This is a genomic window from Mycolicibacterium moriokaense, from assembly GCF_010726085.1.
In the GTDB taxonomy this organism is placed as follows: Bacteria; Actinomycetota; Actinomycetes; order Mycobacteriales; family Mycobacteriaceae; genus Mycobacterium; species Mycobacterium moriokaense.
This window is the reverse complement of the sequence record NZ_AP022560.1, coordinates 1,874,214-1,988,433: the sequence shown is the minus strand read 5'-3', so window position 1 is coordinate 1,988,433 and position 114,220 is coordinate 1,874,214. Positions and strand designations below refer to the sequence as shown.

Sequence of the window (114,220 nt, the reverse complement as noted above, 5' to 3'; positions counted from 1 at the left end):
CTCGCCGCTGGCGATGCCGGGCAGCCAGCGCTGCTTCTGCTCGTCGTTGCAGAGGTCCTTGAAGTACGGGCCGACGACGTCGTTGTGCAGGCTCAGCGCGGGGCCGTGCACACCTGCTTTGGCGATCTCCTCGTCGATGATCGCGTTGAACCGGAAGTCGTCGGAACCGCCGCCCCCGAACTCCTCGGGCATGTTGAACCCGATGAGCCCGTACTTGCCTGCCGCGACGTAGGCCGACCGATCGACGATGCGCTCGGCCTCCCACTTCTCGTGGTTGGGCACGAGCTCGCGCTCGATGTACTCACGGACGGTGTCGCGGAACGCTTCGTGCTCGGCGTCGTAAATCGTGCGCTTCAAAGTCTTTCCCTTACTTCGCTTACTGTGCTTTCCATACCGGCTGGCGTTTCTGCGCGAAGGCCAGCGGTCCTTCTTTGGCGTCCTCGGAACGAAGCACCGTTCCGATTTCGCGCATGGTCCTGGTCCAGCCGGGCTCGTCGCCGACGATGACACCGTCGTCGACGCCCATCGCGACCCTCTTGCTCGCCCACACCGCAAGCGGCGCATTGCAAGTGATGCGCTCGGCGAGCGCGAGCGCCGCCTCGACCGCGGTGCCGTCGGGCACGACCTGGTTGATCAGGCCCCACTTCAGGGCGTCGGCGGAACTCATCGGTTCGCCGGTGAACAGCAGTTCCATCGCGACCTTGCGGGGCAGATGGTCGACGATGCGGAAGACGCCGCCTGCGGCAGCGATCAGGCCCCGTTTGACTTCGGGCAGCCCGAACTTGGCTCGCTCTTCGGCGACGACGAGATCGCTGGCGAGTGCGAGTTCGGTTCCACCGCCGAGCGCCGTGCCGTTGACCGCGGCGATCGTCGGCTTGTCGATGTAGTGGTGGACGTAACCCGCGAAGCCCCAGTCGGCATGGTCGGGATGAAACAGGTTCTCTCGGCGCGAGATCGCCTTGAGATCGGCGCCGGCACAGAACGATTCGCCTGCACCGGTGATGACGACGGCGCGGACCTCGGGATCGTCCTGCGCGGCCTGCAGGGCGTCTCCCACCGCGGTGCTCACCGCGCTGTTGACGGCGTTGCGTGCCTCGGGGCGGTTCAGCGTGATGATGAGGACGTTGCCCCGCCGCTCGGTGAGAGCGGCGGGGGCCTGAACGTCAGTTGTCACAGCAGCTCGAGGATGGTGGCGTTGGCCTGGCCGCCACCCTCGCACATGGTCTGCAGGCCGTACTGAATGCCCTTGTCCCGCATGTGATACAGCATCGTGGTCATGATGCGGGCGCCCGAACCGCCGAGCGGGTGACCGAGCGCGATCGCACCACCGTTGGGGTTGAGCTTCTTCTCGTCGGCGCCGATGTCCTTCAGCCAGGCCAGCGGCACGGGCGCGAAGGCCTCGTTGACCTCGAACACGCCGATCTCGTCGAGGCTCAGGCCCGACTTCTTCAGCGCCTTCTGGGTGGCGGGGATCGGAGCGGTCAGCATGATGACCGGATCAGCGCCGGCCAGCACGGCGGTGTGCACCTTGGCAATCGGCTTGAGACCCAGCGACTTCGCCTTCTCGGCCGACATGAACAGCAGGGCCGCCGAGCCGTCCGAGATCTGGCTGGAGTTACCGGCGTGGATGACACCGTCTTCCTTGAACGCAGGCTTGAGCTCACCCATCTTCTCGATGGTGGTACCGCGGCGGATGCCCTCGTCCTTCAGCACGGCGTTGCCGTCCTGGTCCTTGATGGCGACGATCTGGTCGTCGAAGGCACCGGAGTCCTGTGCGGCAGCAGCCTTCTCATGCGAACCGAGGGAGAACTGGTCGAGGTCGGTGCGGCTGAAACCCCACTGCTCGGCGATCATCTCGGCGCCGATGCCCTGGTTCGGCGTGCGGTCGTAGCGGGACTTGAAGCCCGGCGAGAACGGGTTGCCACCGTTGGCCAGGGAGGCGCCCATCGGGGTGCGCGACATCGACTCGACACCACCGGCGACCACGACGTCGTAGTGCCCGGCGACGACGCCCGCAGCGGCGAAGTGGACCGACTGCTGGCTCGAGCCGCACTGGCGATCGACCGTCACGCCGGGCACGCTCTCCGGCCAGCCCGCGGCGAGCAGCGCGGTGCGCCCGATGTCCATCGCCTGCTCACCGGCCTGCATGACGCAGCCCCAGATGACGTCCTCGACGATTCCGGGGTCGACGCCTGCGCGCTCCACCAGGCCGTTGAGTACCTGCGCCGACAGGTCCGCGGGATGGACACCCGAGAGACCGCCGTTGCGCTTGCCGACCGGCGACCGTACAGCCTCGACGATGACGGCTTCAGCCATGACCCTTCTCCTTTGAAAGACGTGTTTTCCCGAAGGTAGAGCAACGTAGTTTACTAGGTCAACCTACTGGTTGGTAGGGTGACCCGCCTAACGCTACGCCGGGCCGAACCTCCGACCACCTGCGCGTATGCGCACTGCCCATGAACCTAGCGTCCCACATGGTTTACTGAGTTGCATAGCTGGCTCTGCGCCAGTCACCTTCCCGGGGAGTATGGAGTGGCTCGAAGTACACCACTGGCGCCGATGCTCGGCCCAGACGGCGTGGGCGGCGGCACGGCGGTCCGATCGCCGAAGACCGCCGAGCTCGTCGCCGGGACGTTGCGGCGCATGGTGGTCGACGGCCAGCTCAAGGATGGCGACTTCCTGCCCAACGAGGCGGAGCTGATGGCCCATTTCGGCGTCAGCCGGCCGACGCTGCGTGAAGCCGTGCGAGTCCTGGAATCCGAGCGGCTCGTCGAAGTCCGTCGCGGCTCACGTACCGGCGCCCGCGTGCGAGTGCCCGGCCCCGAGATTGTGGCCCGTCCCGCCGGGTTGCTCCTCGAGCTGTCGGGCGCGACCATCGCCGATCTCATGACGGCTCGGGCCGGCATCGAACCAATGGCCGCACGCCTGCTCGCAGAATCGGGAACCGACGAGGCGTTCGATGAGCTCGATCAGATGCTCGCCGACCACGTTCCCTCGGGGTGGCAGACGGGTCGGCTCGCCGAGACGACAGGCGATTTCCACCAACGGCTCGTCGAGCTGTCGGGTAACGCGACGCTGACGATCATCGCCGGCATGCTGCAGGAGATCACGGTGCGGCACACCGCATTCGCCTTCAAGGAGGGCCGCCCGGTATCCAAGGCGGACTTCGACAAGCTGATGCGGTCTTACCAGCGTCTGATGCAGCTGCTGCGTTCGGGCGACGGCGCGGCTGCCGAAGCCCACTGGCGTACACACCTCGATGTGGCACGCAACCTGATGCTCGAGGGGCTGGAGAACGTCAAAGTCCGCGACGTCATGGGCTAGACGTCAACGCTATCCACGTTCTGCAGACGTCTACTCGAACTCCCGCTGCGCATCGTGGATTTCGATGATTTTGGGGCCCGGTCATCGGCTGGTCGTCGACGCTGACCACGTCACGTGCACGGGAATGTCGTCGCTCCACGGTTGTCCCGTCACCATGTCGGAGACGGTCACGTAGCCACGTTCGAACTCCCCCGTCGCCGCATCGACCAACCGGTACTCCTGCCGCTGCCGGTGGAACGGCTGCGCGTCGAGGAGAATGACGCGCACTTCGCCGGGTTCAAAGTGGCACCGCTTCTGCATCGCGGCGATCAGCTGCTCGTTGTGCATGTGGCCGTCGCCGAAATTCCAGCCGACCGCGGTGCTGCACAGCCGCTCACCTTCGGTGATCACGTAGTCGTCCTCGTTGAGTCCGGCCAGCGCGTTGTGCACCAACGTCAGCAGTGCCTTGCCGTGAGAATTGAAGCCGCGGAACGCATATCCCTTGTACAGGTAGATCATCGCCTGCTCCGGGCTGCCGTAGACCTTCTCGAGCTGGGAGGCGGGCATGCTCGCGATCGCGACCAGTCCGCGCTCGATCTTCTCGTTGCCCGACGGCTTGATGCACCACCACGTGGTGTCCCAGTTGCCCGCGTAGTACCGCATACCCGGCAGGAACGAGATCTTGCGTGGGAACAGGTTGCCGAGCACCACGATGGTGACCAGCACAGCAAGCAGCAGGATGGGCAGCGGCGTGGTCAGATTACCGAGGCCGACCGATGCGTGGCCGACGAAAAGCGTTACCACGCAGAACATCATGAAGACGTTCCACTCGAGCGGCACTCCCATGGGAATAGCCGAGAGGATGCCGAAGTGGAAGCACAGCATGATGAATGCGGCGATGTAGGTGGGCCAGCCGCCGTGTGAGAACAACAGCGCCAACGGGACCAGCATCTCGACGGCGGTGCTGAAATGGGCGATGAATCGCGACAACCGGCCAGGGCGCAGATCGTCGGGGAACTTCTCGAAGAACCGCCGCTTCAGCCACTTGGTGCGGATCAGTGGGTTGTTCGACATCATCGTCGAGATCACGAATGGGAAGTGCTTGTTGAGCTTCGACGTGGCGGCACCTATCCAGATCACCACACACACCAGCTTGGCGGCGATGATCATGTCGACCCCGTACCCCGCGAACAGGAACGCCACCGTGAAGGACCCGTACACCTCGCCGCGGGCGGCCAGGAAGATCACCTTGTCGCGCAGACCAATGACCGCGAGCAAACCGAGGATGGTCCAGATCTGCCACATCGGTAGCACACCGATCGAGGTGCCGAGCGACGGCATCGGTCCGGTGCCGTCGGAGAACAGCGCGACGACCAGCACCACCAGCAGCGCAGCGTAGAGCACAACGTCGACGGGTGTACGCGAGTCACCCTTGGTCAGCGGAATCCGGTCGGGCCACGGCGGCAGCCGAATGGTGTTGGGCCGCAACCAGTACAGGATGGACCCCATGGGCGGGAAGAACCGGTTGTTGAGAGGACCGAACCCGCAGCCGAGGCCGATGACCTCGTACAGCATGGTGTAGAGCACGACCTTCTGGAACACGATCGGCTCGGTCCACCAGGCGGCGACGTTGGTGAATCCGTCCACTCCCGTGGTGGCCAGCGCGAACAGCCAGCCGCCGAGGATGTAGAGCAGGATTTTCACGACATAGAACAGGTGCATCACGACAGGCGTGCCGAAGCCCACCTCGGCCCAGTGCAGGGCCATCGGACGAATCTTCTCGGAGCGCGAACCCTTGCGCCATTCGTCGAAGTCGACGACCGGCATGTCGGGCTTGAGAAATCCCATGGCCGAAAGACTAGAACGTGTTCTAGCTTCGCGGAATCAGTTCGGCGGACTCGCAGGCTACGCGGCGTCGGCCTTGGCGGGCGGCCGATAGAAGATGACCAGTTGGCCGATGCCGCCGGCCAGCCCGAGGCCCAGCGAGATGATCAGACCCCACCAGCCGTGCAGGAAGTCGTACAGCGACGAGGTGCGGAACAACAGGTAGTCGAGGCTCAACTTGCCGGCCCCGATTGTCGCGATCCCGACCGCCGACGCAGCCAGCACCAGGTTGTACTCCCAGCCTTCCTTGACGATGAAGAAGCCGTTGGGCCGGTGCACGGTCCAGGCGGCCACCAGCATCAGCGCGACGAAGCCTGCCGCCGGAATCGGCGTGAGGAGTCCGACGGCGAGACCGATACCCGCCGCCATCTCCGTGGTTGCGGCGACTCTGGCGTGGAATATGCCGGGCTTCATCCCCATGCTGTCGAACCAGCCTGCGGTGCCCGCCAAGCCGCCCTTGCCGAAGAACTTGTTGTAACCGTGCGCGGCCATCGTGAGACCGAGCACGACTCGCAGGATCAGCAGGCCAATGTCAGCAGCGGAACCGTATGCAGTCATGCAACAAAATCTAGGCCATGTGTTAAGCCCCTGCCCAGCCCCCACCCACGCTGAGAATCGTTCACGGCGGCGGCGACCCTTGCCGGACTCAACAGCACGGGTCACCGCCGCCTCGAGCGGGTGGGGCCGCAGTCGACTCCCTTATCGAGACCTGGCTGGCAATCAATGCCAAGCCGGCCGAGTCCCAATGAGGAGGTAGGCCTCAAATACCAATACCGGGAACTCCGGCAATGGACCGTTTAAGTTCTGCGCGTCTTACGGAACGCAGACAACGCCGTCAGGGCAGGTGATCTCGACCGGAATTACGCACCCGGACACCGTACCGACGATTGTGGTGAGCATAAATGCGAGCACCAGCTTGCGCATGAATAGCGGCATTACAGAACCCCCTTCGTCGAAATGACGATCTCCCCTAGACGTATTTACTGTACGACATCAATAGCGCCGCCGCCGTTTGAATTGGCCAATCGAAGCGGTCAGCTTTCTACGTTATTCAAGATCGTGGGCGGGATCCAAGGTCAACCTCCCCGTCTGCGCGGCGCGACGAAATTCGCACAATATAGTGCCTGAATTGCAATTGTTTGCTCTAATTCGCGACAACCTGTGATTTTGTTTGCTGCCAATCCCCCGAGCCGCACAATTCAGCCCTTCAGGCCCCACCGACGCGCCATAAGTCGGTTTACTCCGGCGTCAATAGAGCGTTCGCCACGGGTCGGAAACGGCTCAGCCTCCGAGCGCAGCGTCCAGGCGCTCGACGTAGGCATCGATATCACCGACCGCCGGTTCAGCTGCGTGCACGCTGATCGCGATGGTGTCCCCGATGCCGTGGACGCCGTGCGTGAGGCCCATCATCGGAGACAGACCCGGATAGCCCGCGGTCAGCACGACGGGTGCGTCGCCGAAGTGGAGATCGATCTGACCTCGGTTGACGCTGGAGACGACGGTGTTGCCCGTCACCGTCGGCGAGCGCAGCGATGGGTCGAACCGTGTGACGCCCCAGCGTAGTAGCGGCGCAGGAACAGCCTCGAAGGCGCGAGTCGCCGCACGCATCGCGGGATGGGCAGCGCGACGACGGCGATTCGAGAGATCCTCAGCGATGCGGGTAATCCGCTCGCCTGGCTTCAGGTTCGGATACAAGCCGACGCCCACGTTGCCGAAGTGATTGTGCGCGCGACGCGGGCCCTGTTTCGCCATGGGCACCTCGGCGCCAAGCAACCGCGGATCGTCGCCCAGCTCGTGCAGGTGCGCAGACAACGCCGTGGAAATCGCCGCCAGCACACCGACGGTGACGGTCGGACCCGGTATGTCGGCACGATGTCGCACCACGGTGCGAATACTGATCGAACCCTCGGGTCGCGAATTGGTGATCAGTGCCGGACGCGAATCAGCTTGCGGCGGCACGAGTCCGGCGGCGGTATCGCGCTCCAGTTGACGATGTGCGCGGGCGGCACGGTAGCCGAGCCATGGCAGCGCCAGCGGCTTGGCCGACGATGGCGGCTCCACCGGCGCTACGACACCGGCCCTACCGAACAACAGCGCCGCCAGCGCGGACGAGCGGATCCCGTCGCCGAGTGCGTGGGCCATCTGCACCACCGCCACGGCTCCCCTGCGCGTGCGTGGCATGTCATCGACAGCGCAGAAGACGTGCAGCCGCCACGTCATCGAGCGTGCGTCCAGTTGGTCCGACGCCAGCCCGGCGACGGTGGACAGGCAGTCCGTCCACGATGTCGGCTCGTGCACGACGAACTGGTCCGCGCTGACGTCGCCGGTCACCCATTGCGGGTAGCTCAGCACACTGTCGCGGACCCGTAGCGTCAACTCAGGACAGTCCTGCGCGCGGGTCCGGATCTCCTGCAGGGCCCGGTCGACGTTCGCCGGCACTCCGTTGAAGCCGTAGAGCAGAAACTGATCGTTGGGAATCTTCGCCGACATCCAGTACGTCTGCGCGTCGACAGCAGACAGTCGGCGGACCGTCATGCGTTCAGCCTAGGCGCTTAGATCGGCGATCCCACGAAGTCGGCGATGTGGCGTCCGACGACGTCGGGCTGATCGAGCTGCAGGAAATGCCCGGTATGCGGGACGATCGTGACCTCGCTGCCGTCCGGCAGAATCTTCTCGACCCACTGTGCGTAATCCGCTGTGGCACAACCGTCGTCGCGGCCATGTAGATACAGCGTCGGGATCCGCGGCGCCGCAAGCCAGTGCTCGTGCAGTTCGGCGTACTGCGGCGGTACCTTGGTGTTTCGCACGACCGCGCGGTAGAAACCCAGCGCGGCGCGCCAACGGTCAGGGGCACCGATGGACGCGTGGACGTGACGGACGTCCTCGTCGGCCGCGTATCCGGGCGACCACTTTCGCCACAGTCGCGGGACGATCCATTCGGTGGAACGTTCTGGCAGCCAGGGCAACTGGAAGTAAAGGATGTACCAGCTCCGCCGCAGCTGCGCCGGCAATGTCCTGACGAGGCGGCCGACGTCGGCGACGCGACCCCCTGGCGGACGGAACGACGCACTCGGCGGCACCGACATGATCACCGCCTTCTTGAACGGGCTGTCCGGCATCGCCGCAAGCCCGGTCCCCGCCATGGCGCCCCAGTCGTGACCGATGATCACGTCGCGGCCTGTAGCCCCGACGGCGTCGAGGACCCGCAGCGCGTCATCCATGTACGCGCCGATGTGATAGCTGCCGTCCTTCGGTAGTGATGACGGCGCATAACCCCGCATGAACGGCGCAACCACCCGCCAGCCCGCGTCGACCAGCACCGGTGCCATCTTGCGCCACCCGTAGGCGGTGTCGGGAAAACCGTGCAGGCACAACGCGATCGGCGCATCCTCGCGCCCCCACGTCAACGCACGGAGCCCGACAGCCGGCGTCGCGACGTCGATGGTTTCGGGCTCGAGCATCAGACGGGTTCGAACTCCGAGATCAGCCAGCGGCCGTCGATCTTGTCCAGGGTCACACGGACGCTTGATGCGGTGTCTGAAGGCAGATCCTGCCCGACGACCACGGTTTGGTTGACGAACACCAACACCACGGCGTGCTTAGGATCGGCCGAGACCGATGCCACCGCGGGAACCGATGCGACAGCGGAGATCTGCTTCTGCTGGGCGCCCGGGATCACGACGTCGTTGATCAGCGTTGTGTACGAATCGCGGAAGTCACCGGTCAGCAGATCACGGGCGGCGTTGAGTTGCTCGCCGACGGTATCCGGCTTGTACGACAGCATCTTGATCGTGCTGTCCCTGGCCGCATTCATCGACTCCATTGCCGGAGAAGGGTGCTGTTCCGACGCGGCAGGCGGCAACGCGCTGTAGTTGCTCGAGGTGTACTGCCACCGTGCGTACCCCGCACCCAGTGCGAGCAGCAGCGCGAGTCCCGGCAGTATGCCGTAGGCGACGACGCGTGACCATTGAATCTTGCGCTTGGCCTTCTCCGGCTCGTCGCTGGATTCCGGCCATTCCTCAGCGGTTTCGGCGTCTTCCTTGGCGTCCTCGGTGTCCTTGGTGTCCTTATCCGCCGCGTCTGAAGCCTCCGTCGCATCCGAAGTCTCTTCGGTTGGGGCCTCTTCGGTCGCCTTAGACTCCTCGGTCGTGGCCTCTTCGGTCACCTCAGCGGATTCCTTGTCGCTCTTGGCGCCACCAGCGGGCATCCGGTGTCTCTTGCTCACGGCACGAACTCCACGTTGGACACTTTCGCGTCGTCACCAACCTTCGTCACGGTCAGCCGCATCCGCCAGGCGCGCGGCTCCTGCTGGGGGGCACCGATATTCGAGGTGTTGACGGTCACCGCGACGAGCACTCGGCCCTCATCCTTGGTCGCCGACTCCAACCCCGCCTCGGCGATCGTGCCGACCGATTTCGACTGCGCCTGCTTGACGACCTCGACGAAGGGCGCCGCACGGTTCTGGAAATCGTCGTAGAACGTTCCGGTGGCCGAGTCGAGCACGCGCTGCACATCTGCCTCGGCGTGCTCCCAATCGATCGTCGTCAGATTGAGCGCGCCCTGCCTGCCGACTTGCAGGAACAGTTGTCGCTGCTTCTCGCCCTGGTACGCCGCATAGGCGCGGTATCCCGACCAGCCGGCCAGACCGCCGAGCGCGAGCACCGCCACCAGCCCGGCAATCGTCGCCAGCCGAACGTGCGATATCCGCTTCTTGGCAGGCGCCGACGTCTCCTGGTCGCCGCCCTCGGTGGCCTTCTCATCGGCGTCATCGCTCGCCTCGTCGCCGTCGTCGTCCGCATCAGCGGTCTCTTCGGCGGCTTCGGTGACTTCAGTGCCCTCGGTGCCTTCGCTGTCCGACTCGGTCCCGGCCTCCTCCGCGGCCGATTCGGGCTCGGCGGCGCCGGACTGTTCTTCCTCCGCCGCCGAAGTCTCGGTCAGTTCCCCGTCGGGGGCAGCAGCATCGTCTGCCATGTTTGCTCCTCTGCGGCGCCTCGGGCCAGGTTGGACTGTGTGTACTCGCGTCCGTCCGGCCCAACATACGTGCCAGTCGCAGGATCATATTCGGCGGCCGCTATCGGCGGTGGCGCCGGACCTGGCGGATGAGCTACTTCTGCAGGTGGAGTACCAGGTGGCAGCTGGGGAATCGACTGCCCGGACAGGGTGCCGTTGGGATCGCCCTTCCAGTTGTAGCCGTCGTTGAGCGGCACGTACTGCTCGTCGCTCTCGCACATCTTCACCGTGGGCGCACGTTTGCCCGGCACCGTCACGCACGGAAGGTTGCGGGCACCGCGGACGTTGAACGGGGCGTCCTGCGGGATACGGCAGTACACGTCGCCGGCCGGCCGGTCCGGATAGTCCTGCAGCGCAGGCACCCGCTGCTGCTGTGTCGGAAGGAATCCGGTCGTGCATGGTGGCGGCAGGTTCAGGTTGAGGTTCAGCGTCAGGTAGTCGCCCATGTAGTCCTGTTTGGTGTTCGCCTTGGCCACACCGATCGCCTGGGTCGTCGCGGTGCCCTGCGGCAACAACACCAGCAGCTGCTCGAGGCTGGGCTGGTAGGCGACGGCGACTTCGCCGATGCTCACCAGGTTGGCCAACACGATCGGCAGCGTGGGCTGCAACCGGTCGAACAGTGCCCGCACCTCTTCCGCAGCGCCCGGTCCCTTCTCCAGGATCCCGGCCACTGCGGGGTCCTGGGACTGCAGCTGCTCGGTGATCGACGCGAGGTTGGACGCCCACGCCCGGATCGCGCCGCCGCTGTCGGTCTGGGAATCGAGGATCGGTTTCGACCGATCGATCACGTTCGTCAACGAGTCGAGATTCTTGCGGGCGTCGATGGCCAACGCGGTGCCGCCGTCGACCAACCGGGACAGTTCGGGCCCGAGTCCCCCGAACGCCGTGTACGCCTCGTCCACTGCCGTTTGCAGATTCTCGCGCGGGATCACGGCAAGGCCGCGGTTGGTGGCGTCCAGGACGGTGTTGACGTCGATGGGCACGCGCGCCCGATCCTGCGGGATGACGTCGCCGTTCTTCAGCTTCGGGCCTTCGCCGCTCTGCGGAATCAGCTGCACATACAGCTCACCGACCGCCGACACGCTGTGCACCTCGGCGATGAGATCGGCGGGGATGGGCACATCGGAGTCGAGCGAAAGATCAGCGGCGACACCGTTGTTGGTGAGCTTGACGCTCTTGACGATGCCGACCTGGGTGCCGCGATATGTGACGTTGCCCCGTGGATAGAGCCCACCGGCTTCCGGCAGCTCCAGCGTGACGCGGTACTCGCCGATACCCATGAGTGCGGGCAGGCGCATGTACGAGATGACCATGATCCCAAGCGCCACAACGGCCAGCATGGAGAAGATCAGCAGCTGGATAACGATCTGTCGAGTCATTCGCATGTCACGGCCCCTGATCCCAGCGATAAGCCACGAGCAACGGGTTGCCGCCGGGCGGCGGGACGTTTTGGTTGCACGGGCTTGGCAGCTGGCCGATGGTGCGGCCCCACTGCAGCTCCATCCACGTCAGGTTGCATTCGAACCGCGTCCCGACGAACAAACCCTGGTCGAGGCGGCTCAGCGTCATGTCGACGACCAATGACAAGTTGGCGTAGTCGCCCCGAATCCAGTTGGTCAGCGTCTCTTTCGGGAACGGGAACGTCGGCAGGAAGCTGAGCGCCCTGGTGAGCGCGGGGCCCGCATTGGCCAGCGACTCCAGCACCGGCCCGATGTCTTTGAGCTCCTGGACGAGCGCTTCCTTGGTTTGGTTGACGGAATCGGCGGCCAGCGCGCTGAACCTGCCCAGCTGTACGAGTGCCTCGGCAAGATTGTTCCGCTGATCCTTCAGCACCTCGAGCGCATTGGGAATCGTGCGTAATGCCTTGTCCACCACCGGCTTCTGCTCGGCGAACTGGCCCACGAGGTTGTTCAGACTCTCGTTGGCCTCGATGATGTCGCCTTTTTGGTCGTTCACGTAGCCGATGAACACGTCGAGCTGCTCGATCAGGCTGCGCAGCTCGGCTTCACGCCCGGCCCACGCGGTGCTGAATGCCTCTGTGATTTCGTGGATATGGCCGATCCCACCCCCGTTGAGCAGCAGGGCGACGGCCGCCAGCGTCTGCTCGGTGCTCGGATAGTTACCCGACGACTTCAGCGGGATCAGCGAACCCTCGTGCAGTCTGCCCTGCGGCGCCTCTTCGGTGGGCGGTGCGAGCTCGATGTGCAGGGAACCCAGCAGGCTGGTCTGTCCGAGTTTGGCGGTCGCGTTGGCCGGAAGTTGGACATTCTCATTGAGTTCCATGGTGACCAAGGCGTGCCAGCCCTGCCGCTCGATCTTGGTCACGTTGCCGACGGTGACGTCCGCGACGCGCACCCGGGAGTTCGGCTCGATGTTGTCGACGTCGGGCATCTGCGCCTGGATCGTGAACGAGCCGGGACCGCGGCCCTGAACCCCGGGCAACGGGAGCGAGTTCAGCCCCTGCCAGTCCGCGCATCCGGACACGACGAGGCCGAGGACCAGCAGTCCTACGCTGGCACACAAGCGAATTCGCATCACGGTCCCACCACCCCCGTCGGCATCATCATGCCCTGGAGTCCGTCGGCCGGATTCGTGGCGACGACCGCCTCGGCGGGCAGCGGGGGCCCGGGTGGCGGCGGAGGTGCCGCACCGTCGGGCGCCGGCGGCGGAGGTGCGACAGGCGGTTGCGGCGGAATGTAGTTGGGCCGCATCCACTCCTCGCTGTAGGTGATCTCGTTCGGCCGCGCCTGGGCACCGACGAAGAGGTTCTGGCCGATCGGCGGGAAGTTGTACTGACGGTTCTTGATGATCGGGGCAAGGTATTGCACGCACAGCTTCGCCGACTGCTCCGCGTTGAGTCGCGACGCCGCCTGCACGGCACCGCACAGGAAGCTGATCGGGTTGGCGAAGTTGTTGACCGCCAGGATGGCGCTCGCCCCACCCTGCGCGGGCTGATACACGTTGACGTAGTTCTGGAATGAGTTGGGCGCGACGTGCAGGAATTGCTTCACGTCATCGAGGCTGTCGTGCAGCGCCTGGGTGACGCCCGCCAGCTTGTCCGATGTGGTGCCCAACGATTCGCGATTCTCCGCCACGAACGTCTGCACCTCACCGACGACGGCGTTGAAGTCACGTACCGCGTCGGCCACCTCGTTGGGACTGTCGGCGAGCAGACCGGTCACCGATGCCAGGTTCTGGTTGAGCTGACGCATCAAGGTCGTGCTGTCCTGCAACGCGGAAACGAGGATCGACAGGTTCTTGATGGTCGAGAAAATGTCGGTGCTCTTGTCGCCGAGGGCCGAAAACGCCTGCGACAACTTGATCACCGTGTCGCGGATGTTCACGCCCTGGCCGCGCAGGTTTGCGGCGGTGGTGTTGATGACCGCACCCAGCGGACTCACTCCACCCGGTTCCGTCGGCTGCAGCTCCTTGGCGATCCTTTCGAGTTGCTTCCGCAGCGTGTCCCACTCGACCGGTACGACGGTGCGCTCGCGCGGGATCACCGCGTCGTCGGCCATCGTGGGACCGCCGGTGTAGACCGGGGTCAGCTGGATGGCACGAGAGGTCACCAGGGTCGGCGACAGGATCGCGGCATTGGCGTCGGCGGGCACCTTGTACTTGCTGTCGTACCAGAACGAGATCTTGACCCGATTGGGCTCGGGCTCGATCTTGGTGATGCGCCCGACGTTCACGCCGAGGATCCGGACGTCGTCACCCTCGTAGATGCCGTTGCTGTTCTCGAAGTACGCAACGACGTTGGTGCGGTTGATGGTGTCGCTGGTCCGGAACAGCACGACCACACCGGCGACCAACAGCACGACGAGTGCGGCGGCCAGCCAGCTCTTGCGGACGCGGTTCACTGTCCCGCCTCCCCCGTCAGCGGCGGCGCTTCACCCGGCGCGGGAACCATCACCGGGGTCGGCGTCGGGACCGGAATGGAGCGCTGCCCCGGCGGTGCCTCCGCGGGCGGTCCAGGCGGCGGTCCGCCAGGCGGCGGCGCAGGCAGCGGTTCGCGGTACGGGTAGCAGCCGGTTGGGCCGGGCAGCGGTATGCCGGGGGGACCGCATCCCTGGTCACCGGGATTGCCGGTGATGGCGTCGGGCAGATTCAGATGCGGTTCGCCGCCCTGCCCGGTGCGCGGGTACGGCACCGGCATGGCGGGCAAGCCCGGCTGGCCGACCGGCGCATCGGTGCGCTCGGACGGCAACAGCACATTGGGATCAAGGCCGAGGTCCGAGAACGCCACGTCGATGAACGGCTGCAGGAACTGGCCCGGCAGCAGGTTGGCGATGTAGTTCTTGAAGAACGGTCCGGACGAGACCGCCTCACCCAGCGACATCGCGTAGGAGCTCACCAGTTTCAGCCCCTTCTGCAACCGCTCCTTGCGGTTGTCGAGGACCGTCAGCACGCCGTTGAGCTTGTCGATCGCCGGCTTCATCGTCTCGCGGTTCTCGTCGATGAAACCCTGCAGCTGTTGGCTCAGCGCCGAGACGCTCGCCGAGATCTGATCCACTGCGGCGGCTTGGTTCTGCAGCTCGGCCAGCAGTGCGTTGGTGTCTTTGACCAGCGAGACGATCTGGCCACTGCGCTCGGCCAGTACGGCCGTCGACTTGTTGGCGTTGGTGAGCAGTTCGCGCAATTCCGCGTCGCGTTCGTTCAGCGTCTCCGAGAACCGGGCCACACCTTCGACCGCGACCCGCAGTTCGGGTGGCGTCTCGGAGAACGTATCCGCCACCACGCGAAGCGAATCGGAGAGTTGGGTCGTGTCAAGGCCGCTGATCGTCGTCGCGAGCTCGCCAAGGGCGTCCGGCAGCTGGTACGGCGACGTCGTGCGGTTTTTCGGGATGGTGCCCTCCAGCCGGCCGTCGCCCCTCGATGTGACTTCGAGGATCTTCGTGCCCAGCAGACCCTTGGTCTTGATCGCCGCTTCGGTGCGGTCGCCCAGGGCGATGTCCTTGTCCACCGTGAACTTGATCAAGACCTGCGGCCCGTCCAGTTCGATCGACTGCACCTCACCGACCTGGAATCCCGAAACCTGAACGGCCACACCCGTTGTGAGACCACCGGCTTCGGCGAAGTACGCGGAGTACTCATTGGTCTGGTTGAGGAAGGGGATCTTGTCGTACTGCAGCGAGATCAACACGATCGCCGCGGTCAGTGTGAGCCCGATGGCCCCCATGATGAACGGACTGCGTTCGGAGAACGGCTTCATCGCGGCGCACACCTCCCCGTCGACTGGCCGGCAACCTTTACGTAGACGGGCTGGCCGCCCTTGCCGTTGAGCTTGAGGACGATGTCGCAGAGATAGAACGAGAAGAAGTCGCCGTACAGGCCCTGTCGGCCGAGCGCCTGGTAGGCGTCCGGAAGCGTGTTGAGCAGGTTGTCGAAGTAGTCATGGTCGGCCACCACGATTCCCGCCGACCGGTCCGTCTCGTGGATGGTCTTCGCGAACGGCGGCCTGGCCTCCGACAGCAGATCCGCGACGCTGCCCGCGGCCGCGTTCGTGTACGCGAGTCCATTACTGATCTCGGTTCTGCGTTCCGCCAGACCCTGCACCAGTTCGGACAGCGACTCCACCGCCTTTGAGAACTGGTCACTCTGGCCGCCCAGCGACCCCAGCACGGTGTTCAGATTGACGATGACCTCTCCGATCAACTGATCCCGGTCGGCGAGCGTGTTCGTCAGCGCCGCGGTTTGCGTCAGGAACGATCCGATCGTCGCGCCCTGTCCCTCGAATGCCTGAATCAACTGGCCGGACAACGCATTCACCTGATCGGGATCCAGAGCCGAGAACAACGGCCGGAAGCCGCCGATCAACGCATCGAGATCCAGCGCCGGAGAGGTCCTGGCCAACGGAATCGTGTCCCCCGGCTTGACCTTCGTCGTGCCTCCTGCGCCCTCGACCAACGAGAGGTAGCGACCGCCGATCAGATCGTCGTAACGGATCACCGCCCGGTTGCCGTCGGTGAGCACGACCGAATCGTCGGCGGTGAACTCGACGAGGGCGGTCGTGTCCGGCTGTATCGAGATCTTCTCGACCTTGCCGACCTCCACACCCGCGATGCGGACGAAGTCGCCCTCCTCCAGGCCTGTCACGTTGAGGAACTCGGCCTTGTACGTGTTCGACTTCTCGCCGAAGCGCAACTGCCCGAACACCGCATACAACGCGAAGACACCCAGAAGACACACGGCCAGGAAAACGCCGAGACGAACCAGAGCGCTGCGCCAGCTCCCAGTCATGTCGGCATTCCTTTCTCGGTCGAAGTGTCAGTCAAAGGGGTCAAGGTCCGGGTGCGGCGAAGTGCGGCAACGGAACCGGCGGCAACGGCGTCGGCTGTTGGAAGGCCGGCGCGTGCACCACGAACGGCTCCGAACCCGGCGTCGGCCCCGGATCGCGCGGCGCTCCCGGCGGAGGTGCAGGCGGCAGTCCCGGCCACAACGGCGTGCCGTCCGGGGCGTACAGCGGTGCCCCGTAGGCAGGCGCACCCGGATACGGAATCGGTCCGATCGCAGGCCCGCCGAACAGATTCCGGATGCTGGGCGGTTCGGGCACCGCGCGCGTCGTCGGCAGATAGTTGACGTAGCCGGGGAAGCCGATGCCGGGGTTGGGGCGCCAGTCGATGCCCGTTCCGAAGCCGGTGTTCGTGATGAGTTGGCGGACGGGCCAGTTCTCCTTGACGTTGGGCAACGACCCGCAGCTCGGCTTACCACCGGGGCCACCCTTGGCGCCGATGATGGGCAAATGCCTTGGGTAACTGTAGGGATCGTCGCCGAGCGCGAGGCCGGCATCAAGGACGATCGACCGCCCATTGCCGCCAGGCGCCTCATAGCCGCCGTGGTCGAGCAGGTACTTTGCGCCCACCAACAGGCACGTGTAGGTCGGGTTGTACTTGTACAGCAGCTTGGTCGTCGGCTGCAGCACATTGATGGCCTTGATCAGGTTGGCCTGACTGGGCGCCAGCAGGCTGATGCCGCTGTTGGAAAGCCCGATTGTGCTGAGCAGCAACGCATCCAGCGCGTCCGCATGCTTGGTGATGGTTTCGCTCGTCGTGCTGGCCGCATTCAGCGTCGCGAGAATGCCTTGCGCCGCATCGCTGTACGTATCGCTGAAGTCCCGCAGCGCCTGCCAGTCCTCGCGAACCTTCTCGCTGCGCGGATTCAGCGCGAGCAACACCTCGTTGGCGTCGGTGGTCGCCTGGCCGATCTCCGCGCCCTTACCGCGAACGCCTTCGGCGAGCGCCGACAGCACGCTGTTGAGCTTCGCCGGGTCGATCTTGTCGAGCACGCCGACCACGTTCTCGAACACGGTGTTGACCTCGACGCTGACGTTGCGTGACACCAGGACCTGCCCGGCCCTCAGGCGCTGCGGGCTGGGATCTTTCGGGTACACGAGGTCGACGAACTTGGCGCCGAACACGGTCGTGGCGCGGATCTGCGCCTCGACATTGGCCGGGATGTGCTCGATCTGGTCGGGGTCGATCTCGAGCTGCAGCTTCACCGGCTCGGTGCCGCCTTCGATCGCGGCGACCCGCCCGACCTGAACGCCGCGCAGCTTGACCTTGGCATCGGTCTCCATCACCAGGCCGGACCGCTCAGACGTCAGAGTGACCGGCACGAACTTGCGCAGTGAGCCGGTGAACAACGCCCACGTCAGCCAGACGGAGCCGACCACGATCAGCACCAGGATCAGCGTCCACCAAGCGGGGTGCAGTCCTTCGTCGTCTCTCACGTCAGCCATGGCGTCATCCAGCCAGGTTGAAGTTGCCGGACTGCCCGTACACCGCGAGCGAGATCATCATCACCACGAACGCCGCGACGATCAGAGAGGTCCGCACCGCCCGGCCGACCGCCTCGCCCACGCCCGCGGGTCCGCCGCTTGCCGAGAAGCCGTAATAGGTGTGGATCAACATGATCACGATCGCCATCGCGATGCTCTGCACGAAGGACCAGACCAGGTCGGTGGGGTTCAGGAACGTCCTGAAGTAGTGGTCGTAGACGCCCGTCGACTGGCCGTAGATGACGGTTGTGCCGAACCGGGCGGCCCAGAACGAGGCGAGCACGCCGACGCAGTAGAGCGGGATCACTACGACGAGGCCGGCGATCACCCGGGTGGACGCCAGATAGGCGACGCTGCGGATGCCCATCACCTCGAGCGCGTCGATCTCCTCGTTGATCCGCATGGCGCCGAGTTGCGCCGTGGCGCCGGCGCCGATCGTGGCCGCAAGTGCGATGGCCGTGGTCGCGGGCGCGATGAGGCGGACGTTGAAGAAGGCCGACGCGAAACCGGTCAACGCCTCGACGCCGATTTCGGAGAAGTCGGTGTAGCCCTGGACCGCGACCAGCGCGCCGGTCGTCACGGTCAGGAACCCGACGATCGCGACCGTTCCGCCGATCACCACCAAAGCGCCGGTTCCCAGCCCCATCTGGGCGATGATCCGCAGCAGTTCTATCCGGTAGTGGGTGAACACGTAGCCGACGCTGCGCAGCGTCTTGCCGTAGAACTTCGTCTGCGTGCCGATGTGGTTCCACGCGCCGACCCAGTTGTCGAGTCGCCTCGCCAACCTTGGGAAGCGCCGGTCGATCGGCCGGCGGGTCCGCTCCAACGGTGGACTGCTCACAGCGTCACCCGCACCGCAACCGCCGTCGCGACGACGTTGATCGCGAACAGTGCCATGAACGTGAAGACCACCGTCTCGTTGACCGCGTTGCCGACGCCCGCGGGGCCGCCGCCGACGGAAATACCCTTGTAGCAAGCGATTAGACCCGCGGAAAGCCCGAACAGCGCCGCCTTGATCAAGGCGATGGTGACGTCGAGCGCGCCGATGATCAGGGTCAGGCCTGCCGCGAACGCACCCGGTGACACGTGCTGGATGTAGACGCAGAAGAAATAGGCTCCGGCGAGGCCGACGAGGATCACCGTCGCGGAGAGCGCCAGCGACACCAACGTCGCGGCCAGCACGCGCGGGACCACAAGTGCCTGGATCGGATCGACACCCATCACCCGAAGAGCGTCGAGTTCTTCACGGATGGTGCGGGCGCCGAGGTCGGCGCACATGGCGGTCGCACCTGCACCGGCGACCACGAGCACAGTCACGATCGGCCCGATCTGCCGCACCGTGCCGAGAGCAGCGCCCGTGCCGGAGAAGTCGGCCGCGCCGAACTCCCTGAGCAGAATGTTGAAGGTGAACGTCAACAGCACGGTGTAGGGAATCGTCAGCATCAACGTCGGCACGATCGACACCCGCGCGACGAACCACGCCTGCGTGATGAACTCGCGCCACGCGAACGGTGGCCTGAACATCGCGACGAACGTGTCGAGCGCCATCCCGTAGAAGCCGCCGACTGCGCGAACGGGCTTTCCGATGATGGAGGAAGCGACCACTACCTACTTCCTTCCGACATAACCGATCCCCTGCAATGCGTCGACGCCGTGTTTGAACGCACGGGAGTACGACGCCGGTGACCGTAGCATCACACATTTCGTCGTCGGCAACAGGACCATCGCGGATGTGTCACTCCCCCCGGAAGGCATACAAAAGGCTACTTCCGAGAAGAAATTTAGTAGTCGTAACCGTTAAATAGAGATTTACTTGACGCCGACGGCGTCCTCCAATTCGGCGATGACGAGCTTGCGCATGGTGAGCATCGCCCGGGTCGCCGCGACCTCGGTGGCGGGGTCTTCGAGCAGCTCATAAAGCCGGTCGGGGGTGATCTGCCAGCTCAGACCGAATCGGTCCTTGAGCCAGCCGCACTGCGACTCCTCACCCCCGTCGACCAGCCGCTCCCAGTAGTAATCGACCTCGGCCTGGTCCGTACAGCGGATCTCGAATGACACCGCCTCGGTGAACGGGAAGTCAGGACCGCCGTTGATGCCGAGGAACCGCTGGCCGTCCAGCACGAATGTGCCCCAGGCGACGTCGCCGGGCGTCCCTGGTCCGGCCTCGTTATAGCGGTACAGTCGCTCGATCGCGGAGTTCGGGAAGATCGCCGTGTAGAACGCGGCGGCTTCTTCGAGGTTGTTGTCGAACCACAGGCTGGGCGTTATCGATGGCATGTCAGAACTGACCCCTGTCGGGGAACAAACTCATCGCGGTTTCGCGCCCAGTGCCCTCAACGCGAAGTCCAGGACACGGTCCTGTGCGCGCTGCACCCCTTCCTGGTCTTCGTAGTGCTGACTGACCATCACCCTGCTGATGACCGCGCTGATCGCGACCGCATCCTGTTCGGGATCCGTCAACGGAAACGTGCCGTCGTCGCGGCCGCGCCGCAGAATCTTGACCAGCGACCGTTCGCGGTCGTGATGGGATTGCTCCCGCGCCTCCCGGTAGCCCCTCGCGGCGCGCACTTCGTCGGAATCGATGACAGTGAAATGCATCCGCGTCTGGTCGTCGAAGATGACCACGAACATGCCCGCGATCCAGGCCCTGAGTTGATCGACCGGACCGCCGCCCACGTCGGTGCAGATGCGATCCAGACGTTCGGACAACGCTTCCGTCTCCTCGCGCAACATCGCCAGGAACAGTTCGTCTTTGGACTCGAAATGGCGGTAAAAGGCCCGCGTCGATACCCCGGCGCGCTCCAGGATGGCCGCGACGGGGATGGCACCGCTGTGCGGCTGCGACAGACAGCTGTACGCGGCCTCGATGATGCACTCCCTGTCGTCGGCATCCGAGGCGGTCTCTGGCTGCACGTACCGAAGTGTATGGACGGCGCCCGCCAGCGGGTCCAAGTTGGCCGCAAATTCCTGCTGAGTAACGTGACCGGTCGGGGCCCAGCCGAGAGGACGTCTGTGAGCAGCACAGCCAGCGAACCGCAAACGGTGAAGTACCGAGTGCCCGCCGAGGACACCGAGATCACCCTGGTCGCCGATGAGTGGAACCGCGGGGCGTCCTCGGCCGCGGACCGACCGACGGTGCTCATGCTGCACGGCGGCGGCCAGAACAGGTTCTCGTGGAAGAAAACCGGGCAGATCCTGGCCGATCACGGTCTGCACGTCGTCGCGCTGGACAGCCGCGGACACGGTGACAGCGATCGGGCGCCGAAGGCGAACTACACGGTGGACGCGCTGTGCAGCGACACGCTTGCCGTCATCGACCGGATCGGTCGGCCGGTGATCCTGATCGGCGCGAGCATGGGCGGAATGACGGGGATGCTCGTCGCTGAGGCCGCCGGCCCGGAGAAGGTGACCAAACTCGTGCTCGTGGACGTGGTGCCCCGGTATGAGAAGGACGGAAGCGCCCGCATTCGCGAGTTCATGGCCAGCGGGATGGACGGTTTCGCGTCGCTCGACGAAGCCGCCGACGCGGTTGCCGCGTATCTGCCGTATCGCACCAAGCCCCGCAGTCCAGACGGGTTGAAGAAGAACCTGCGCCTACGCGACGGCCGGTGGTACTGGCATTGGGATCCGGCGTTTCTCACCGCACCGCTCGACGACCCGTTCGTCCGGGTGGAGAAGCTGGAGCGCGCAGTGGTCGATTCGACCATCCCGATCCTGCTGATCCGTGGCAAGCTCTCCGATGTGGTCAGCACTGAAGGTGTCAAGGACTTTCTCGAGAAGGTGCCCCGCGCCGAGTTCGTCGAACTCTCCGAGGCCGGGCACACGGCCGCCGGGGACGACAACGACGCATTCTCCGAAGTCGTGGTGCAGTTCGTCTGCAAGTGAACGTCGGATTCAATTTCCTCGAGGAGCCGGAGCTGCCGGCTCCGCAAGTCAGCGAGGAACAGGCTGAGCAGATTCTGCGCGAGCACTACGGATTGCGTGCCCGCGCCAAATCGCTGGGTAGTCAGCAGGATCGCAACTTCACGGTCGTCGCCGAGGACGGCGCGATCGCCGGGGTGTTGAAGATTGCGAACCCGGCCTTCAACGCAACCGAGCTCGAGGCACAGGACCTTGCGGCGGACCTGATCGCGCGGGCTGAGCCCGAACTGCGGGTCGCTGTGCCGATGCCGAACGTCGCAGGCGAGAAGTGCACGGCGATAACGGGGTTGGTGGACGGCACGGCCTATGTGCGGCTGCTGCGCTACCTGCCTGGCGGAACGCTGCTGGAGGACGGCTACCTGTCGCCCACGGTCGCTGCCGGTCTCGGTGACGTCGCGGGTCGGGTGAGCCGGGCCCTGGCCGGTTTCTTTCATCCCGGACTGGACCGAGTGCTGCAATGGGATCTGCGCTACGGCGCCGACGTTGTCGCCCAACTGCTTTCACACGTTCCCGACGCGGCGCACCGGGCCGCACTGGAGACCGCGGCGCAGCAGGCATGGTCGCGTATCGCACCGCTGGCCGAGGAATTGCCGCGCCAGGCGGTCCATCTGGATCTCACCGATGCGAACGTCGTGGTGTCACGCGATCGGGGCGGAGTCCGCGCGGACGGGGTCATCGACTTCGGCGATCTCACGGACAGCTGGGCGGTGGCCGAGCTGGCGATCACGGCGTCGTGCGTACTCGGGCATGCCGGCAGCGATCCGACCTCGGTGCTGCCGGTGATCCAGGCGTTCAACAGGATTCGGCCGCTGTCGGCGGCCGAGGCCGAAGCACTGTGGCCGCTGTTGGCGTTGCGGACGGCGGTGCTGATCGTCAGCGGCGCGCAGCAGGCTGCGCTGGACCCGGACAACGACTACGTGACCGAGCAGTCCGACGGCGAATGGCGCATGTTCGAACAGGCCACGTCGGTGCCGATGGACGTCATGACCGAGGTCATCAAGGCCGACCTCGGGCTGAGCCGGGCGGCTGCGCCGGTGGAGGTGACGACCCCGCTCGTCGATGCGCCGGTGGTGACGCTGGACCTGACCACGACATCCGATGCCTACGACGACGGCCGGTGGCTATCAACGGATGTCGAGGATCTCCAGGCGCGGGCCGCCGTCGGCGACGGCGCCGAGCTGGTGGTCACCGAATACGGGCAGCCCCGGCTGAACCGGGCACCGAAGCTGAGCCAGGAAAGCCCCGCTGTCGTACCGACCGGCATCAACATGTGGCCGGCGTCGACGATCGACCTGCGTGCCCCGTGGGACGGCGAGGTGGTCAACGCGTCGACCGACGTCGTGACGTTTCGGGGTGACGGTGTCGAGCTGACGCTGGCCGGTGTACAGGCGCCCACGTCGGGCAGCCTGCGCGCCGGTGAGACGCTGGCGCAGGCAGCCGCCGAGCGGTGGGTGCACGTCGGTGTGCAGCCCGTCGGCGCACCGCAGGCACCGTTGTTCACGACTGCGGAGTTGGCACCGGGTTGGCTTGCGCTGACGCGAGATCCGCGCCCGCTGCTCGGATTGGACGCAGCGCAGGCGTCGACGACGACGGATCTGTTGTCACGCCGCAACGCGAGTTTCGCGCAGGTGCAGGAGCACTACTACCGGGAGCCGCCGCAGATCGAGCGCGGATGGCGTCACTACATGCTGTCGACCCGCGGTCGCTCCTATCTCGACATGGTCAACAACGTGACCATGCTTGGCCATGCTCACCCGCGGGTCGCCGACGCCGCGGCCCGTCAGCTGCGCAAGCTCAACACGAATTCGCGGTTCAACTACGAGGCGGTCGTCGAGTTCAGTGAGCGGCTGGCCGCCACCCTGCCCGATTCGCTGGACACGGTGTTCCTGGTGAATTCCGGTTCGGAGGCAAGCGATCTGGCGATCCGGTTGGCGACGGCGGCGACCGGCCGCCGCGACGTCGTCGCGGTCAGGGAGGCCTACCACGGGTGGACGTACGGCACCGACGCGGTGTCGACGTCGATCGCCGACAATCCGAATGCGCTTGCCACCCGGCCCGATTGGGTGCACACGGTCGAGTCGCCCAACAGCTTCCGCGGCAAGTACCGCGGTGCGGAGGCCGTGCTCTATGCGGCCGACGCGGTGCGGCAGATCGAGGAACTGATCGCAAGCGGTCGCGCGCCCGCGGCCTTCATCTGCGAGAGCGTGTACGGCAATGCGGGCGGCATGGCGTTGCCCGACGGCTATCTGCAACAGGTGTATGCCGCGGTGCGTGCCGGCGGTGGCCTCGCCATCTCCGATGAGGTCCAGGTCGGGTATGGCCGTCTCGGCGAATGGTTCTGGGGCTTTCAGCAACAGGATGCGGTGCCCGACATCGTGTCGATCGCGAAGTCGACGGGTAACGGCTATCCGCTGGGTGCGGTGATCACCAGCCGTGAGGTCGCGGACAGATTCTCATCGCAGGGCTACTTCTTCTCGTCGACGGGCGGCAGTCCACTGTCGTGCGCGATCGGCATCACGGTGCTCGACGTGCTGCGCGAGGAAGGACTGCAGGAGAACGCGTCCCGCGTCGGGGGGCATCTCAAGGCGCGCCTGCAGGAGTTGCAGCAGCGGCATCCGATCATCGGCACCGTGCACGGGATCGGGCTGTACCTCGGCGTCGAGATGGTCCGTGACACAGAGACACTTGAGCCCGCGACCGAGGAGACCGCTGCGATCTGCGACCGCATGCTCGGACTCGGCGTGATCATCCAGCCGACCGGCGATCACCAGAACATCCTGAAGACGAAGCCGCCGTTGTGCATTGACGTCGAGGGCGCCGACTTCTACGTCGACGCGCTGGACCGGGTGCTGACCGAAGGCTGGTAACTTTTTTCTCGCGAGCAGTCGCAAACACCCCCGTTTTCACGGCGTGTCGTGGCAGTTTGCGTCTGCTCGCCGGCGTTGTTGGCCGCTCCACACCCAACTCGGACGCGATCGCGGGTTGATTTACGTTGTTTCACTGCGTTTCATCAAGGGATGACATCTACCCCCGACGCCTTGGTCACCGAGTTCTGCCGCAAGTGGTCCTCCCCTGATGCCGCCGAACTGGCCTCGTACTTCACCGAGGACGGCATCTATCACAACGTTCCGATGGATCCGCTGACCGGACCGGAGGCGATCAAGGAGTTCATCGCCGGGTTCACGGCGGCGTTCGAAGGCATCGACTTTCAGGTGCACCGGCAGGTCAGCGACGGCAACATCGTCATGAATGAGCGCACCGACGTCATGCGGCGCAAGGACGGTGGCGAGGTCGCCCTTCCCGTGATGGGCGTGTTCGAGATCGTCGACGGCAAGATCGCCAGGTGGTCGGATTACTTCGACATGGAGATGGTGACCAAGGCGTTCTCCTAGGTCAGCAGCGGCACCGTGCCGTGCCGGGTATCGGTGAGAATCTCGAACATCGCCCGCCGGGACGCGACGAGCTCTTCACGCGTGAACGCCTTGCCCGCCACCTGAATCCGACAGGTGGCGATCGCCGAGTTGTAGCAGTACTTCTGGCCGCCGTCCGTGTCGGTGTACGTGAGCCCGATGACATCGCCGGGATCGGCGGTGATCTCCCCCTCGATCATGTGATTCCCGATCCGCCCGCCGAACGACCACGCGAACGGCTGGTAGCGCGCATGCGTTTGCAGGCTGTGCCGGATCGAGCGAACCGCGAATTCCTCTCCGGCATGCCGGAATACGAACAGCGTCGCCGACGGCGTCAACACCGGGCCGATCGCGGCGCGCGCCGTCACGATCTCCAACGTCGACTCCGGCGCGTTGTCGAACCCACACACCTGGCCGAACGCGTACGCGGGTGTGTGCTTCGTTCCCCAGTTGTGGTTGACGCTGCCGGTCCAGTCATCGACGACGACGCGAACGTCGTCGAGTTCCAGCTGCCCGTTGAATTGCGCCAGCGGATGTCGGACCGTGGTCTTCGCCGTCGGGATACGTGCCTTGTAGGCGCGCTCGGTGAGGAGCTTGACCGGCTCCTCCGAACCGGGCGCGATGCGGAGGTCCCAGCGCGCCGAGCGACTGCCGCCGGTGACGACGCCCCGCGCCGACCGGTCATCGAGGGTGGTGGCCGCGATCCGCGCGGTCCAGTCGTCGTAGTCGTACTCGGCGGCGTCGATCGGGTACGGCTCCTTGAGGGCGAGGTTTCCCACCCCGTCGGGGTCGAACAGCATCACCCAGACGTCCGCGACGGGCTCACCTGCCGTCGGCAACAACAATGTCTCCCGCAACCACAGCGCTTCTGCCCGGTCAGGGTGGTTGGCCCGGATGTAGCGGCTCTCGTAGTACGGAGCCGCAACCGAGGTCTTCGACATCACGGGTTCAGCATCCAATACTTGGGGGGTGATGGGTGCACAGATCGCGGCCTACGTACTGGGTGCGGTCGCCGTGGCTCAGGCCATCGCCCTCATCGTTCTCGTCGTCCAGCGCAGGCGTGACCGCGAGGAACTCGAACAGTTGCGCAGTCGCGTGGACACCAGGAACATGCTGCTCTCCGGTGGCCGCGAAGCCGTCAAGACGGTCTGGCAGACAGCGAACATCCTGCGCAAGGACGGGCTCGGAGCCGCCGTGCGGTCCTCGATCGAAGACCTGGCGGACTGGGCCGAGGTCGAACGACCTGACTTGGCCAAACTGGCGCCGAGCGGACACGTCGCAATCCTGTTCTCCGATATCGAGGAGTCGACGGCCCTGAACGAACGCATCGGGGATCGCGCCTGGGTCCGGCTGATCAGCCGACACGACAAGATGGTGCGCAGGCACGTGGCGAAGTATTCGGGCCACGTGGTGAAGAGCCAGGGTGACGGTTTCATGGTGGCGTTCGCCCAGCCTGACCAGGCGGTGCGGTGCAGCCTCGACATCCAACGCTCACTTCGCCGGGATAGCAACGGCATTCGGGTGCGCATCGGGATCCACATGGGCAAATCGGTGCGGCGCGGCGACGATCTGTTCGGGCGCAACGTCGCGATGGCCGCGCGCGTGGCGAGTGCGGCCGACGGCGGTGAGGTGCTGGTCAGCAAGGTGGTGCGCGATGCGCTTGCCGATGCCGACGCTTTCGAGTTCGACGACGGCCGAGAAGCCGACCTCAAGGGGTTCAGCGGCACTCACCGGCTCTACGCCGTCGCGGCCTAGTTGACATCACACCTAGTCCGTTGTGTGGTCCGTTTTGTTGCCCTCGGCGACGCGCTGGTGCAGCCGTGCGCGGATGTCCTCAGGTGTGTAGGCGTTGCGGCGACGTTGATCGCGGGCGACCAGTGCCCCGCCCGCCACCACGCCGGCGACACCGGCCAGTCCGACCCACTTCCATATGCTGCGCATGCGCTGAGTCTGCCTAAGCTCTGGGGGTGAATCAAAGCACGGTGTCGCTGGAGAAGGCCCTCGACGAGACGCGCACGGGCGATCTCTGGCTGTTCCGGGGCAGGTCGGGGCCCGATCGGGCGATCCAGACGATGAGCAACAGCCCGGTCAACCACGTCGGGATGACCATCGCGATCGAGGATCTGCCGCCGCTGATCTGGCACGCCGAACTGGGCGACAAGCTCACCGATATGTGGACGGGCGGCAACCACCGCGGAGTGCAGTTGAACGACGCGCGCCAGGTCGTCGAGCGATGGGTGCACAACTATCACCAGCGCTGCTGGCTCCGCGAGCTGACGCCGTACGCCACGCGCGAGCAGGAGGATCTTGCCCTCAAAGTGGTGGCGCGCATGGATGGCACTCCGTTTCCCAGCACCGCACGCCTGACGGGTCGGTGGTTTCGCGGCCGTTTGAACGCCGCCGACTTCACGCGGGGACTTCCGTTCGTGCACAGCAAGGTTCGTGAGGCAACGCAGAAGCGGAAGAAGGAGAAGCTTCAGGTGGGCCTCGAGACGGCCTACTGCGCGGAGACCGTCGCCATCACCTATGAGGAGATGGGGTTGCTGTCGACGGAGAAGCACTACAACTGGTTCGACCCCGGCGTGTTCTGGAGCGGCGACGATCTGCCGCTGGCGCCCGGATATCAGCTGGGCACGGAGATCGCCGTCATCGTCGATCCGCCGACCGGTTAGAGCCGCGCGAAGCAGGGGTTGGCGTCCTCGTTGGGGATGGACGCGTTGCGGCTGGAGAACTTCCCGACGACTCCGGTATCGGTGACTTCCACACTGTCAGCGTGGATTCCGAGCGGATAGTTGTCGTTCAGCTTCTTGGTCAGGCCGTTGAGCGCGTCCTGCACCGTCTGTTTTGGCAGCGGGCCGGTGACCTCGAGCACCTCCAGGTTCAGGTCACCGTCGGTGACGACCGGCTTGGCGGTGACGTTGTTGTCGCCGGCGTCCAGAATCACGGTGCCCGCGACGCGGTCGGTGCGCACTCCGGTGATGAGATTGCCTACACCGGGCAGGTTTTCGGCGACGGTGTCCTTGATTCCCTCGGACTTCCAACTGAGCGTCGCGGCGAGCGAACCGATGGTGCCCTTGGAGTCGCGTGAATCATGCAGCCGTACGTCTTCGAGCGTGACCTCGGCCGTCATCCCGTTCGCGCTTTGCACCCGGTTGCCGTCTGTGGTCACCGAGATGTCGGTGTAATCACCGGTGAGGTACTGCCAAAGGAAGGGCGGGTTCACGCCGAACGAGACCGAGGCGCCGTCCTCGACGACACACTCGGCGACCTCCACCAGGATCGTGTCGGCACGGTGTCGGGCGTAGAGCTCGGCGCCGGCCAGCCCGCCGGCCACCAGCGCGACCGCGATCACCGCGATCAGGATGATCGTCTGTCGGTTGCGGCGGCGCCGGGTGGGCGTCGACGGCGGCCCCTGGACCGGCGTGATTCGCTGGGTCGGCCGGGCATCGGCCGGCGACGGCGCCTGCCGGATCCTGCGGGTCGGCCCATCGGGCGAGGATCGGCGCTGCACACGCAGTTGGTCGGTCGGCGCCTCCGGGCGCCCTGCCGACGGCAACTTCTGCGTCGCCGGCTCCGGCGGAGGAGTGGCCCGGGCGCGCCAGCCAGGTGGACCGGGGCGTTGCGGCGGGGTCACGTGCGCGATTGTGCCCTATCCGGTCACGTCGGGACACGGACCCCGTCCGCCGCTTCCGAACTCGCTACGCCTCTCCGAGGGTGACCTCGGCGGTCTGGGCCGCACCGGACTCATCGACGAAGGTGAGGGTGACGGTGTCACCGGGCGCCTTCGAGCGCACCGCTGCGACCAGCGCCTCCGGGCCGTCGATCACGCGGTCGTCGACCTTGGTGACCACCACACCGCTGGGCACGCCCGCCGCTGCGGCGGGGCTGCCGTCGACCACCCGCGCGATCGCCGCGCCCGGGGCGCTGGGGTCCTTGCTGAGCTGCACACCCAGCGAGCCGTGGCTGGCTCTGCCGTTGGCGATCAGCTCCTCGGCGATCCGCTTGGCCTGATCGGACGGGATCGCGAAGCCGAGACCGATCGAGCCGTTCGGCGCGCCGGCACCCTCCTGACCGCCACCGAGCGTCGCGATCGCGGAGTTCACCCCGATCAGTTCACCGTTCATGTTCACCAGCGCGCCGCCGGAGTTGCCCGGGTTGATCGCGGCGTCGGTCTGGATGGCATCGAGCACCGTGACGTCGTCGCCGCCGTCTCCTGCGGAGACCGGACGGTTCAACGCACTGACGATGCCCGTCGTCACGGTTCCCTGAAGACCCAGCGGCGAGCCGATGGCGACGACGTCCTGACCGACCTGCACGTCGGCGGACGACCCGAAGGTGATCGGGGTTAGACCCGAAACGCCCTTGGCGCGAACCACCGCGATATCACCTGCGGGGTCCGTTCCGACCACCTCGAATGGAACGGTCTGGCCGTCGGCGAACGACACGGTGGCGCGAACACCGCGGCCGGTCGAGTAACCCGCGGGCCCGGCCGCGGCGGCGACCACGTGATTGTTGGTCAGGATCAGACCGTCCTCGGAGATCACGATGCCCGAACCCTCGCCACTCTGGCGGCCCGAGTCGATCTGCAGCTTGACCACGCTGGGCATCACCTTGGCGGCAACCTGCTCCACCGTCCCGGCGGGGAGGTTCGCCGCGGGCCTGCTGATCGGCTCATCATCGGCGACCGCAGTGGGCACGGCAGCCGCAGGCTCCGACTGGCTGGCGACGGCCGCACCGATCCCACCGCTGACCACTGCGACGGCGAGGGCGCCGCCGATCATGGTGAGGCGCCGACGCGAACGCTTCGGCTGCGTTTTCAGCGGTGTTTGTGCCGCAGATGGAATGGGTTGATGCGCAGTGTGATACGGGTCATACGGCGGATGGACTACCTGTCCGGGGTGGCGCCAGTCCCACGGTGAGCGATACGATTCGTTTCGAACGTCATTCGGGTGTGCTTGTCCCATACCGGGTTCCGTGTAGCGCGGATAGTGAGATGGTCGTGGGGCATGCGGCGGTGTGTGGGTCATGACGTCTGGTTCGCTCCTGAATTCTCAAATTTCACAGTTGATTAGCCCACCTTGCCTTAGCCATCTGAGAGCGAACTGAGAGATACCTATGGAGAGTCGACGACTTTTCATGCCCCGAGAGGCTTTGCCCGCGGGGCCATCTCCGCGTCCGTTCGTCGCGGATCGGGTGGCGTCGCTCACCGGTCTACGCGCAGTCGCGGCGCTGCTCATCGTGGGGACGCACGCCGCGTACGGAACCGGGCAGCTGGCGAACGGCTACCTCGGGGCGCTCTATGCGCGAATGGAGATCGGCGTCCCGATCTTCTTCGCGCTGTCGGGCTTTCTGCTGTTCCGGCCGTGGGTGCGGGCGGTCGCTCGGGGCGCTCCGGCACCGTCGGTGCGCCGCTACGCTTTTCGCCGCACCCAACGGATCGCGCCTGCTTATCTCGCCGTGGTTCTCATCGCGTATGCGCTGTATCAGTTCCGTGACGCCGGGCCCAATCCCGGGCACACCTGGATGGGTCTGCTGCGCCACCTGACCTTGACCCAGATCTACGAACCGGTCTACTTCTTCGTCATGCACCAGGGCCTGACCCAGACCTGGAGTCTGGCAGTCGAATTCGCCTTCTACGCGGCGCTTCCTCTGCTGGCTGCGCTCCTGCTGACGGCGCTCTGCAAGGGGGCGTGGCGACCGGGACTGCTGCTCGTGGGCCTGGGCTCGCTGGCCGCGATCACTCCGCTGTGGCTGTGGGTGCAGCAGGCCACCGACTGGTTGCCCAGCTCTGCGGGAATGTGGCTGCCGGCGCACCTCGTCTACTTCGTCGGCGGAATGGCGCTGGCGGTGCTGCAGGTCATCGGTGTGCACGTGAGGCTGCTCGTCGTGGGCCCACTCGCGGTCCTGAGCTATCTGGTCGTGTCCACGTCGGTCGCCGGGGACATCAACTTCGGTCAGGTGACTCTGGGTCAGAGCCTCATCAAGGTCGCGCTGTACGCCGTCATCGCGTGGTCCGCCATCGCCGCGTTGGTGCTGAGCAGCGGCAACGGCCTCCAGCGGCTGCTGAGCGCGGCTCCGGTTGTCTGGCTTGGCGAGATCTCCTACGAGATCTTCCTGCTGCACGTGATCACGATGGAGATCGTGATGGCGTCGGTGTTGCACTGGCCGGCCTTCACCGGTTCGTGGTCGATCGTATTCGCGGTCACCCTGGCGTTGACGGTCCCGCAGGCTTGGCTCCTGCGCCGGTGGACTGCTTTCGGCTCTCCAACAGGTTGGCGAACACACCGCCGCCGTTCGCTAGGTGAAGTTGTCGTCGCTTGATAGCGTCCGATGCGATGGGCGGAGCAAACTCGTGACGATCGTGGTGATGGACGGGCCGACAGCTTCGGCCCTCTCGCAGGTTCTACCGGTGCTGCTGCTGACGCTGATCATCGAACTGCGCCGGACCGCGTTGCATCGCAAGGTTTCCCGCACCCTGTTCGGCGCGTTCTTTCTGTTGTTCGCCGTGATCGAAACGGTGCTGGTATTGTCGATCGATGGTGAGCTCTACCCGTTCCAATGGGGCGATCTGCTGTCCGCCATCGTCATCTTCGGATTACTCACGCTGATCTGCGCCATCTCCTTCGTGGACCCGACCGACACCTGAGCCGGCGGTTAGCCCCGAGACAACTGCTCGCGAACCGCTTGTGTGTCGATCAGCGACCAGACTTCGGCGATCCGCCGGTTGTCGAACCGGTAGAGGACGTGCTCAGATCGGGGTCACTCATCGCACGATCTTTACATCGTCGGCATCTAGATGTTCTCGGTCATGACGTTGGTAGCAGGCGTGTTGGCTTGATGTGAGGAGAACCTCCGGGTGAGGTGTGGCTTGTCGAAGGCCCATCACCACCCCGGAGGTTCTCGTGTCCCACCGTAATGCCCGCACCACGCTGCACGGCCGAATGCTGATCGTGCAGCGCCACCAGCAAGGGTGGCCGCAGGCCCATATCGCCGCGGCGATGGGCATCTCCCGCAAATGCGTCCACACCTGGATCAGCCGTTATGCCGCTGAAGGTGAGGCCGGACTGCATGACCGGTCCTCACGACCGCACCACAGCCCTCGCGGACCTCGGCGCGGGTGGAGCGCCAAGTGATCGCCGCGCGGCGCAAACATCGTCGGGGCCAGGACTGGCTGGGTCCTGAACTGGGCATTGCGCCCCGGACCGTGGGACGGATTCTGCGCCGTCGCGCTGTGCCCTACCTGCGTGACTGCGATCCGATGACCGGTGCGGTGATCAAGTCGTCGAAGGCCACGACACGACGCTATGAGCGACAACGGCCTGGCGAGCTGGTGCATGTCGATGTCAAAAAGCTCGGTCGTATCCCCGACGGGGGTGGGTGGCGCGCTCACGGGCGTAGTGAACAGGTCCGCAGGCGCGGTATCGGGTATGACTACGTGCACTCGATGGTCGATGACCACAGCCGGCTGGCGTACTCAGAGATCCATGCCGATGAGAAAGGTCCGACGTGTGCCGGGTTCATTGCTCGGGCGGCGCAATACTTTCAATCGCAGGGCATTTCGCGTATCGAGCGCGTGATCACCGACAACCATCTGAGCTATCGGCGCTCGGCCCACGTCGCTGCCGTCATCGACCAACTGCACGCCAAACACCTGTTCATCAAGCCGCACTGCCCATGGCAGAACGGCAAGGTGGAACGCTATAACCGCACCCTGCAAAGCGAATGGTCCTATCGCCGGGTGTTCGCCTCCAACGCAGACCGCGCCCGAGCACTTGCGCCCTGGGTCGAGTTCTACAACACTCAACGCCGCCACAGCGCACTCGACGGGGTACCACCCATCAGCCGACTGCAACCAACGTCATGACCGAGAACATCTAGAAGCGGAACTTCGACTCTGCGTCCAGGGCGTAAAAGTGCGCGTGGCACCCGCCCTCAGCGCAGAGTCAACACTATCTCGGTAGGCTCGACCTGGCTGAAAACATTTGGGCCAGAACCGCATAGACGTCATCGATATCGAGAGGATCACCATGGCCGCCGTTCCCGAGGGTTACGAATCACTGCTCGAGCGCCCGCTATACGGGCACCTGGCCACCGTCCGGCCCGACGGCACACCTCAGGTCAATGCGATGTGGTTCACCTGGGACGGTGAAAGGTTGCGCTTCACCCACACCACCAAGCGGCAGAAATACCGCAACATCAAGGCGAACCCGGCGGTGGCGATGTCGGTCATCGACCCTGACAACCCGTACCGCTACCTCGAGGTGCGGGGCGTCGTCGAAGAGATCGTGCCCGACCCCGAAGGCAAGTTCTATCTCGAACTCAACGACCGGTATGACGGACCACTGACCAAACCGCCCGCCGACAAAGCCGACCGCGTGATCCTGGTCGTGCGTCCGACCGCGTACAGCAAGCAGTAGACGATCATGCTCGTGGCGTTCAGCGTCAGCCCGACAGCTGGTGATCAGGACGGCAGCGTCGGCGCGGCCGTCGCGGAGGCAGTAAGAGTGGTCCGAGCGTCAGGACTGCCCAACGAGACCAACGCCATGTTCACCAACATCGAAGGTGAATGGGACGAGGTGATGGCGGTCGTCAAACAGTCGGTCGATGCGGTGGCCGCCGTGTCGCCACGGGTCAGCCTGGTACTCAAGGCCGACATCCGACCGGGTCATACCGGCCAGCTGACCGCCAAGGTTCAACGCATCGAGGATGCGCTGCGCGACTGACCTAGAGCGTCAAGCAGCCGCGACGTCTTCTTCGACGGCGGTGATGCAGGACGTGCAGTCCGGGCTGTCGATGTCGAAGCGCCCGCAGGTGGGGCAGATGAACGGGATCATGAGCTTTCCTCCGGCTAGCGATCCGACGCCGACTCATCGCGACGCTGGCGACCTGTTACCCCGTGCCGCCGTGCTCGAAACCTGGTCACGCACGCGGGTGCTGACCGGTTGAACCGCCCGGCCCAAGGGAGAAACTATGGCAAACCGCTGGTCTGGAGTGACCACGCCTCACCTTCCAGCGCGTAACCGAGCCCACAGGCACGAAGGTTCGCATTCACCTCGACGTGGAGGTCGAGGACATCGACAGCGGACGTCGGCAGGTCGAGGATCTCGGTGGCCGATTCTCAGGTGTCCGACATGACTACGACGAAGGCGTCGTGCCGAACATGCTGGATCCCGAGGGTGACGTGGTTCGCTCCACCGGCAAGTATCCAGCGTCCATCTGGTCCGCCAGCCATAGAAAGCCTCGCGCATATCGGGTAGCCGAGCTGAGGCCCGCAGCATTTGCAGATCCCCATCGAAGAATGTCGTCGGGCCAAGGCGGCTCAGTGTGGTCGAAGCCACAGACTGGGCAACAGCGCATCCGAGACCGACTCGCAAGGTCGATTCAGGACTCGCAACTGTACTCACGCGCACACCGGACACAGCGGCAGAACATCAGACGCGGTGAACGCCCAACACGTGCGAGTCATCGATACGAAGAAGCGGCGACTCCATCGTCAGTAAGCAGGTGTCGAGTAACGCGGCGGCTTTGCTCGTCTTCGTCCCCCGTAAGCACAGCGCTGCGGAACCTCTCAGTGATCGCCACGGAGCTCACGGGTATACCGGCGGCTGCCAATGAATGTGCCTTGAACGCCACTGCCGCGGCACTGGGACGATAAGTGACCGGACGCAACCGAGGATCGCTCGGGCACGAAGGCCGCGCCCCGATCAGGCTGACCTCGACGATCTCGTGGTCAAACGCGTCGGTGACGCATCTCTGCAGCTGCGCATCCGTGCTGTAGAGCGCTGAACTGAGGGCGATTCCATAAGGTCGTGGGCGTGCGGAATCGGCCTCCGCGCTACGGAAAGTGACCTCACAGCCGAGTATTCGTCCAGCGCGTTCAGCGTCATCCGCAGCGTCGGTTATCACTGTGACGATCCAACCGGCGAGAACTCGATCCACAATCCAACCACCCGCCCCTGTGACCACCTCTCGCACAGATCGCGCGAAGACGTCGATGCGGTACTGATTCGCAGATCCTGAATCGGCACTGCGATAGAGGCTTTCGTTCTTCGCCGGTTGCACAAGCTTCTCCATCTCTACCGCGTCCGTCGGAGCAACATGGCGGTGGTTCCGCTATTGGCGGCTCCCACTCCGACCGCCGCAAGGGCCGCTCCGTCAACTTGACGCCCGCTTGCCTGTCCTCGGATCTGCAGGCATGCCTCGTGGAGATGACCGAAGCCGTGCAGCCGTCCACCAGACAGTTGGCCGCCCGCGGTGTTAATGGGCAGCTCGCCACCGAGCGAGATGCGCGCCGGGTCGGCGATGAAGTCGCCGGACTCGCCGACCTTGCAGAAGGCGAAGTCCTCCAACCAACACAGCACGAAGACACTGAAGCCGTCGTATAACGACGCGTAGTCGACGTCGGCGACGGTGAAGTCAGTGCGGTCCCATATCGTCGACCACCGCGAGCTGATACGGGTGATGTCCTCGCCACCCTCCCAGGTGTACCGATCGTGGTGGGCGCAGTCGACGGCCTCGACCGTGATGGCTGGATGATTCAGCGCCGCAGCATGTTCCGCTCGCGAGATCACGAACGCCGTCGCGCCGTCGCATGCGATGTCGCAGTCGTACATGCACAGCGGTTCGGACACCATCCGCGCGTCCAGGTAGGTCTCCAGATCCAGCGGATCGGTGTAGATCGCCGACGGGTTCATCGCCGCATTGGTCCGCTGCACGATCGCGATCGACGCCAGCTGTTCGCGCGTCAGCCCGTACCGGATCATCCTGGCGCGGATCTGCATCGCCGCGAGGTTGGCCGCGGTGGCGCCGAAAGGCAGTTGCCACCCCATCATTCCGGTCGGTCGGCCACCGCGCGCTCCGTACCCCTGGCGCCGTCCGGAGCCCTGAGCGGTGCCCTCCCAGATACTGCGCCAGCACAGCACGTGATTCGCCAAACCCGCGGCGACGGCCATCATCGCGTCGACCACCGCGCCCAACTGTCCCGGCGACTCCACTCCCCCGGCGACCCAGTTCGGTTTGATGCCGAGCGCGTCGTGGATGTCGCGCAAGGACGCGCCGGAGAATCCGGGCCCCGCCTGCGACGCGCCCGGGTACGTGGTCAGCCCGTCGATATCGGCGAGGGTCAGACCGGCGTCCTCGACAGCGGCGATACACGCGTCGGCGGTGAGCTGCAACGCATCACGGCCCAGCCGTCTGCCGATATCGGACTGTCCGATACCGCTGATGACGACCCTGTCGGTGAGCGGGGAAGCCATCAGCGATCCGGTTCGAACAGCGGAACGAACACGTCGTCGTCACCGTCGCTGAGCCGTTCGAACGTCACACGCACCGGCATCCCCGCGGTGACATCGCCCGGTTCGACATTGACGAGATTGGTCAGCACCCGCACGCGGTCGTCCTCGACGGGTGTAACGAACGCGATGACATACGGCGGGGTGAAGTTGGGAAAGAAGGGGTGTTCATTGGTGGTCCACGTCTCGACCCGTGCCTTGCCGCTGAGCGCGACGTATTCGGGCACACCGTGATCGTGGGGACACCGCAGTGCCGGTGGGTGAATCAATCGCTCGCAGGTGGTGCATCGCTGCAGCCGCCACCGACCGCCGGCACCCGCAGTCCAGTACGGCCGGTTCACCTCCGTCAGAAGCGGAAGCGGCCGCTCCGTTGCGATTTCGCTCACCGCTGACCGACGCCGAAGATGAACCGGTCAGCGATCGCATGCTCGTTGCGGATCGACATCTCCTGTGCGGTGTTCAACCACAGACCGTCGAAACCCTTCGAATGCATGCCCGCATGGATAGCGCCGATGTTCTTCAGATCCTGCGTCGGCAACTCTCCCCACCCGTCGTGGTCCTGCCACCGCTCGAACTCCTGCCAGCTCGTTTCAGGGACCTCGCCCGGCGCGAAGTGTTCGAGCGAGAACATCTCGAACGTGCAGCGATTGGGATCGTCGGCGTCAGGAAGCATCCGATAACCCAGCAGACAAGACTTTTCCACGAGGATTACCAGCGTCGGGAAGATGTGCCAGTCACCGTTGCCCGCGAAGTACTCCTCCATCGACATCTTCGGAAAGTCGACGCCTTCGGCGAGCGCCAATTCCTCGCACATCTTGTGGTACAGAACAAATGGTGGAATCTCGCTCGGCTCCATCGTCGCCAACTGCTGGGCGGCGCGATAGTCGCGCTCGGTGACCAATGAGCCGACCTCAAGGTAGTTGTATTGCATCGAGTTGGCGAACACCTCCGGGCGCGCGGCCTGGCGCTGGCGGGCGCTGTCGCGGCTGGCCGTCTCGGGACGCTGCGTGTAGATGAATCGCGAGTGGTTCTTGTAGGTGATCGTCGGCGTGTACGGGGCGTAGGTGTATTCCTGCGGCAGTGCCGGTTCCGTGGTCGGTCGGGGGCCCTGGGCGGCTCGCAACGTCTGCGGGTGTGTTCCGGGAGTGTGGTAGCCCTCGATGAACGCATCGATAACGGTCTTGTAGTTCGCGGGCAGGAATGTCCGCTTACGCCACCGATAGCGCATGTCCTGCAGGCGGAACGGCGCCAGCGCGGTCGGCAGCGGGTCAAGCCACTCCAAGAGGTCCGGCGGGTCGTCGGCCATGCTGATGAACACCCAGCCGCCCCACGTACCAACGTGGACCGATTGCAACCCCCACTGTTCCCGCGGCCGAGACGCGAACTCCTCTCGGCACGGAACGAACGATGAACGGCCGTCGAGCGCGTAGCGCCAGCCGTGGAACTCACACCGCAGGTCACCCTCTGAAGCGCAACCGGTACCACGCACTATCTTCATTCCCCGATGCGCGCACGTGTTGTAGAACGCTTTGATGCTGCGGTCCTTCTGGCGCACCACGACGATCGACTGCCTGCCGATGCAGTATTCGTAGTAGCTGCCCGGCTCGGGAACCTCCTCCTCGCGGCATGCGACCTGCCAGACCTGGGTGAACAACCGGTCGAGTTCGAGTTGGAGGAACTCCGGGTCGATGTAGCGGCTCTTGGGGACGAACGTCTCCCCGCAGGCATACTTCTCGGGCACGCGCTGGGTCGCCACATCGGTCATGATCAGCTGGCCGGCGGCTTGTCGAAGATGTTGGGCCACAGGACGGCTTCCTTGAACGACGTCTCGATCTCGGCGAACGCGGTGGGGATGTCCCACGTACCGGACGCAGACACGATCTCGCGCTCGACGACCGGGTTGGACATCAAGCTGATGCGGCCGTTCCCGGCGAAGATGACGCGACGGTTCAGCCAATCCGATTGGACGCTGGCCAGATACGCGACCGGGGGGACGCAGTTCTTCGGCGAGAGGCGCACATTGGAGTCGGAGTAGTCCATGCTGCCGCCGCCCTTGATGCCCTGCGTCATTCGGGTGCCCGCGATCGGCGCGATGGCGTTCGACGTCACCCCGTAGTTCCGCAGTGCGTTGGCGCAGGAGAACGTCAGTCCGACGATGCCCATTTTCGCCGCCGCGTAGTTCGGTTGGCTGGGCGCACCTTGAAGGCCGGACATCGAGGTGAAGTTGATCAGCCGGTACTGTCCGCCGCGGTTCTCCCGCCACCACGCGGCGGCGTGTCGGGTGACGTTGAACGTGCCCTTGAGGTGGACGCTGACAACGGCGTCCCAATCCTGCTCGCTCATCTTGAAGACCATGCCGTCGCGGAGGATCCCGGCGGCGTTGACCACCACGTCCAGTCCGCCGAGCGTCTCCGCGGCGCGGCCGACCAGATCGGCGCAGGCGGCGAAGTCCGTGATGTCGGTGGTATCGGCGAAGGCTTTGCCGCCCTGTGCGTTGATCGCCGCGACCACCGCTTCGGCCGGGCCCGCGTCATGGCCGGTCCCGTCGACGCCCACACCGGCGTCGGAGACCAGGACAGTCGCTCCCTCGGCCGCCAGTCCCTCCGCGACCGCGGCGCCGATACCTCGGCCCGCGCCGGTGACCAGCGCCGTACGTCCGTCCAGTGCACCCATATACCGCTCCTAACCGAAGACTCCGTGTGCATCATAGAACACACGAACATAATTTGTTTAGTTGTTTGATCTACTCGAAGCCCCACTCCGAGTAGCGCCGCTCCAACTCGGCAAGGGCTTCCCGCCCACCTCTGGCGGAGCGCTCCTTCATGAAGTTGAACTCGTCGTCGCGCCAGGACAGGTTGCTGAATACGCTGTGCGCCATCGGAACCCAGTCGCCGAACTGCGCCATCCCGACCGCGTGCCAGAACGCGATGAGCGCGTGCTTGCCGACCATCAGACCGTCCGCCGAATGGTGGGCGATGGCGCGTGCGTATCGCAGGGCTTCGTCGTGCAGACCCGCCGCCGGAACGACCGAGGAGGCGACCCCCCATTCGCGAAGCTCCGCTGCAGCGACCTTTCTCCCGGTGATCATCGCCTCGTATCCGCGGTTCGGCCCCAGCTTCAGCAGGGCCAATGGCATCGCGGTGGAGAACCCGGCGAACCCGATCCGGGCCTGCGGGCGCGCCATGTACATGTCCTCTGACACCACGAGAATGTCCGCGGCGAGCGCGAGGTTCATTCCCGCACCCAGGGTGGCGCCCTGACACGCGGCGATCACCGTCTTCGGAAACTCCAGCCAGTTCGTCAGGTGGCGGTGCAATCTACGAGCGTTGCCCATGCGCGCGGTCTGCGGCAGTTTCTTGCTTTTCGTCAACCCGGCCTGTTCGACGGGGAGCCGTCGGACGTCGTCCCCACTGCTGAAGTCCTTGCCCTCGGCGGCCAAGATGACGACCTTGATGTCGTCGTCGTCTTCGGCGCGGTCGAGCCGTTCCTTGAACAGACGATGCATGTCGGGCGAGAGGATCGCGTTGCGGCGGTCGGGCCTGTTGATCGTGATCTGCGCGATGTGCGGTTCGATCACTTCGTAGCGAACCCAGTCCTCATCGACCTCGAAGCTGGCCCCGGCGGCTTGTTCGTCAGTGCCCACGTCACCTCGATTCCGCGCCACCGACCGGCAGCACATCTGAACACTAGCCGCTCCATTGTTACATGGGTGGTACTGTCCCCCCATGCCGACCATGACTGTCTGCAAGGACGTCGCCGCACCCGCCGATGCGGTGTGGGCGCTGTTGGCCGATTTCGGTGACGTGCGCTGGATCCCGATGGACGTCAAGGTCGAGGTCGAGGGCACTGGACCGGGCATGCGCAGGAAGATTCTCGGTTCCGGCGACGAACCCGCGGTCGAGACGCTCCTGTGGATCAGACCTGACGAGCGTCGGTTGTCCTACGAGATCACAAACATCCCCCTGCCGGTGGACCGGTTCACCGCCGTCGTCTTCGTCACCGAGTCCGACGGCGGTTGTCGGGTCGGGTGGGAGGTGGACTACGAGCCGTCCGGCGACGACGCCGAAGCACGCGGCAGCATCGAACTGGTCTACGGGATGATGGCCGACTGGCTGCGGGATGCTGCGACGCAGGCCGCGGGCTGACTGGAACACATATACAGAATCTGTTCAATAGTCTAGGATGTTGCCGGTGATCGACCCCCTTGACCTTGTGCTGATCAGCGTCGACGACCACACCGTCGAACCTCCCGACATGTTCAAAGGCAGGGTGCCGTCGCGCTTCGCCGACGATGCGCCAAAGATCGTGCAGGACAACGACGGCGTGTGTTTCTGGGAGTACGCCGGACTGCAGATGCCCAATATCGGGCTCAACGCCGTCGCGGGCCGGCCCAATGACGAGTGGGGATTCGAACCGTCACGCTTCGAGGACATGCGGACCGGTTGCTACGACGTCGACGCCCGCGTCGACGACATGAACGCAGCAGGAGTCCTGGCGTCGCTGTGCTTTCCCTCGTTCCCGACGATCTCGGGCGCGCTGTTCACCTACCGCGGTGACCGCGATGTCTCCGAGGTGATGGTCCGCGCGTACAACGACTGGCACGTCGAGGACTGGTGCGGACGCCATCCCGACCGGTTCATCCCGATGGGCATTCTGCCGCTGTGGGATCCGGTCCTGGCCGCCGGAGAGGTGGCGCGCCTCGCCGCGAACGGATGCCATGCGGTGACGGTGCCGCAGCACATCGGCAGCTACGGACAGCCGCCATGGCAGGATCCGCAGTGGGATCCGCTCTGGAACGCGGTGTGCGAAAACGAAACCGTCGTCAACATCCACATCGGTACCGGCGGCGGTGTACCCGTTCCGTCGGATCAGACCACCTATCTCGCGTACAACTCGATGCTGGCGATCGACACCATGCGGTTCACCGCGGACCTGATCTTCTCTCCCGTCGTCGTCAAATTCCCCACCATCAAGTTCGCTCTCTCCGAAGGCGGCATCGGATGGATACCGTTCCTGCTCGAGCGGTTCGAGGACATCTACTCCAGGCAGCGCGCGTGGACCGGTGACGACCTCGGCGACGGTCTGACCCCGACGGACGTCTTCCGCCGCAACTTCATGTCGTGCTTCATCCGCGACCGGGTCGGCATCGAGATGCGCGACCGCATCGGAGTCGAAACCATCTGCTGGGAGATGGATTACCCGCATTCCGACAGCAGTTGGCCGGACGCACCCGAACAACTCGCCGCACAGTTGGAGGGATGTTCAGCCGATGAGGTCGAGGCCATCACGTGGCGAAATGCCGCGCGCGTCTACGGCTATGACGCCGTCGAGCGCCTCGGGCGGCAGAACTGCACTGTGGCCGCGCTGCGCGAGAAGATCGCCGGCCTCGACCTGTCGGCACCGAAGGTCGATGCGGGCCGTGCGCCCAAGGCCGGCACAACCGCGATCACCTACGGCGAGATGAAAGAGCGGATGGCGTCGATCATCCGCGGCGGAACGTGACCGAACGCGACTACGGCGTCGTCCTCACCAAAGCGGACCGCGCGTTCCGCGACGAGGTGCGCGCCTTCCTGACGGCCTCGCTGACCCCGGATCTGCTCAGCCGAGACGGTGGTGAGACGGGCCGACTAGACCGGCTCCGGACATGGCAGCGCCGGCTGCACGATGCGGGGCTGGCGGCGATCTCCTGGCCGACCGAGTACGGCGGACGCTCCGCGACCCCGACCCAGCAGCTCATCTTCAATGCTGAAATGGCTGCGGCACACGCCCCGGAGCCGATCAACCGCAGCGCCATCAACCAACTCGGCCCGACCATCATCCAGTGGGGCACCGAAGCGCAGCGGGCGCACTACCTCCCCCGCATCCTCTCAGCGGAAGATGTGTGGTGCCAGGGCTTCTCCGAGCCAGAGGCCGGCAGCGACCTCGCCTCGCTGAAGACGAAAGCCGTCATCGATGGCGATGAGCTCGTGATCACCGGCCAGAAGATCTGGACGTCGAAGGCGTCTTATGCGGACTGGATCTACATCCTGGCGCGGACCGACCCGAACGCCGAGAAGCGCGACGGCATCAGCTATATCCTGGCCGATCTGAAATCGCCCGGCATCGAAGTGCGGCCCATCCGGCAGATCACCGGTGCGGCCGAATTCAACGAGGTGTTCTTCGAGGCGGTGCGGGTGCCTCTGTCGAATGTGCTCGGACCGCTGCACGGCGGTTGGAAAGTGGCGAAGTCGACACTGGGATACGAGCGGGTCGGTCAAAGCCGCACGCATCGAATCGAAAGACGCCTCGACATCCTGGTCAAGATGGCGCAGGAGCCGAACGCGTTGACGAACAATGGGTTTGACGACAGCTACGTCGCCGATCGCATCGCCAGGTACGCGGCGCAGGTCGAGGCGTTGCGTCAGATCGCCGCGCAGGCCACCGCCGCCGGAGTGCGTGGCGTCAGCCCGGGCCCGGAGGCTTCGGTCGCCAAACTACTGACCTCCGAGGTGGACCAGTCGATGGCGAACTTCGGTCTCGAGCTGGCGGGACCCGCGGGCACGCTGGAACGTGGATCGGCCGGGGCCGCGAAGAAAGGCAACGTCGCCCAAAGCTACCTGCTGATGCGTGCGGCCACCTTCGGTGCGGGCACGTCGGAGATCCAACGCAATGTGATCGCCGAACGACTGCTGGGGTTGCCCCGTGACCCCTGAACCCTCACTCGCCGAAATCGCCGATACGGCAGCCGAACTCGCGGAGCTTCGCCAAACTGCGGACGACATCGTCTCTCAGGCGTGGTCGGTCGAACGCAGCCGCTCGCTTCTCGACGGACCGGGACCGGCATTCGACGACGCGCTGTGGAAGACGATCGCGGGACTGGGTTGGCCCGACGTACTGGTGGCGCAGAGCAGCGGCGGCGCAGGCGGAACACTGCGCGAGTTGGCCGTCCTGATCGAGGCGGCCGGATCCGTCGCAGCGCCAATACCCTTGGCCGCGACAGCCGCGGCGGCATGGTGCGAAAAGCGTTGTGCCGACGGCGTCACCGTCGTGCTGCCCGATCCGGCCGTACCGTCGGGCACCACCGTGTCGGGGACATTCACCTACGTTCCCTATGGCGCTGTCGCGTCACGTCTCGTCGTCCTCGCCCATGGCCACGAGTCGGTGCTCGGTGTCGTTGATCCCACCGGCCCAGGCGTCACCCGGGAGGCGCTTACGCCGCTCGATCACGGTCCCGCAGCGCGCATCACGCTCGACGAGGCACCGATCGAGCGCATCGCCGACGGATCCGACGCCGTACACCGTCATCACGATGCGGTCATGAGGTGGCGCGTCGGACTCGTTGCCGAATTGGTCGGCGTGGCCGCTGCCGCCAACGCCGCCGCGAGCGAGTACGCCAAGGTGCGCGTCGCGTTCGGCCGGCCGATAGGCTCGTTCCAGGCGATCAAGCACCGACTCGTCGACCAGCGTTCGAACATCGAGGTCGGCCGTGCGCTCGTCAACCGGGCCGCCGACGCATGCGACCACGACCATCGCGATGCGGCGGCCTTGGTTTCGCTCGCGGCGTTCTGGGCGATCGACTCGTTGCGGTCGGTTCCGGAGGGTGCGACGCAGGTGTTCGGCGGTATCGCCTACACATGGGAGCACGAGGCACATGTCTACCTGCGCCGCGCGGCCACCCTCGCCGCGTCGTTGGGCTCACGGACGGAGCATCGCAAGGCGATCACCGCATGGCTGGCCACCCGAGACTGAGTCGCCGCGAAACTGAATCCTCGCAGGCGTCTACTCGATCTTTCGCTGCTGGAATTCCATTTCGCGGGAAAGAGGAAGTCAGCGGTAGTCCAGGGTGACTTCCAACCGGTCGAACGTGTTGACCAACGACGACTCCCGCTGCACCCGCTGACCGGTCACGCGGACACCCTTGGCGCGCTGAAGCACCTCGGCGAGGACGAACCGTGCTTCCCGTCGCGCCAGGGCCGCGCCCATACAGAAGTGCTCGCCGACACCGAAACCCAGGTGTCCTGCCGCGTCGGGGCGGGTGATGTCGAAGTCTTCGGCGGTGGGACCCCAGTGCTCGGGGTCGCGGTTGGCCGAGGCGTAGGCCATCAGCAGACCTTGCCCCTCACGCACGGTCTTTCCGCGGATCTCGACATCCGTGGCGGCTTGTCGCGCCATGCTCATCACCGGGGTCCACCACCGCATGGTTTCCTCGACGGCGTTCTCGGAGTGCGACGGGTCGGCGAACAGCTTCTCGGCTTGATCGGGATGCAGGTCCAGGCATTGGATGAGGCCGGCCAGCAGGCTCTGCGTGGTCTCGCTTCCGGCGGCCAGTAGCGTCATCGCGTAGACCATGATCTGCGCCTCGTTGAACGGTTCGCCGTCGATGCGCACCTCGGTTAGCAGCGTCAGCAGATCGTCGCGCGGATTCTTGGCCCGCTCGGCGGTCAACCCCATCAGGTACGGCGCGATCTGCTCGAAGATGACCTGGAAATCGTCGTCGGTCGCCAGACCGCTGCCCGCCTTGGCGATCGTTGTGGCCCACGACGCGACCTGTGGCCAGTCCGACTCCGGCACACCGAGAAAGTACGAAAAGATGTACACCGGAATGGGTTCGGCGATGTGCTCGATCCAATCGAACTCTCCGTCGGGGAGTTTGTCGAACGCCTCCGCGACGACCTGCTTGACGCGGTCCTCCATCTTGGCGACTGCCGCCGGTGTGAACCGGACTCCGATCGCCTTGCGGTGTGCGCGGTGTTCGGGTGGGTCCATGAACATGATTCCGCGGCTGCCTAAACCCTGCGGCTCAACGCCCCGCCGATGCGCGATCAGGTCCATCATGATCCCGATGCGTTTTGAGCTGAACTTCTCCGGACGCGCTGAGATTGTCTTGATGTCGTCGTACTTGGTGACGACCCAGAACTGGCCTTCCTCGTACCAGTGCAGCGGGTCGGTCTCCCGCAATTCTCGGAACGTCGCGTTGGGGTCGCCGAGGTAGAACACCGGGTCGTCGAAGCGGGCGTCGGACAGCCGCGTGATCGTCGCCATACTATGAACAATAGAACACTTGATGTGAATCTGTGAACCAGGTGGCCGTCAGGCGGGTCCGGGTGATCATGGACCCAATGAGACGAATACTGTTCAATTGTTCTACACAGCCAGACAGGAGCGTACGTGAGCCAGAATCCTCCCACCACGGATTTCCTGGTCGGCGTGCGTGTGCTGCAACTCGGTGACGGTATCGCCGGCTCGGCCGCCGCCGCGCTGCTCGCCAGTCTCGGCGCCGATGTCGCCAAGATCTCCAGTGCACCGGTGCGCCGAGTGGGTCCGGTCTTGCCGGGTTCACAACCCGTAGCGGCCATCGACGCGATACTCGACCACCGCAAGCGGATACTCGATCCCGACGCTGACCCCGCTGCGTACTCCCGCGAATCCGACATCGTCATCGTCGACGGCACCACCGGGCCCGTCGCGTGCCCGTCGGTGGTTGTGACGCTGTCTCCGTTCGGCGCCGACGGACCCTCGCACCCGGGTGGTGAACTGGTCGCCCAAGCCAGCGGTGGATTACTGGCCACCATCGAAGGCAATGACGGTCGACCCGTTCCCGCCCCCGGCTACGTCGCACTCAAGTCGGCCGGCGCCATCGCCGCCCTGGCGGCGCTGCACGGGCTGGACCGGCATAACGACACCCAGTCTCCGGTTCACGTCGACGTTTCGGTGCAGGAGGCGGTGATCTACACCGCCGCGCTGCCGGAGTGCGCGCACGTCATGTACCGATGCCCCGGTCGCGCGGGCAGCGGCCGCTACCTCGCACCGTCGGGAGTGTTCCCCTGCGAAGACGGGTTGGTGCGCATCACCGCGGTGGAGAATCATCAATGGAACGGTCTGCTGACCGCTTTCGGCAATCCCGACTGGGCCGCGGGCCTCGACGAGCGCCCCGCGCGTATCGAACATGCCGACCTGATCAACGCCAAAGTCACCGAGTGGAGCCTTAAGCGTCGAAAAGCCGATTGTGCCGCCCTGCTGCAGGCCAACGGCGTTCCGTCCACGCCCGTCAACCTGCCCGGCGAACTGCTCGACTCACCTCAACTGGCCCACCGAAGCTCGTTGATACCGACGCGGATCGGAGACCGCGACGTCACGGTCCTCGGACCACCCTGGCGGACGACACCCGGTGCGGTCGGTCAACGCCGGCCTCGCGGCCTGCGCGGGCTGCGCATCGCCGAACTCACCCACGTGCTCGCCGGTCCGATCATCGGCTCGCTGCTCGGGGCGATGGGCGCGACCGTCGTGCGACTGGAGGATCCCGACCGGCTCGACATCTACCGGCGCAGCGGCCCCTTCGCCGACGGCATCGCCGGCGTCGAACGCGGTGCGTACTACGCGGTGGCCAACCATTCCAAGCGCAGCGTGCTGATCGACCCGGCCAACGCGGCCGCCGACGTCGCGGCCGCACTGTCCGCATGCGACGTAGTGATCGAGAACGTCGGATCGTCACGGCTCAACCGATTGCGCGTCGCACCAACCGAACTCGCGGCCTCGGGTCAACTGATGATGCGTGTGTCAGGATTCGGCTCCGATGGACCACTATCTGGCTATCGCGTGTACGCCAACAACGTCCAGGCCTACGGTGGGCTCGCCGGGATCACGACGGACGGCGACGGCAACCCCGCCCGGCTGGGCACTGTACTGGCCGATCCCCTCTCGTCGGTGGTCGCTGCCGCTGTCATTGCCGCGTGGGCCGTCGGCCCCCGTTCGAACACGGGTGCGGTTGTAGACCTTTCGATGGCCGAGGTCGTCGGGTATACGGTGGCTGAATACGTGGCGGCGGCGTCAGTCGGCGAGGTGGATTGGGATTCGGCGGTGCACCGCGGGGTCTATCCCAGCGCCGACTCACGCTGGGTTGCGGTGGAGTTGACCGGTGACGAGGGTCGGGATTTCAGTGAGGGTGAACTGGCCGACCGGATTGCGGCATCCTCCGCCGAGGCCGTCACGGCAGAACTCGCGAACATCGGCGTACGAGCCGCGGTCGTGCGCAATGCGGAAGAACTGGTGACCGACGGTCATCTCGCCGCGCGCGGGTTCTTCCCCGAAATCACCCACCCTGATCCGGATCTCGGCACCGCGCTGCTCGTCGGACTGCCGTGGCGCTTCGCCGGTGAAGGACCGGTACCGCTTTCACCACCGCCCGGGCTCGGAACGACGAGCACCGACGCCCTGTATGAGAGGACGACCGTCTGACGATGACAGGATCTGCAACTCAGGCGACCGTGTGGTCGTCGACCTTCGTACCGTCGAAGTCGCCTTATCCCGAGTTCGGCCAGGACGGCTACAGCGTGGCGTGGGTGGACACCGACGCCGGACGGTTCCAGGTGCTCGTCGAGGGAGCACAGCCGGTGCCAGGAACCGTCGGCCGACTCCTCACCCAGACCCTGGGTGAGGATGCCGTCGAGTTGTTCGTGGCGGATCCGGCATGACGGGCGTCCACATCACCGGGATCGGCGTCACTGAATTCGGCAAGCACAGCCAGACACCGCTGGCCGACCTAGGGGTCGCGGCGGCTGAGAAGGCACTCGCCGATGCCGGCATCGGTTACGACGCTGTCGGCGAGGTCTTCACCGCATCCGCACTGGCAGGCCCGCAGACGGGTCTTGCCGTGGCACACCGGTTGGGCCGCACCGGAATTCCCGTCACCGCCACCGAGAGTGCGTCGGCGGGCGGGATGGTCGCTTTGCGCCACGCGGTGTGGGCCGTCGCGTCCGGTCGCTGCCGGACGGCGCTGGCGATCGGCTACGAGAAGACCACCGCGCTGGAGCCGGGCGGTGTGGTCCCCGCCGCTGTCGGTTTCTGGGACCGGTTCCCGCCGCAGCTGCACTACGCCATCGAAGCGTCCCGTTGGCTGTACGAAACGGGATGCGGTCCGGAGGTCATCGCTGCGGTCGCCGCCAAGTCGTACAACCAGGCGCGGCTCAATCCGCTCGCAGCGCGACGCAACCCGGAGCCGGTGACGGTTGACGATGTGCTCGGCGCTCGCATGGTCGCAGAACCGCTGACCAAGATGATGTGTCACGCGTCGGTGGACGGCGGTGCGGCGATAGTGGTTTCGGCGGACGCGACGCCACGGTCGGCGTCGGTGCTGTCGATCGAGCAGACCAGTTGGCCCGCGGATCTTCAGTGGCCGCTGGTAGGTCCCGTGGTGGGGCCGCCCTCGCAGATAACGCTGACCGCCATGCGTGCGTTCGCGAACGCAGGGGTGGAACCGCGGGACATCGGGGTGGTGTCGCTGCACGACATGTGCGCCAGCGAGGAGATCACCGCGTTGATCGCGATGGGTCTCACCGACTCGGCAGGTGTGGTCAAGCTCGCCGAGTCCGGCGGTTTGGCATCGGACGGCGTGCTGCCGACCAATACCGACGGCGGCTGCATCGCACGCGGCCACCCGATCGGCGCGACCGGCCTTGCGCAGACCGCGGAGATCGTCAGTCAGCTTCGTGGAGAGGCGGATTCGCGTCAGGTCGCCGAACCGCGGGTCGGTCTTGCCCAGGCGGTGGGCGGCGGCGGGTCGTGCGTCGTGGCGTTGTTACGGAAGTGATCAGGCTGATCAGGCCAGTGCTACGGTGGCTTGACCGGGCGTCGTGCTGTTTCCATTCTGGTCGATGACATCGACGTTGAGGTGGATCAGCGCGACGCCGTCGACGATCTCCTTGCCGGTGACCTCACCGATGCACCGCAGCTCATCGCCCTTCTGGTTCATCGACCGGTACTTCGCCGTCAGCGAGCGGATTTCGCCGTCATCGCCGATCCAGGCACGCAACATATTGACCAGGTATGCCAGGCGCAGGTTGCCCATCCCGAAGGCGCCGTTCTCGTTTCCCGCGGCCCGTCCCGCCTCGTCGTCCATGTGAATCGGGATGAACTCATCATTGACCGCCGCGTAGCGATTCCACTCCGTGAAATGCGTCGTGCGGACGAAGGGCGGGATCTGGTCTCCGATCTGAATGGATTCGTAGTCAACAGGACTCGTCATCACCTTCTCCTACAGTGCGATTCCCAGAACCTTGGTGTCGAGGTACTCCTCGATGCCAGCACGAGCACCTTCGCGTCCCAAGCCGCTTTGCTTGATGCCGCCGAAAGGCACTGCTGCCGAGGTCGGATTGATGTCGTTGATGCCGATCATCCCGAAATCGAGTGCCTCGGCGACCCGGATCGCCCGGCTGATATCGCGGGTGTAGAGATATCCGGCGAGACCGTACTCGGTTGAGTTGGCCATCGCGATCGCCTCGTCCTCGTCGTCGAACACCATCACCGGTGCGATCGGACCGAATGTCTCCTCCGAGCAGATCAGCATGTCCGAGGTCACGTTGGTGAGAATGGTCGGGGCGAAGAAGGTTCCGTTGTCGAACGCGGTTCCCTGCAACCGTGAACCGCCGAGTTCGAGATTTGCGCCCTTGTCGACGGCGTCGTCGACCTGTCGCTGCATCTTCTTGAGCGCGACCTCGTCGATGAGCGGCCCGACGGTGGTGCCCGACGCCAAACCGTCCCCGGGGACCAGCTTCTCGACACGAGCGCGCAACGTCGCGATGAACGGTTCGGCAACGGAACGGTGCACGATGAACCGATTAGGGCAGATACAGGCCTGACCGGTGTTGAGGAACTTCACGGCCGCCCCGCCCTTGGCCGCATGCTCCGGATCGGCGTCGGGGAAAACCAGGAAGGGCGCATGCCCGCCGAGTTCCATGGAGACCCGTTTCATCGTGGCGCCCGTACGTGCCGCGATCATCCTGCCGACCTCGGTGGACCCGGTGAAGCTGATCTTGCGCACGCGGGGATCGGCGAGAAGCTCGTCGGCAACCGGTTCGGGGTCCGAACACGTCACGAGGTTGACCACGCCGGCGGGCGCCCCGGCGTCGGCGAACACCTTGAAGGTTTCGACAGCGCACAAGGGCGTCTGTTCGGCCGGCTTGAGCACCGATGTACACCCCGCCGCCAGTGCCGGGGCGAGCTTGCGGGTGATCATCGAAATGGGGTAGTTCCACGGGGTGATCGCCGCACACACACCCACCGGCTGTTGCAGCACGACGAAACGTTGGTCGGCACGCGCCGATGGAATGACCTCTCCGTAAACGCGTTTGGCTTCCTCGGCGAACCACAGTAAGAAGTCTGCTGCGTAGCCGACCTCGTTACGGGCCATCCGCAGCGGCTTGCCCTGTTCCTTGGTCATCAACTCCGCGAGGTCGTCGCGGCGTTCCAGCATGATCCGGTGTGCGTCGATGAGAACCTCGGCGCGTTCGTATGCGGTGCGCCGCCGCCAGTCCGGTAACGCGGCGGCTGCGGCATCGATCGCGCGTCGCGCGTCTGCCCCGTCGCCGTCGGGCACGTTGTCCAGCACAGCCCCCGTGGCCGGGTTGGTGCTGGTGAACGTCCGTCCCGACGCCGCCGCCTGCCATTCACCACCGATGTACATACGAGTCCTTCCCGCGCCCGGGATCAGTATCGGATCACGGTGTCGATACGGGTGCGTATCAACTCGTCGCGCTGATTGTGTAACTGCCGTTCCAACTGGATGTAGAGCATCTGCCCGAGCTTGCCCTCGCGTTCGGCGGCATCCTTGATCCGCCATCGGCCCCTGATGACATCACCCGGTCTCATGGGCTGGACGAACTGAAAAACCACGCCCCCGTTGAGCATCCGCTGACCCGGTTCGCCGGGCTTGGGCATCACGTACCGGGTCGGGCCGTCATCAGAGCGAGTAACGGGCCACGCGAACGGATTGAAGTCCTCCGGCGCGATGATGCCGCCCCAGCGCGTCGCGTTGGCGTAGTCCTCGTCCCAGTAGAGCCGCGGTGGTTCGTGCGGCCAGTGCGTGGCGATCGCCCACCGGCGGATGTCGGACCGGTCGATCGGAAACGACGGCGGGCCCTCTTCATGCCAGACACCGATAGCTGCGGCGAGTCGGTCGGTGATCATGCTCACGCGATTCGCCCCTTTGTCCTCGATGAAGAGCCGTCTGATGCAATCCGATTCGCCACCACCGGCGAGCCAGCTGTACCCGGCGTTAAGGTATCAGTTAAACAGTCTATGTTGTAGTGTTCAGTCATGGTCGCGATCGGCAAACAGTGGCACGTGAACCACGTTGTCTCCGACTACCGCACAGTGACCGACTGGTACCGCGATGTGTTCGGCGCCGTCGACGTATTCACCGACGAATGGCTCGACGCCGAGAAACGATGGGCCTCGATGGTGACAATCGCCGACCTCGCCGTCGACGTCATGGAGCCGACGGCCGAAGGTGCCGCACTTCCGCTGGGGAAGTTTCTCACCCGGTTCGGTCCCCACTTTCACGCGGCGGCCTATTTCGTCGACGGTCCACCGACGGCGATCTTCGACGCCCTCACCGCCCAGGGCGTGCGGTGTTTCGGCCTTGCCGGTGCTGGCCGGGAGACGATGGTCGAGAAGCCGATGAGCCCGGTATTCACCCACCCTAGGGATACCGCGGGTCAGCTGGAGTTCATGCCCTTCTCCGAATCCCGGCCCGGCCCGCTGGGCGTACCGGGCCGGTGGGACGACCCGCGGTTCCACGACGGCTGGTCGAACGAACCGTGGCAACGACATCCGCTGGGCATCCGGGGTTGGCGCGTCGGCGTCGTGGTCCGCGACCTCGACCGCGCCGCCGACATCTACCGCGCACTCGGCGCCGACGTCATCGCCAAGAGCGACGAACCCGACGCGACACGGTGCCGACTTCGGCTCGGTGCCAACACCACGGTGGAACTCATCGCACCGACATCCGACGACACCGTGGCCGGACGCGACCTGGCCGCCAATGGCGAAATCATGCACTCGTGCATCTTCGAGACCGGCGACCTCACCGCGGCGGAGGCACATCTGACTGACCGCGGTGTCGCGATCGCCGAGCGCCACCCCGCGCGGTTGGTCTCCGATCCCGCGACCTGCCACGGCGCGGTGTTCGAATTCGTTCCGGCGGAGAGAATCTGAGGTGGACATGAGTGACGTGCTGCATGCGACCCTGCGCCCCCTATGCCACGTCACCTATGAACTCGCCGAACCGATCGTGGTGTCGACCGGCCCCACCGGCGGCCGCACCATCGGTGAGATCACCGCTGCGCGCTACGAGGGAGAGCGTCTCAAGGCATCACTGAAGGGCCGCGCCGCCGCCGACTGGGCGTTCGTCGAGCCGTCCGGCCGGGTCCTGGTCGACGCCCGTCTCACGCTTGAAACCGATGATGGTGCAACGATTCTGGTGACCTATACCGGGCGGATGAACGCAGCGACCGTCTACTCCGCGTTGTACTTCGAAACCGGCGACGAACGCTACCAGTGGCTCACGCAATTACTGGCCGTCGGCAAAGGCGCCTTCATCGGGGAGAGCCTCGAGTACGAGGTGTACGAGGTGCTCTGAGCTGCCTGCTCGGATCAGGCGATCGCTCCGCTTTCCTTGAGCGCCGTGATGCGGTCCCAGTCGCCACCGAGTTCGAGGATCACGTTCTCCGTGTCGGCGGCGAACTCGGGCATCGGGCTCAGCTGCAACGGCGTTTCGTCGAACAGCACCGGGCTCGCGACGAGCTCGAAGCTGTCGTGATCCGCTTCGACGCCGACGATGTTGCCGTTGGCGCGCACCTGCGGGTCCGCGGCGACCTCGACGGTGTTCTGTACCACCGACCATTGACCGTCGAAGCCCTCGAGCGCTTTTCGCCAATGCTCCAACGGAAGGGCGGCGATCGCTGCGCGTAAGACATCAGTGGCGGCGGCGGCATTCTGGGCGAGCAACTCGTGACTGGCGAAGCGTTCGTCGTCGGCGAGTTCGCCGACACCGACACGGCGGCAGAACTCGCCGAAGAAGCGATAGCCCTGCAGCATCGACAAGCCCAGGAAGCGGCCATCGCTCGTGCGGTAGAAGCCCACCAAAGGATTGTTGGGTGCGACGTTGGCACCCGCCGACGTGGCCACCCAAGGTTGTCCGCTGACGAGTGCCGCGTTGATCGCCACTCCGGATGCCCACACCCCCACGCCGAGCAGCGAGATATCCACGACCCGGGCATGTCCGGTGCGCTCGCGCTCGAACAGTGCCGCCGATATGCCACCGGCGATCGTCATACCACCGATCGAATCTCCGTATGCCGGACCAGGTTGCGGGACAACGCCTTCAAGGTCACCGGGCGTCGAGCCCATCGCGCCCGCCGCGCGACTCCAGAAGCCGGTCATGTCGTAGCCTCCCGTACCCGCCTCAGCACCGAGCGGGCCGTAGGCGCTGCCGCGCGCATAGATGATGTGGGGGTTGACGGCACGCACATCGTCGACGTCGATCTTGAGCTTTTTCCGGGCGTCGGGCAGGAAGTTGGTGAGGAACACGTCGCTGGTGCGCGCGATATCCATCAGCAACGCGTGACCGTCGGAGGTGGACATGTCGAGGGCGACGGATCGCTTACCGCGGTTGGCGTGTTCCATCACCGGATTTCGCTCGCCCTCGATGGTGATGTGGCCGAGGTTGCGCAGGCCCCGCTGGGAATCGCCGGTGCGCGGGTGCTCGATTTTGATGACGTCAGCGCCCCAGTCGGCCAGCACGGCGCCTGCGGCCGGAACGAACGTCCACTGCGCGACTTCAAGGACGCGCACGCCCTTCATCGGCGCGGGAGCGTCTGGTGTCATCTCTCTGCCTCCAGGGGTGTGGCCGACGTCATCTGTATTGAACAATAGAACAGAAAGTGTCTAGCTGCTATTGTCGATGCCGTGACGGGCGCGTTGTCCCATGTTCGCGTGTGCGATCTGAGTGGCCAGCTGGCGGGTGCGGGAGCCACCAAGATCCTTGCTGCATTCGGTGCAGAGGTCATCAGGGTCGAAGACCCGGCCACGCAGGGGCTCTGGGACGCATTGCGCAGCGCGGGCCCCTATGTCGACGAGCGCCGCGGGGTCAACCTCGGAGCCGGCTTCAACAACCACAACGTCGGCAAGTACGGCGTGACGATCAACATGCGGACGCCGGAGGGCAAGGACCTGCTGCGCGAGCTGGTCGCCATCAGCGACGTCGTCACCGAAAACTTCGCGGCGGGCGTCCTGGAGAAGCGCGGCTTCGGTTTCGAGGAACTCCGCAAGATCAAGCCGGACATCATCTACGTGTCCAACTGCGGGTTCGGCCACACCGGTCCCTACCGCGACTTCAAGACGTGGGGTCCTATCGTTCAGGCCGTCAGCGGTCTGACCTTCACCGCGGGTCTACCGGATGCCGAACCGGCCGGGTGGGGCTTCTCGTACATGGATCACGGGTCCGCGTTCTACATGACAACCGCCATCCTGGCTGCGCTGCACCATCGTGAGCGAACAGGCGAAGGTCAGCATGTCGACCTGGCGACGGTGATGGCCGGCATCGCGATGTTACCGACGGAGGTCCTCGACTGGACCGTCAACGGACGCACGACCGCAGCGGGTGGCAATCGAGCTGATTTCGGCGAGATGGCACCGCACGGCATCTACCCGTGTGCCGGCGACGATCGCTGGATCGCGATCGCATGTCGTGATGACCGCGAAGTCGGGCTGCTGTCGAAGGTGCTCGATGAGCCCGAGTTGGTGGCGGAGCGTTTTGCGACCCTCGATCAGCGACTTGGCGCCGCCGATGAGCTGGACCGGCTGATCAGCGTCGCGACCGCGGCCAGGGATGCGACGGTCCTCGCCGAGGACCTCATTGCGGCCGGAGTGCCTGCGAGCGTGGTGAAGAGCCCAAGGGAACGGATCGACGATGATCCCGATCTGGCGGCGATGAACCTGTTCCCGCGGGTGACTCATCCCGACATCGGCGATGTTCGCGTCGAAGGGATCCCGTTGCGGCTGTCCGCGACGCCGTGGCAGATCGACTCGGCGGCACCGCAACTGGGCCAACACAACCGCGAGGTGTTGTGCGGCCTCCTCGGCCACTCCGATGCCGAACTCGACGACTGGGCACAGCGAGGTGTGATCTGAGCGTCCTGCGAGACCTTCGTGTCGTCGAGATCGCCGACCAGTTCACGCCGGTAGGCGGACGCGTGCTTGCCGAGTTGGGTGCCGACGTGATCGTCGTCGAGCCGCCGACCGGATCACAGCACCGGTATCGGCCACCGTTCGTCGACGACCAGCCCGGTGTCGACCGGAGCCTGCGCTGGTGGGCGGGAAATATCGGGAAGCGCTCCGTGACAATCGATTCGGCCTCCGAATCAGGCAAGCGGACACTTGAGGAGTTGATCGGCACAGCCGACATCGTCATCGCCGGCGGTGATCGGTCTAATGGTGTCGACTATGCCGCGTGTGCGGCACGCGATAAACGGTTGATCTGGGTCTCGGTGAGCCCGTTCGGTCTTGACAGCGCCCGCACCGGCCAGCCGGTGACCGATTTGACAATGCTTGCCGGCGGTGGCCCGATCTGGAATTGCGGATATGACGACCGGACACTTCCGCCGATCCGCGGCGCGGGCGACCAGTCGTCGAATATCGCCGGAATGTATTGCGCGATAGGCGCACTCGTTGCACTTTCCTACCGCGACCACACGGGGCAGGGCCAGCTGGTCGATGTGAACGTCACCGCCGCCTGCAACGTCACCTGCGAGCAGACCACCTACCACTGGCTGGTCAATCAGAACATCTGCCTCCGGCAGACGGGAAGGCATGCCTACCCGACGCCGAGTTCTGAGGTACAAGTGCGCTGCGCCGACGGCCGGTACGCGACGACGGGTGTGCTGCCCCGCAAACCGGAGGATTACGCACGCCTCCTGGCGTGGCTGGACGAACTCGGGCTTACCGAGGAGTTCCCCGAGGCGGTGTTCCTCGAGATGGCTGCCGCGCGGGACACGCCGGTGGACCTCGCGCTGATCGGTGCCGACGACGAGACCACGGCGATACTCAGTGCGGCCCGCGAGGCGATCGTATTCATCGCGTCACGCCTGCCCGCCAAGGATTTCTTCGTGACCAGTCAGCGTCGCGGTTTTCCCTGTGGCGCAGTGCTTCCCCCCGACGAGGCGTTCGAGGACGAGCACACCGTCGCACGGGGATTCCACGTTGCCGTGCGACACCCCGAGCTGGATAAGACGTACACCTACCCGGGTACGCCGTATCTCTTCAGCGCGACGCCCACAGTCGCGCCCGCTCGACCGCCTCTGCTGGGCGAACACAATGACCTGCTCGCCGATCTCATCGAAGAGCGCCGATGAGCGACGGAATCCGCCTCACCCACATCGGGTTGTGCGTGCGCGACATCGGTCGGGCCGCCGAGTTCTATTGCGCTGCGCTCGGCTTCGCCGAGGTGGGGCGCATGCAGTTCGACGATACGGCGACTGCTCAGCTGCTCGATGTTCCCGGGCTGGTGCTCGATCTCGTGTACCTGCAGCGCGACGGCTTCCGTTTGGAGTTGCTCGGCTACGAGCAACCGGGCACCGTGGGTGAACCCGGGCCGCGGGCGATGAACCGACTGGGCTTCACCCACTTGTCTTTCCGTGTCGACGATGTCGACGGCATCGTCGATGCGATCGTCGCGCACGGTGGCCGCGCATTTCCGGAACGGACCGTCACGTTCGACGGCGGGAACCGTGGCGTGATGGCGGCCGATCCCGACGGCAATCTTCTCGAGCTCATCGAACGCACTCCACGGCAGGGTGATTGACCTATGGTGTCCACGTCAAACGAGTTGGTGTACTCGCCGTTCTCCAAGGCGATCTTCGACGACCCGTACCCAGTGTATCGCCGGTTGCGCGACGAAGCACCGGTCTACCGCGATCCCGACGACAGGTGGTGGGTGCTGTCGCGGTTCGACGATGTCGCCGGCGCGTTGCGGGATTGGCCGACGTACTCGTCCAAACTCGGTCCCGCCCCGGAGAATCCGGACGACGACGGGCGCAAGTATTCGGTCATCTCGATGGATCCGCCGCGTCATGACCGCATCCGGGGCGTGCTCAAGGGGTTCTTCACGCCCAAGGCGGTCGCCGCCATGGAGGGGGCGCTGCAGGCGGTCGTCAACCATCATCTGGACCGGTTGCGGCCGGGAACGACAGTCGACGCCATGGAGGCATTCGCGTTCTCCATCCCCACCGACGTGATCGGCGACCTGCTCGGAGTTCCGCAGGCCGACCGCGAACAACTCCGTGTGTGGTGGGAGGCGTTCCTGACCCGGCACGAGGGTGAGGTTGCGATGCCGGCCACCGCGATCGAGGCCAACCGCAATATCAGCGCGTACATTGGCGACCTCATCGAGGAGCGTCGCGAGCGCCCCGGTGACGACCTCATCAGCATCGTCCTGAACGCGACCTTCGACGACCCCGAGGCCGGCGGCGAACGGTCCCTCACCGCGCATGAGGTGTTGATGTTCGCCAACCTACTTTCAGCGGCGGGGTCGGAAACCACCCAGAAGCTGATCTCCAACGGGCTCGTGGCGTTGTACGACCACCCCGATCAATGGCAGCGAATCGTCAACGACCACAGCCTGATTCCCGCTGCGGTCAATGAGGCGCTGCGCTACGACACACCAAGCCACTGGGTCGCACGCACGTTGACCGAGCCTGTCGAGAAGCACGGTGTGACCATGGCTGCCGGCGACTGGGTACTGCTGCTGCTCGGCAGCGCCAATCGCGACGAGCGCCGTTATGAGGACCCGGACCGGTTCATCATCGACCGTCCGCGTGGCACCGACGTGTACTTCGGCTGGGGCATCCACATCTGCCTCGGGCAGTGGTTGGCCCGGCGCGAGGCCCAACTCGTGTTCGAGTACATCGCCAAGAAGTTCCCGAACTACTCGGTCGGCGCCCACGAGCGCGTCTTGACCGCCACCGTGCGCGGTTACACGAGCGTCGAGATGACGCTCAAGTAGCCCTCAAGTGGCTTTGAACACGCCGGGAGACTGCGAGTAGTCCACGGTGGACAGTTCGGTCATACCGCCGTCGATGTGCAACACCGTTCCCGTGACGAACGATGCGTCGTCACTTGCCAGGAACGCCACGGCGGGGGCGATCTCGGTGTCCGGATCAGCCCCGCGCTTCATCGGCGACGCCTCCGCGGTGCGGGTGTAGTTGTCCCATTCGGTGCCGATCATGTCGCGCTGGACGTCCGTCAGCGCGAACGGGCACACCGCGTTCACCCGGATGTTGTGTCGCGCCCACTCGTTCGCCGCAACCTTCGTCAGCGCCTGGATCGCCCCTTTGGCGGCCGAATACGGTGCGGTGTAGGACATTCCGCCGAGCGCTGATCCCGAAACGAAGTTGATGACCGATGCCTTGCCGGACGCCTTCAGATAGTCGAACGCCGTCTGCATGAACCGGAATGTCGCCTTGGGGCCCGTCGCTTCCGACAGTTCCCAGTCCTTGTCGGAGACCAGTTCGAGGGCCTTCGGCATGGCGAAGTACTGGGCGGCGTTGACGAGGACGTCCAGTCGACCGTCGACGGCACCCGCCGCGGTGGCGGCAGCGATGTCGTCCCGCTTCGCCACGTTCGCCCTGACGAACGCGGCGCTACCGCCCGCCGACTCGATGAGCTCGACGCACTCCTTCGCCTTGTCCTCGTTGAGGTCGACGATCGTCACCCGCGCACCCTCGGCGGCAAGCCGGCGGGCGATGGCGCGCCCAAGACCCTGAGCACCGCCCGTGACGAGGGCGTTTCGATTCTCCAGCCGGGACAAGCCGAGCCTCCTAGATTGAACAGTTGAACATTTTCCGTTCTATCATCCAAGATGGTAACCGAACGGAAGGGGAAGCTGGAATGCGCGTCGAAGTGGATTCCGCCGTGTGCGAGTCCCGAGTACAGGTCGACTGACGGCAACCGATGGACATCGGCCTGACCGACGAGCAGAAGCTGCTGCGAGACACCGCATCCCACCTTGCGGACGAACTCGCGACGACTGATCCCAGCGACATTCCCGCAGGCGCCGTCCTGGCCGAACAGTGGCGCCACGTGGCGGATCTCGGCGTCCCTACGCTGCGCTCCCCCAGCCTGTGCGGTCTGGACGCCAGCGGGGTGGAGACGGTGGTCGTCATCGAGGAGTTCGCCCGCACGCTGTGCGCGGTGCCTGTGGTCGGCCAGGCCGTGCTTGCTGCCGAAATGCTGGAAGCCGCGAACGCACAGGATGAACTGCAGCGCCTCGCCGATGGAGAGCTGCGCATCGCTCCGGCCGTCACCGTTGACCTGCGGAGCTTCGGCGCGACGGACGCCGGGGCGGTCGCTTTCGATGCCGCGGGGGCCAGCCACGTTCTCATCGCTGAAGAGTCGGACGGCGTACGCCGCCTGCACAGCGCACCGCTGCCGGACGCCGCCGAGGAGGGCCTCGATCTGACCCGCTCCCTGCGCCGGACACCCACCGCATCAGCGGCGTACGCCGTCGGCGAGCCGATCGATGCCGACCGTTGGCGCCGTGTCGAGGCGCTGGCGCTGACCGCGGTGGCGGCCGACCTGCTCGGTGTCATGCAGGGCGCCCTCGACGACGCGGTGCGCTACGCCGGTGAGCGCGTGCAGTTCGGCGTGAAGATCGGCTCGTTCCAGGCGGTGCAACACATGCTGGCCGATGCGCTGGTGAGCGTCGAGGGCACCAGAAGCTGTCTATGGCACGCGGCCTGGGCCATCGATCACCTGCCGACCGAGGAAGCGCTGCTGGCGGCGATGACCGCGAAAGCGTATGCGGCGGCCGCCGGCCGCGATGTCGTCGAGACCGCCGTCCAGGTGTTCGGGGGTATCGCCATCACCTGGGAGCACGTCGCTCACCTGCGCGTGCGCCGGACGCTGTTGGACCGCAGGTTGTTCGGCGACGAGACCACGCAGTATGAGGCGATCGCGGCGATGCGGCTGGCGAACGAGGAGTTGGCTTAAGCGATGGACTTCTGATGGACTTCAACGACTCCCCCGACGAAGCGGATTTTCGCGCACGACTACGCAAGTGGCTGCACGAACACAGCGCCGACGCCGCCATCCCCGACGATCCCGCGGCACGGGCCGACGCGCAGAACGCCTGGCACCAGACGCTTTACGAGGCCGGCTACATCGGGCTGTCGTTTCCCGTCGAGTACGGCGGCCACGGTCTGCCGCCGATCTACGAAGCCATCCTCAACGATGAGCTTGGACGCGCCGGTGCGCCGCCGATCGAAGGGATCGGGCACCTCTGTAATGCGCTGCGGCTCTTCGGATCCGATGCGCAGCGCCGCGAACTGCTGCCGGGCCTCCTGTCGGGATCGGTGCGCTGGTGCCAGGGGTTCAGCGAACCGGAGGCGGGATCGGACCTCGCGAGCCTGAGAACACGCGCCGACCTCGTCGATGGGGTGTTCCGCGTCAACGGCCGCAAGATCTGGACGAGTTTCGCGGCGGTCGCGGACTGGTGCTTCCTGTTGTGCCGCACCGAACCCGATGCCCCCAAGCACAAGGGTATTTCGGTGCTTCTTGTCCCGATGTCGACACCGGGGATCGCCGTCACGCCGATCGTCAACGCCGCACGCAACCGTGAGTTCGCCGAGGTGACATTCGACGACGTCGGCGTGCCCGCCGACAACCTGCTCGGCGAGCGGGGGCAGGGCTGGTCGATCGCCAACCAGTTGCTCGCCTACGAACGCGGGCCCAGCGACATCAACTGGATCAGCAGGCTGTCACGGCAACTGCGCGACCTGGAGCAGCAGGTGCGCTCCGGTCGCCTGGAGAACTCCCCGATGACCCGGGTGCGTCTCGGCCGGGCGTACGCGGAACTGCGGGCGTTGCAGGTCAAGGTGCAGCGCTCGCTGAGCGACCGCCAACGCGGGGCGCTTCCCGGCCCAGAGGGATCCGTCGACAAACTCCTGATGGCCCGTGCCGACCAGATCTGCGGCCACACGATGATGGACCTCACCGACAGCGAACCGCTGCTCACCGAGGGCCTGGAATGGGATGTCTACGTGTGGTCGCGGGCGGCCGGGATCTACGGCGGCACAGCCCAGATTCAGCGCAACATCGTCGCGCAGCGAGTACTGGGCCTACCGCGCCCGACATAGTGACATAGGGCGATTTCGGTGTCGGTGGTCGCGCCGAGCGCTACTCACTACCCCGAAATCGCTCGTGGAGCTCCTCGAGGGCGGCGAGTCGGCGCAGCGTCACCTCGTCGTTCTGGCCCGCGTCCACCTTGGCCTTGACGTCAACGATCTCTGCGGCCAAACGTTGGGCGGCCTCGCCGCGGGTCAGCAGGTCCTGATCGGCCCAGTCGTCGTGCGGTATGCGATCCCCCGGGTCCATCAGTGCCTCCTTGCTCGGTTGAGCTCGACCACCACCGGACGGTATAGTCAGCTAAACATAATCTGTGCAGTTGTTCTATTACCCTAACAGCCGGAAGGGCCGGGATCGAGCCATGCCGCTACAGCCGTCGATGAAACTGTTGTCCGTCGATGACCACCTCATCGAACCACCGCACGTCTGGTCGGATCGACTGCCCAAGAAGTACCTGCACGACGGGCCTCGTATCGTCGAGTTCCCTCGCGAAGGCAAGCCCCCGATGCACCAGTGGGTCTACGAGGGCCGCAGCTATCCGAACATCGGGCTCAACGCCGTCGCAGGCAAGTCCCCCGAGGAGTTCGGTGTCGATCCCGTGCGCTTCGACGACATGATTCCCGGCTGCTACGACCCGAAGGCGCGGCTGACCGACATGGACGTCGACGGCGTGCACGCCATGCTGTGCTTCCCGTCGTTCCCGCGGTTCTGCGGCACGGTCTTCCTCGAGGGCACCGATAAGGACTTGGCGTTGCTCTGTGTGCAGGCCTGGAACGACTTCTCGCTCGATGAGTGGTGCGCTACCGATCCGGCGCGTTTCATCCCGATGATGATCAGCCCGCTGTGGGATACGCAATTGATGGTGGCCGAGATCGAGCGCAACGCCGCCAAGGGTTGTCGCGCTCTGGGTCTGCCCGACAATCCGATGAACCTGGGACTGCCCAGCTTCCACACCCCGCATTGGGATCCGGTCTGGTCGGCCCTCGAAGAGACGAACATGACGGCGGTCATGCATTTCGGTTCGGGCGGTATGCCGCCGTCGACGGCACCCGAGGCGCCGTTCGCGGTGATGGTGACTCTGATGGGCACGACGTCGATGGCGGCGGCCGTCGAGTTGGTGTTCTCGCCGGTCTTCCACAAGCACCCGAACCTGAAGGTCGCGTTCTCCGAAGGTGGGATCGGCTGGATGCCGTATCTCGTCGAGCGCGCGGATTACGTGTGGCGCAAGCACAAGTACTACCAGAACATCCATCCGACTATCGCACCGTCGGAGTTGTTCCGCCGCAACATCTCCGGCTGCTTCATCGAGGATGAGGTCGGGGTGTCGATGCGCCATCAGATCGGCATCGACAACATCACCTGGGAGTGCGACTACCCGCACTCCGATTCGTTCTGGCCGAAGAGCCGCGCACGCGCCGAGGAGATGTTGGCCTCGGTGCCCGACGAGGATGCCCACAAGATCGTGGAACTCAATGCGCGGCGGTGGTACGCGTTCCCCGAGGAGGGCTTCAAGGCGTCGACGGCCGACAGCGGGTGGCGGCCCAATGACGGGAACCCACCGGAGTACGACTATGACGCGGTGATGTCCGACCACGGTGGCGTCGGGTACGGAGCCTTCATCCAGAACCTCGCCGACCAGATGGCCAACAAGGAGTAGCTCAGCGGATCCCCGCCGCGGCCAACCAGTTCGCCACGACCAGGATTCGCCCCGACGAGGCGAGCGTCATGTACAACGTCGACTCGTCCGCGCTGAGCGTCATGTTGGTGGTCATCGGGTCGTCCGCTCCGATGGTGCCGAGCAGGTCTCCGTCCGAGGACAACACCGTCACGCCACCAGTGCCCAGCGTCGCTACCAAGATCCGGCCCGCGCTGTCGACGCACAGGCCGTCGGCACCGCCGACGTTCAGCGGTCCCCCGCTGGGCACCGTAGCCAACCCGCGCGCGGAGGTGATGACACCCGGCGCGCCTAGCCCGAATTCCCAGATCCGCCGCGTCCTGGTCTCGGCGACATACAGTTTCGACTCGTCAGGCGAGAGCGCCACCCCGTTGGGCATCTCCAGCGGGTAGAGCACCTCCCGCAATTCGCCGTCGGGGCCGGCATACAGCAGCCCGGTCATCTGCCGGCTGCGGCCCCGGATCGTGCCGCCGTCGGTGACGTAGCAGCCGCCGGCCGAGTCCACACACACGTCACTCGGCCGGACCAACGGCAATCGCTGACCGTCGCGGGTGGTGAATTCGGTTGTGAACGTGCCGATTCGGCCGTCGGTATCGACGAGCTGAAGCTGAGGTGTCAGCGGCGCGGCCGCGGGTCCGATCGGCCGGAACAGCTTCGTGGCGCCGGGAAGGTCATAGGGCCACGGCCCGAAACCGAACGTCGAGCCGCCGTTCTGGCAGACGACGAGGCGGCCGTCGGGCAGCCGGGCGATCCCGTTCGGCCCTCCGCCGGTGTCGGCGACCTTCTCGGTGGTGCCGTCCGGCCGGACCCGCGTGATGCACCCGCCGGCGATCTCGGAAACGAGGACCGAGCCGTCCGCCTCCGCGATCGGACTCTCCGGAAATGCCAACCCCTCGGCGAGAATCACGGCTGCTCCGCCCACCATGCGTGGAACACGTTGTCGGACAGTGGAATATCTCCCACGCCCACCTGGTTGGCCGGCCAGTTCGCCGCTGGCTGGCGGAGCGGCGACTCGGTGTGGCCGACGCCGTACCACAGCCGGTGTCGGCGATGGCTGAACAGCCAGCGTCCGTCGCGGCGCTCGTAGCGGTCGTCGTACCTGATGAGTTGCTCGACGAAGCCGTCGGCCTCGGTCTGGGCGAAGCAGTGCGCCCACACCTGTCCGTGGGCTCGGTCGTCGTCGTCGAAATCGATCAGATGGTTCGCGACCAGGATCACCGTGAACACACTTCCGCCGAGGCTGTGGGTCATCAGTCCGCGCAATGCGTCGGGGCCATGGCCGAATTCGCCGAATCGGGCGTCTGGCGAGTATAAGTCGACCATCGCCTCGACGTCTCGTGCTTCGAGCGCGGCGGAATACCGGTAGGCAAGCTGACGAATCTCGTCGCGCGCCACCAACAGTGCGACCGGATCGCGGTGAGTCATCCGCCTCCCGTCACGTTGATGTCCTGGCCGGTGATCGCCGACGCGGCATCCGAGGCCAGCCAGAGAGAGACATCGGCGACCTCGTCCGGACTGATCAGTCTGCCGATTTTGGTCGATCGGGCCAACCCGCTGCGCACTTCGTCCGGGCTCGTCCCGTCGGCTGCCGCGCGCCGGGCCACATACCTGTCGACCAATTCGCCCTCCACCGTGCCGATTACCAGTGTGTTGACCCGGATCCCGGTTCTGCCGACTTCGAGTGCGAGGGTCTGCCCGAGTGCGCTCAGCGCCAGCTTGGCCGCGGCGTAGTGCGCCTTGTGCGGTTGTACCGTGCGGGCCGCCGCCGAGGACAAGAACTGGATGTTGCCGCTGTTGGCCGGAATCATCGTCTGCTGCAACGCCTCTCGCGACAGCACCATCGGTGCGACGAGATTGGTTGCGAGTACCTCGTTCCAATTGTCGACTGTGGCCTCCGCGACCGGCTGGTCGATGCCCGGTATTGCGGCGTTGTTGACCAGGACGTCGAGGCGTCCCCACCGCGCCACCGTCGCGGCCACCGCTTCCGCACACTGTGCCTCGTCGCGGATATCGGCGACCAGCACGAGCGCTTCACCGCCCGCCTCGGTGACCGCGGCGGCGGTCGCGTTGAGTTCATCGGAACGCCGTGCGACGAGTGCCACCCGCGCCCCGCGGTCCGCGTAGCGACGAGCCAACAAGCGGCCGATGCCACCACTGGCACCGGTGATCAGCGCGACGGTATCAGCGAAGTCCACGCGGAGCGGGCTCATGATGCCTCCAGTGTGGGTCGCCGCCGGTCAGGTGGCGGAGAAACCGGATATTACGAGAGCACACTTTCTGTACTATTGTCCAGTGACTGACCACGACATGGACTCCCTCGTCAAGGACTGGATCTCGACGAATATCGGACCGGTGCGCGCCATCGAACGCCACCAGCGTTGGCGGCCCGCATGGTTCGTCACCGCGGACCGCGGCGATCGGGAGGTCGGCCTCTACGTCCGAGGAGATCGCGAGGGGTTCGGCTTCGCCGGCGTCGCGGCGGAGGCAGAGATCCTTCGGGTGCTGGAGGCGCATCAGATCCCCGTCCCCCACGTACACGGGGAGATCACTCAGGGTGGTTGTGAGGCATCGGCGATCGTGATGGACCTGTTGCCGGGAGCGCCGAATCAGTGCCTCGCCGACGCTCCTCGTGACGTCGACGCGGTGATGGACTCCTATGTCGACGCGCTCGTGCGCATCCACTCCATCGACCCGACGGCGTTCGCCGATGCGGGCCTGCGCATCCCCGACGGTCCGCGTGCGCTCGCTCTCGATTATTTCGAGACATTCGTGACCCGTTATCGGGACTTCAAGCAGCGCCCGGAACCGTTGCTGGAGTTCGCGATCGGATGGCTGCGGCGTAACGCCCCGGCCGACCGGTCGACCCCGGCGTTCGTTCTCGGTGACACCGGGCAGTACATGTTCGCCGACGGCCGGATCACCGGCCTGATCGACGTCGAACTCGCCCACATCGGCGACGTCTCCCACGATCTCGCGGGTCTGCGACTGCGCAACGTAACGGAGCCGATGGGCGACCTCGGCCGGGTACTGCGGCGCTATGAGGCGGTCTCGGGAACGCCGCTGGACCGTGCGGCGATTGAGTTCCACACCGCCAAGTTCGCGCTCTGTACGCCGCTCGGTATCACGATAGTTCTGCACCTGGACTTACCACTGACGGACATCGTCCAGTACATCGAGTGGTTCCACCAGCTTTCGCTGCACGCGATCGAGTCGATCGCCCGGCAGGCCGGCGTCGAGCTGTCGGCTGTGTCGTTGCCCGAGCCGGAGCCCACGCCCTACCCCGGCGCCGTCGCCGGCCTGGCATCCATGGTGGAGTCACTCGAAGTGCCGCCCGGTATCGCCGAGTATCAGCGGTCCGCCGTGGCGAAGGTTGCGCAATTCTGTCATCGCGTCGCCGAGTACGCGCACGCCATCGACGCCGCCGACCTCGATGACATCGCCGATCTGCTCGGCGTTCGACCCGCCAACCGCGCGGAGGGCGACAAAATCCTCGAGGAGTTCGTCCGCACAGCGGAGCCGCAGCACGACTCCGCATTGATCGCGCTGCTACACCGTCGGGTGATGCGCCAACTTCTGCTGATGGAACCGCTATTGACCGACGGTCGGATCGGGCACGTGACACCACTGAGCGAACTACTCGACTAAAACGGCCTTCAGCGGTGCAGTTAGGGAATCTTGTGACAACTTCCGGAGTTTCGCTCCCCCGGCTCCTCGCGGGCGTCGTAGTGACCGCCTGCGGTCTCGCGCATTTCGCGTGGCCGGTGAAATTCGAACCGATCAACCGTCAGCTCGGTTTTACCCGCAACACCCGCACCCACGTGTATGTCAATGGTGGGGTCGAGACGGCCCTGGGTTTGACGCTGATGAGCGGCAGAGCCCGTACGATCAATTTCGCGCTGTCGGTGACCTATCCGATCTACCTGATGCTGAACGCATTACGCGCCCGAAGGTAGCTGTCAGGCGGTGGTCAGCCTGACCGCCAGTCGCGTGGGTCCACGCAACGAGCTGTGACGCGACCACGTGGTGTCGCCGACGGCGTCGATTCGGGATACCCGCGACACGAGCTCGCGAAGGACGGCCTGTGCCTCCATCCTGGCGAGCGGTGCGCCGAGACACATGTGCGCACCGTAACCGAACGCGACGTGCATCCGCGGATTTCGGTCCGCGCGGTACTGGTCGGGCTCCTCGAATGCTTCTGGGTCGCGGTTGGCCGCTCCAAACAGCAGTAGAACGCGAGACCCTTTGGGTATCGTCACGCCGGCGATTTCGTAGTCGGCACGCGTGTACCGGTAGAGGTTCTGAATCGGCGTCGTCACGCGCAACTGCTCCTCGACCGCCATCGGAATGAGGTCGGGGTCGGCGCGAATCATGTCGTACTGGTCGGGGTTGCGCGCCAGCGTGTCGAACATGCCGCCGAGTAGGTTGGTGGTTGTCTCGTTGCCCGCGATCAGCAGGTGAATGGCGATGAGGAACAGTTGCTCGTCGGTCAGGGTGCCGTCACCGTTGTGTTCGAGCAGCCGACCCAGGACGGTGCCTGAGCCTTTGAGCCCACCGTGGGCGAACTGGTTCAGAAAGTAGCGGCGCAATGCGGCCATGGCCGCCATCGACTTCGCCGCATCGATGACGCCCCGTGGGGTCGGCGAGAAGTCCATGATCCCCACACCGGCCTCCGACCATCGCCGGAAATCGTCGGCGTCGCACTCCGGCACTCCAAGGATTTGGGCGATCATCCGGATGGGCATCGGAATCGCGAGTCGCTGCACCACATCGCAACCGGGGTTGTCCAGCACATCGGTGACCAGTTCGGTGGCCAGCTTCTCGGTCATCCCCTTCCAGCTGTCCATCGCCCCCTTGCTGAAACCCGGCTGGATCTGTCTGCGCAGCCGCGCGTGCTCGTCTCCGTCGGTGAGCACGGCGAGCGGCGCCGAGAACTTCAGCCGGGTGACCCCTTCGGAGCTCGTCACCTGATCGGTGTCGCGCAGCGCGGCCCTGACATCCTCGAGTCGGCTCAATATGAAGTTGGCGCGGCGGGGGTTGTAGTGGATGCGTCCGCTGCGGTGAAGTTCTCGGTACGCCCCAAAGGGTTGAGACGCAGTCGCAGGATCCATCGGGTCGAAATCGGTGTTGACGGCACCCGCCCACCCTCGATAACCGCGCACGCGGGTTTGCACTGCCGCAACGACATTCATCCGAACCGCGTGCACGAACGGGCCGATGACCCCGGAAGTGCTCCGCGTACCCGCCATCTCGCCGTCAGCGGCCGCGAAACTTCGGGTCACGCTTTTCCATGAAAGCCGCGATGCCCTCTGCGACGTCGTCGGTACCTGCGACCTGCTCGACCAGCAGCGCCTCGGTGGTGAACGCCGCCGCGCGGTCCATGTCGAGCGCCTGGTTGAGCATCGCCTTGGCGGCGGCGATGCCGCGCGTCGCACCCTCTGCCAGTCGGTTGGCCCACGCCGCCAGTTCCGCGGTGAGCTGGTCACCGGCGACGACTTTGTTGATCAAACCGATCCGGTGTCCCTCTTGGGCGTCGATCTCCTCACCGAACATCAACAGTTCCTTGGCGAGGTTGAACGGCACCTTGCGCGCCAGCAGATACGCGGCACCACCGTCGGGTGCCAGCCCGCGGCGCACGAAAAGCTCGATCAGCCGGGCACTTTCGGCGGCGACGATCAGGTCGCACGCCAGAACCATGCTCGCGCCGACCCCCGCGGCCGTGCCGTTCAGACCGCAGATCACCGGCTTCTCACAGTCCAGGATCGCCGACACCACCGCCTGCGAACCGTTGCGCAGAATCCGCGCAGCGTCTCCGGCGATCCGGTCCTGGCTCGGCTGCATATCGGGGTCACGCAGGTTGGGGCCGGTGCAGAAGTGCTTGTCGCCCGCCGCCGTGAACACGACCGCGCGGATGTCGGGGTCGGTCGATGCGCGCGCAAGATTGTCGATGATGTCGCGCTGCATCGCCCGCGTCACCGAGTTCCCGACATCGGGCCGGTCCAGAACCAGCCAGCGCACCGCGCCTTCGGTGCGCGTTGTCAACCCGCTGGCGCTCATAGCTTGATCGGCACGCTCGACGGTCCGCGCACCGAGTTGGTGTGGACGTAGTCCACGGCGTCCTCGTCAACCTCCCACGTCGGGAATCGCGCCAGAGTCTCTTCGATCGCGACCCTGGCCTCGAGACGGGCGAGCGCAGCGCCGAGACAGAAATGCGCTCCGTGGCCAAAGCTGATGTGTCGGATGCCCGTTCGGGTGACGTCGAAGACGTCGGGGTTCTCGTACTGGCGCTCGTCACGGCCAGCGGACCCGGTCAGCAGCGCGACCTTCGACCCGGCAGGGATGACGGTGTCGTGGTAGGTCACGTCGCGCAGCGCGAACCTGCCTTGCACCGGGGACGGCGCGTCATAGCGCAGCAGTTCCTCGACGGCTCCCCCGATCAGGCCGGGATTCTCGACGAGCTTGGCACGCTCCTCCGGATGGCGGGCGAGTGTCAGAGCCGTCCAGCCGAGTAGCCGGGCGACGGTTTCGTTGCCCGCCACGTTGATCAGCGCGATGAACACGAACAGTTCGCCGTCGTCGAGCCGTCGGGTCTCCCGGCCGGGCTGGACCAGGTCGGAATCCATCAGGTCGCTGACGATGTCTTTCGTCCGGTCGGCGCGGCGCTTCTGCACCTGTTCGTAGTAGTAGGCGAAGAGCTTCTCGTTGGCCTGCTTGCCGATCTCACTGAGTTCGGGGTTGCCGTCGTCGCGATGGAGTTGCAGATCCGACCATTCACGCAGATTGTCGTGGTCCTCCTCGGGGAAGCCCAGCAGTGAGCTGATGACCATGACCGGCAGCTTCATGGAGAAGTCGCGGACGTAGTCGAACCCGCCACTGCCGACGTAGGCGTCCAGGTATTCACGACACAGCGTGCGGACGCGGTCCTCGAGATGGGCGACCTTGCTGCGAAAGAACGTGCGGTTGACCATCTTTCGCATCGCGGTGTGGTCGGGCGGGTCCATCATGATCATCGCCTTCGGCGACGCCCACGGCTCGGGTGTGATTCCGTCGAGCGTGACACCGTGCTCCGAGGAGAACGTCTCGGTGTCCAGGGACGCGGACATCACGTCGTCGAAGCGGCTCAGGGCGTAAAAGTCGTACTCCTCGTTGTAGTAGACGGGAGCCTCGTCACGCAGTCGTCGCCATACCTCGTACGGGTCCTTGTGCAGGGCGCGGTCGAACGGATCCCAGCGTAACTCCGCTGTCACCATCGGCAGGGTCCTTTCCTGAGGGGCAACGGCTAAACAATGGTACACTCTGCGTCATTCTGTACAGTACAGAAGGTCGAGGAGGACGGGCAGGTTGGAAACGCGAACACTGGACCATGTCATCTATGAGAAGGACGGTCCGATCGCCCGGATCATCTTGAACAACCCGGAACGTGCCAACGCCCAAACCTCCCAGATGGTGCACAGCGTCAACGAGGCCCTCGACGACGCGCAGTACGACTACGACATCAAGGTCGTCATCATCAAGGCTAACGGTAAAGGGTTCTGCTCCGGCCACATACCGGACGGCAGCTATCCGGAGTTCAAGGCTGAAATCGACGCCTCGGGCAAGGTGTGGCGGTCCGCTGCGCAGCTGTTCCTGTGGCCGGTGCTCAAACTGTGGGAATTCCCGAAGCCGGTCATCGCGCAGGTGCACGGCTACGCGATCGGCGGCGGCACCACGTGGGCGTTGATCCCGGAGATCACGATCTGCTCCGATGACGCGTGGTTCCAGATGCCGCTGGTGCCCGGGTTCGGTCTGCCCGGCTCGGAGACGATGTTCGAGCCGTGGGTGTTCATGAACTACAAGCGTGCCGCCGAGTACCTGTATACGGCGCAGAAGATTTCGGCGGAGCAGGCGCTGGAGTTCGGTCTGGTGAACCGGGTGGTGCCCGCCGATGAACTGGAGGCCGAAGTCGAGCAACTCGCCGCCAAGATCGCCAAGGCGCCGTTGATCACACTGCAGGCCACCAAGGCCGGCATTCTGCGCGCGTGGGAGACCATGGGGTTCCGCACCCACCAGCAGGCCAGCAACGATCTGCAGGCGGTGGTCACCGGATCGAGGGAGTTCCAGGAGTACATGCAGGAGCTGATGAAGAAGGCGGCCAAACCCGCCGACCGGGTCTGACATGCCGCTCCAGCCGATAGTCCGGTTCGGCGGCGGTGAGCACGTCGAAGGGTTGCGCGCGCGGGTCCGTAGCTGGTTGTCCGACAACCTGCCCGACGAGTTCCGGCGCACCGCGGCCAACCCCGACTACCTGCCGCGCGACGCCCACGAGCGCGCCGTGGCGTTCTGCCGCGACCTGCACGCGCAGGGCTGGTTCGTTCCGCACTGGCCGGCCAAGTTCGAAGGCGGCGGCCTCGGCGTCGTCGAGCAGGTGGTCATCCGGGAGGAACTGGCCTATGCAGGCGCGCCGCTGGTCAACACCAACGGCGTGAACATGTTGGCGCCGGTGCTGTTTCGGTTCGGCACGGCCGAACAGCAGGCCGAGCATCTGCCCTTGATCGCGCGCTCGGAGCGGATGTGGGCACAGGGCTACTCCGAGCCCGAGGCGGGATCCGACCTCGCCGCACTGCGGATGACCGCACGACGCTTCAACGATTCCGAGGGCGACCACTATGTCCTCGACGGTCAGAAGACGTGGACGAGCAACGGCGTGCTGGCCGACTGGATCTTCGTGCTCGCCAGGACATCACCGGTCGCCGAGAAGCGTCAGGCTGGCATCTCGTTCTTCCTCGTGGACCTGTCGAGTCCGGGTATCACCCGCCGCCCCATCAGGTCGATGACCGGATACCCGACGTTCGCCGAGGAGTTCTTCGACGGCGTGCGGGTGCCAGCGGCGAACCTGGTCGGCGAGGAAGGTGACGGCTGGAAGGTCGCCAAGGCGCTGCTGGACGCCGAACGCTCCAATGTCACGCGCGCCGCGCAGGCCCAGCGCTACCTCGACGAGCTCGTCGACTGGTGCCATGCACAGCGCGGGTCTGCCCACGACCCGCTGGCCGATCCGACGAACCGCATTGCGTTGGCCCGCGCGGTGGAACGCGTCGAGGTCGGTCGTGCGCTGTCCTATCGGGTCGCCCATCTGCAGGCGGCCGGGGCGCTGGACCCGGCACTTCCTTCGTTATCGAAGCTGTACCACTCCGAGCTGACCGCGGAGCTACGTGCGCTCGGCGCCCAAATCCTCGGGCCCGCAGGGGCGTTGATGCCCGACGACCCTGATGCGGTCCTGGACGGGCACTTCTCCGAGGGCCTGCTGCTGTCACTGCTGCACACGATCGGCGGCGGAACCAGCGAGATTCAGCGCGACCTGATCTCTACCACTGGTCTCGGGCTGCCGCGCTAGCGGAGCGCTGCTGAGCCACGGTCGCCATCGCCAGCTCAAGCGGGTGAAACGCCGCCAACTGCGCTGCCTCGGCCGAATTGATAAGTCGCTTGGTCATTTCCACCGCTCCGCGATCAGCGTCAGCGAATTCGCCGGCAATGGTGACCGCGCGATCGATCGCCGACCCGGGTTCGGCGACGTCGGTGACCAATCCCGCGTGCTGCGCGTCGGACGCCGTCAGTCGTTCGCCACGCAGAAGCAGCGACGCCGCACGGTGTCTGCCGACCTGCTGGGTGAGCCGCCATGCCAATCCCCCGTCGGGAACAACGGCCCGCGCGACGAACGGCGCGCTGAAGAACGCGTCCGAGGCGGCGACAACGAGGTCGCACGCCAGCGCCAAACTCCACCCGAGGCCCACCGCGGCGCCCTCGACGGCGGCAACCGTCGGCACCGGCACCGCCTTGAGTTGTTCCATCACCCGTTGCGCATGCTCAACGCGCCCGGCCGGTCCGAGAGGCCCCGTGCCGTGCGCCGGGCCGCTCTTCAGATCACCACCGGCGCAGAAGAATCCGCCTGCGCCAGCCAGCACCACGCCACGGATGCCCTCGTCGGCCGCCACCTCTGTCAACAGGTCGGACAAGGCGGTCCACGACTCGTAGCGCAGTGCGTTGCGTTGCGCCGGACGGTTCAACAGAAGAACCGCGACGGCGCCGCTGTCCTCGCGCAGGACCAGCGGCCCAGTGGTGTCCGACATTACGCTACCGGTTGAGGAACTTGTCGATCGCGGCGCGATGCTCAGGAGTGGTGAAACACTCTGTCTCCGCGGAAATCCCGTATTCTAGGATGGCCGTCACCGCGCGCTCGGCATGCAGGTTCAGCGTCCGCTTGGTGTCCTGGACAGCGCGCGCGGGAAGATCCGCGAGTCGATGCGCCAGTGCCAGTCCTTCCTGTTTGATCGACTCGTGCGGCACCACGCGATTGGCCAGTCCGAGTTCGACCGCCTTCGCCGCCGGGATGCGCTCACCCAGCAGCAGGTACTCCTTCGCCTTCATCAGGCTCATCATCAACGGCCAGAGCACTGATCCTCCGTCACCGGCGACGAGGCCGCTGGCGACGTGCGTGTCGGCGAAGAACGATTTGTCCGACATCAACACGATGTCGCATAGAACGGCGATGCTGCAACCGAATCCGACCGCAGGGCCGTTGACGGCAGCGACGATCGGTAGCGGGAAGTCGATCATGTCGCGCACGATCCGGCGCGCGTCGCGCATGCCCTCGCGGCGGGTGACGGGGTTCTCGACGTGGGTGTGCAGCCATTCGACAAGATCGCCTCCCGCGGAGAAGAAATCGCCGGTCCCGGTCAGCAGGACGGCGCGCGCATCCGGGTCCTCCCCCAGCGCGGACCACAGCCGGGCGAACGCGCCATGCATCCGGTTGTTCACCGCGTTCGCGTTGTCCGGGTTGTTCAGCGTCACGATCCGGACAGGGCCATCGGTGGCCACGAGGATCTCGTCACATCCGGTGAGCTCGGAAGATCCGATCGGAAGGTTCGTCATCAGACTGAATAATAAGACACATCCTGTTTAGTTGTGACATTCGGTGCCGTCCGTGAGCACCCTACGGCTCAGTCGTCGAACCCTGCCCGGAAGGCGGACTCGCTTTCGCCGATCGTGGTGGTCCGGCCGTCGGCCTAGCCAGCTCGGGCGAAGCGATTTCGTCTGCGGCTACCCCCGACTGGGTGCTTTGCGGCCCCTCACCAAGCCGCCGCCACTCGCCGCTTGGCCCTGTTTGGCACTGCGTTTGGCCCTCCCGGCCGGCTTCACACCGCTGTCGGCGCCATCCTTCACAGCGCGAAGGCCCGCGATCACCGCCTTCAGGCCGAATTGGAAGTATGCGTCGGCGGTCAGCGGGGGCATCTGGCCGCGATCGAACGCTGCGCGTTGCGCCTTCGTCCATTCGCTCTGGGGCCGACGCGATGCGGGGTCGCGCAGCGAGCTCTCGACGCGGGAATTGCCCAAACTCCAATCCAGCAACACCCGGAAGGCCGGAAGCACCTGGTCAGGTGCGAAACCTGCCTCGATGAGCAGGTCGTACTCAGCGTCCTCGAGGCGGCGGCGCTGCGCCAGGTCCAAGCCGCTGAGCGCATCACGTAGCCCCGGATAGCGAACCAACGCCTCGCGTTGTTTCATGATGAGTTCTTCGAGTCGTACGTCCCAGGAACCTGCCGCGGGCGGTGGCACCGCAACCTCGGACAACACCGCATCGCCTACCAGGCGGAGCAATTCATCCTTGTTCTCGACGTGATAGTAGGGAGCCATGGGACTGACTCCGAGCGCCGCAGCGAGCCGGCGCATCGTCAACGTCGCCGCACCCTGGCGGGAAATCAGTTCCAGCGCGCCTTCGATGACGCGATCCTTGGACAAGGTCCGTTCGCGACCTGTGCCTTTCGCCCGCGAGGGCTTACCCGGCATCTGAGCTCCGCTCTTTATGAGGTCTCGGGACCGACGACCCGAATGAAACGTCGAAGACAGCGTGCACCGTCAGCGTGCGTCAGCGAGCGGCGCGGCGCACCGATCGGTGCCCTGTTCACCTGGAACCATTCCCCCTCCGGTTGCTCCGAAAACAAGCCGGGCTGGCCATCCAGCGTCGAAGAATCGCGCGCAGCCCTCTGCTGTTTTATACATGGTACAGATAGCGGGTATCGGCAGCGGCGGCAGACATCACCGGCGCCGGACTTGTCGCGTCGAGGTGGTGTCCCGGTTAGGCGCACGAGCAGACGCTGTGAACTCAGGTGTCAGCCGGAAGCGCTGCGCTGATGCCTAGCGCCTGATTCGCCGAGGTTGGTCAGAGCCGCATCGGACCATCCTGTTGCTGCCAACCCCTCTGCCCTTGTTGCCGCGTCGATATATTCCACGGGACGAGCGCGAAAATCACTCGACTGCAGAGTAGTACGTCAATTGCTCCCAGCGCAGCGGCGGTCTCGTCGAGGCCTGACGGCCGCTGTCATGCGCTCACGTGTAGGCCACGGTCTTGGTCTCCAAGTAACTCTCGAATCCCTCGATGCCGTTCTGCCGTCCCAGACCGCTTGCCTTGTATCCGCCGAAAGGCGCGTCACCTCCGTAATAGATGCCGCCGTTTACGGACATCGAACCCGCGCGAACTTTCCTGGCGAACGCCAACGCGCGCCCCCGCGACCGCGAGAAGACCGACCCCGCCAGTCCGTATTCGCTGTCGTTGGCGATACGCAGTGCCTCGTCCTCATCTGAGTAGGGCAAGACAACCAGCACGGGTCCGAAAACCTCTTCGCGCGCGATCTCGGCGTCGTTGTCGACACCAGTGACCACGGTGGGAAGCACGAAAGTACCGCCCGCGAGCGCCTCGGGCAGGTCATTCGGGACCCGCCCGCCGACGACGATGTCCGCGCCGGCGGCGCGGGCCCGATCGACGTATCCCAGGATGCGCTGCTGCTGGCGACCGTTGATCACAGGCCCGATCAGCGTGTCCGGAAGTGCCGGATCCGCGGGCTGGATCGACTCGAAAAGCTCTTTCAGTCGGCCGAGTACCTCCTCGATGCGACCCCGGGGCACCAGCAACCTGGTGGTGATGCCGCACCCTTGACCGGCGTGCATGCAAACTCCGGCCATGTTCGGGATGACGGCTTCGATGTCGGCGTCGCCGAGCATCACCGCAGCGGACTTCCCGCCCAGTTCAAGGAAAACCCGCTTGAGGGTCTCGGCGGCATCCGCAGCGATGCTTCTGCCGACCGCAGTCGACCCGGTGAACGACACGAGATCAACGCGCGGATCCGTCACCAGCAGCTGGGCGACTGAATTATCCGGAGTGGGTACCACATTGACGACGCCGCGGGGTATGTCTGTGCACTCGACAACGAGGCGGCCGATCCGAGTCGCGGTCCACGGGGTGTTCGGGTCGGGCTTGAGCACAACGGTATTCCCGGTAGCCAACGCCTGGGCAAGTTTGTTCGCCGCAATCTCGAACGGAAAGTTCCACGGCACGATTGCGCCGACGACACCCACTGCCTCCTTCCACACCACCCGTTGGGTACTTTCGCCACCCACTCCACCGCCACTGAGACAGCGCTCCCAGGCGAAGTCATCCATCAACTCCACCGCCGAACACAACCCGTCCGTCAAGGTCCAGTCCAGTTGCGCCATATAGGTGGTCATCACCGGTGCTCCCGCTTCGGCGACCAGCTCTTCGCGCAACTCCTCCCGCTCCAGTTCGAATGCCTCCTGCAATTGCATCAGGCATCGTTTGCGGAGGGTGATATTCGACGACCAGTCGGTCCCGTCGAACGCGTGGCGCGCGGCGGTGATCGCCCTATCCATATCGACGGTTCCGGCCGCCGTGGTGGCACCGAGCACCGCGCCGGTTGCTGGGCTGACGTTGTCGAAGGCTGCGCCCGTGGTCGACTCCACCAACTCACCGTCGATCAGCATCCGACGCTCCGCGCGAGCGGCCGCGCGCGCGTTGAGGTCGTTGCTGCCGTACGGTTCAATGACCTGCTGGTCTGAGACGAGCTCTGGCGCAGTCACTCTGAGTCCTTGGTGTCGGAGAACCGAGAAAAACCGAACAGTTCGAGGGCCTCGTCGGCAACCGGTATCAGCGAGCCTGCCGCCACGTCTTGCTCGGAAGTCAGCCGGTCGAAAATCCCGACGTCTTTGCGCAGTAGCGTTCCGACCATCGGCGCCAGCGGTTCGAAACCACCCACCATCACGGCGATATCCAGCGAGTAACTGCGGCCACTGCTCACCGACAGCGCTTGCCCGAGCGCTTTCTCGTCTAGCCCCAGCTGTGTGCCCGCCCGAAGCGCATCACGTGCCAACGCATAGTGGGCGGCATGCAGTGTGTTGTTGATCAGCTTGGCCAGCAAACCGCTTCCCAGTGGGCCGAGGTGAACAACGTTAGCACCGTATGTATTCAGTGCGACCGACGCCCGGTCGAAATGCGTTCTGTCACCACCGACCAGGACGGTCAGCTCACCCTGCGCGGCCGCGAACCCGCCACCACTGACCGGTGCGTCGATCACGCCGACGCCCCGCTCGGCAGCCGCATTCCCGATCTGGCGACAGACATCGAGACTTATCGTCGAGTGGATTGCGAGCACACTGCCGGGTTTCATTCCTGCCAGCACACCGGTTTCACCCAGCACGACCTGCTGTGTGCCGGCGTCGTCGACGACACAGATGCCGACCACATCGCTTTGGGCGCCGAGTTCGGCGGGTGTCGCGGCGAACTGAGCCGCGGTGCCGCGGAATGGTTCGAGCGACGCCTCGCGGCGGGCCCACAGAGTCGTTGGAACCTCGCACTGGATGAGCCGCGAGGCCATCCCGCCGCCCTGGTCACCGAGGCCGATGAACCCCGCGCGGATTCGTTCACTCATGCAGCGAGATGGCTTCCTCGGGGCAGGATTCCACCGCCAGTCTTGCGGAATCCGCTTGCTCGGGACTCACTTTGCTCACCAACAGCACGCTGTGACCTTCTTCATCGGCGTCGAACAGGTCCGGCGAGTAGCTGTAGCAGCGTCCGTGCCCCTGGCAGGCCCCGGTGTCGAGGACAAGTCTCACGTCACACTGCCCAGCTCAATGGCAGCGGGCTGGCCAACCGTACGGGCAGCGCCGTGTATTTCACTTCGGCACCCGGAGTGACCTCGTACTCCGGGATCCGCCGGTGGAACTGGTCGAGTGCCGCGCGAAGCTCCATTCGAGCGAGATGGCTTCCAAGACAACGATGGAAGCCGCTCGCGAATGAATAGTGGGGGTTGGGTCGCCGCGTGAGGTCCACGGTCATCGGGTCCTTGAACTTCTCCGGATCGAGATTCGCCGCCGCCCACAACACGGCCACGTGTGTGCCGGCAGGAACCAGGTTATCCCCGACCTGCATATCGACGGTCGGGGTACGCGAACCAATCGGTACGGGCGTTTCCCACCGCATGAGCTCTTCGATGGCGTCGGGCCACATTTCGGGATTCGCGACCACTCTGCGACGTTCGTCGGGATGGCGGGCGAACCACGAAAGAATGCAGGAAAGCGATGCCGCGACGGTGTCGAGGCCTGCGATCATCAACAAAAAGCAAATATCGAGAATGTTCTCGCGGGTCAACGAATGACCATCGACCTCGGCTGTGAGGAACCGTCCGAGCAAGTCGTCACCCGGAGACCCGCTGGCTTCGCGCTCATCCAAGACCCGGTTGAAGTAGTCATAGCACCTCTTGCCCGCTGTCTTATAGCGCTCATCTCGTTGGCTGATGGTCTCGCCTTCGATATCACGCAGCAGATCGTCTTTGTTCTTTAGGAAGTAATTCAGATCCGTCAGCGGTATGCCCATCAACCGCAGAAAGATCGTCGACGGCAGGATGGCGCAGAACTCGTCGTAGACATCGGCATGACCGCGGTCGATGAACTTGTCGATCAGTTCGTCTGCGAGCGCGCGCACATCGGCCTCGAGCGGCGCGATCACCTTCGCAGCGAATATGGGATCGAGCAGCTTGCGGTACTTGGTGTGCTCAGGCCGATCGATATCCAGTGGGATGAGCGGCCGCTCGGCATTCTGGGTGTTCCCGCGGCCGCCTGACCCGAGGACATGGTGGCTGCGGGTCAACGAATCGACGCTCTTGGCGGCACCTGCGATGTAGTTGCCCTCGATCTCGAGAATCGGCGTAGACCCGATTCCGGAGTAGACCTCCTGCGGCTCGGGCACCGCGAGAACCGCCGCGAAATCGTCGCCGACGCTCTCCGCGGTGATTCCCGGCGTGACCTCGTCACCACGGTGTTCAGCGCCAGCATGCGCGGTGGTCTCGGTCATTTCGCAGTCCTCCGTGGTGTACTTCGAGGTAAGCCAAGGAACCGCTCCGCGATAACGTTGCGTGCGATGTCCGTCGAACCGCCGTAAATGGCTGTCGCAGGCGCGAATCGAAAGCCAGCCTCAAACGCGCCGGCAGATGCCGCATCCTCTGCGCCTCGCTCCAACAACGCCGTCGGGCCGACGAGGGCGATGAGCTGCGAGGCGGTCCTATTGAGTAACTCCGACGACAGGATGCGCGCGGGTGGCCCATCGGCCGAGCGGGTGAGCTCCGCCGCGAGGAGTATTTCCCCGAGTTTCTCCTGAACAGCCTCCTCGTCGAGAAGTGTTCCGGCCGAGCCTGTCTGTTGGTGGGCCCACTCAATGAAAGCGGCCACCAGCCGTTCACATTCCGCTAGATACGGACCGCCGACGAGCGTGGTTTCCTCTTCCGGGCGGATCCCATGCTCGGCATTCAGCGGCGCCGCCACGACCGACCAGCCCTGGTTCACTTCGCCGAGTCGCCAGCGATCATCGATCCGCACATCCTGCAAGTAGACGAAGTTGGTCCGCTCACCGCCCAGGGTGTCTATCGGTCTGATCTCAACACCCGGGGTGTCCAGGGGAAGCAGAAACACCGTCAGCCCCTTGTGCGCAGGGACTGTTGGGTCGGTACGAGTGAGCAGGAAACAATATTGACTGAACTGCGCGCCGGTGGTGAACATCTTCTGGCCGTTGATGATCCAGTCGTCACCGTCGCGTTCGGCGCGCGTTCGGACAGCCGCCAGATCTGAGCCGCAGTCCGGTTCGGTGTAGCCCAGGCAGATGCGGACGGTCCCGTCGGCGACCCGGGGAAGTATCTCGGCCTGTATCTCCGGCGAGCCGAAGATCCGAATCGCGATCGGTGGAAGCAACGTCGTCCCCGCGAGGATGTACGGCGCTCCGCTGCCATAGAACTCATGCTGAATGATCTGTGCACGGCGCGGGTCGAGACCGGCACCGCCCTCTGCGGTCGACCATTGCGGGGCAACCCAGCCGCGCTCCCCCATGGCGAGATGCAGAGCTTCGTTGAAGCCGCCCCCGTTGGCGCGCTCTTCGTCGAGCAGTTCGTCGGTGACATGCTCGGCGAAGAAGCCGCGGACCTCACGCCAAAATGCCAGGGTGTCCTGGTCTAATTCGATGGAGCCGAAATTCATCTCGCACTCGCCGCCTTCCTGAGTGCGTGTCCGGTCACTCTTCGCAGCAGACTGCGACGATCGCCCGCCATCACCGCGCGGGCTTTGGCGCGACGGTAGAACAACTGCACATCCGATTCGAGCGTCACGCCGAATCCGCCCTGGGTATGAATCGCGGTGGCGCCCGCCTGCTCGGCCGCGTCACCCGCCGCGAGTACCGCACAAAGCGACAACGCATCGACCAATTCAGGTTCGTTGTCGCAGAACCATGCGGCCCGCCACACCAACCGGCGGGCGGCGTCCACACAGTTGGCCGCATTCACCAGGGGATGGGCGATGGCCTGGAGCGACCCGATCGGCACGCCGAAGGCGATCCGTTCCTTTGCGTACTGCACCGCGAGATCGACCGCCGCCTGCCCCAATCCGACCAACTCAGCTGCGGTGAGGACGTGCCATTCCCGTTCAATGAGTGCCCAATCAGCGTGGGTGCCGAGTGGGTTCGCGTCGGTGATGTGCCACCACCCCAGTGGCGAGCTGCCGAGGTTGGGTGCGAGTGGCCGAGGATCGCCTTCGACTAGTACAAGCGAATCGCCCCGCGGAGCAAGCACGCTCGATGCGATGGCACCGGAGGGAACGAGCCTGCGCTCGGTGATGCCCGGAGCAACCGTGGCAATCGCACCGTTGTCGCGTATCTGTGCGATCAAGTCGGCATCGGCACCGACCTGAGCCAGGCCCCGCACTGCCGCGAGAACATCCGGCAGCGGCACCGGGGCCGCTCGCCGGCCGGCTTCCTCGACGACCAGAGCCAGCTCGACCAGGCCCGCACCGTCCCCGTTCGCGGTTTCGGGCAGAGCCATCTCGACGATTGCCCGCTCCTGCATTTCATCCCACAGGACGCGGTCGAAGCCGAGGGGTTCCGCGGCGCGGACTCGGGATGCAGGGACGGTCTTCTCGAAGTACGCGCGAAAGGAATCCTGGAGTGCAACCTGCTCATCGTCGAGCGTGAAGTCGTTGCGACGCAGTTCGAAAAGGTCGGTCGACACGTCAGGGCAGCGCTTTCAACACGCTGTCGTCGAACCCGAAGAGCCGGTGGGCGTTGCCCCCGACAATCGCACGCGCACTGTCGGTGTCGACATCCCTGAACAGGCGGTCCAGCACCTTCGCCGACTCCGGATACGTGCTCTCCGGGTGGGGATAGTCGTTGCCCCAAAGTAGACATTCGGCGCCGGTGTCACGCAAGTTGGTGATCGCCACCGGGTCGTCCTGGAACGTGGAATGGATCTGGTGACGAATGTAGTGGCTGGGTAGCTCCGCCAATTTCGGTTTCGTCCAGCCGATTTCGTCGTGAGCCTGGTAGTAGTAGTCCAACGTCTGCATTGCCCACGAGATCCAGCCGCCGTTGCATTCGACGAAGACAACGTGGAGGTCGGGGTGTCGTTCCAGTATGCCGCTGCAACTCAGCAGGCCGGCCATGCGCGGCGCCATCGATTGCGTCGCGAGCAGATTCGTCGTGCCACTCCCCCAGCCGCGGTAGAAGATCATGTCGTGACCACTGCCCTGGTGCATGACCGCCGGCTTGCCAGTAGCGGCGATCGCGGCCCACATCGGCTCCCATTCACGGGCATTCCACTCGGGCGTCCCCACTAGCGGAAGGAGCAGACCGCCTACTGACGGATCGCCGGCGACACGCTCGATCTCCGCGATCGCCGTGTCGGCATCCCACGTCGGGATCATGTTGGCCAACTTGATGCGGTCATGTCCGCCGATATGCTCGCGAATCCAATCGTTGTAGACCTGGCAGACTGCCTGTCCGACAAGCGGATTCTCGATGCCCCACGCGTACAGGCCGATCGTCGGAAAGACGATCTCACCGTTGATGTGATCGGTTCTCATCATGTCGAGGCGCACATCGATCGAGGCGGCGGCAACCCGTTCGGCCTCCTTCGCCGCGGCCTCCTCGGCGGACAACTCGTTCCACCCGATCGGGTTTCCGTTGACGACGAGACTCCAGCCCCCGTCGCCGCTGGCCGAGATGCGGCGCGGCGCATATTCACGTAGGTCCGCGTCGAGACGCTCGTACCAGAGATCGTGGGGCTCATCGACGTGCGCGTCGGCGGAGATCTTGGGCAGATCAATGGTGTTTGTCATCGGTCAGACCTGCGCTGCCTGCTCGGCGGCCTCAGCGCGGGCGCGGTATTCGGCCTTGCTCACGGTAGACAGGTCGACGTCCGTCGCACGGGCCCGCAATGCTCCCACAGTGGCGTCGGCTTTATTCGTGTGTATGAAGGGATCGAAATCGAAGAACCGACAACTGTTTTCGTAGGTGATCTTGTTGATCTCTTCGGGTGTCGCGTTCGCGGCCTGAAGCTCGCTCCACAGCATCTCCGGGCCGTTCGGCCAGGTCGAGTCGGTGTGCGGATAATCGCACTCCCACGCCAGGTTGTCGATGCCGATCTCGTTGCGGAGTTTGACCCCGGCCGGGTCGGTGATGAAGCACGCCAGGATCTGGTCGCGGAAGATCTGACTGGGCATGCGCTCGGACCAGTCCTGACCGATCCAGAGCTGATTCGACGCGTGTCGGTCGGCGCGCTCCAGGTAGTAGGGAATCCACCCGATTCCGCCCTCCGAAAGCGCCACCTTCAGATCAGGGAACTTCCGCAGTGTGCGCCCGAACATGAGGTCCTGCAACGCCATCAACGTCAGCTGTGTCGGCAGGATGATGTGGTGGTCCAGCGGAGCATCGGGAGCCGTCGTGATCAGTCCCCCGCTGGCCCCGATGTGCATGCACATCACCGAACCGGTATCGGACATCGCGGTGAGCATCGGATCCCAGTAGTCGTTGTGGAAGCTGGGGAATCCGAATGCGTGCGGCGCCTCAAGGAAGCTGATCGCCTTGCAACCTTTCGCCGCAAGCCGTCGAACCTCGTCGGCGCATAATTGCGGATCCCACATGGGGACGATCCCGATGGGAATGAACCGACCGGGGTGGGATCCGCACCACTCGTCGACATGCCAGTCGTTGTAGGCCTTGAGCATGATCAGCGCGAGGTCCTTATCGTCGGCCTCGCAGAACGTCCTCGCGTTGAACCCGGCCATCGTCGGGAAGTTCATCGAGGCCAGCACTCCGCCGGCGTCCATGTCCCGGACCCTGAGGTCGACGTCGTAGCAGGCGGGCCGAATCTCGGAGAAAACGCCGGGGTTGAAGCCCCACTCCTCCTTGGGCCATGTCACGACCGCGCACATGCCGAAGGGGGTCGACGTCTCGACACCCTGGAACACCCACCGGTCGATACCTTCGGGGCTGCGTTCGACCTTCGGCGCCTGGTCAGCCCACTTTTCCGGAACGTGACCCTCGAACATGTCCGGCGGCTCGATCACGTGATCGTCGATGCTCACCAAAATCATGTCGTCGAGGTTCACGGCAACTCTCCTCCGGCCTACGGATCGGTGTATTCAGAAATGAAGAACGGTGTTCTCACACAGTAGGCCAACGAGGCTGTTTCGCGCAGAAAATCGGCAGTTTTGCCTCGAAGTCCGATTACAGGTCCAAGTCGGCGACCTAGCGGCAGCGGGATATCAGCAGTGCCGGTCGCCGGCAGCTTCGTTGATCACCCGCACTCGTCGCCCGCGGTGAAGAACGCCGACTGCACGAACTCCCAAACCCGGTCCGCGGAAATGCTGTTGGCGCCGACTTCGAAGCTCAGGACCCGTGCTTGGAGCATTTCCATCATCAAGTGGATGAGAAGCGATGCGGTCACCGAGTCATCGAGATCAGGCCCCCGCAACCCGCGGGCGCGGCACTGCCCGAGGAGTTCGGTCAGCGCGGCGTGTTGAGGCTCCAACAGAGCGGCGAGTTCAGCCGGCTTGGTCTCGCTCAGCCGGTGGTGGTACACGACCAGCGAGCGTCGGAGCATCTCTGACGACTGTTCCAGTACGATCCATTCCGCCTCCATGAAGGCACGCAGGCGGTCCATCGGGTCGTCGCCTGCTTTCGCGACCGCGTCAAGCTGGCGATCGAGACCACCCAACGTGGCTTCCTCGTAGATGGCGAGGAACAAATCGTCTGTCCCGCTGAATGATTGATAGAACGAACGCAGTGACATCCCCGACCGGTCGACCACTTTACGCACCGACAGATTGTCGGTGCCGCCCTCGCTGAGCAGATCGAGCGCGATCTTCAGGAAGTGATCGCTTCGAGCCTCGGCTTTCGTCCGCACCTGACGGGTCGCGCGCTCTGCCGAACGCTTGCGCCAGCGGGTCTCTTGTCGCTGGCCGACGACGGGCAACTCACCGCTGGGTGCGGTGGATTCGCGGTCCTCGGCCATCGTCGCAGTGTATCGGCTCGACGATTTTCCAACGCCCCTGATCGCCAGCTAGGCGCCCGGAGACACCAGTCATGCCACGACCCCTTTGACCTTCAAGTCGACGATGGTGTCCCAGTCCAGACCGAGTTCGTCGGCCAGTATCGAATCGCCGTGTTCGTTGAAATCCGGCGCCCGCCGTGTCGGCGATGGGGCCTCGTCGAACTGCACAGGCGTGGCGACCAACGGATGCCTGTCCCCCGCAGCGGATTCCGCGTCAACGATATAGCCGTTCGCTACGACCTGTGGATCGCTCTTCACCTCAATGGGGTCCTGCACGGGCGACCATTGGCCGCGAAAGTCGGCAAGGCGCTGCTTCCACTCCGCCAGGGTGGCGGTCGCAAACCGTTCCTCCAGAATGGCTCTCGCGATCGCGCTGTTGGCCCGGAAGGACTCATGATCGGCGAATCGTTCGTCTTCGACGAGCTCAGGAAGATCCATCACCCGGCAGGTCTCGGGCCAGTAATGGAATCCCTGAAGACACGCCAGCTGCAACCAGCGTCCGTCGGAGGTTTGATAGATCGCCGTCAACGGATTGCCGATATCGGTGCCTACCGGAAATTGGCCCCACGGAGTATTCAGTTCGTGAGAAAGGGCGATCGCTGCGCCCATCGCCCACATCCCGGTCGCCAATAGCGAAACGTCGACTACGGGTGCCTCACCCGTGCGCTCGCGGTGAAGCAGCGCCGCGGAGATGCCGCCGGCGATGGTCATGGCTCCTATCGAGTCGCCATATGCCGGTGCCGGCTGACCCGTGATCGTGTCCATTTCAACCGGCTTGGCCCCGTAAGCCACTCCGGCGCGACACCAGTAGCCGAGGGTGTCGTACCCACCGCGGTCCGCCTCCGGCCCGCGCGATCCGTATCCGGAACCCCGCACATAGACGATCTTCGGGTTGACCGCGCGGATGTCCTCGACGTCGATGCGCAGCTTGGTCCGCACGGCAGGCAGCTTGTTCGTCAGGAACACGTCACACGTCGCGGCCAGCTTGTAGAGGATGTTCAGCCCTTCAGCAGAGCTCAAATCGAGTCCAAGACTGCGCTTTCCGCGGTTGGAGTGTTGCAGCAGCGGATGCCACGCGCCACCGTCCAGGCGCATGTTTCCCGACGACATGATGCCGCGCATCGCATCGCCCCGCTCGGCCGGTTCGATCTTGATAACGTCCGCACCCCAGTCGGACAGGATCGCCGAAGCGGCGGGCACGAACGTGTGCTCGGCCACCTCCAAGACACGGATTCCTCGCATTACCGCGGTCATGGCGACTTCCCATCTGTATGTGCTGTATGGAAATTGATTGCTGGTATGTCGCGTTGGCTCGGCCTACGCATCTTCGAGGATCATCTCCGCGGCCCTCCAGGCCATGGCCATGATCGGGCCGTTCAGGTTGCCCGACACCATCGTCGGCATGATCGACACGTCCACGACCCGAAGCCCGGAAACGCCCCGAACCCGAAGCCGCTCGTCGAGAGCGTCGTCGTCCGACGGGCCCATCGCACACGCCCCCGACGCGTGGTACCCGGTCCCGCCGTACAGCATCCCGGCCCGCACGATGCTGTCGTCATCCTCGACTGCGGCGCCAGGCTCGATCTCGCTGAACAACATGTCGGCAATCGGATGCTGAGCCACGATGTCCCGCATCCGGCGGAACATGGCCACCGAGACCTTGCGGTCGTAGTCGGTGTCGACGTAGCTGACCTCTACCCGTGGCGGCCGCGTGGGATCGGGCGAGAGGATTCGCACCGACCCCTCGCTTGTCGGACGCAACACGAACCCCAGCAGCGACAGACCGGGGCGGGTTTCGATCTTGCCGTCGACGGCGCCCACGCCGAGCGAGAACGGCGTCATCAGCACCTGCGCGTCGGGGCGCTCGCTGGCCGCATCAGCCCGGATGAAGGTCAACATGTCATATGCCGGTGTCGAGACCGGACCCCTCTTCGACAACAGGTAGCGGAGGCCAGCGCGGGCCTGACCGAGCGGTGAGGACAGAATCTTGTTGTATCCCTTGGTCTCCTGCAATCGCATCTGCAGCGGGAAACACCGATGCTCGTGTAGGCCCTCACCGACACGCGGGCTGTCGACGCGAAGATCCACCCCTGCTGAAGTGAGCACCTCACGAGGCCCAATGCCGGACAGCTGCAGCAGCTTGGGTGTGGCAATGCTGCCTGCTGACAGGATCACCTCACGGTTCGCCAGGATCTCCTCCTCACCACCCGCCGCGGATGTCACCGCGACGCCAGCGGCACGGTCGCCGTCGAAGATCACCCGGGTGGCAGTGGCGTCCTTCAGGATGGTGAGGTTGGGACGCTTGGCGGCCGGATGAAGAAACGCCTTGGCCGAACTCACCCGTTTACCTTTCCAGATGGTGGCCGGCGCATAGCCCGTGCGCTCGTCGTCACAAGCGTTGACATCGTCGACGCGTTTGATACCGAGCGTGCTTGCGGCATCCATCAGCGCCTCCGACACCTTCTCGCCTGTGCGATTCACACTGACGCCGAGAGGCCCGCCGCTGCCGCGCATCTCGGACTCTCCGAGACTGTGGTTCTCGATGGTCCGGAAGATCCGTAGCATCTCGTTCCAGCCCCAGCCGCTGTTGCCGCGTGCGACGAGGTCGTCGTAGTCCGCTTGTGAACCGCGGTTGTAGACCGTGCCGTTGAGCGAACTCGAGCCACCGATCATCTTTCCGCGAATCCAGTGCTCCGTCTGCCGGTACGGTCCGAACGGTTCGGTGTCGTACTCCCATACGTAGCGCGGGTTGTTCATCAGAAACGCGAAGCCCTTGGGCATTGCGACCGCGGGATTGCGGTCCGATCCGCCGGCCTCGATCAGCAGCACCCGATATGCGGAATCGACGCTGAGCCGGTTGGCAAGGACACAACCTGCCGACCCCGCACCAACCACGATGTAGTCGTACGAGCTCACACCCCAACCTCCGATCAGGTCAGTCCGACGCTCGACCAGCCGTGGCGCTGCCCCTCAGAGGGCGTTGCGCCCGATGACTTGAGACGGGCGGGTGATCGCGAATGTCTGCCCGATCGTACACAGCTATCTGTACGCTGTACAACGATTCTGCGGGACTCCTCGCCGGTAAGCCGGCAGGTTTTCCGGAGTCAGTCCGATCGTCATCGATCCGAATCGTCCTGGCGCTGAGGAAGGAAGACGACCCGATGACCGAATGGTCCACCCGCGTACCGAACTCGAGCGGATCGCGGCCGGCCGACGATCTCACGGTCGGCATCGTGGGGTTAGGGGCGATCGGGGCCGGGGTGGCGGCCAGCCTGGCACGACGGGGACGGATTCCGGTTGTTTTCGACAGCCGACCGGATGCTGTGATCACGACACCGGGCGTGGCCGAGCCGGTATCGTCGGCAGCCGACCTCGCCAGCAAGTGCGATGTGGTGTTGGTGGCGGTGTTCGACGAGGCCCAGGTCCGCGAAGTGCTTCTTGCGCCGGACGGAGTTCTGGCTGGCGCGAGACCCGGCCTCATCGTGGTGATTCTCTCGACTATCGCCGTGTCAGCGGTGCGGGAGTCGGCAGACCTCTGCGCCCGCAGTGGCGTACATCTGCTTGACTGCGGTGTGACGCCGGGTGATCAAGCGGCGCACAACGCGGTGGTCGCTTTGGTCGGCGGACCGGACGACATCGTGTCGCGTGCAATGCCGGTGCTCGCCGACTTCACCCGCGCCGTAGTGCACTGCGGCCCAGTCGGTTCCGGGATGACATTGAAGATCGCCCGAAACCTGGTCACCTACTGCACCTGGGTAGCGGTCGACGAAGCGGCGACACTCGCTGCGGGCGCCGGAGTTGAGGCGGACACCTTCCTGGCCGCGATGCACGAAACCGAGGCGAAGCATCCACAACCGTTGAAGATGCTCGAGGTCCGCAACGCGATCGACAAAGGGACTGTGGAGATGTCCACCGAGCGTGCGGACAACGCCGTCAGCGTCGCTGCCAAAGACCTCGACGCGGCAATTCGTCTCGGGGCCGCACACGGGTTGTCGCTGCCCCTCACCGATGCCGTCAAGACGATGATCCGACAGGTCTTCGTCTCCGACCGCACGGCGGCAGACGGGGGATGAGCAGTCTGCGCTTCTGCGGCTTCCGCTACTTTGCCCTTTGTGGCGTGAAAGTCACGGGCATCTTCTTGATGCCGTGAACGAAGTCGGAATGAAGGCGCTCAACCGGTCCGGCCAGCTGGATATCGGGGAGCCGCTCGACAAGTTGGCGCATCATTGCACGCGTTTCCGCTCTGGCAAGGTTTGCCCCGAGGCAGAAGTGCGTACCCCCGCCGCCAAACGTCAAGTGGTCGTTCGGTGTTCGGGTGACATCGAAACGTTCCGGATTTTCGAACACATCCGTGTCGAAGTTGCCGGATGCGTAGTAGAGGACCACCTTGTCCCCCTCGCGAATGGGTACACCGCGAATCTCCGTATCGCGTGTAGCCGTCCGCCTCAGGTTGTGAATGGGATGACCCCAACGCAGCATCTCTTCTACCGCGGTATCCCACAGGGACGGGTCGTCGCGAAGTTTCTGCGCTTGGTCCGGCCGCTCGATCAACGCGAGCATGGAGTGGTTGATGATGTTGCGCGTGGTTTCGTTTCCAGCGACCACCAGCGTGAGGAAGAAGAGGTTGAGCTCCATATCGGTGAGGCGCTCGCCGTCGATCTCCGCCTGGACGAGTCCGGTCATCAGATCGTCGCGCGGATTCTTGCGCCGGTCCGTCGCGGCTTCGTTGGCGAGCAGGTAGATCTCGGCGGACGCCATCACCGGTCCGTCGGCGCCTCCGGTGTAGTCGGGATCGTCCGGTGAACCGACACATCCGTCCGACAGCTCGATGAACCGGTCCCACAACGCCGGATCGAGCCCCATCATTTCGCAGATCATCTGGACAGGAACCTTGGCCGCGATGTCCTCGACGAATTCGCACTCACCACGTTCACATACGTCATCGACCACCTTCGCCGCGCGTAGTTCGATGTCGTCCATGAGCTTTCGGATCATGCGCGGGGTGAATCCGCGCGAGATGAGTTTCCGGTAGCGAGTGTGCTTGGGCGGGTCCATGCCCAAGATCGTCTGACGCATCGCGTCGATCTCAACCTCGCTCATATCGGGGATCATCACTCCCCCGCGTTCGGTCGAGAACGTCTCGAAGTCGTGGCTGGCGTCCTTGATGTCGGCGTGCTTGGTGATCGCCCAGAAGCCCGGACCGCGCGGCTTGTCCGCAGGCCCGCCGCCCGGCTCTTCGTGCCAGAACACCGGCGCGTGCTCGCGAAGCAGACCGAATTGGTCGTACGGCGCACCATTGGCCCATGCCTGGGCGAGCAGGTTGATCGAACCGAGCCCCGCAGTCTGCGCTTCGGACGTTGTCATATGCACTCCTACGAGCTGTCCCGCCGACCGCGCGCGCTCGACCGCTGCGCCGAGACGAACTATACGAAGTAAAAAAGTTGTGGCGCTACTCTACGAAGTGGAAAACCCGATGTCAAAGGTCCTCGCCTGGTGGGCACGCGCTCAAACGAGCGTACCCGCCAGCCGCTCGTTGATGATCTGCTCGGCCTCGGCCACGATGCGCGATACGAGTTCGCCCGCCGTCGGGATGTCATCGATCAGACCCATCGCCGTGCCGACCCACCAGATCCCGGCGTCGAGATCGCCGGTCTCGTAGACCTTGACACCGCGCTTGCCCGCGACGAGGTGCGCGATGTCTTCGAATTGCCCGCCCTGGTTGAGGATTTCGACGACCTCGCGTGATACCGCATTGCTGGCAACGCGTCCGGTGTTGCGCAGCTGCCGGAAGATCAGCTCGGTGTCGAGTTCGCAGCCCGCGACGATCGCCTCCTTGACCTTCTGGTGGATCGGAGATTCGACCGTGCACATGAAGCGTGACCCCATGTTGATCCCGTCGGCGCCCAGTGCCAGCGCGGCGACGAGACCGCGGCCGTCGGCGAAACCGCCGGAGGCGATCATCGGGATCTCGATCTCCTTGGCAGCCGCGGGGATCAGGACCAGACCCGGGATGTCGTCCTCACCGGGATGCCCCGCACATTCGAATCCGTCGATGCTGATGCCGTCCACACCGAGGCTCTGCGCTTTTACGGCATGCCGTACCGACGTGCACTTGTGCAACACCTTGATCCCGTTGCCGTGGAACATCGGCAGGTGCGGTGCCGGGTTGGAACCCGCGGTCTCGACGATCTTGATTCCGGCGTCGACGATCACCTGGCGGTACTCGTCGTAGGGCGGCGGGTCGATGGTCGGCAGGATCGTCAGGTTCACCCCGAACGGCTTGTCAGTCAGATCGCGGGCGCGGGCGATCTCATTCGCCAGGTCCGCGGGGGTCGGCTGCGTCAGCGCGGTGATGAGTCCCAGCCCGCCGGCCTCCGACACCGCGGCGGCCAGTTCCGCGCGGCCGACCCACTGCATACCGCCCTGCACGATCGGGTGTTCAATACCGAACGCTTCGGTGAATCGTGTGGTGATCAACGGTGTCGAGTTCCTCTCAGGAGTCAGACGGCAACCAGGCCGATCTGCGGGTGTGGACGAATGCATCGCGGTCTGAGCTGACCGACCAACGCGGTGAACGCTTTTCGAGAAAGGCGGTGAACGCCTCGATCTGTTCGGATGTTCCGATCGACGACCAGTAGCCACTGACTCGACGGCGGGCAGCGCACGTGCCATCTCCCGCTTCATCGCCGCCCGCGCGGCAGGACCGGTCTGCCGTACCCGGTCGAGCAGGGTTTGCGTCTCGGCGGCAAGTGAGTCGTGCGGGACGACCTTGCCGACGAGTCCGATCCGCTCAGCCTCGGCGGCGTCGATCCAGTCGTTGCCGTAGATCATGTGGTTGGCGCGCAATGTGCCGATGCGTTGCGGTATGCGTGCGGCGACGAACGCCTCGTACACGCCGCGGGTGAGATCCGGCACCCGCATCCGGGCCTGATCCGAGGCGATCACGAGATCGGCGAACAGCGTCATCACCAGCCCGCCGCCCATCGCGATGCCGTTGACCGCGCACAGGACGATCTTGGGGATCTTGCCGAGAACTTCGAACGGCGTCGCGTCGTATGCCTCGGTGAACGCGTCCCACGAACGATCGGGATTGCTCACCGAGTTCATGTCACCGCCCGCACAGAAGACATCGCCTGATCCGGCGATCACGAGGAACTGTAGGCCTGGTTCGTCGGCGACGATCATCGCGGCACGCTTGATGCCGTGATAGCCGTCGGCGGTGACCGCGTTGCGCTTCTCCGGCCGGTTGATGGTGACAGTGAGTGTGTCACCGGCGATTTCGCCGATCAGCTCGGGCGCACCGAGGTCGACCCGCACGGTGTCCGGCAGCCCGGTCACGTGATCACAGCGACGAGTTCGCCGACGTCGTACGTGCTCCCGACCTCGACCTTCCACGTCACCACACCGGATGCCGGCGCCTCGATGTCCATTTCGACCTTGTCGGTGGCGATCGAATACAGCGGTTCACCCTCGACCGCGGACTCGCCGTCGGCGACGTAGAGCTCCGTCACCTCGGCTTCGGTGATGGCATCACCCGGTTTAGGCATCCGAACTTCGGTCACACGATCCTCCCGATCGCTTCGACGAGCTGGGCGGCACCCGGACGGCACGCCGCCTCCAACGTTGCGGCCCGAGGCACCGGGGTGTACGTCCCCGCGACCCGCTGTACCGGCGCCGCCAACTCTCCGAACAGCTCGGTGCCGACGGCGGCCGCGATCTCGGCACCCGGCCCGCAGAAGCCGACCGATTCATGCGCGACCACAAGGCGTTTGGTCTTACCAACGGATTCCAACACGGTCGCGAGGTCGAGCGGCACCAGTGTGCGGAGATCGATGACCTCCGCTGAAACACCTTTGCTCTCCAACTCTTTCGCCGCTTCCAGCGCGGCGTGCACCATCACGCCGTACGTGCAGATGGTGACGTCGGTGCCCGACCGCTTGATGTCGGCCTGACCGAGCGGGATGACGTAATCGGCGACCGGGACCGGACCCTTGCCACCGCCGTAGTAGAGCTTCATGGATTCGATGAACAGGCACGGGTCGTTCTCCCGCAGGCACGCGTTGAGCAGTCCTGCCGCATCGGCAGCAGTACTGGGCCAGACCACCTTGAGTCCCGGCGTGTGCATCGCCCAGGCCTCGAACGCCTGCGAATGTTGCGGTCCGGCAGCGGTTCCCACCATCGTGCGGATCACCAGCGGGGCACCGCGGCGGCCACCGGACAAATAGCGGACCTTGGCGGCGTGATTGGCGATCTGATCCATGGCCACACCGAGAAAGTCCATGAACATCAGTTCGGCGACGGGGCGCAGACCGGCCAGTGACGCGCCGAGGGCGGCGCCAATGATCGACGACTCCGCGATCGGGGTGTCGAGCACCCGGTTCTCGCCGTACTTTGTCGAGAGACCGGCCGTGATCTTGAACATGCCTCCGCCGGAGGGATCGCCGATGTCCTCACCGAGCAGGATGATCGAATCATCAGAGGCCATCGCACGGTCGAGGGTGCGGTGGATCGCCTGGACGAGGCCAAGATCCTCGGTGTCCCCGCCGGGCAGGGACACGCGTTCGCCTCTGTGGATGGACAGTTCAGATCCGTTGTCCGAGAACACATCACGGGTCAGTTCGTCGACGCCGACGAAGCCGGCATCGCGGGCCGCGGCGAACGCTGTCTCGATCTCCTCCGTTGCCTCCGCGTCGATTGCATCAAGCGCATCACTGGTGGCGACCCCGTCATCAATAAGACGCTGGCGGTACCGCGCGAACGGGGGGTCGGCGCGCTTGGCCGCCAACTCGTCGGGGTCGGCATAGCCCATCGCATCGCCGAAGTAGTGGCCCTGCAACCGATAGGCCACGGCCTCCACAAAGGTGGGCCCCCCGCCCGACCGTGCACGCGCGACGGCCTCCGACACCGCGTCATAAACGGCGTGGGGATCGGTGCCGTCAACCGTCACGCCCGGCATCCCGTAGCCGGCGGCGCGGTCCGAGAACCGGGCCGTCCTGGTGTACCGCGACATCGCCGTGGACTCCGCCCACGCGTTGTTCTGACAGAGGAACACGACAGGCAGCGACCACACCGCCGCCATGTTCATCGCCTCGTGGACGTAGCCGATGCTGGTGGCGCCGTCGCCGAAACTGACCAGCACGACCTGCCCGGTCTTGCGGATCGACGCGGCCAACGCGATACCGTTGGCGATGAGCGGTCCCGCCCCCACGATGCCGGTGGTCCATGCGATCCCGTGGTCGGGATCAGAGATCCCCATGGCGCCGGCCTTACCTTTCGAAAGACCGGTTTCACGACCGAGGATCTCGCCGAAATAGGCGGCCAGGTCGATCCCCTTCGCGACGACATCGCCCAGCCCTCGATAGGTGGCCACGAGTTGGTCGGAATCGGACAGCGCCAGCGCCGCACCCGCCGACATCGCCTCTTGACCGTCGACCGGCCAGTAGCTCATCGCGATTTCGCCAGAGGACAAGGCCTTTCGGACGCGTTGATCGGCGTAGTGAACCTTGCTCATCAGGCGGTACAACTCGATGGCGCGATCGCTGGTCGATGATTGCGCCTCGGTGTCCAACTGGGTGGCCATTGAGTCTCCTTGCCCGCGCACTTCGGCTGCACGATTCTACAACATGACGAAATCTGTTCAATCGTTCTGCCCGTGCACCGTCTTCAGTTGCTCGGCGAACAGCATCCGATCGAAATAGCATCGCTCAAGCACCAGCCGGTCTTCGTCGAAACCGAACAGGTTGACGCTGAGCATGTCGAACTCGGTGCCCGGGCACGTCGTTCTGGTCTCCACGATCAAGCCGTCGGCGCCGTGGTAGACGCCCTCGGCGGCGTAGTGCATCCACGGCAGTTCGTCCCACTGCTGCAGGATCATCTGCCGGACCGCCGCATCGCCGTCGTAAACCGTTGCACTGGGCACGATTTCGTATCGCGGGTGGCTAAAGGTGGCCATCACCGCCTCTAGGTCCCGATCGTTCTCGCCTGCGACGTGGCGCGCAACGATGTCCTCGCGGATGCGTCGCAGTTCGTCGGTGCTCATCGCGGCTCGAAGGTCGGCAGGTTGCGTCCGTCGTCGAGGGGTAGCCACGCGACCGATACGGCGTCCCCGACGCTCGGCGGCGAGCCGAACACGTTCGACATGATGCGCGCGCCCTCGTCGAGGTCCACCAGCACGACCGAGTACGGCACCCGGTCGGCGAATGCCGGGTGCGCGGGCCGGTGGTGCACACTCACCGCGTAGACGGTGCCGTGCCCCGAGAGCTGCTCCCATTGCAGCGAGAAATCACCACAGCGCGGGCACAGGTGCCGTGGATACCAGACGAGCCGTGAACAGGATTCGCATCGCTGCATCATCAGTTGGTGTTCGCGGGTCCCCGCCCAGAACGGCGCCGAAGCCGCGCTCGGGTCGGGCACCGGAAATGACTCGCTCACAACGTTGCCTCCGTTCCCAGGATGACCGTCGAGGTCGCCGACAGGACGCCGCCGGTGCCGTGCGCCAGCGCGGTCTGCGCGCCGGGCACCTGCCGCTCACCGCATTCGCCGCGCACCTGGCGAGCCGCCTCCACCAGCAGGAACGCTCCGAACGCACCCGGATGTGTGTAGGCGAGCCCGCCTCCGGTGGTCTGGCCGGGCAGCGCGCCCCCTGGCGCGAGCACCCCGTCTCCGACGAACGACCCGCCCTCCCCTTTCGCGCAGAATCCGAGGTCCTCCAGCGCGAGCAGGACGGTGATGGTGAAGGAGTCGTACAGCTGCACGACATCGATGTCGGCCGGCGTGAGGCCTGCGGCGGCGAACGCAGCGGGTCCAGAAACGGCGCCCGGGGTGAGAGTCAGGTCGGGCATCTGGGTGATCATGGCGTGCGACGCCGCCGACGCTGCGCCGAGCACATAGACGGGCCGGTCGAGGTGACGGGCCCGCTCGGCGCTGGTGACGACGATCGCCGCGGCGCCGTCGGTGACCAGACAACATTCGAGCTTGTGGACCGGTTCTGCGAGGTAACCCGAGCCCAGGACGTCGTCGACGGCGATCGGATCGCGCAGATGTGCGCGCGGATTGCGGCTCGCCCACGACCGCGTGTCGACGGCGATCCGCGCGAGTTGCTCGGCGGTGGTGCCGTAGGTCGCCATGTGGCGGTTCGCGGCAAGCGCGTACGCACTGATCGGAAGCATCACCCCGAACGGCGTCTCCCATTCGAGGCGCTCGGGTGTCGCGAACACGCCGAGGCCCTTCTCGCCGCGCTTACGTGAGGCGCGCGGTGTCGAGGCGTAGACGATCACGACGGTTTCGGCGAGACCCGCGGCGATCGCCGCGGCAGCGTGTTCGACGTACAACCCGTAGCTCGCACCTCCAGTTTGGGTGGCGTCGGTGAATCGTGGTGCGATTCCGAGGTATTCGGCCAGTTCGACCGAATGCATCAAGGTTCCGCCGGTGCACGTGCACAGACCGTCGACATCGTTGAGCGACAATCCGGCGTCCGAGAGTGCGGCGGTGATGACACGCGCCTCCAGTTCACGCAGCGGGACATCGATGACGCCGGACGGCGACACCTCATCGGCGACGCCGACGATGGCGGCGGTGCCGCGAATTGTGGATCTCACGTGTGCTCCTGTTCGAACAGCTCGCGCAGTGCGGGCTGACTCACCTTCAGCGAGGGGGTCCGGGGGAGTTCGTCGACGATCACCAACCGCGCGGGTACCTGGTACCGGGTGACGCGCTCGCGGACGTAGTCGAGCAGATCATCGGGATCGGCGGTTGCGCCGTCCGCGAGTTCGACCGCGGCGACCGGCACGGCACCCAGGCGTTCGTCGGGAATTCCGGTGACTCCGGCGTCGCGTACCGCGGGGTGGCTGCGCAGCACGGTGACAATGTCCGCGGGGGCGATCTTGAAGCCGCCGCGGATGATCACGTCATCGGTGCGACCGTCGACGAACAGGAAACCGTCTTCGTCGAGGCGGCCGAGATCGGTGGTCCGTACCCACTCGCCGTCGCGGGTGCGCACCTCGATCCGCCCCCGGGCGCCCGCGGGCACCTCGCTACCGTCGTCGAGCGACACCACGCGGACCTCACGGCCGCTCTGCGGGCGGCCGACGCTGCCCCGCTTCGTCGTTGACCACTCGCGGTGCAATGCCAGGTTCCACCCCGCGACGCCTCCTGCGAACTCGGTCGCCCCGTAGGACGGTAAGACCGCGACGTCGTATCGGTTCTCGAACGCCTCTTGGACGGACGGTGCCAGGGGCGCCGTACCGGAGGTGACAACCTGAACACTGGCGAACACGTCGGGCGGCACTCCGGCGTCGAGCACCATCGCCAGCGCGGTCGGCACCAGGCTCACTGCCTTGGGCCGGTGGCGCACGACGAGGTCGACGAAGTCGGCCACCCGGAACCGTTCCAGCAGCGCGATTCTGCGTCCTTCACAGATGTTGAGCAGAGTGCGGAACAAGCCGGACATGTGAACCAGCGGCGAGCTGACGATGGCCACACCGGAGCGCAGGCGCAGCTCTCCGCCGCCCGACCCGTAGTGGGCTCCTGCCGCTGACAGCGTGTGCTCGAATGCTCTGTACAGCAAGGGAACCCGTTTGGGTGGCCCGGTGGTGCCGCTGGTGAGCATCTCGACGGCGACACCGGGCGCCGCGTCACGGAAGGGACCATCGCCGGGCTGCTCGAGGCCACCCAGGGTCTGCACCGACTGCGGGCCAGCGCCCACTTCGATCCCGAGCGCACCCACGGCCGCCGCAGCAACCGTCGGTCGCTGCCAGTCGGCACCGATGGCGACGACGGCAGGCAGCCGTAGGTCTTCGATGTCAGAACCCAGCCGGGCATCGCCGCTCGACGGGTTGATGGTGACGACGCATCCGTCGGCGAGCAGGACACCGAGCATCGCCGCCACCATTGCCGGATGGTTGCGCAGGATGAGGCCGACAGGCGATCCGTTACCCAAACCTGCTGAGTGCAAGAGGTTTTCCACGCCGAATGCGATGTCGGCGATCTTGGCCCAGTCGGTCCAGGCGCCGTCGTATTCGATGGCGGGGGCGGCCGGATCCAGCGCCAGCACGGCGCGGATGCGGTCGGCGAGTCGTTGGCTCAAGCCGGTGTCGCCGCGAGCTCGGTCGCCGCCGGGATCACCTCTTGGGCGAAGAGTTTCATCGAGTCATGGACTTTGGCACGGTCCATCGCGCCGCCGCGGGACATCCGCAACATGATATTGCGCCAACCCATGTCGATGACCGTGCGCATCTTCTCGATGATCCGGTCCGGGTTGCCCATCAGCGTCAGATGCGAATTGAGAACCTGCTCGTAACTCTGCTTGTCGTGCTTTTCGAACCAGTCGGAATAGGCCTTGTAATCGGCGGGGATGTCGCCGCCGCGTTCGAAGGGGTTGGAGTACTTGCGGTGCGTCTGGATGGACAACTCCACGCTCTCGCGTGGATAGGTCCGTGCGAACGTGTCGTCGACGTGGCAGAAGGCGTTCAGCAGAGCCCACACGTTGCCGGTGGCCGCGGCGAGGCCCTTCTTCGCCTGCGTCTCCAAATAGATGTCCAACGCCCCCTGTAGGTCCGGATCGACCTGATAGGGGTTGCCGATGATCGCGCCGAATCCCTTGTCGGCCAACCATTCGAAGCTCGATGGCGTCTTCATCACCGTGCCCCACACCGGAATCGGGTCCTGTACCGGGCGGGGATGAATGGTGACGTCCTCGAGTTGCCAGTACTTGCCCGCATAGGTGACGTTCTCCTGGGTCAGCAACAGGTTGACGATCTCGACGCATTCCTGATAGCGCGCCGTGGCCTCATCCATCGGGATGCCGAAGCCCTTGAACTCGTGTGCCTGATAGCCGCGTCCGAACCCGGCGTCGAAGCGGCCTCCGCTGAGGTTGTCCACCATCGCGATGCGCTCGGCGAGGTGAATCGGGTCGTGGAAGGGGGCGACCATGCAGGCGGTGCCGATGCGGATCCGTTCGGTCTGCGCGGCGATGGCCCCCGCTATCAGCGGCAGGTCGGCGAGGGTGCCGTACGGCGAGAAGTGGTGTTCGGCCAGCCAGATCTCGTCGTAGCCGAGTTCCTCGGCCCACCGAGCCTCCTCGAGCACGTTGGCGAACACCTCTTGGTGGCTGAGGTGGTTGGGCTTGTCGCCAAGGATGAAAACGCCGAACCGCATACCGATGCCTCCGTTGCGGAATATAGTTGCAGTTACTGCGACTATATTGCACGATTGAACAGATTCCGTCAATCCGTTCTATCCCTATGGAGGCTGTGTGAGTGCATCGTTGACCCTCTCCGACGCGATGGTCGGCACCACACTGGCACCGACGACCTTCCAGTGGACGGAGAAGGACGTCATCCTCTACGCACTCGGTGTCGGCGCACGTCCGCCCGACGAATTGCGGTTGCTCGACGAGCATTACGGACCTGCGGTGCTGCCCACCTTCGCGCTGATCGCGAACTGGTGGGCGGTCAAGGATCTGCGCGCGACGCTCGATCTCGGTTCGTTTCCGATCGTGCATTCCGCGCAGTCCTTGCGCCTCGACCGCCCGCTCGGCGCCAGCGGCGAGGTCAGCGTCACCGCGGAGGTGACCGCGCTCTGGGATACCGGCAAGCATGCGGCGATCGAGGTGTCGTCGGTCGGCGTCGACGGCGAGGGTCCCGTCTTCCACGCGTCCTCGCAGACCATGGTGCTCGGCGCGGGAGGCTTCGACGGAACGCGTGGGCCGAAGGCAGACGAAGCCCCACAGGCGGCGTCCGACGGCGTGTACACCGACACGGTGCGTCCCGAGCAGGCGGCCATCTACCGGCTCAGCGGTGACCGCAATCCGATGCACATCGACCCCGCGGCCGCCCGCAAGTTCGGCTTCGAGGACGTTTTCCTGCACGGTTTGTGCACGTTGGGGTTCGCGGCACGGGCGCTGATCAATGTCGTCGCCGACGGGGATCCCGCGGCGCTGACATCGATCAGCTGTCGGTTCGCCAAACCGGTCAAGCTCGACTCGCAGTTGCGCACCGAGATCTGGCGTCAGGGCGACAAGATCCGCTTCCAGACCCGGCAGGGTGACGTCGTTTCGCTCAGTTCGGGAACCGCCACGTTGGCAGGATGCTGACCATGGATCAACGCCGGGCACGTGGCCAGCGCAACCGCGAGGCACTGATCGCGGCTGCCCTCGACCTGTTCACCGCGAAGGGCTACGAACAGACCACCGTCGAGCAGATCGCCGAGTCAGCCGGCGTCGCACCGCGGACGTTCTTCCACCATTTCGCCACCAAAGACGACATCCTGTTCGACGGATATGCGGACCGTCTCGCCGAAGCGATTCGGCGATTCCGCGCAGCCCGTTCGGGCTCGTTGTGGGACGCGCTGGCCGAAGCCTCGGAGGCGGTGGCCACCGCCATCGCCGAGCACCCGGACATCTTCCTGGTCCGCGCCACGATGTACGGCAATCTGCCTGCGCTGCGCGCGACGATGCTGCGTATCAACGACGACTGGATCGATCAGATGACGACCGAAGTGGCGCGATGGCTGGACGCCGACGCTGACATGGATGTGCGGCCGCGCCTGGCGGCCACCGTGATCAACGGCGCCAACCGCGCCGCAATCGACCTGTGGGTCGCCGGCGGCGGGACGGGTGACCTCAAGGCGTTGATGTCGGAGGCCGTTCGATTGTTGCGCCCGTCGATCAACCGGATCGAGCGCGAGGTCAAGCAGGGGCGGAGTCGTCGTGTCGGGTGATGTGCTGCCGGTCGCGGTGGTCACGGGTGGAGCGCGGGGCATCGGCGCCGCCATCGTCGAGGCGTTGATGGAGGCGGGTTATCGCACCGCGGTGGTCGACGTGAACGCCAAGGCGATCGCAGCCGCGCGCGAATCCGATGCCGCGCAGGCGGGACTGCTTGTGCCGCTGGAGTTGTCTATCACCGATCGCGCGGCCGTCGAGCAGGCCATGGCCGCGCTGGCCGCCGAGCACGGCCCGATCCAAGCACTGGTCAACAACGCCGGAATGACGCTCCCCGCCAGCTTTCTCGACCAAACCGACGAGGACTGGGACCGCATCGTCGACGTCAACCTCAAAGGGACCTTCGTGATGGCACAGGTGGTCGCCAGGCAGATGGTCGAGGAGAGGACCGGTGCCATCGTGAACATCAGCTCCGTGTCCGCCCACGGCGTCCGCACCGGACCGCCCGCGTACGCGGCTGCCAAGGCAGGCGTGGAAGGGCTCAGCCGCCTGATGGCCGTGCAGTTGGGGCCGCTGGGCATCAGGGTGAACACCGTGGTGGTGGGCACCACGGCGACACCGTGGCTGTTGTCGCGCAAATCCGACGACGAACTCGACAGCATGCGCGCTTCGACGCTGACGGGACGGATCGGCGAGCCGCAGGACGTGGCGCACACGGTCGCATTCCTCTGCTCTCCGGCGGCCAAACATGTCACCGGCCAGCTCATCTCGGTGTCCGGTGGACAGTGGATGCCGTAGGGACAGCTGACTAAACGATGAGACACTTTCTGATATTCTGTTCAGCGCTATTCGCGCCTCGAGGCCAGGGGATTGTGTGGACCTGAAAAGAATTCTGTTCGACGTCAGCGACCACGTCGCGACGATCACGATCAACCGGCCGGAGCGGTTGAACGCAACCGACGACCTGGCCCGCTCCGAGCTCGGCTGGGCCTGGGGGCAGGTGCGGGACGACCCGGACATCCGCGTCGCGATCATCACGGGAGCGGGTGATCGCGCGTTCTGCGCCGGACAGGACATCAAGGCGACGGCCGAAGGCGGTATCCGCAACAAGGTCCCGGGCTCCCGGCTGCACCACAACGTGTGGAAACCGGTCATCTGCGCGCTCAACGGCATGGCGGTCGGCGGGGCGCTGCATCAGGTCGCCGACGCAGACCTGATCATCGCCGCCGAGCACGCCGAACTGATCGACACCCACCTGCAGGTCGGCAACGTGTTTGCCCTCGAGCCTGCGGTCCTCTTGCGGCGGATGCCGTTGTCGATGGTGATGCAATTGGCGCTGATGACCAAGGACGGCCGCATCAGCGCGCAGCGCGGATATGACATCGGACTCATCAACGAGGTGGTGCCCTCGGACAGGTTGCAGGAGCGCGCCCGCGAGATCGCGTTGTCGATCGCGAAACTGTCGCCTGCCACCGTGCAGACTTCCATCAAGGCGATGTGGACCAGTCTCGATGTCGGCCTGCACGCGGCACACGACGTCGCATACCGCTACGTCCTTCAGCATCAGATGACCCATCCCGACTACCGGGAAGGAATGGTCGCGTTCGCCGAGAAACGTGAGCCGCGCTGGGTGGTCGAATGACGGCCGCTGACAGGGTTTTCGAGTACGAGCCGCTCCCCTACGAGGCCACGATGCCCGCAATGCTCGCGGCCGTGTCCGCTGACTACGGCGCGGGTGACTTCGTGGTCTCGCTGCGCGGCGACGGTGCGGTGGAACGAATCACTTATGCCGAAGCGGACATTCGTTCTGCCGACATGGCGGCACGATTGCTCGCTGCCGGGGTCACCAAGGGCGTCCGCATCGGGATACTCGCACCGAACGGACCCGACTTCGTGGTCGCCTTTCTGGCAGCCACCCGAATCGGGGCCGTCGCGGTCCCGATCAACACCCTCTTTCAACCCGCCGAGTTGCACTGGGTGCTCCGCGACGCCGACATCCACACGCTGCTGGCCGTCGAGACACTGCTCGACAAGGACGTGCTGGACCGTATCGAGGCAGCAGCGGACGGTTGGAGCAGCACCGACGGACAACTGCGCATTCCGCGACTCCCCCAGTTGCGCAACGTATTTCCGCTGGGACAAGCGGTTCACGACTGGCCCAGCACCTGGCCCGAACCTGTCGAGCCCAGCTTCCTGAAGGCGTGTGAAGCGACGGTGCGCGCAGCCGACGATCTGCTCGTCATCTACACCTCGGGCAGCACGTCGAATCCAAAAGGCATCATCCACACCCACGGCACCGCGATCACCCATTCCCGGTTCATCGCCACCGCTCACGACTGGAATCACGACGACCGCATCTACGTACCGATGGTGTTTTTCTGGGTCGCAGGGTTGGTGTTCGGATTGCTCGGTCCCATGCAGGTCGGCGCGACGCTGCTCACCGAGCACAAGTTCGACGCGGGCCTGGTATTGCGGCTGCTGGAGACCGAAAAGGCCACCTATACCACGGGTTTTCCGCATATCGGCCCCGCGCTCACCAATCACCCCGACTTCGCATCCACAGACTTGTCGTCGCTGCGCGAGGGCTATCAGCAGGTGCTGCTGCCGCCCGAGAAGCGCACCGCCGACCCGTCCCTGCGCGTCGCGCAGTTGGGTATGACCGAGACGTGCAGTTCGCACACCTGGTGGCCGCCTCACGAAGAGTTACCCGAGGCTAAACGCGGGTCGCTGGGGGTCTCCGCGCCGGAGTATGAACACAAGATCGTCGACGACGACGGCAACGAAGTGCCCAACGGCGTCACCGGTGAGATCTGCGTGCGCGGAACGGCATTGCTGCGCGGCATGGTCGGCAAGCAGTGGCACGAGGTGGTAGACCGTGATGGTTGGCTGCACACCAAGGACGCCGGCTACCGCGACGATGACGGACACCTGTACTTCGCGGGCCGCACCGACGACATGATCAAGACGTCGGGGACGAACGTCGCGCCGATGGAGGTCGAAGCGGCGCTGGGTCGCATCGACGCGGTGCGCATCGCGTACGTGGTCGGAGTCCCCGACCCGGACAAGGGCGCGATCGTCAGCGCCGCCGTGGTGCTCAATGAAGGCCGGAGTGTGTCTGCCGACGATCTCGTGACCGCGTGCCGCAGCCAGATCGCTGCGTACAAGGTGCCGAAGAAATGGGTGATCCTTCCCGATCCCAACGGGTTGCCGTACACGACCACCAACAAGATCGACAAGACGCGATTGACGGCGCTGATGGCGACGGGAGAACTCTCGTGACATCACCGACCGCCCTCGAGGCACGCATCGCCCGCCTGGAGGCACTCGATGAGATCCGCCAGCTCGCCGCGAAATACGCTGTCGCGCTGGATATGCGGGATCTCGATGCGCTGGTCAACCTCTTCATCGAGGACGTGGGCGTACCCGGGAAGCAACAGGGTCGCGCGGCATTGCGGTCCTGGTACGACACCGCGCTGCGCCGCGACCTACTGGGCAGTGCGCACGGTGTGCTCGGCCACGTCATCGACATCCATGACGCCGACAACGCCACCGGCCTCGTCTACTCGCGCAATGACCTGGAGACGGAATCGGTCTGGGTGATCGAGATGCTCGCCTACCTGGACAGCTACCAACGGCGCGAGGGCCGATGGTACTTCGCCAAGCGCACGCCCCTGTTCTGGTATGAGAGCGATATCACCGACCCTCCCGTCGGGGACCACAAGATGCGGTGGCCGGGTACCCCGCGGCACGACGGGGGCTTTCACGCCGCATTCCCGTCGTGGAAGGAGTTCCGGGACGCCGACCCCGGCCGTCTCGACGCGCCGGTGCCTGCGCCCGCACCGGTCGGCGAGTGGCTGCGCACGCTGCGCCGTGACGCCGCCGACCCTCGCGTTGATCCGACCGGACGTACGGGGAATCGCTGAGATGGTGGTATCTGCACCGGGTTTCGCGTCGACTGAGGACCAGGACGAGCTCCGCCGGACCGTGCGCGCATTTCTCGAACGCCGATCAGCGGAGAGCGATGTCCGTCGTGTCATCGAGACCGACCCTGGGTACGACGTCGATGTCTGGCGGCAGATGGCTGAGCTCGGGTTGCAGGGTCTGGCCGTCCCGGAGGAGTTCGGCGGAGGCGGATTCGGCTACCAGGAGCTGAGTGTCGTCGTCGAAGAGGCCGGCCGCGCTCTGCTGCCCGGACCGTTCTTCGGGTCTGTGGTGATGGCCGGCAGCGTCCTGCTGTGCAGCGACGACGACGACGCGAAGTCGAGGTACCTGCCGAGTATCGCGTCGGGGGAGGCCGTCGCCGCGCTGGCGTTGACCGAGGAGTCCGGTCGATGGGACGTCGACGACATCAAGACCACGGCACGCCGCACAGAGTCGGGCTGGACAATCAACGGCACCAAGACATTTGTGGTCGACGGCCACATCGCCGACCTGGTCTTGGTCGTCGCGCTCACCGACAAGGGGATCTCGCTGTTCGCGGTTGACGGGACCGACGGCCTGTCTCGCCGGACGTTGTCCACGCTGGACCCGACGCGGCGCCAGGCCCGTGTCGAGTTCTCCGATACCCCAGCCGAACTAATCGGTGTTGAGGGACAGGCAACGCCCGCGCTGTCGCACGCACTGGACATCGCCGCGGCCGGACTGGCTGTCGAGCAGGTCGGGGGCGCACAGCGATGCCTGGAACTTGCCGTCGAATACGCAAAGACCCGCAAGCAATTCGGCAAGCCGATCGGATCGTTCCAAGCGATCAGGCACAAGTGTGCCGACTTGATGCTGGAGATCGAGTGTGCCCGCGGGGTAGCCCAATACGCGGTGCAGGCCGCCGCCACGGGGGCGGACGAACTGCCCGCCGCTGCATCCCTTGCCAAGGCGTATTGCTCGGAGACCTACGCCCGAGCCGCCGCCGCGAATATCCAGATCCACGGCGGAATAGGATTCACGTGGGAACATCCCGCACACATGTACTTCAAACGAGCCAAGTCCTCGGGCCTGCTGCTGGGTGACGCCGCCTACCACCGCCGTCTGCTCGCCGACCGAGTCGGACTCTAGAAATCGGTACCACCGTCGATGTTGATCACCGCGCCGGTCATGTAGGCCGCCCGATCGCTGAGCATGAACGCGATCAGCTCACCGGCCTCGTGGGGCCGTCCGCCTCGATCAAGAGCAACCCGCATATTCCATGCCGGGTTGCTCGCCAGATGCGTATAGATCGCATCCTCGAGCGGGACGCCGTACTCCTCGGCCCGCCGCGCGCGGATGAAGTCATTGACTTCGGTGTCGAACAAACCCGGACAGACCGTGTTGACGCGGATTCCCTCTCCCCCATGGGTTTTAGCAAGAATCTTGCTCAGTGTCAGAACAGCGGCCTTGAGCGCGTTGTAGGGCGGTATGAGGATCTTCGGTGCCCGCACTGAATACGCCGCCGTCGTCACCACCGTCCCTCCCCCGTTGCGCTGAAGGTGCGGAATGATCGCGCGGCAAGACCTCACTGTCGCCATCAGAATCATCTGGTAGTACCAGTCCCACGAGTCATCGCCGTGCTCGAGAAATGGTCCCTGCTGTTTCATCGGCCCGGCGGTAACGGCGAGTCCACGCAGTTCACCCAGTTCCTCGGCGGCTTGTTCGACTGCGCGTTCTACGCCGTCACCCGGCGCCGCCGCATCCACGCTGATCCCCACCGCGCGCACGCCGTGCTGATCGGATAAATGCTGCGCCTTCTCAGCGGCCCGTCGACCGTCTCGCGCCAGGAGCGCCACGTTCGCGCCGTTGTCGGCAAGCTGTTCAGCGGCTGCATAACCCATCCCGGTTGTCCCGCCGACGATGACGAAGTTGCGTCCGCTCACCCCGAGGTCCAATCGGACTCCCTTCGTGCTTTTTACCCTGCGGCTTCCGCCGGGTACCGATACCCTGGCAGGGTAAACAACTGAACGCAGTGTGTCACTATGCTTAGTCCGCACGTCTGGGAGCCGCCCGCATCGGCGGCGGAGCGAACTGGGCACGAAGTCGCGAGAAATCGCAGTTCACGGCGGCGGTGCGGCGAAACAGCGAAACACCTGGTGTCGCGTAGCATGAACGGCTGAAAAGTGTTTTCAGGGCAAGGAGCAGCATGTCGACTGAGCGAGTCGTAGCAGAGGTCGACGCGCATGAAGAGTCTGACCGCAGGGATCAGATTCTCGAAGCGGCGAACCAGTGCTTCACCCAACTCGGGATCCAGCGCACCAGCGTCCAGGATGTCGCCCGGATGGCAAATGTCTCGCGCGGAACCGTCTATCGCTATTTCGAAGACCGCAACATCCTCATCGCCGCGGCGATAGAGTTCGGCGCGCAGAAGTTCTACCAACAAGTTGCCGCGGCAATGGCGAAAAAAGCGACGCTGGCGGAGAAGGTCGGCGCCATGGCCGAGACTCAGGCCAAGATCTTGCTCGAGCACCGCACCCGGAACCGTTTGATGGCTGACGATGCAGAGTTGATGAGACACATAATCTCGGACGGGGACTCGGCGGTCAGGCGTACGACGGCATTTCTGGTCCCCTATGTGCGAGAGGCGCAGGAGCGCGGCGAGGTGGGCGCGGGAATCGACGTCACCGCCGCGAGTGAATGGCTGGCGCGGATCATCTATTCGTTCTCGACCGTCAACGAGGCACTGACATTCGACATGTCCAAGCCCGCCACGGTGCGCCGTTACGTCGAAAAGTTTGCGATCAACGGATTGCGCTGACAGCTGGCCAAGCCCTATGGGCAACTAGACATATTCTGTAATACTGTTCCCCCACGGGCCATGGTGTGCCGGGGTGTGAGGAGATCTACATGGGCGAGCGGTCACTGGCCGGCAAGAGGGTGGTCGTGGTCGGCGCATCCGCCGGCATCGGGCGCGCGTTCGCTGTCAGAGCTGGTAAGGAAGGCGCGAAGCTGGTTCTCGCAGCGCGGCGCGCCGAGAAGCTGGACGAGGTCGTGGCCGAAGCGGGCACAGGCACCAGGGTGGCCGTCGACGTTCGCAACCCCGCCGATTGCGCACGTCTCGGCGCGGCCGCCGGAGAAGCTCTCGGACAGATCGACATCCTGTTGATCTGCTCGGGTTACGCGCCCTTGAAGATGTTCACCGACACCGACGCACAGGACTGGCGTGATGTGTTCGAGACGAACGTGATCGGCGTCCACGAGCTCATCCGGGCACATCTGCCGTCGCTCACCTCTACCGCGATTGTGGCTGTGCTGTCCTCGGATTCGGTCCGCTATCCGCACACCGCGCTCGGTGCGTATTCATCGAGCAAGGCGGCGATGGAGCGATGCCTCGTGTCGTGGCGCATGGAGAAGCCGGGGTACCGGTTCAGCTGTGTCGAGATCAGTGGCACCGTGCCGACCGACTTCACGTCGGCCTTCGACCCTGACGTTCTGAACAGCGCGCTCACAGAATGGCTGGCCCGTGGACTGGTCCAAGAGAGCCGGATGACTCCTGAGGCTGTCGCCGATGTGCTGGCCGGCATCTTCGCCAGCGCCATCGACCACCCCGACGTCGGGCTGGAGTCCCTTGTCGTCAAGTCACCGACGGGGCCGATGCGGGTATGACAACGCAAGTCGAGTCGGCATGGCCATCGCATCCCGACTACCGGATCGACATCACGCCTTGCCCCTACGTCGGTCAGGTGTGGTTCGGCGACACGCTCCTCGCCGAGAGCGAAAACTGCCTCATTGTCACCGAAACCGATCACGTTGACCGGCTGTACTTTCCGCAATCGGACGTGAAATGGACTCACCTCACACCGACCGACCACACCACGGTGTGCCCATTCAAAGGTGTGGCGAGCTATTGGAGCCTCACGTTCGATGAGCGCACTGTCGAGAACGTGGCCTGGACGTATGCCACCCCGCTGACGGAAGTTGATGGGATCGCCGGTCACGTCTCGTTCTACGACGATCAATTGCGCGTGGTTGTGGTCGAGCATTGGGCCGACGGAACCGCGGTACCTACCAGGTTCCCCCTCTGGGGTGACGCTGACGAACTGGTCCGGCTTATCGACGTCGAACGGGTCGGCAACGGCCAGTTCGTCGGCCCTGCCCACGGGCCGACTCAACGCGACGTCGTCGAAGGAGGTCAACTGCTGGCCGAAGCCATCGTCGCGACCTCCAAATCAGTTCCGGCTCAACGGGTCACATCGGCATCGATGGTGTTCATGAAGGCGGCATCGTTCGGCGCACCCGTCGACATCGCCGTCGAAATGCTGCGCAGCGGTCGAACCTTCTCGACGGCCGAGGTTCGGGTGACACAACACGGCACCTTGCGCGCCGCGGCCATCCTGCTCTGCGATTCCGGTGCACCCGACGTCATCGGCCACGTCGCAGCGATGCCCGATGTCGCTGGGCCGGCCGAAGCGGTGCCGTTTGAGGGCTTCGGCATGCCGGGACGCGAAATCCGCGTTGTCGACGGGGCGTACGACCAAGACCCAAACCGTGTCGGCCCGCCGGAGATCAACACTTGGGTGCGGTTTCGCAAGTCGCCAGATCAGCCGTATCTCCATGCAGCGCTGTTGGCGCAGTCGACCACCCATTGGACAATCGCGGCGGGAATGCTTCCGCACGCCGGTTTCGGCGAGGCGCTCGCGCATCGCACGCTGTCGACCGGAATCATGAAGGCCACGGTCGCATTTCACGAGGATGTCGACGTCACCGATTGGTTGTTGTACGCCAACCGCGCCTTCTGGGCCGGGCGCGGCCTGGTCCAGGGTGATGGTCGGGTCTTCACCCAAGACGGTCGGCTTGCGGCCTCGTACGTCATCCAGGCGATGGTGCGAGAGTTCGACCGTGACCCGTCATCGATGGGCCACGACGAGCGCACCGCGATGTGACCGCGCGGCGGCGGCGCGCCGTCATGCGACCGCGAGTTCCAGACGTTCGAGACGCCTGACCAATATGCTCGGCAGCCACCGTCCTATCTCAGCGACATCGATCCAAGCGGTGCGGTCCAACAACATGTCGAGGACAACCCGGGCTTCCATTCGCGCGAGGGCGGCACCTACGCAGAAGTGGATACCCTTACCGAACGTGATGTGCCCCTTCGCCTTCGAACGATCGAGCCGAAATTCGTCGGGCGCTTCGAACTGTGTCGGATCTCGATTGGCCGCGCCCCACAGCAGCAACAGCCGGTCACCTGCCGATAGTTGGACACCGCCGAGAACCGTGTCGGCAACGACGTGGCGATAGTGGGCCCGAAACGGCGGTTCGTAACGCAGGGACTCCTCGATGAATGCGCCCAACAGGTTCTTGTCGTCGCGCAACCGCCTCTGGATGTCGGGCTGGGTTACCAGGAGCCATACCGCGCTGCCGAGCAGAGATGCGGTCGATTCACCGCCGGCGCTGAACAGGGTGAGCATCATGACGCGAGCGGTGGTGTCGTCGAGCTTCCCGGATGCACAGGCTGACGCCAAATCACCAAGCAAGTTGTCCTTCGGGTCTGCGCCGGCCCTCTCGAATTGCTCGGCGATATAGCCACTCAGTTCCATCGCCGCTGAGCCTGCGGCGGCGAGTCCGTCGGCATCGATCAGTCCGTCGAGCAGTTGAGTCGTGGCGTAGCCCGCAGTGATGAGGAAGTCGACGTCCTCGCGGGGTAGGCCAATGATCTTGGCCACCACCATCATCGGAAGGCGGTTGGCCATCGCGCCCATCCACTCGATGCGATCGTCGCGAAGACCGTCGACCCATAACCCGTCGGCCACATCCGCGACGAAATGTTCAGCGGCACGAATACGTCTCGCCGCCAGCTGGGGAACCAGCATCTTGCGGTGCGCGGCGTGAAGCGGATCATCCGCGGTAGCCAAGACCTGGGTGGGGCCGCCTAGCCCGTCAAGCTCGAATGCACCGATGCCGTTCTGCGGCGTGTAGGTCATCGTGGCCGTCAGGTTCGATGAGAAGACCTCGGGCCGGTTGATCACATCGTGGATCGCATCCCAGCCACATACCGCGTAGAAACCGGAATCGCCGACCCGGTGGACGGGTCCTTTTTCGCGCATCCGGTCATAGAGCGGATACGGATCCTGGATGTTGACGTCGGCGAAGAGGTCTACCCTCGCCTGCTCCGGATCGACTGTCACAGTGTGCCGCCTTTCCAGCGACTCCGCGCTAGCTGCACATGTGACAGATTAACACTGAGTGTTCTATCATCCAACGGCGGCGGCAGGTTCCCCGTCGCAAGATGGAGGGTCCGATGAACCGTCTTTCCGGCAAGGTGGCCGTGATCACCGGTGCGGCGCGTGGCCAGGGTCGCAGCCATGCAATTCACATGGCCGACGAGGGTGCCGACATCATCGCGCTGGACATCTGCGCGGACATTCCCTCGAACGAGTACCCGTTGGCCACTCAAGCCGATCTTGATGAAACCGCGAAGCTGGTTGAGAAATCGGGCCGCCGAGTCGTCACGGCGGCAGTCGACGTCCGCGACCGTCCGACCCTGAAAAAGGTGCTTGACGACGCGGTTGCCGAACTGGGTGGGCTACACGTCGTCGTCGCGAATGCCGGAATCTGCCCGCAGGGCAACCATATTCCGTACCGGGGGTTCATCGACGCCTTCGACGTGGACTTCGTGGGCGTCGTCAACACCATCCATGTCGGGCTCGAGCATCTCACGTCGGGCGGATCGGTCATCGTGACGGGATCGATCGCGGGCCTGGTCGAACAGAAGGATCTGGCAACCGGCGGAGGCCCCCAGGGCCCCGGCGGAGCGGGTTACGGCATGGCCAAGAAAATGGTCCGCGACTATACGAAGGCGCTGGCGCTCACGATGGCGCCCCACAACATTCGGATCAACACGATCCACCCCACCAATGTCAATACCGACATGTTGCACAACCTGCCGATGTACAAGGTCTTCCGGCCGGACCTACCCGATCCGACGCGCGAAGACGCCGAACTGGTTTTCCCTCTCCTGCAGGCGATGCCGATCCCTTACGTCGAGACAGAGGACATCTCGCATGCGGTGGTCTACCTCGCGTCAGACGAATCTCGTTATGTCACAGGGCAGCAGCTGTTCGTTGATGCCGGCGCAAGCCTGAAGTTGGGCGTGTGAGCACGGCACGCTAGAAGCCGCGACTCTCGAGTTGCTCGTGTGGCGACCAGCCGTCAGGTGAGCATCCCCGGTGCTCTGCCCCTAGACGTTCGGAACTCCTTGGCGTGCGTTTGTCGGGATTGGAAGCGTAGGCTGATTGAGAATCGAGATCAAGGCGGCTAGAGACCTAGCTCCTTTGCAAGGGCATGGACCCGTCGTTCAATGTCGTCTCGGATGGGACGCACGGCGTCGATGTCTTGGCCTGCTGGGTCTGCTAGTTCCCAATTCTCGTAACGCTTGCCGGGAATGTAGGGGCACTCGTCCCCGCAGCCCATTGTCACCACGACTTGGACGGCTTCGATGTCGTGGGCGGTCCAGCGCCGCGGTTGTTCCCCTGCGATGTCGATGCCTTTTTCGGCCATGGCGGTGATGGCGGCGGGGTTGACTGCGTCAGCGGGTTCGGAGCCACCCGAGTAGACGGTGGCCCGATTCCCAGCGATGTGTTTGAGGAATCCCATCGCCATCTGTGAACGTCCGGCGTTGTGTGTGCAGAGGAACAGCACGGCGGGTTTGGCATCAGTCATCGGGAACGACCTCTTGCGTTGTGCGGTTTGGGGTTGCTCGAAAGCTCTTGCGTATGACCAGTGACACGTAGACGAGCGCGACGAGAACTGGCACTTCAATGAGCGGGCCGACGACACCGGCCAACGCTTGGCCGGAGGTAGCGCCGTAGGTGGCAATGGCGACGGCGATGGCGAGTTCGAAATTGTTGCCTGCGGCGGTAAACGCCAGTGTGGTGGTGCGTGGATAGCCGAGGCCGAGGGTAGCGCCAAGCAGGTAACCACCTCCCCACATCACAGCGAAGTAGACGAGCAGCGGGATGGCGATGCGGAGCACGTCGAGGGGGCGGCTGGTGATCTGGTCGCCCTGTAGCGCGAAGAGGATCACGATGGTGAACAGCAGACCGTAGAGAGCCCATGGGCCGACCCTTGGCACGAATCTCGACTCGTACCACGGTCGGCCCTTGGCCCGCTCACCCAATCGCCGGGACATGTAGCCCGCGATCAACGGGATGCCCAGAAAGATCAGCACCGACTTGGCGATCTGCCACGGTGACGTACTGATCGCGGTCTGTTCCAGCCCGAGCCAGCCTGGCAGCACCGAAAGGTAAAACCATCCGAGCACGGCGAACATCACGACTTGGAACACCGAGTTCAACGCGACCAGGACCGCCGCTGCTTCGCGGTCGCCGCAAGCGAGGTCATTCCAAATGATCACCATGGCGATGCAGCGAGCCAACCCGACAATGACCAGGCCGGTGCGGTACTCGGGCAGGTCGGGTAGAAGTAGCCACGCCAACGCGAACATCAGGGCAGGACCCAAAATCCAGTTCAGCACAAGGGAACTGACGAGCAGTTTGCGATCTCCGGTGACGGAGTCCAGGCGGTCGTATCGCACCCTGGCCAGCACCGGATACATCATGATGAGCAACCCCACGGCGATGGGAAGCGAAATGCCGTCGATCTGCACGCGGTCGAGCGCCGCGCCCAGGCCGGGCACCCAACGCCCCAGCAGCAGCCCAGCGGCCATGGCGACGCCGATCCAGACCGGCAGGAACCGGTCCAGAGTCGACAGCTTCTCCACTACCGCAACGTGCGATTCCGTTTCAGGATTCGACGCTGTTGCCGCCATCAGCAGCAGGCGTTCGCGGACTCGCCCTCAGTGACGTCGGCGGTCGAACCGCCGCAGCAGACATCACCCTCGCTGCTGCCGTCGCCGCTGTCGTCACCGCCGTTGGGGTGCCTCGGGCTGGTGCCGAACGTGTCAGAGTCCGACAGCACGGTGTAGACCTCCCACCTCTCACCGGCGGGACCGCTAACCCACACTTTGTCCTGCGTAGCGAAGCAACAGGTGGTGTTGATCTCCTCCTCGGTGAACAATCCTTCGCCTGCAAGACGGGTGATTTCGGCTTGAACGGTCTCGCTCGACTCGACCTCGACGCCGAGGTGGTTGATCGTGCCGCCCTTGCCGGGGTTCTCCAGCAGCACCAGTTTCAACGGCGGCTCGGTTACCGCGTAGTTCGCGTAGCCCGGCTTCACCTTGGCGGGGGCGGTGTTGAACAGTTTCGAGTAGAACGTGATCGCCTGGTCGAGGTCATCGACGTTGAGGGCGAGTTGTATGCGAGACATGGGAACCTCCGTACCTGTGAGACTTATGTCGAACTTCTAATGACGCCCATGATGCCACCTCTTCGACATATGTCAATACCCTGTGGCAAGATAGTTCACATGCCCAAAGCGTTGCCCGTTGTCGATATGTCTAGCCCGGTGTGCTGCTCTCCCGTTGCGGCCGGCCCAGTCGGTGATGAAGCGGCGTTGGAGATCGCACTGCGCCTCAAAGCTCTAGCTGACCCGGTGCGGGTCAAGCTGGTATCTCTGCTGTTCAGCAGTCAAGCCGGGGAGGAGTGCAGTTGCGATCTTGCTGCGGCGGTTCAGCTCAGTGAATCCACGGTGAGTCATCACCTGTCGCAACTGCGACGGGCGGGGCTAATTGAGTCGCAGCGGCGGGGAATGAACGTGTATCACCGGCCTCGTCGCGATTCGCTCGTAGCGCTGTGCTCGGTTCTCGATCCCAACT

Annotated in this window: 113 protein-coding genes and 3 pseudogenes (2 of these 116 only partly in view); 45 read left to right on the top strand and 71 right to left on the bottom strand. The window is 65.0% G+C overall.

What is annotated here, in order from left to right:
• The 3 genes in view from G6N43_RS09785 to G6N43_RS09775 are tightly spaced (at most 19 nt apart) and all read right to left on the bottom strand, a layout consistent with a single transcriptional unit that may run on beyond the window.
• Positions 1–357, bottom strand: partial view of an acyl-CoA dehydrogenase family protein gene (locus G6N43_RS09785; RefSeq protein WP_083157124.1) — the 5' portion only. It extends 786 nt beyond the left edge of the window; the window shows 357 of its 1,143 coding nt (coding positions 1–357); its start codon is at positions 355–357; the stop codon falls past the left edge of the window.
• A 19-nt stretch (positions 358–376) separates the two neighbouring features.
• Complete coding sequence (locus G6N43_RS09780; protein WP_083157123.1) at positions 377–1,174, bottom strand: crotonase/enoyl-CoA hydratase family protein; 798 nt, start codon at positions 1,172–1,174, stop codon at positions 377–379.
• The gene (locus G6N43_RS09775) at positions 1,171–2,316 is read right to left on the bottom strand and encodes a thiolase family protein (protein ID WP_083157122.1); all 1,146 of its coding nucleotides are present in this window, start codon (positions 2,314–2,316) and stop codon (positions 1,171–1,173) included. Before G6N43_RS09775 ends, G6N43_RS09780 begins: the two co-directional genes overlap by 4 nt.
• Positions 2,317–2,532: 216 nt before the next feature.
• Here G6N43_RS09775 and G6N43_RS09770 point away from each other — a divergent pair, with 216 nt between their 5' ends.
• Positions 2,533–3,324 (top strand): FadR/GntR family transcriptional regulator, encoded by a 792-nt coding sequence (locus tag G6N43_RS09770; RefSeq protein WP_083157121.1) that lies wholly within the window; start codon positions 2,533–2,535, stop codon positions 3,322–3,324.
• An 81-nt stretch (positions 3,325–3,405) separates the two neighbouring features.
• Here the strand turns inward: G6N43_RS09770 and G6N43_RS09765 are convergent, their stop codons facing one another.
• From G6N43_RS09765 to G6N43_RS09690, 16 genes are all read right to left on the bottom strand, one after another.
• Complete coding sequence (locus G6N43_RS09765; protein ID WP_083157120.1) at positions 3,406–5,151, bottom strand: DUF3556 domain-containing protein; 1,746 nt, start codon at positions 5,149–5,151, stop codon at positions 3,406–3,408.
• Between the two features lie 57 nt (positions 5,152–5,208).
• A complete protein-coding gene (locus G6N43_RS09760; protein WP_083157119.1) occupies positions 5,209–5,745 on the bottom strand; it encodes a DoxX family protein in 537 nt (178 codons plus the stop codon).
• 723 nt (positions 5,746–6,468) lie between these two features.
• Positions 6,469–7,722 carry a WS/DGAT domain-containing protein gene (locus tag G6N43_RS09755; RefSeq protein WP_083157118.1) on the bottom strand — a complete coding sequence of 418 codons (1,254 nt, stop codon included), beginning with the start codon at positions 7,720–7,722 and terminating at the stop codon, positions 6,469–6,471.
• A gap of 17 nt (positions 7,723–7,739) precedes the next feature.
• Positions 7,740–8,648: an alpha/beta fold hydrolase gene (locus G6N43_RS09750; protein ID WP_083157117.1), complete on the bottom strand. Its 909-nt coding sequence runs from the start codon at positions 8,646–8,648 to the stop codon at positions 7,740–7,742.
• Entirely contained in the window at positions 8,648–9,412 is a 765-nt protein-coding gene (locus G6N43_RS09745) for a hypothetical protein (protein ID WP_234810296.1), read from the bottom strand. The genes G6N43_RS09750 and G6N43_RS09745 overlap by 1 nt, the downstream gene beginning before the upstream one ends.
• A complete protein-coding gene (locus tag G6N43_RS09740) occupies positions 9,409–10,158 on the bottom strand; it encodes an Rv1363c family protein (RefSeq protein ID WP_083157115.1) in 750 nt (249 codons plus the stop codon). The genes G6N43_RS09745 and G6N43_RS09740 overlap by 4 nt, the downstream gene beginning before the upstream one ends.
• Positions 10,122–11,582, bottom strand: a complete 1,461-nt coding sequence (locus tag G6N43_RS09735; RefSeq protein WP_083157114.1) for an MCE family protein — start codon at positions 11,580–11,582, stop codon at positions 10,122–10,124. Before G6N43_RS09735 ends, G6N43_RS09740 begins: the two co-directional genes overlap by 37 nt.
• Position 11,583: 1 nt before the next feature.
• Positions 11,584–12,732, bottom strand: a complete 1,149-nt coding sequence (locus tag G6N43_RS09730) for a virulence factor Mce family protein (protein ID WP_083157113.1) — start codon at positions 12,730–12,732, stop codon at positions 11,584–11,586.
• Positions 12,732–14,057: a virulence factor Mce family protein gene (locus G6N43_RS09725; RefSeq protein ID WP_083157112.1), complete on the bottom strand. Its 1,326-nt coding sequence runs from the start codon at positions 14,055–14,057 to the stop codon at positions 12,732–12,734. Before G6N43_RS09725 ends, G6N43_RS09730 begins: the two co-directional genes overlap by 1 nt.
• Positions 14,054–15,409, bottom strand: a complete 1,356-nt coding sequence (locus tag G6N43_RS09720; RefSeq protein WP_083157145.1) for an MCE family protein — start codon at positions 15,407–15,409, stop codon at positions 14,054–14,056. The genes G6N43_RS09725 and G6N43_RS09720 overlap by 4 nt, the downstream gene beginning before the upstream one ends.
• Positions 15,406–16,437: a virulence factor Mce family protein gene (locus tag G6N43_RS09715; RefSeq protein ID WP_083157111.1), complete on the bottom strand. Its 1,032-nt coding sequence runs from the start codon at positions 16,435–16,437 to the stop codon at positions 15,406–15,408. Before G6N43_RS09715 ends, G6N43_RS09720 begins: the two co-directional genes overlap by 4 nt.
• Positions 16,438–16,477: 40 nt before the next feature.
• The gene (locus tag G6N43_RS09710; protein ID WP_083157110.1) at positions 16,478–17,935 is read right to left on the bottom strand and encodes an MCE family protein; all 1,458 of its coding nucleotides are present in this window, start codon (positions 17,933–17,935) and stop codon (positions 16,478–16,480) included.
• Positions 17,936–17,939: 4 nt separating this feature from the next.
• Positions 17,940–18,758 carry an ABC transporter permease gene (locus tag G6N43_RS09705; protein ID WP_234810297.1) on the bottom strand — a complete coding sequence of 273 codons (819 nt, stop codon included), beginning with the start codon at positions 18,756–18,758 and terminating at the stop codon, positions 17,940–17,942.
• 53 nt (positions 18,759–18,811) lie between these two features.
• Positions 18,812–19,579: an MlaE family ABC transporter permease gene (locus G6N43_RS09700; RefSeq protein ID WP_083157109.1), complete on the bottom strand. Its 768-nt coding sequence runs from the start codon at positions 19,577–19,579 to the stop codon at positions 18,812–18,814.
• 204 nt (positions 19,580–19,783) lie between these two features.
• Complete coding sequence (locus G6N43_RS09695) at positions 19,784–20,251, bottom strand: VOC family protein (RefSeq protein ID WP_083157108.1); 468 nt, start codon at positions 20,249–20,251, stop codon at positions 19,784–19,786.
• Between the two features lie 30 nt (positions 20,252–20,281).
• Positions 20,282–20,887: a TetR/AcrR family transcriptional regulator gene (locus tag G6N43_RS09690; RefSeq protein ID WP_179967989.1), complete on the bottom strand. Its 606-nt coding sequence runs from the start codon at positions 20,885–20,887 to the stop codon at positions 20,282–20,284.
• 99 nt (positions 20,888–20,986) lie between these two features.
• Between G6N43_RS09690 and G6N43_RS09685 the strand changes: the two genes are divergently transcribed.
• The 3 genes from G6N43_RS09685 to G6N43_RS09675 all read left to right on the top strand — a co-directional run bounded on the left by G6N43_RS09685 (position 20,987) and on the right by G6N43_RS09675 (position 25,287).
• Positions 20,987–21,859 (top strand): alpha/beta fold hydrolase, encoded by an 873-nt coding sequence (locus tag G6N43_RS09685; RefSeq protein ID WP_179967988.1) that lies wholly within the window; start codon positions 20,987–20,989, stop codon positions 21,857–21,859.
• Positions 21,856–24,762 (top strand): aminotransferase, encoded by a 2,907-nt coding sequence (locus tag G6N43_RS09680; RefSeq protein WP_083157106.1) that lies wholly within the window; start codon positions 21,856–21,858, stop codon positions 24,760–24,762. Before G6N43_RS09685 ends, G6N43_RS09680 begins: the two co-directional genes overlap by 4 nt.
• A gap of 150 nt (positions 24,763–24,912) precedes the next feature.
• Positions 24,913–25,287: a nuclear transport factor 2 family protein gene (locus G6N43_RS09675; protein ID WP_083157105.1), complete on the top strand. Its 375-nt coding sequence runs from the start codon at positions 24,913–24,915 to the stop codon at positions 25,285–25,287.
• Here G6N43_RS09675 and G6N43_RS09670 read toward each other — a convergent pair.
• A complete protein-coding gene (locus G6N43_RS09670) occupies positions 25,284–26,246 on the bottom strand; it encodes a hypothetical protein (protein WP_083157104.1) in 963 nt (320 codons plus the stop codon). The two genes, G6N43_RS09675 and G6N43_RS09670, sit on opposite strands and share 4 nt — an antisense overlap.
• Before the next feature lie 31 nt (positions 26,247–26,277).
• Between G6N43_RS09670 and G6N43_RS09665 the strand changes: the two genes are divergently transcribed.
• On the top strand, positions 26,278–27,060 hold the full coding sequence (locus G6N43_RS09665) for an adenylate/guanylate cyclase domain-containing protein (RefSeq protein ID WP_083157103.1): 783 nt from the start codon (positions 26,278–26,280) through the stop codon (positions 27,058–27,060).
• A 12-nt stretch (positions 27,061–27,072) separates the two neighbouring features.
• On the opposite strand, the gene G6N43_RS30410 is transcribed toward G6N43_RS09665, so the two are convergent.
• Positions 27,073–27,246 (bottom strand): hypothetical protein, encoded by a 174-nt coding sequence (locus G6N43_RS30410; protein WP_110810543.1) that lies wholly within the window; start codon positions 27,244–27,246, stop codon positions 27,073–27,075.
• A 41-nt stretch (positions 27,247–27,287) separates the two neighbouring features.
• Between G6N43_RS30410 and G6N43_RS09660 the strand changes: the two genes are divergently transcribed.
• Positions 27,288–27,977 (top strand): guanylate cyclase, encoded by a 690-nt coding sequence (locus G6N43_RS09660; protein WP_083157102.1) that lies wholly within the window; start codon positions 27,288–27,290, stop codon positions 27,975–27,977.
• Here the strand turns inward: G6N43_RS09660 and G6N43_RS09655 are convergent.
• Complete coding sequence (locus G6N43_RS09655) at positions 27,974–28,939, bottom strand: LmeA family phospholipid-binding protein (RefSeq protein WP_234810295.1); 966 nt, start codon at positions 28,937–28,939, stop codon at positions 27,974–27,976. The genes G6N43_RS09660 and G6N43_RS09655 overlap by 4 nt on opposite strands.
• A 64-nt stretch (positions 28,940–29,003) precedes the next feature.
• The gene (locus G6N43_RS09650; protein ID WP_083157101.1) at positions 29,004–30,332 is read right to left on the bottom strand and encodes a S1C family serine protease; all 1,329 of its coding nucleotides are present in this window, start codon (positions 30,330–30,332) and stop codon (positions 29,004–29,006) included.
• A 109-nt stretch (positions 30,333–30,441) separates the two neighbouring features.
• On the opposite strand from G6N43_RS09650, the gene G6N43_RS09645 reads away from it, so the two are divergent.
• From G6N43_RS09645 to G6N43_RS09615, 6 genes and pseudogenes are all read left to right on the top strand, one after another.
• Positions 30,442–31,626, top strand: a complete 1,185-nt coding sequence (locus G6N43_RS09645; RefSeq protein ID WP_110810541.1) for an acyltransferase family protein — start codon at positions 30,442–30,444, stop codon at positions 31,624–31,626.
• Between the two features lie 31 nt (positions 31,627–31,657).
• Positions 31,658–31,951, top strand: a complete 294-nt coding sequence (locus G6N43_RS09640) for a hypothetical protein (RefSeq protein WP_179967987.1) — start codon at positions 31,658–31,660, stop codon at positions 31,949–31,951.
• A gap of 256 nt (positions 31,952–32,207) precedes the next feature.
• A pseudogene (locus G6N43_RS09630) lies at positions 32,208–33,169 on the top strand (IS481 family transposase).
• 163 nt (positions 33,170–33,332) lie between these two features.
• Positions 33,333–33,722 carry a PPOX class F420-dependent oxidoreductase gene (locus G6N43_RS09625; protein WP_083156797.1) on the top strand — a complete coding sequence of 130 codons (390 nt, stop codon included), beginning with the start codon at positions 33,333–33,335 and terminating at the stop codon, positions 33,720–33,722.
• A 6-nt stretch (positions 33,723–33,728) separates the two neighbouring features.
• A complete protein-coding gene (locus tag G6N43_RS09620; protein ID WP_083156729.1) occupies positions 33,729–34,028 on the top strand; it encodes a thiamine-binding protein in 300 nt (99 codons plus the stop codon).
• Positions 34,029–34,351: 323 nt separating this feature from the next.
• Entirely contained in the window at positions 34,352–34,960 is a 609-nt protein-coding gene (locus tag G6N43_RS09615; protein WP_322790421.1) for a VOC family protein, read from the top strand.
• 421 nt (positions 34,961–35,381) lie between these two features.
• Here G6N43_RS09615 and G6N43_RS09610 read toward each other — a convergent pair whose 3' ends face one another.
• The 6 genes and pseudogenes from G6N43_RS09610 to G6N43_RS09590 all read right to left on the bottom strand — a co-directional run bounded on the left by G6N43_RS09610 (position 35,382) and on the right by G6N43_RS09590 (position 40,239).
• Positions 35,382–36,560 (bottom strand): thiolase family protein, encoded by a 1,179-nt coding sequence (locus tag G6N43_RS09610; RefSeq protein ID WP_083156731.1) that lies wholly within the window; start codon positions 36,558–36,560, stop codon positions 35,382–35,384.
• Complete coding sequence (locus tag G6N43_RS30660; RefSeq protein ID WP_234810265.1) at positions 36,560–36,823, bottom strand: Zn-ribbon domain-containing OB-fold protein; 264 nt, start codon at positions 36,821–36,823, stop codon at positions 36,560–36,562. Before G6N43_RS30660 ends, G6N43_RS09610 begins: the two co-directional genes overlap by 1 nt.
• A gap of 48 nt (positions 36,824–36,871) precedes the next feature.
• Positions 36,872–36,937: pseudogene (locus G6N43_RS30655) on the bottom strand (Zn-ribbon domain-containing OB-fold protein); the annotation flags it as partial.
• A 41-nt stretch (positions 36,938–36,978) separates the two neighbouring features.
• Entirely contained in the window at positions 36,979–38,400 is a 1,422-nt protein-coding gene (locus tag G6N43_RS09600) for an aromatic ring-hydroxylating oxygenase subunit alpha (RefSeq protein ID WP_234810255.1), read from the bottom strand.
• On the bottom strand, positions 38,364–39,269 hold the full coding sequence (locus G6N43_RS09595; RefSeq protein ID WP_083156734.1) for an SDR family NAD(P)-dependent oxidoreductase: 906 nt from the start codon (positions 39,267–39,269) through the stop codon (positions 38,364–38,366). Before G6N43_RS09595 ends, G6N43_RS09600 begins: the two co-directional genes overlap by 37 nt.
• Before the next feature lie 70 nt (positions 39,270–39,339).
• Entirely contained in the window at positions 39,340–40,239 is a 900-nt protein-coding gene (locus tag G6N43_RS09590) for an enoyl-CoA hydratase/isomerase family protein (protein WP_110810522.1), read from the bottom strand.
• An 82-nt stretch (positions 40,240–40,321) separates the two neighbouring features.
• On the opposite strand from G6N43_RS09590, the gene G6N43_RS09585 reads away from it, so the two are divergent.
• From G6N43_RS09585 to G6N43_RS09570, 4 genes are read left to right on the top strand one after another with little or no spacing between them, the layout of a single operon-like run.
• Positions 40,322–40,741, top strand: coding sequence for an SRPBCC family protein (locus G6N43_RS09585; protein WP_083156736.1), 420 nt, complete (start codon positions 40,322–40,324; stop codon positions 40,739–40,741).
• Positions 40,742–40,778: 37 nt separating this feature from the next.
• The gene (locus G6N43_RS09580) at positions 40,779–42,098 is read left to right on the top strand and encodes an amidohydrolase family protein (RefSeq protein WP_234810256.1); all 1,320 of its coding nucleotides are present in this window, start codon (positions 40,779–40,781) and stop codon (positions 42,096–42,098) included.
• Positions 42,095–43,288 (top strand): acyl-CoA dehydrogenase family protein, encoded by a 1,194-nt coding sequence (locus tag G6N43_RS09575; RefSeq protein WP_083156737.1) that lies wholly within the window; start codon positions 42,095–42,097, stop codon positions 43,286–43,288. The genes G6N43_RS09580 and G6N43_RS09575 overlap by 4 nt, the downstream gene beginning before the upstream one ends.
• Positions 43,278–44,324, top strand: coding sequence for an acyl-CoA dehydrogenase family protein (locus tag G6N43_RS09570; RefSeq protein ID WP_083156738.1), 1,047 nt, complete (start codon positions 43,278–43,280; stop codon positions 44,322–44,324). The genes G6N43_RS09575 and G6N43_RS09570 overlap by 11 nt, the downstream gene beginning before the upstream one ends.
• Before the next feature lie 78 nt (positions 44,325–44,402).
• Here G6N43_RS09570 and G6N43_RS09565 read toward each other — a convergent pair whose 3' ends face one another.
• Positions 44,403–45,617, bottom strand: coding sequence for a cytochrome P450 (locus tag G6N43_RS09565; protein WP_083156739.1), 1,215 nt, complete (start codon positions 45,615–45,617; stop codon positions 44,403–44,405).
• Positions 45,618–45,743: 126 nt separating this feature from the next.
• Between G6N43_RS09565 and G6N43_RS09560 the strand changes: the two genes are divergently transcribed.
• From G6N43_RS09560 to G6N43_RS09550, 3 genes are read left to right on the top strand one after another with little or no spacing between them, the layout of a single operon-like run.
• The gene (locus G6N43_RS09560; protein ID WP_234810257.1) at positions 45,744–47,810 is read left to right on the top strand and encodes a CoA transferase; all 2,067 of its coding nucleotides are present in this window, start codon (positions 45,744–45,746) and stop codon (positions 47,808–47,810) included.
• Between the two features lie 2 nt (positions 47,811–47,812).
• The gene (locus G6N43_RS09555; protein WP_083156740.1) at positions 47,813–48,046 is read left to right on the top strand and encodes a hypothetical protein; all 234 of its coding nucleotides are present in this window, start codon (positions 47,813–47,815) and stop codon (positions 48,044–48,046) included.
• A complete protein-coding gene (locus G6N43_RS09550) occupies positions 48,043–49,161 on the top strand; it encodes a thiolase family protein (RefSeq protein ID WP_083156741.1) in 1,119 nt (372 codons plus the stop codon). Before G6N43_RS09555 ends, G6N43_RS09550 begins: the two co-directional genes overlap by 4 nt.
• Before the next feature lie 9 nt (positions 49,162–49,170).
• Here the strand turns inward: G6N43_RS09550 and G6N43_RS09545 are convergent, their stop codons facing one another.
• Genes G6N43_RS09545 through G6N43_RS09535 form a run of 3 tightly spaced genes read right to left on the bottom strand, consistent with a single transcriptional unit; the run spans position 49,171 to position 51,536 of the window.
• Positions 49,171–49,596: a MaoC/PaaZ C-terminal domain-containing protein gene (locus tag G6N43_RS09545; RefSeq protein WP_083156742.1), complete on the bottom strand. Its 426-nt coding sequence runs from the start codon at positions 49,594–49,596 to the stop codon at positions 49,171–49,173.
• Positions 49,597–49,605: 9 nt separating this feature from the next.
• Positions 49,606–51,033, bottom strand: coding sequence for an NAD-dependent succinate-semialdehyde dehydrogenase (locus tag G6N43_RS09540; protein WP_083156743.1), 1,428 nt, complete (start codon positions 51,031–51,033; stop codon positions 49,606–49,608).
• A gap of 23 nt (positions 51,034–51,056) precedes the next feature.
• Positions 51,057–51,536, bottom strand: coding sequence for an FAS1-like dehydratase domain-containing protein (locus G6N43_RS09535; protein ID WP_083156744.1), 480 nt, complete (start codon positions 51,534–51,536; stop codon positions 51,057–51,059).
• 129 nt (positions 51,537–51,665) lie between these two features.
• On the opposite strand from G6N43_RS09535, the gene G6N43_RS09530 reads away from it, so the two are divergent.
• On the top strand, positions 51,666–52,565 hold the full coding sequence (locus G6N43_RS09530) for a VOC family protein (RefSeq protein ID WP_083156745.1): 900 nt from the start codon (positions 51,666–51,668) through the stop codon (positions 52,563–52,565).
• 7 nt (positions 52,566–52,572) lie between these two features.
• Positions 52,573–52,989: a DUF3237 domain-containing protein gene (locus G6N43_RS09525; RefSeq protein WP_083156800.1), complete on the top strand. Its 417-nt coding sequence runs from the start codon at positions 52,573–52,575 to the stop codon at positions 52,987–52,989.
• A 14-nt stretch (positions 52,990–53,003) separates the two neighbouring features.
• Here the strand turns inward: G6N43_RS09525 and G6N43_RS09520 are convergent, their stop codons facing one another.
• Entirely contained in the window at positions 53,004–54,236 is a 1,233-nt protein-coding gene (locus tag G6N43_RS09520; RefSeq protein ID WP_083156746.1) for a CaiB/BaiF CoA transferase family protein, read from the bottom strand.
• Positions 54,237–54,317: 81 nt separating this feature from the next.
• Here G6N43_RS09520 and G6N43_RS09515 point away from each other — a divergent pair, with 81 nt between their 5' ends.
• From G6N43_RS09515 to G6N43_RS09500, 4 genes are all read left to right on the top strand, one after another.
• Entirely contained in the window at positions 54,318–55,541 is a 1,224-nt protein-coding gene (locus G6N43_RS09515; RefSeq protein ID WP_234810258.1) for a CaiB/BaiF CoA transferase family protein, read from the top strand.
• 62 nt (positions 55,542–55,603) lie between these two features.
• Entirely contained in the window at positions 55,604–56,761 is a 1,158-nt protein-coding gene (locus tag G6N43_RS09510) for a CoA transferase (RefSeq protein ID WP_234810259.1), read from the top strand.
• Positions 56,758–57,210, top strand: a complete 453-nt coding sequence (locus tag G6N43_RS09505; RefSeq protein WP_083156748.1) for a VOC family protein — start codon at positions 56,758–56,760, stop codon at positions 57,208–57,210. Before G6N43_RS09510 ends, G6N43_RS09505 begins: the two co-directional genes overlap by 4 nt.
• A gap of 3 nt (positions 57,211–57,213) precedes the next feature.
• Positions 57,214–58,410 (top strand): cytochrome P450, encoded by a 1,197-nt coding sequence (locus G6N43_RS09500; protein ID WP_083156749.1) that lies wholly within the window; start codon positions 57,214–57,216, stop codon positions 58,408–58,410.
• 3 nt (positions 58,411–58,413) lie between these two features.
• On the opposite strand, the gene G6N43_RS09495 is transcribed toward G6N43_RS09500, so the two are convergent.
• The gene (locus G6N43_RS09495) at positions 58,414–59,214 is read right to left on the bottom strand and encodes an SDR family NAD(P)-dependent oxidoreductase (protein ID WP_165761902.1); all 801 of its coding nucleotides are present in this window, start codon (positions 59,212–59,214) and stop codon (positions 58,414–58,416) included.
• 143 nt (positions 59,215–59,357) lie between these two features.
• Between G6N43_RS09495 and G6N43_RS09490 the strand changes: the two genes are divergently transcribed.
• Together G6N43_RS09490 and G6N43_RS09485 are read left to right on the top strand one after the other, a co-directional pair.
• On the top strand, positions 59,358–60,395 hold the full coding sequence (locus tag G6N43_RS09490; protein WP_083156750.1) for an acyl-CoA dehydrogenase family protein: 1,038 nt from the start codon (positions 59,358–59,360) through the stop codon (positions 60,393–60,395).
• 14 nt (positions 60,396–60,409) lie between these two features.
• Positions 60,410–61,540 (top strand): acyl-CoA dehydrogenase family protein, encoded by a 1,131-nt coding sequence (locus G6N43_RS09485; RefSeq protein ID WP_083156751.1) that lies wholly within the window; start codon positions 60,410–60,412, stop codon positions 61,538–61,540.
• A 40-nt stretch (positions 61,541–61,580) separates the two neighbouring features.
• Here the strand turns inward: G6N43_RS09485 and G6N43_RS09480 are convergent, their stop codons facing one another.
• Positions 61,581–61,778 (bottom strand): hypothetical protein, encoded by a 198-nt coding sequence (locus G6N43_RS09480; RefSeq protein WP_083156752.1) that lies wholly within the window; start codon positions 61,776–61,778, stop codon positions 61,581–61,583.
• A 112-nt stretch (positions 61,779–61,890) separates the two neighbouring features.
• Here G6N43_RS09480 and G6N43_RS09475 point away from each other — a divergent pair, with 112 nt between their 5' ends.
• The gene (locus G6N43_RS09475; RefSeq protein WP_083156753.1) at positions 61,891–63,186 is read left to right on the top strand and encodes an amidohydrolase family protein; all 1,296 of its coding nucleotides are present in this window, start codon (positions 61,891–61,893) and stop codon (positions 63,184–63,186) included.
• 1 nt (position 63,187) lies between these two features.
• On the opposite strand, the gene G6N43_RS09470 is transcribed toward G6N43_RS09475, so the two are convergent.
• Genes G6N43_RS09470 through G6N43_RS09460 form a run of 3 tightly spaced genes read right to left on the bottom strand, consistent with a single transcriptional unit; the run spans position 63,188 to position 65,414 of the window.
• Positions 63,188–64,111, bottom strand: coding sequence for an SMP-30/gluconolactonase/LRE family protein (locus G6N43_RS09470; RefSeq protein ID WP_234810260.1), 924 nt, complete (start codon positions 64,109–64,111; stop codon positions 63,188–63,190).
• The gene (locus G6N43_RS09465; protein WP_083156754.1) at positions 64,108–64,629 is read right to left on the bottom strand and encodes a nuclear transport factor 2 family protein; all 522 of its coding nucleotides are present in this window, start codon (positions 64,627–64,629) and stop codon (positions 64,108–64,110) included. Before G6N43_RS09465 ends, G6N43_RS09470 begins: the two co-directional genes overlap by 4 nt.
• Positions 64,626–65,414 (bottom strand): SDR family NAD(P)-dependent oxidoreductase, encoded by a 789-nt coding sequence (locus G6N43_RS09460; RefSeq protein ID WP_083156755.1) that lies wholly within the window; start codon positions 65,412–65,414, stop codon positions 64,626–64,628. The genes G6N43_RS09465 and G6N43_RS09460 overlap by 4 nt, the downstream gene beginning before the upstream one ends.
• A gap of 82 nt (positions 65,415–65,496) precedes the next feature.
• Here G6N43_RS09460 and G6N43_RS09455 point away from each other — a divergent pair, with 82 nt between their 5' ends.
• Together G6N43_RS09455 and G6N43_RS09450 are read left to right on the top strand one after the other, a co-directional pair.
• Complete coding sequence (locus G6N43_RS09455) at positions 65,497–66,849, top strand: phosphotransferase family protein (protein ID WP_083156756.1); 1,353 nt, start codon at positions 65,497–65,499, stop codon at positions 66,847–66,849.
• A 32-nt stretch (positions 66,850–66,881) separates the two neighbouring features.
• A complete protein-coding gene (locus G6N43_RS09450) occupies positions 66,882–67,157 on the top strand; it encodes a hypothetical protein (RefSeq protein WP_133056581.1) in 276 nt (91 codons plus the stop codon).
• A gap of 3 nt (positions 67,158–67,160) precedes the next feature.
• On the opposite strand, the gene G6N43_RS09445 is transcribed toward G6N43_RS09450, so the two are convergent.
• Genes G6N43_RS09445 through G6N43_RS09435 form a run of 3 tightly spaced genes read right to left on the bottom strand, consistent with a single transcriptional unit; the run spans position 67,161 to position 70,451 of the window.
• Positions 67,161–68,450 (bottom strand): cytochrome P450, encoded by a 1,290-nt coding sequence (locus tag G6N43_RS09445; RefSeq protein WP_234810266.1) that lies wholly within the window; start codon positions 68,448–68,450, stop codon positions 67,161–67,163.
• A 7-nt stretch (positions 68,451–68,457) separates the two neighbouring features.
• The gene (locus G6N43_RS09440; protein ID WP_083156758.1) at positions 68,458–69,258 is read right to left on the bottom strand and encodes an enoyl-CoA hydratase/isomerase family protein; all 801 of its coding nucleotides are present in this window, start codon (positions 69,256–69,258) and stop codon (positions 68,458–68,460) included.
• The gene (locus G6N43_RS09435) at positions 69,255–70,451 is read right to left on the bottom strand and encodes a cytochrome P450 (protein WP_083156759.1); all 1,197 of its coding nucleotides are present in this window, start codon (positions 70,449–70,451) and stop codon (positions 69,255–69,257) included. Before G6N43_RS09435 ends, G6N43_RS09440 begins: the two co-directional genes overlap by 4 nt.
• Before the next feature lie 91 nt (positions 70,452–70,542).
• On the opposite strand from G6N43_RS09435, the gene G6N43_RS09430 reads away from it, so the two are divergent.
• Positions 70,543–71,355, top strand: coding sequence for an enoyl-CoA hydratase/isomerase family protein (locus G6N43_RS09430; RefSeq protein ID WP_083156760.1), 813 nt, complete (start codon positions 70,543–70,545; stop codon positions 71,353–71,355).
• Between the two features lies 1 nt (position 71,356).
• On the top strand, positions 71,357–72,571 hold the full coding sequence (locus tag G6N43_RS09425; protein WP_083156761.1) for an acyl-CoA dehydrogenase family protein: 1,215 nt from the start codon (positions 71,357–71,359) through the stop codon (positions 72,569–72,571).
• Here G6N43_RS09425 and G6N43_RS09420 read toward each other — a convergent pair.
• From G6N43_RS09420 to G6N43_RS09355, 14 genes are all read right to left on the bottom strand, one after another.
• Positions 72,543–73,304 (bottom strand): enoyl-CoA hydratase/isomerase family protein, encoded by a 762-nt coding sequence (locus G6N43_RS09420; protein ID WP_083156762.1) that lies wholly within the window; start codon positions 73,302–73,304, stop codon positions 72,543–72,545. The two genes, G6N43_RS09425 and G6N43_RS09420, sit on opposite strands and share 29 nt — an antisense overlap.
• A 4-nt stretch (positions 73,305–73,308) precedes the next feature.
• Positions 73,309–74,106 (bottom strand): enoyl-CoA hydratase/isomerase family protein, encoded by a 798-nt coding sequence (locus G6N43_RS09415; protein WP_083156763.1) that lies wholly within the window; start codon positions 74,104–74,106, stop codon positions 73,309–73,311.
• 168 nt (positions 74,107–74,274) lie between these two features.
• Positions 74,275–75,021, bottom strand: coding sequence for a TetR family transcriptional regulator (locus G6N43_RS09410; RefSeq protein WP_083156764.1), 747 nt, complete (start codon positions 75,019–75,021; stop codon positions 74,275–74,277).
• A gap of 540 nt (positions 75,022–75,561) precedes the next feature.
• Positions 75,562–77,010: an aldehyde dehydrogenase family protein gene (locus G6N43_RS09405; RefSeq protein ID WP_083156805.1), complete on the bottom strand. Its 1,449-nt coding sequence runs from the start codon at positions 77,008–77,010 to the stop codon at positions 75,562–75,564.
• Positions 77,011–77,102: 92 nt separating this feature from the next.
• Complete coding sequence (locus tag G6N43_RS09400) at positions 77,103–77,954, bottom strand: NAD(P)-dependent oxidoreductase (RefSeq protein ID WP_083156765.1); 852 nt, start codon at positions 77,952–77,954, stop codon at positions 77,103–77,105.
• Positions 77,947–78,138: a ferredoxin gene (locus G6N43_RS09395; protein ID WP_083156766.1), complete on the bottom strand. Its 192-nt coding sequence runs from the start codon at positions 78,136–78,138 to the stop codon at positions 77,947–77,949. The genes G6N43_RS09400 and G6N43_RS09395 overlap by 8 nt, the downstream gene beginning before the upstream one ends.
• Before the next feature lies 1 nt (position 78,139).
• Positions 78,140–79,375, bottom strand: a complete 1,236-nt coding sequence (locus G6N43_RS09390) for a cytochrome P450 (protein WP_083156767.1) — start codon at positions 79,373–79,375, stop codon at positions 78,140–78,142.
• The gene (locus G6N43_RS09385) at positions 79,372–80,547 is read right to left on the bottom strand and encodes an acyl-CoA dehydrogenase family protein (RefSeq protein ID WP_083156768.1); all 1,176 of its coding nucleotides are present in this window, start codon (positions 80,545–80,547) and stop codon (positions 79,372–79,374) included. Before G6N43_RS09385 ends, G6N43_RS09390 begins: the two co-directional genes overlap by 4 nt.
• On the bottom strand, positions 80,544–81,569 hold the full coding sequence (locus G6N43_RS09380) for an acyl-CoA dehydrogenase family protein (RefSeq protein ID WP_083156769.1): 1,026 nt from the start codon (positions 81,567–81,569) through the stop codon (positions 80,544–80,546). Before G6N43_RS09380 ends, G6N43_RS09385 begins: the two co-directional genes overlap by 4 nt.
• A 1-nt stretch (position 81,570) precedes the next feature.
• Entirely contained in the window at positions 81,571–82,674 is a 1,104-nt protein-coding gene (locus tag G6N43_RS09375) for an amidohydrolase family protein (protein WP_083156770.1), read from the bottom strand.
• A gap of 3 nt (positions 82,675–82,677) precedes the next feature.
• The gene (locus G6N43_RS09370; RefSeq protein WP_083156771.1) at positions 82,678–83,946 is read right to left on the bottom strand and encodes an amidohydrolase family protein; all 1,269 of its coding nucleotides are present in this window, start codon (positions 83,944–83,946) and stop codon (positions 82,678–82,680) included.
• 188 nt (positions 83,947–84,134) lie between these two features.
• Complete coding sequence (locus G6N43_RS09365; protein WP_083156772.1) at positions 84,135–84,851, bottom strand: TetR/AcrR family transcriptional regulator; 717 nt, start codon at positions 84,849–84,851, stop codon at positions 84,135–84,137.
• Between the two features lie 69 nt (positions 84,852–84,920).
• The gene (locus G6N43_RS09360) at positions 84,921–86,144 is read right to left on the bottom strand and encodes a CaiB/BaiF CoA transferase family protein (protein ID WP_083156773.1); all 1,224 of its coding nucleotides are present in this window, start codon (positions 86,142–86,144) and stop codon (positions 84,921–84,923) included.
• Between the two features lie 63 nt (positions 86,145–86,207).
• Positions 86,208–87,806, bottom strand: a complete 1,599-nt coding sequence (locus G6N43_RS09355; RefSeq protein WP_083156774.1) for a GMC family oxidoreductase — start codon at positions 87,804–87,806, stop codon at positions 86,208–86,210.
• 245 nt (positions 87,807–88,051) lie between these two features.
• Between G6N43_RS09355 and G6N43_RS09350 the strand changes: the two genes are divergently transcribed.
• Positions 88,052–88,963: an NAD(P)-dependent oxidoreductase gene (locus G6N43_RS09350; protein ID WP_163658058.1), complete on the top strand. Its 912-nt coding sequence runs from the start codon at positions 88,052–88,054 to the stop codon at positions 88,961–88,963.
• Between the two features lie 25 nt (positions 88,964–88,988).
• On the opposite strand, the gene G6N43_RS09345 is transcribed toward G6N43_RS09350, so the two are convergent.
• The 10 genes and pseudogenes from G6N43_RS09345 to G6N43_RS09300 form a co-directional block, all read right to left on the bottom strand.
• Complete coding sequence (locus G6N43_RS09345) at positions 88,989–90,254, bottom strand: cytochrome P450 (protein WP_083156776.1); 1,266 nt, start codon at positions 90,252–90,254, stop codon at positions 88,989–88,991.
• Positions 90,255–90,395: 141 nt separating this feature from the next.
• A complete protein-coding gene (locus G6N43_RS09340; RefSeq protein ID WP_234810267.1) occupies positions 90,396–91,307 on the bottom strand; it encodes an NAD(P)H-dependent flavin oxidoreductase in 912 nt (303 codons plus the stop codon).
• 297 nt (positions 91,308–91,604) lie between these two features.
• Positions 91,605–92,207 (bottom strand): annotated as a pseudogene (locus G6N43_RS09335) (enoyl-CoA hydratase/isomerase family protein); the annotation flags it as partial.
• Positions 92,208–92,224: 17 nt separating this feature from the next.
• Positions 92,225–92,452: a biotin/lipoyl-containing protein gene (locus G6N43_RS09330; RefSeq protein ID WP_083156778.1), complete on the bottom strand. Its 228-nt coding sequence runs from the start codon at positions 92,450–92,452 to the stop codon at positions 92,225–92,227.
• A complete protein-coding gene (locus G6N43_RS09325) occupies positions 92,449–94,470 on the bottom strand; it encodes an alpha-ketoacid dehydrogenase subunit alpha/beta (RefSeq protein WP_083156779.1) in 2,022 nt (673 codons plus the stop codon). The genes G6N43_RS09330 and G6N43_RS09325 overlap by 4 nt, the downstream gene beginning before the upstream one ends.
• 57 nt (positions 94,471–94,527) lie before the next feature.
• The gene (locus G6N43_RS09320; protein ID WP_083156780.1) at positions 94,528–94,929 is read right to left on the bottom strand and encodes a nuclear transport factor 2 family protein; all 402 of its coding nucleotides are present in this window, start codon (positions 94,927–94,929) and stop codon (positions 94,528–94,530) included.
• Positions 94,926–95,321, bottom strand: a complete 396-nt coding sequence (locus tag G6N43_RS09315; RefSeq protein ID WP_083156781.1) for a Zn-ribbon domain-containing OB-fold protein — start codon at positions 95,319–95,321, stop codon at positions 94,926–94,928. The genes G6N43_RS09320 and G6N43_RS09315 overlap by 4 nt, the downstream gene beginning before the upstream one ends.
• A complete protein-coding gene (locus G6N43_RS09310; RefSeq protein ID WP_083156782.1) occupies positions 95,318–96,487 on the bottom strand; it encodes an acetyl-CoA acetyltransferase in 1,170 nt (389 codons plus the stop codon). The genes G6N43_RS09315 and G6N43_RS09310 overlap by 4 nt, the downstream gene beginning before the upstream one ends.
• Positions 96,484–97,974 carry a class I adenylate-forming enzyme family protein gene (locus tag G6N43_RS09305; protein ID WP_234810261.1) on the bottom strand — a complete coding sequence of 497 codons (1,491 nt, stop codon included), beginning with the start codon at positions 97,972–97,974 and terminating at the stop codon, positions 96,484–96,486. The genes G6N43_RS09310 and G6N43_RS09305 overlap by 4 nt, the downstream gene beginning before the upstream one ends.
• Positions 97,971–99,044, bottom strand: coding sequence for an LLM class flavin-dependent oxidoreductase (locus G6N43_RS09300; RefSeq protein ID WP_083156783.1), 1,074 nt, complete (start codon positions 99,042–99,044; stop codon positions 97,971–97,973). Before G6N43_RS09300 ends, G6N43_RS09305 begins: the two co-directional genes overlap by 4 nt.
• Before the next feature lie 97 nt (positions 99,045–99,141).
• Here G6N43_RS09300 and G6N43_RS09295 point away from each other — a divergent pair, with 97 nt between their 5' ends.
• From G6N43_RS09295 to G6N43_RS09265, 7 genes are all read left to right on the top strand, one after another.
• Positions 99,142–99,981 carry a MaoC/PaaZ C-terminal domain-containing protein gene (locus tag G6N43_RS09295; protein WP_133056582.1) on the top strand — a complete coding sequence of 280 codons (840 nt, stop codon included), beginning with the start codon at positions 99,142–99,144 and terminating at the stop codon, positions 99,979–99,981.
• Between the two features lie 2 nt (positions 99,982–99,983).
• Positions 99,984–100,607 carry a TetR/AcrR family transcriptional regulator gene (locus tag G6N43_RS09290; RefSeq protein WP_083156807.1) on the top strand — a complete coding sequence of 208 codons (624 nt, stop codon included), beginning with the start codon at positions 99,984–99,986 and terminating at the stop codon, positions 100,605–100,607.
• Positions 100,597–101,346, top strand: a complete 750-nt coding sequence (locus G6N43_RS09285) for an SDR family NAD(P)-dependent oxidoreductase (RefSeq protein WP_083156785.1) — start codon at positions 100,597–100,599, stop codon at positions 101,344–101,346. Before G6N43_RS09290 ends, G6N43_RS09285 begins: the two co-directional genes overlap by 11 nt.
• 76 nt (positions 101,347–101,422) lie before the next feature.
• Positions 101,423–102,190: an enoyl-CoA hydratase-related protein gene (locus tag G6N43_RS09280; RefSeq protein ID WP_083156786.1), complete on the top strand. Its 768-nt coding sequence runs from the start codon at positions 101,423–101,425 to the stop codon at positions 102,188–102,190.
• Entirely contained in the window at positions 102,187–103,827 is a 1,641-nt protein-coding gene (locus G6N43_RS09275; protein WP_083156787.1) for a class I adenylate-forming enzyme family protein, read from the top strand. The genes G6N43_RS09280 and G6N43_RS09275 overlap by 4 nt, the downstream gene beginning before the upstream one ends.
• Positions 103,824–104,471 carry a nuclear transport factor 2 family protein gene (locus G6N43_RS09270; RefSeq protein ID WP_083156788.1) on the top strand — a complete coding sequence of 216 codons (648 nt, stop codon included), beginning with the start codon at positions 103,824–103,826 and terminating at the stop codon, positions 104,469–104,471. Before G6N43_RS09275 ends, G6N43_RS09270 begins: the two co-directional genes overlap by 4 nt.
• Position 104,472: 1 nt before the next feature.
• Positions 104,473–105,597: an acyl-CoA dehydrogenase family protein gene (locus G6N43_RS09265; protein ID WP_083156789.1), complete on the top strand. Its 1,125-nt coding sequence runs from the start codon at positions 104,473–104,475 to the stop codon at positions 105,595–105,597.
• Here the strand turns inward: G6N43_RS09265 and G6N43_RS09260 are convergent.
• A complete protein-coding gene (locus G6N43_RS09260) occupies positions 105,594–106,403 on the bottom strand; it encodes an SDR family NAD(P)-dependent oxidoreductase (RefSeq protein WP_083156790.1) in 810 nt (269 codons plus the stop codon). The two genes, G6N43_RS09265 and G6N43_RS09260, sit on opposite strands and share 4 nt — an antisense overlap.
• Positions 106,404–106,654: 251 nt before the next feature.
• Between G6N43_RS09260 and G6N43_RS09255 the strand changes: the two genes are divergently transcribed.
• From G6N43_RS09255 to G6N43_RS09245, 3 genes are all read left to right on the top strand, one after another.
• Positions 106,655–107,266 (top strand): TetR/AcrR family transcriptional regulator, encoded by a 612-nt coding sequence (locus G6N43_RS09255; RefSeq protein WP_083156791.1) that lies wholly within the window; start codon positions 106,655–106,657, stop codon positions 107,264–107,266.
• 89 nt (positions 107,267–107,355) lie between these two features.
• A complete protein-coding gene (locus tag G6N43_RS09250) occupies positions 107,356–108,114 on the top strand; it encodes an SDR family oxidoreductase (RefSeq protein WP_083156808.1) in 759 nt (252 codons plus the stop codon).
• Positions 108,111–109,391: a DUF427 domain-containing protein gene (locus G6N43_RS09245; RefSeq protein ID WP_083156792.1), complete on the top strand. Its 1,281-nt coding sequence runs from the start codon at positions 108,111–108,113 to the stop codon at positions 109,389–109,391. The genes G6N43_RS09250 and G6N43_RS09245 overlap by 4 nt, the downstream gene beginning before the upstream one ends.
• Before the next feature lie 21 nt (positions 109,392–109,412).
• On the opposite strand, the gene G6N43_RS09240 is transcribed toward G6N43_RS09245, so the two are convergent.
• On the bottom strand, positions 109,413–110,633 hold the full coding sequence (locus tag G6N43_RS09240) for a cytochrome P450 (RefSeq protein WP_234810263.1): 1,221 nt from the start codon (positions 110,631–110,633) through the stop codon (positions 109,413–109,415).
• Between the two features lie 113 nt (positions 110,634–110,746).
• Between G6N43_RS09240 and G6N43_RS09235 the strand changes: the two genes are divergently transcribed.
• Positions 110,747–111,604, top strand: a complete 858-nt coding sequence (locus G6N43_RS09235; RefSeq protein ID WP_083156810.1) for a mycofactocin-coupled SDR family oxidoreductase — start codon at positions 110,747–110,749, stop codon at positions 111,602–111,604.
• A 158-nt stretch (positions 111,605–111,762) separates the two neighbouring features.
• On the opposite strand, the gene G6N43_RS09230 is transcribed toward G6N43_RS09235, so the two are convergent.
• Genes G6N43_RS09230 through G6N43_RS09220 form a run of 3 tightly spaced genes read right to left on the bottom strand, consistent with a single transcriptional unit; the run spans position 111,763 to position 113,772 of the window.
• The gene (locus G6N43_RS09230) at positions 111,763–112,167 is read right to left on the bottom strand and encodes an arsenate reductase ArsC (protein ID WP_083156793.1); all 405 of its coding nucleotides are present in this window, start codon (positions 112,165–112,167) and stop codon (positions 111,763–111,765) included.
• Positions 112,160–113,275 carry an ACR3 family arsenite efflux transporter gene (gene arsB, locus G6N43_RS09225; protein WP_083156794.1) on the bottom strand — a complete coding sequence of 372 codons (1,116 nt, stop codon included), beginning with the start codon at positions 113,273–113,275 and terminating at the stop codon, positions 112,160–112,162. The genes G6N43_RS09230 and arsB overlap by 8 nt, the downstream gene beginning before the upstream one ends.
• Positions 113,275–113,772, bottom strand: coding sequence for an ArsI/CadI family heavy metal resistance metalloenzyme (locus G6N43_RS09220; protein ID WP_083156795.1), 498 nt, complete (start codon positions 113,770–113,772; stop codon positions 113,275–113,277). The genes arsB and G6N43_RS09220 overlap by 1 nt, the downstream gene beginning before the upstream one ends.
• A gap of 99 nt (positions 113,773–113,871) precedes the next feature.
• On the opposite strand from G6N43_RS09220, the gene G6N43_RS09215 reads away from it, so the two are divergent.
• On the top strand, positions 113,872–114,220 hold the 5' portion of the coding sequence (locus G6N43_RS09215; protein WP_083156796.1) for an Rv2640c family ArsR-like transcriptional regulator. It continues 11 nt past the right edge of the window; the window shows 349 of its 360 coding nt (coding positions 1–349); its start codon is at positions 113,872–113,874; its stop codon lies beyond the right edge, outside the window.

Coding starts and splice junctions, on each gene's coding strand:
- G6N43_RS09265 (WP_083156789.1), top strand. CDS start 104,473: ATGGTGGTATCTGCACCGGGTTTCGCGTCGACTGAGGACCAGGACGAG.
- G6N43_RS09440 (WP_083156758.1), bottom strand. CDS start 69,258: ATGAGCGCCAGCGGGTTGACAACGCGCACCGAAGGCGCGGTGCGCTGG.
- G6N43_RS09665 (WP_083157103.1), top strand. CDS start 26,278: ATGGGTGCACAGATCGCGGCCTACGTACTGGGTGCGGTCGCCGTGGCT.
- G6N43_RS09545 (WP_083156742.1), bottom strand. CDS start 49,596: ATGACGAGTCCTGTTGACTACGAATCCATTCAGATCGGAGACCAGATC.
- G6N43_RS09375 (WP_083156770.1), bottom strand. CDS start 82,674: ATGACAAACACCATTGATCTGCCCAAGATCTCCGCCGACGCGCACGTC.
- G6N43_RS09410 (WP_083156764.1), bottom strand. CDS start 75,021: ATGCCGGGTAAGCCCTCGCGGGCGAAAGGCACAGGTCGCGAACGGACC.
- G6N43_RS09675 (WP_083157105.1), top strand. CDS start 24,913: ATGACATCTACCCCCGACGCCTTGGTCACCGAGTTCTGCCGCAAGTGG.
- G6N43_RS09595 (WP_083156734.1), bottom strand. CDS start 39,269: ATGGGTGCACTGGACGGACGTACGGCGCTGGTCACCGGCGCGGGCCGA.
- G6N43_RS09340 (WP_234810267.1), bottom strand. CDS start 91,307: ATGCAGTGGGTCGGCCGCGCGGAACTGGCCGCCGCGGTGTCGGAGGCC.
- G6N43_RS09325 (WP_083156779.1), bottom strand. CDS start 94,470: ATGGCCACCCAGTTGGACACCGAGGCGCAATCATCGACCAGCGATCGC.
- G6N43_RS09760 (WP_083157119.1), bottom strand. CDS start 5,745: ATGACTGCATACGGTTCCGCTGCTGACATTGGCCTGCTGATCCTGCGA.
- G6N43_RS09400 (WP_083156765.1), bottom strand. CDS start 77,954: ATGAGTGAACGAATCCGCGCGGGGTTCATCGGCCTCGGTGACCAGGGC.
- G6N43_RS09275 (WP_083156787.1), top strand. CDS start 102,187: ATGACGGCCGCTGACAGGGTTTTCGAGTACGAGCCGCTCCCCTACGAG.
- G6N43_RS09360 (WP_083156773.1), bottom strand. CDS start 86,144: ATGACCGCGGTAATGCGAGGAATCCGTGTCTTGGAGGTGGCCGAGCAC.
- G6N43_RS09620 (WP_083156729.1), top strand. CDS start 33,729: ATGCTCGTGGCGTTCAGCGTCAGCCCGACAGCTGGTGATCAGGACGGC.
- G6N43_RS09290 (WP_083156807.1), top strand. CDS start 99,984: ATGGATCAACGCCGGGCACGTGGCCAGCGCAACCGCGAGGCACTGATC.
- G6N43_RS09465 (WP_083156754.1), bottom strand. CDS start 64,629: ATGACTCACCGCGATCCGGTCGCACTGTTGGTGGCGCGCGACGAGATT.
- G6N43_RS09475 (WP_083156753.1), top strand. CDS start 61,891: ATGCCGCTACAGCCGTCGATGAAACTGTTGTCCGTCGATGACCACCTC.
- G6N43_RS09230 (WP_083156793.1), bottom strand. CDS start 112,167: ATGACTGATGCCAAACCCGCCGTGCTGTTCCTCTGCACACACAACGCC.
- G6N43_RS09385 (WP_083156768.1), bottom strand. CDS start 80,547: ATGAATTTCGGCTCCATCGAATTAGACCAGGACACCCTGGCATTTTGG.
- G6N43_RS09775 (WP_083157122.1), bottom strand. CDS start 2,316: ATGGCTGAAGCCGTCATCGTCGAGGCTGTACGGTCGCCGGTCGGCAAG.
- G6N43_RS09750 (WP_083157117.1), bottom strand. CDS start 8,648: ATGCTCGAGCCCGAAACCATCGACGTCGCGACGCCGGCTGTCGGGCTC.
- G6N43_RS09480 (WP_083156752.1), bottom strand. CDS start 61,778: ATGGACCCGGGGGATCGCATACCGCACGACGACTGGGCCGATCAGGAC.
- G6N43_RS09460 (WP_083156755.1), bottom strand. CDS start 65,414: ATGAGCCCGCTCCGCGTGGACTTCGCTGATACCGTCGCGCTGATCACC.
- G6N43_RS09645 (WP_110810541.1), top strand. CDS start 30,442: ATGCCCCGAGAGGCTTTGCCCGCGGGGCCATCTCCGCGTCCGTTCGTC.
- G6N43_RS09445 (WP_234810266.1), bottom strand. CDS start 68,450: ATGGCGGGTACGCGGAGCACTTCCGGGGTCATCGGCCCGTTCGTGCAC.
- G6N43_RS09530 (WP_083156745.1), top strand. CDS start 51,666: ATGGTCGCGATCGGCAAACAGTGGCACGTGAACCACGTTGTCTCCGAC.
- G6N43_RS09715 (WP_083157111.1), bottom strand. CDS start 16,437: ATGACTGGGAGCTGGCGCAGCGCTCTGGTTCGTCTCGGCGTTTTCCTG.
- G6N43_RS09670 (WP_083157104.1), bottom strand. CDS start 26,246: ATGTCGAAGACCTCGGTTGCGGCTCCGTACTACGAGAGCCGCTACATC.
- G6N43_RS09485 (WP_083156751.1), top strand. CDS start 60,410: ATGGACTTCAACGACTCCCCCGACGAAGCGGATTTTCGCGCACGACTA.
- G6N43_RS09320 (WP_083156780.1), bottom strand. CDS start 94,929: ATGAGCACCGACGAACTGCGACGCATCCGCGAGGACATCGTTGCGCGC.
- G6N43_RS09735 (WP_083157114.1), bottom strand. CDS start 11,582: ATGCGAATGACTCGACAGATCGTTATCCAGCTGCTGATCTTCTCCATG.
- G6N43_RS09720 (WP_083157145.1), bottom strand. CDS start 15,409: ATGAAGCCGTTCTCCGAACGCAGTCCGTTCATCATGGGGGCCATCGGG.
- G6N43_RS09220 (WP_083156795.1), bottom strand. CDS start 113,772: ATGTCTCGCATACAACTCGCCCTCAACGTCGATGACCTCGACCAGGCG.
- G6N43_RS09505 (WP_083156748.1), top strand. CDS start 56,758: ATGAGCGACGGAATCCGCCTCACCCACATCGGGTTGTGCGTGCGCGAC.
- G6N43_RS09540 (WP_083156743.1), bottom strand. CDS start 51,033: ATGTACATCGGTGGTGAATGGCAGGCGGCGGCGTCGGGACGGACGTTC.
- G6N43_RS09580 (WP_234810256.1), top strand. CDS start 40,779: ATGTTGCCGGTGATCGACCCCCTTGACCTTGTGCTGATCAGCGTCGAC.
- G6N43_RS09500 (WP_083156749.1), top strand. CDS start 57,214: ATGGTGTCCACGTCAAACGAGTTGGTGTACTCGCCGTTCTCCAAGGCG.
- G6N43_RS09415 (WP_083156763.1), bottom strand. CDS start 74,106: ATGACGAACCTTCCGATCGGATCTTCCGAGCTCACCGGATGTGACGAG.
- G6N43_RS09405 (WP_083156805.1), bottom strand. CDS start 77,010: ATGCTGATCGACGGTGAGTTGGTGGAGTCGACCACGGGCGCAGCCTTC.
- G6N43_RS09650 (WP_083157101.1), bottom strand. CDS start 30,332: ATGACCCACACACCGCCGCATGCCCCACGACCATCTCACTATCCGCGC.
- G6N43_RS09350 (WP_163658058.1), top strand. CDS start 88,052: ATGACCGAATGGTCCACCCGCGTACCGAACTCGAGCGGATCGCGGCCG.
- G6N43_RS09245 (WP_083156792.1), top strand. CDS start 108,111: ATGACAACGCAAGTCGAGTCGGCATGGCCATCGCATCCCGACTACCGG.
- G6N43_RS09695 (WP_083157108.1), bottom strand. CDS start 20,251: ATGCCATCGATAACGCCCAGCCTGTGGTTCGACAACAACCTCGAAGAA.
- G6N43_RS09710 (WP_083157110.1), bottom strand. CDS start 17,935: ATGGCTGACGTGAGAGACGACGAAGGACTGCACCCCGCTTGGTGGACG.
- arsB (WP_083156794.1), bottom strand. CDS start 113,275: ATGGCGGCAACAGCGTCGAATCCTGAAACGGAATCGCACGTTGCGGTA.
- G6N43_RS09250 (WP_083156808.1), top strand. CDS start 107,356: ATGGGCGAGCGGTCACTGGCCGGCAAGAGGGTGGTCGTGGTCGGCGCA.
- G6N43_RS09490 (WP_083156750.1), top strand. CDS start 59,358: ATGGACATCGGCCTGACCGACGAGCAGAAGCTGCTGCGAGACACCGCA.
- G6N43_RS09740 (WP_083157115.1), bottom strand. CDS start 10,158: ATGGCAGACGATGCTGCTGCCCCCGACGGGGAACTGACCGAGACTTCG.
- G6N43_RS09255 (WP_083156791.1), top strand. CDS start 106,655: ATGTCGACTGAGCGAGTCGTAGCAGAGGTCGACGCGCATGAAGAGTCT.
- G6N43_RS09765 (WP_083157120.1), bottom strand. CDS start 5,151: ATGGGATTTCTCAAGCCCGACATGCCGGTCGTCGACTTCGACGAATGG.
- G6N43_RS09625 (WP_083156797.1), top strand. CDS start 33,333: ATGGCCGCCGTTCCCGAGGGTTACGAATCACTGCTCGAGCGCCCGCTA.
- G6N43_RS09425 (WP_083156761.1), top strand. CDS start 71,357: ATGCCGCTCCAGCCGATAGTCCGGTTCGGCGGCGGTGAGCACGTCGAA.
- G6N43_RS09555 (WP_083156740.1), top strand. CDS start 47,813: ATGACAGGATCTGCAACTCAGGCGACCGTGTGGTCGTCGACCTTCGTA.
- G6N43_RS09525 (WP_083156800.1), top strand. CDS start 52,573: ATGAGTGACGTGCTGCATGCGACCCTGCGCCCCCTATGCCACGTCACC.
- G6N43_RS09365 (WP_083156772.1), bottom strand. CDS start 84,851: ATGGCCGAGGACCGCGAATCCACCGCACCCAGCGGTGAGTTGCCCGTC.
- G6N43_RS09535 (WP_083156744.1), bottom strand. CDS start 51,536: ATGATCACCGACCGACTCGCCGCAGCTATCGGTGTCTGGCATGAAGAG.
- G6N43_RS09550 (WP_083156741.1), top strand. CDS start 48,043: ATGACGGGCGTCCACATCACCGGGATCGGCGTCACTGAATTCGGCAAG.
- G6N43_RS09235 (WP_083156810.1), top strand. CDS start 110,747: ATGAACCGTCTTTCCGGCAAGGTGGCCGTGATCACCGGTGCGGCGCGT.
- G6N43_RS30410 (WP_110810543.1), bottom strand. CDS start 27,246: ATGCGCAGCATATGGAAGTGGGTCGGACTGGCCGGTGTCGCCGGCGTG.
- G6N43_RS09730 (WP_083157113.1), bottom strand. CDS start 12,732: ATGCGAATTCGCTTGTGTGCCAGCGTAGGACTGCTGGTCCTCGGCCTC.
- G6N43_RS09345 (WP_083156776.1), bottom strand. CDS start 90,254: ATGACAACGTCCGAAGCGCAGACTGCGGGGCTCGGTTCGATCAACCTG.
- G6N43_RS09585 (WP_083156736.1), top strand. CDS start 40,322: ATGCCGACCATGACTGTCTGCAAGGACGTCGCCGCACCCGCCGATGCG.
- G6N43_RS09435 (WP_083156759.1), bottom strand. CDS start 70,451: ATGGTGACAGCGGAGTTACGCTGGGATCCGTTCGACCGCGCCCTGCAC.
- G6N43_RS09755 (WP_083157118.1), bottom strand. CDS start 7,722: ATGACGGTCCGCCGACTGTCTGCTGTCGACGCGCAGACGTACTGGATG.
- G6N43_RS09565 (WP_083156739.1), bottom strand. CDS start 45,617: ATGGCGACGATCACGCGGCTGTCCGACGCCCGCTTCGACGACCCGGTG.
- G6N43_RS09610 (WP_083156731.1), bottom strand. CDS start 36,560: ATGGCTTCCCCGCTCACCGACAGGGTCGTCATCAGCGGTATCGGACAG.
- G6N43_RS09420 (WP_083156762.1), bottom strand. CDS start 73,304: ATGTCGGACACCACTGGGCCGCTGGTCCTGCGCGAGGACAGCGGCGCC.
- G6N43_RS09520 (WP_083156746.1), bottom strand. CDS start 54,236: ATGACACCAGACGCTCCCGCGCCGATGAAGGGCGTGCGCGTCCTTGAA.
- G6N43_RS09390 (WP_083156767.1), bottom strand. CDS start 79,375: ATGACCGAGACCACCGCGCATGCTGGCGCTGAACACCGTGGTGACGAG.
- G6N43_RS09300 (WP_083156783.1), bottom strand. CDS start 99,044: ATGCGGTTCGGCGTTTTCATCCTTGGCGACAAGCCCAACCACCTCAGC.